The organism is Rhizobium sp. Root274, from assembly GCF_001429245.1.
In the GTDB taxonomy this organism is placed as follows: Bacteria; Pseudomonadota; Alphaproteobacteria; order Rhizobiales; family Rhizobiaceae; genus Allorhizobium.
This window is the reverse complement of the sequence record NZ_LMJE01000001.1, coordinates 1,456,085-1,564,796: the sequence shown is the minus strand read 5'-3', so window position 1 is coordinate 1,564,796 and position 108,712 is coordinate 1,456,085. Positions and strand designations below refer to the sequence as shown.

Here is a 108,712-nt window from a genome sequence, read left to right as displayed (position 1 = left end):
GCACCAGCCGGTCGAGAAACCGCCTTCGTTCGGCCGAGGGCCCGGTGAACAGCCCGTCCATCGCCGGCGTCAGCCAGAGAATGCGCAGATGATCGGTGAGATCATCGACGGACTTGGCGGGAGAACCGTTGATCCTGAGCCGCCGGACGAGGTTGTCCTCCTCGGTTGTCTCGGTCCCCGTTCCGATATCCGCCTCGCCATTCATGCCGTCGATGGCGGCGAAGATGGTGAAGCTCGCCTCCGCCCCGATCCGCGGCATGTCGGCCAGCACAGCCCGGCGCAGTCCCCGTCCAGGCGAGAGCAGCGAGATCGCCTCCATGAAATTCGTCTTGCCGGCACCATTCTTGCCGACCAGCACCACATGCCGCCCGTCAAGGACAAGGCCGGCCTGGGCATAGTTGCGAAAATCGGTGAGCTTCAGCCGCTGGATCTGGGTTTTCTGGGTCATCGGTCACATCAGTTGCAGCACCCTGAGCTAGGCCGATTGGCCTTCCAAGGCAAGGTGCCGGATGTTTTTCCCCCAACAGGCCGGCTGCGACGCTTGGCGCGGTGAAGCCGTGACCTATCTCAGCTAGGATCACGGGAGATTATTCCGGAGGCATCCATGCAGCGACCATCCGATGAGCAGAGCCCGGAAGAGGCAAGGCGCGACCATTGGGAGATGTTGCGCTTCCTCGCCGTGAACGCTTCGGTCGGTGCCGGCATCGGCCTCTTCGTCGGCCTCTCCATCCTGTGGCTCGATATCGGCGGCGTCGGCACCTCGCTATCGCGTTCGCTTCATCCCGTTCTCCCAGCCCTCATGATGGTGCTGCCGCTCGCCCTCACATTCGCCGCTGCCGTCACCGCCTCGGCCATCATGCTGATTCCCTACCGCAAGAAGAAGCAGCGCTGACGCTATCCCAGCCATTTCCATCAGGCGTTTGACGCCACCACCATCTTGCGGCATGGGAGGGTCCAGGCGAAACCGTGAGGAAGACCAAGATGGATAACGCGCAAAACGATCGCATCACGCGCCTCGAAGAGACGGTTGCCCATCAGACCCGCGTGATAGAGGAACTGTCGGATCAGCTGGCTGAGCAATGGAAGGTGTTGGAGCAGACCCGTGCCAAGCTCGATCGGCTGACGGAACGCTTCCTCACCCTTGAGGAACAATCGCTCGACGCCCCGGCCATCACCCGCCCGCCGCACTACTGAGCAGAGCCTTCCGGATCCTCGTCAGCGCGACGTCGACGACAGCCCGGTGATCAGGGCATCGACGATCGTTTCGATCTCGCCGGGCGAGACTTCCAGCCGCCCCGTCAGCAGCCGGTTCCAGCAGAAGCCCGATAGCAATTCCATGACCGGTTCCGGGTCGAAGTCGTCGCGCACCTCGCCGCGCGCCTGTCCGCGCGCCAGGATAACCCCGCTCGACCGACACCGCGTCACCGCATAGTCGCGCAGCGCGATCAGCGCGTCCGGATCGCTCTGTGCCGCCGCGATGATCGAGCGGAAGATCTCGCCCCCATTGTTTCGCCAGAAGCCGAGCAGCGCTTCGAGGAAGGCGACGAGATCCTTCCGCGTATCGCCGGTATCGGCATAAAAAGTCTCGCCCTTCTGCCGATGGTAGACATCAAGCAGCAGTGCCGCCTTCGAGGGCCACCAGCGATAGATGGTCGGCTTCCCCGCCTTGGCGCGCCGAGCCACCGCCTCGATGGAAAAGCCGCCGAGACCGCTTTCGCGCAAGATCTCTTCTGCCGCATCAAGGATCGCCGTCTCGCTCGCCGGGTTTCGTTGCGCGCCGATCGAGGTGCGTTTTGTGATGTCCATCGGCGCCTTCGTCACATCTGTCGTTCTCATTGTGGTCTCATAACACGATTTCCTATTGAACGAAACGGCGCGTTTCAATATAAACGATACGTACCGTTCTGATGGAGCCTGCCCATGTCCAATTCCCCTGTCGCCCGTCCTGCGCCCTCCAAACATCGGCTGGCCGCCTTGATGCTGCTGGTCATTTATCTTTCGTCACCGCAATCCTCTACGTGCTGATGCCGCTGACCGAAGGCTGGCCCATATGGGCTCGAACCCTCGTCCTCGCGCCGGTCATGGTGAGTTCCATCGTCTACGGCATCGCGCCGACGCTCCACCGTCATCTCGGCTGGTTTATCCTCCGTCAGCCCCGTCCGGTTCGCATCCGCGCTTGAGGCCGTGTCGCAAGAGGCATTGCGACAGTTCCGCGCGCTTGCAGGTGTCTGATCGCAATGCTATCCACTCGACATCTATCGGGGGATAGCATGGCCGAAACGGGTATCCGGACAAGGTTTGATCGGGCGATACGCATGATCTGCGTCGTCGCGCTCGTTCTGCTTGGCCTTGCCCACCGCCCGCCTGTTCCTGTCATCCCAGTGCTCGACCCCAGCGAAGTCGCGCGTCTGATCCTGCCGGATGGCACGCTTCCGGAACTCTGCCTTCCCGGCATCGATCAGGACGGCAAGTCCAAATCCCACACGGCAGCCTCCGATTGCGAAGCCTGTCGCATCTCCGCAGCCATTGCTTTGCCCGCTCCGGCCGATCTCGTCGGCATCCGCTTGCCGGTCGCAGTCGCCGCCGTCATGCCGCAGCCGGCAGAGGCGCATTACCGCCAGCTCTTCCCGCCCAATAGCGCGCCTCGCGCACCCCCCGTCCTGACCTGATCGATCAACGGCCCTGCGTCTCGCCGGGCCATCAGTTCCATCAGGCCGGATCGCATGCGCATGACCGCATGCCCGGTCACAATCCGGATGTCAGTCATGTTGACAATGCTTGCTGAAGGCGAGGCCCGCAAAGGGCCGCCTCTTCCTGCGATGCTGGGTGCCGAACGCAAATCCAGAGCGGAAAACGCTCTGCTTCCGCCGCGCACCACGCTCTTTCTCGAAGGCTTCTCCCGCTCTCCGCAATACCGCGTGCTGGAAGGCTGTGTCGCCACCTCCCAGACCCTGACCGATGGCCGCCGTCAGATCATCGATCTCGTCGGCCCCGGCCGCCTGATCGGTCTCGGTTTGGGCGACCGCAATCGCTGTTCAGCCGAAACCCTCGGCCTCACGTGTCTCGAACCGATCGCCGAGCCTTTGTCGCATGGCGATCTCGAATCCGCGCTCGGCGAAATGCTGGCCCGCTCCCAGGCACTCGCCATGCTGCTCGGCCGCAAGACAGCACCGGAACGCGTCGCCTCCGCCCTTCTCGATCTTGCCGGCCAGTTCGGTCGCCCCGCTCGCCAGAAGAAGCGCGGCGCGATCACCTTCCATCTCTTTCCCACCCGCACCGATCTCGCCGATTGGCTCGGCCTCACGGTCGAGACGGTCAGCCGCTGCTTCACCCGCCTGAAGAAAGCCGGCCTCATCGATTTCCAGCACAGTGATCTCGTGACCGTGCTTGAGCCCCTGCATCTGGCCCGCGTCGCCTCCGGCGACCGCCCCGTATCCTGAAACGCGAAACCCCATTCATCGAGGATTTTTCAGAATGACCATAATATCCGATGTCTCGCTTCCCCCGGCACGATCCGCCGGCCTTTCCCGCCGCTTCTACATCACGGCCTGGCGCTGGCATTTCTATGCCGGCCTGTATGTCGCGCCCTTCCTGATCATGCTCGCCGTCACCGGCCTGATCATGCTCTGGACCGCAACGCTCTATGGCCGGGACGGTGAAAACACCTATTTGGTCACGCCACAGGCAACCACCGCCCCGGTCTCCGCCCAGGCCGAAGCCGCCTATGGCGAGGTCGCTGGCGAGATCGTCCAATACATTGCCCCGCGCACGCCAACTCAGGCCTCGCTCTTTCGGGTCAATCAGGGTGACGGGTCGTTCATGGTCGCCGTCGATCCCTATACCGCAAAGGTTCTGGGTCACTGGGATCGCCGCGCCGGTCTTTATGATCTCGCTGAAACCATTCACGGCACGCTGCTGATCGGTGACCTCGGCGATCGTCTCATCGAAATCGCCGCCGGCTTCGGCATTATGCTGGTCGTGACGGGTCTTTATCTCTGGTGGCCGCGCGATGAGAGAGGCTTCTCGTCCGTGCTCGTCCCGCAGCTGTCCGCCAAGGGCCGTCAGCTGTGGAAGTCGCTGCATCTGTCGATCGGCTTTTACGCCGCGCTGCTCCTCGTCGTCTTCCTGCTCTCCGGCCTGACTTGGGCTGGCGTCTGGGGCGAGAAATACACCCAGGCCTGGAGCACTTTCCCGGCAGGAAAGTACGACAATGTACCTCTGTCGGACGCCACCCATGCCAGCATGAATTATGACGGCATCAAGGAAGTGCCCTGGGCGCTGGAACAGACCCCGATGCCGGCCTCCGGCTCTGACGCCGGCGTCATCGGCACGCCCGAAGGCCAGCCGGTCACGCTCGATGCCATCGTCACGCTCGCCCGCGCATTGGGTTTCGACCAACGCTTCCAGCTCGCCTTCCCAGGCGACGAAACCGGCGTCTGGAGCATCTCGCGCGACACCATGAGCAACGACAGCGCCAATCCGCTCGATGATCGCATCGTTCATATCGACCAGTATACCGGCCGCATCCTCGCCGATGTCGGCTTTGCCGATTACGGGGTCGCCGGAAAAGCCATGGCGGCCGGCGTCGCCTTCCACGAAGGTGCCATCGGCCTGTGGAACCTCGTCCTGGTCACGGTCTTGTGTCTGGCCATCATCTTTCTCTCCGTCAGCGGTTTCGTCATGTGGTTCAAGCGTCGCCCCAAAGGGGCCGCCCGCCTGGTCGCCCCGACAGTCAGTGAACCCGGTCCCCTCTGGAAAACCGGCGCGGTCGTCATGCTGGCCGTGTCACTGCTCTTCCCCTTGAGCGGTGCAGTGCTCGTCGCGGTCCTCCTCCTCGACCTCCTGGTGTTCCGCCACATCGCGCCCCTGAAAAGGGCCCTGAGCTGATCCATCCTCCGTCCAGACGAACCGGCCCCGTCGGTTTGCTCCACGCGCCTCGGCAAGGCAGGACGGAAAAATTGGAACAATGCGGACCCCAAGGTCATTTGCAAAAGGCGTGCCCGATGCGCCGGGGTGAAATCCTGGCCGTCGGGACCATTCGTTTTGTCTTCCAACGGAGGTTCCAGCCAGGCTCATGTGCGGCATTTGTGGAGAAGTAAGGTTCGACGGCGGCGCGCCGTCGGTAGAGGCAGTCTCGATCATGGCGGATGTACTCGCCCCGCGCGGACCGGATTCGGCCGGCGTCGTGGTGCGCGGTAATGTCGGCCTCGGTCACCGGAGATTGCGAATTCTCGATCTCTCCGACAAGTCGCAGCAGCCCATGGTCGATCCGGATCTTGGCCTGTCGCTGGTCTTCAACGGCTGCATCTACAATTTCCGCGAACTTCGCCTCGAACTGGAGCGGCAGGGCTATCGCTTCTTCTCCGGTGGCGACACGGAAGTCATCCTCAAAGCTTGGCATGCCTGGGGCGAGGCCTGTGTCTCTCGCTTCCACGGCATGTTCGCCTTCGTCATCCACGAACGCGACAGCGGCCGGGTGATCATGGCGCGCGACCGTTTCGGCATCAAGCCGCTTTACCTCGCCGAGGTTTCTGGCGGCTTGCGTTTCGCCTCCTCGCTTCCTGCCATCGTCAAGACGGGCGGCATCGATACCGCTCTCGATGTCGAAGCCTTGCACAATTACATGACCTTCCACGCCGTCGTGCCGCCGCCGCGCACCATTCTCAAGGGTGTGCGCAAATTGCCCCCGGCAACCCTTCGCATCTATGAGCGCAACGGCAGCTTCGAAGACCGCCGCTATTGGAACCCGCCTTACCAGCGCCGCGCCGAAGATCTGTCTTTGACGCGCGAAGAATGGCAGGAACGCCTCCTCGATGCGCTCCGCCTCGCCGTCAAGCGCCGCATGATTTCAGACGTCCCCGTCGGCGTCCTCCTCTCGGGCGGCGTCGATTCCAGCCTGATCGTGGGCCTCCTCGCCGAAGCCGGTCAGACAGGTCTCATGAGCTTCTCCGTCGGCTTCGAGGAGGCCAATGGCGAAAAGGGCGACGAATTCGTCTATTCCGACCTGATCGCCCGCGAATTCGCAACCGATCACCACAAGATCTTCGTCCCCTCCGCCGATCTGATGGGAGCCTTGCCCGGCACCATCGCCGCCATGTCCGAACCCATGGTCTCCTACGACAATGTCGGCTTCTATCTCCTGTCGAAGGAAGTCTCGAAACACATCAAGGTCGTCCAGTCCGGCCAGGGGGCTGATGAAGTATTTGCCGGCTATCACTGGTATCCGCCTCTCGTCGGCTCCGAAGATGTCGTGGCCGATTATGGCCGCGCCTTCCGCGACCGCTCGCACGAAACCTTGACGACCCAGCTCAACCCGCGTTGGATGGCAGAGCGAGACGTCAGTGGCGACCTGATCCGCGAACACCTGCTCGCCGACGGCGCCGACACCCCGGTCGACCGCGCGCTTCGCCTCGACAGCAATGTCATGCTGGTCGATGATCCGGTCAAGCGCGTCGACAACATGACCATGGCCTTCGGCCTGGAGGCGCGCGTGCCCTTCCTCGATCACGAACTGGTCGAGCTCGCCGCTCGCATCCCGCCGGAGGAAAAGTTGCGCGATGGCGGCAAGGGCATCCTGAAGGACGTCGCCCGCAAGATCATCCCGAGTGCGGTCATCGACCGCAAGAAGGGCTATTTCCCCGTGCCCCAGCTGAAATACATCGCCGGCCCCTATCTCGACATGCTGCGCGACACGCTGGCGTCGAGCGCTGCACGCGACCGCGGCCTGTTCTGCCAGGACTATGTCGACCGGCTGCTCGCCGCCCCCTCGGAACACATCACCCCGCTCCAGGGCTCCGAACTCTGGCAGGTCGGCCTGCTCGAAATGTGGCTCCAGGCGCACGAGGTCTGATGATGAAGAAGCTGGACAAATCCGCTCAGGCCACGGCTTCCCAGACGGTTCGAAAACCGCGCAGCAGCAAGGCTCTCTCCCATCGTTTGAGCCGTCTGCGTCAGCCCGGCTCTGCTGGCACTCCGCCGCAATCCCGCAGCGGGAATGGGCCTGATTCGGCGCGAAACGTGGTGCTCGATTGCGGCTGGGGCCGCCTTCTCTTCGCTCGCACCTTCGAGGATGACGCCACCCTTCTCGCCGCCCTCAAGGACGAAGCCCCGCTGAGCCGTGATATCGCCTTCTATGTCGGCGAACCCCACGTCCTCCTCTCCCGCGCCCCGCAGGAAATCTTCCTCGACCCGTCCCACACCTTCCGCCTCGACCTTTCCACCTACCGTGCCGGTGGCCGTCGCCCGCGTGGCGTGACCATCCGCCGCCTCGGTGCAGATGGAGATGCGGCCGGCATCAATGCCGTCTATGCCGCCTGCGGCATGGTCCAGGTCCGCGAGGATTTCTTCGCCGGCGAGCGCGATAATCGCCCCGTTACCTATTTCGTCGCTCAGGATGATGTGACCGGCGAGATCATCGGCACAGTCACCGGCATCGATCACAAGCGCCTGTTCGAAGATCCGGAGCAGGGCGCCTCGCTCTGGTGCCTCGCCGTCCACCCCCAGGCCCGCCAACCGGGCATCGGCGAGGGCCTGGTGCGTACGCTCGCCGAACACTTCCAGGCGCGCGGCCTGGCTTATGTCGATCTCTCCGTCCTGCACGACAATGAGAAAGCCATCGGCCTTTACGAGAAGCTCGGCTTCCGCCGCGTGCAGCTCTTTTCGGTCAAGCGCAAGAACGCCATCAATGAGAAGTTCTTCGCCCAGCCGGTCGAATCATATGAAGCGCTCAACCCCTATGCGCGCCTGATCATCGACGAGGCGCTCCGCCGTGGCATCCATGTCGAAGTAACCGACGCCGAAGGCGGCTTCTTCCGCCTTGCCCATGGCGGCCGCACCATTCACTGCCGCGAAAGCCTGTCGGATCTGACCTCCGCCGTCGCCATGTCGATCTGCGACGACAAGGCTGTCACCCGACGCTTTGCCGAGGGGGCCGGCCTGATCGTGCCCGAACAGATCTCCGCCGATGCCTCCGAGGCCGAGCGCCAAGCATTCCTCGAGAAACACGGGAAACTTGTCGTCAAACCGGCGCGCGGCGAACAGGGTCGCGGCATCTCTGTCGGCGTCTCGACCCCTGAGGCACTTATCACCGCCATCAAGCAGGCCCGCCAGGTCTGCGACGGCGTCCTGCTCGAAGCTTGCTTCGAAGGCGAGGACCTGCGCCTCGTGGTCATCGACTACCGGCTGGTCGCTGCTGCCGTCCGTCGCCCGCCGCGCGTGGTCGGCGATGGTCGGTCGGCCATCCGCAAGCTCATCGACCAGCAGTCCCGCCGTCGGGCCGCCGCGACCGGTGGCGAAAGCCGCATTCCCGTCGATGTCGAGACGAAACGCTGTCTGGCCGAACAGGGCCTCGATCTCGAAACCGTCCTGGAAGAGGGCCGCGAGATCACCGTGCGCAAGGCCGCCAATCTCCACACCGGCGGCACCATCCACGATGTCACGGAAACCGTCCATCCCGATCTCGTCGACGCCGCCTGCCGCATTGCCAAAGCCATCAAGATCCCCGTGGTCGGCATTGATTTCATGGTCCGCGACCCGGCCGAACCCGATTATGTCTTCATCGAAGCCAATGAGCGACCGGGGCTTGCCAACCACGAACCGCAGCCCACGGCCGAACGTTTCGTCGAACTCCTCTTCCCCGGCAGCCGCCAGGTTGGCGCCGCCCGGTCCGGGTGAGCGGCTCTAGTCCTGCGTCTTCCCGAGCGTATCGGCCATCGTCGCGCCCCGCGCGCCCATAGGCATGCGGGGGCCGGTGGTCGAGTCGCGCGCCGTCTGATGCTCCAGCTCGGCATTGATGATCGCGCCGACGATCAGGATCACGGTCGAGATCCAGGTCCACAGCATGAAGCCGATGAACGTGCCGAGGGTCCCATAGGTCGCGTTCAGATCGGCAAAATTCTCGATGTAATAGGAAAAGCCGAGCGAGGTGATGAGCCAGGCCGTCGTGCTGAACACGGTGCCGAAGTTCAGCCACCTGAGCTTCGCATCCTCCCGGCTCGGACCATAGCGATAGATCAGCACCGTCCCCAGCCAGATTACCGCCAGCATGATCGGCCACCGAACCACCTTCATCAGCAGTTCTACCCGATCCGGAATGAAGACGACGGCCATGACCACCGGCAAGACGGCGAGCGCCGTCGTCAGAACTGCGGCCACCAGCAAGCCGCCCAGCGTGAACAGGATGCTGAACAGCGTGATCGATAGAAAGCCGCGCTTTTCCTCCTCTGCATAGGCTAGATTCATCGCTTCGAACAAGGCCGCGACCCCGTTGCGCGCACTCCACAGCGAGATCCCGAGCCCGACGAAAAATCCGATGCTGAGGGTACTGTCATTCTGCTGAGAGAGCGCCTTCAACTGCCCCAGCACGAGGTCCAGCGCGTCCGCTGGAAAGAGGTCGGACAGGAAGGCCATCTGCGCCCCGATGCTCGAAGGGTCGGAGATGAGGCCATAGAGCGAGACAAGGGCCGCAAGCCCCGGAAAAAGCGACAGCAGCAGATAGAAGGCCACACCTGCAGCCGTCAGCGTGACCCGCTCCTCCAGAAGACGATGATAAACCCGAAGGCACACATCCTTCCATCCCTTGAGAGGAATATCGCCCGGCGCAGACGCATCGCGTCCTCGCTCGACGTCCTCGCGGCTCAGCGTTTCAGTCTCGATATTCTCGGGGGGATGGGTGTGCATGGTGGCTCCTCAGACGGGGAACCCGCCGAACGCCGCCTTGTTCCTCGGCGGTCAGGCTGAACGGAACTTGCCGTCCCGGGGATCGTTGAAAGAACACACGAGAGGAGACCCGAAATGGATCGAGATACAACCGGGATACAAGACCCAGCGCACCCGGATAACGACGAATTGACCGCTCGGCCGGTCGAAATGGAGGCGCGCCAGCGCGATTCCGCAACCCTTGCCGGGAATGATGGCGCCCGCCCGACAGAAGTCCTGAACGTCTATCGCCTCGTGCCGATTGCTGAAGCCGATGACCCCCGCTGGGACAATTCCCCGTTCCAGGGGATCGTTGTAGTGGCGGCCCGCTCCAGCGGTGACGCGCGCCTGATCGCAGCAGCGCGAGAGCTTGATTACATGGAAATCGACGCCAAGCCTGCCGAGGACGTCACCACGAACATGGCGAGCGCCTTTCGCTCGGACAAGCTCTACACCGTCATCGAGGTGGATCGGGACCGGGCAGACCTGACGCGCGGCGTGCTCGAAGGCGGCGTCTCCGTCGATACGATCAAGCCCGTTCAGATGTAAATGATCGGCAGTGGTGGCGTCGGCGCCACCACTCAGCCGGCCGTCGCCCCCGCCAGCAGCCCTCCTCCAATGCCCACACCGAGCAGGAGCAGGAGTGCCAGAAACAGCCACAGCCCCTTGCCGTATCGCCGTTGATTGCCGGAAAATATCGGCCTCATGGCCGAGCCGTCCTCGCCGGATATTTCTTGGCGCTTGCCTGCTCGTTGCCCTTCAAGGGCAGTGGTGGTTTCGTCGGGCGAAAGCGGGAAACCACCCGCTTCCGCATCCGTTTCCAGCGGAGCCATGGCCGGATCGAAGCCCGGCTGCTTCTCCCCCGTCAACCCGGCCTGGATATCCCCGCGCACCTGCGCGGGGTTCGGGTCGCGAGACAAGGTTGGCCGGCCATGATTGCTTCCTTCGCGCCTTAGACCTTCGCGCTTTCGCCGGCTTCCCGCCGGGCAACGAATTCGGTCGTCACATCGCGCAGATTGTCCTGCAGCCACGCAGCCATGTCCTCCTCTTCGGAAAGGTTCTGCTGCAGCGCGCCGACAGCGCCCTGGAAGCCACCGAGTTCCGCCATGACGATCAGCGAGTTATAGGCCGCGATCTCGAAGTTCTCGAAGGCGAAGTTGGCAAAGGAGTTCTTCAGGATCTCGTCATCGGCCATAGAGTGGCCGATCGCCGCCATGCTGCCGCTTGCAGACAGCATCCAGTCCTTCAGGGTCGAATTGTCCTCGTCGAGGCTCGCCAGAATGTCTTCGAGCCGGGTGATCTGTGCTTCGGTTTCGCGCAGATGCGTCTCGAGGCGGGCGGCCACCTGCGGATAGTTCTCGATCCGCTTCAGCTGCGGCTTGATGATTGAAAGCGCCTGGTTTTCCATTGCATGGGCATTCTTGAGCCCGGTGACGAACAGCGAACGTCTGTCTTCTACCATGTTGAAATTCTCCCTTGTCGGTTACCGTGTTCGAACCGCAGGAAGCCCAAAGGGTTCCGTATGGAGCCCGTCCCGAAATCGCATCGGCACGAGCCGAGGCCCGTGATCCAAACCCGGTACTGTCAGAAAGCGTGCAAAGGAGAGACGCGCATGAGGACCATCATCATCACCGGCGCGTCCGAAGGTATCGGCCGCGAGCTTGCCCGCCAGATCGCCGCCCGGGAAAAGGGCGGCGTCGCGCTCGTGCTCGCGGCCCGCAATGCCGACCGTCTTGAAGAACTTGCGGTCGAGTTGCGCGCCGGTGGCACCCGCACCGACGTCATCCCGACCGACGTCACGGACAAAGACGCCTGCCGTCGCCTGGTCGCCGAAGCCGTCAACCGGCTCGGCCGCATCGACGTGCTCGTCAACAATGCCGGCATGTCCGCCCATGCCAATTTCGAAGGCTTCACCGATGCCGATCTCGACTGGTCGGAAAAGCTGATGGTGATGAACTACTGGTCCGTCGTCTGGCTCACCCAGGCCGCCCTGCCGCATCTGCTTGCATCCAAGGGTATGGTCGTTGGTGTCAGCTCGGTGGCCGGCCTCGTTGGCGTGCCCGGCCGCACCGCCTATTGCGCCACCAAATTCGCCATGAACGGTTTCCTGGAAGCGCTCCGCGCCGAACTTGCTCCCAAGGGCCTGCGGGTGATGATCGCCTATCCCGGAACGATCGACACGGATCTGCGCAAGCGGGGCTTCGGCCCCGGCGGCGCCCCGGCAGGTGTCTCGATGATCCGCGACGACCGCGCCATGCCGGTCGAGACCTGTGCCCGGCTCATCCGTGAAGGCATGGAAAAGGGGCGCCGAGAAGTTCTTATGACGCCCCGCATGAAGCTCGGCCGCTGGCTGCGGCTCTTGGCACCCGCGATCGTCGATCGCCTGGCGATGAAGGAGGTCAAGGCCGAGTTCCGGCCCTGAACCCTCTCAAAAATCTCAGCCCTCGAAATCGCCCTCGGCGCTCACCTCGCGCCCGCCGACGATGATCGCCCGCTTGCCGACGTGGTTGGCAGCACCGACGATGCCTTCCTGCTCCATGCGCTCCACCAGCGAAGCGGCCTTGTTATAGCCGATCGAAAGGCGTCGCTGGATATAGGAGGTTGAGCACTTCTTGTCGCGCAGCACCACCTTGACCGCCTTGTCATAGAGATCGTTGCCATCCTCTTCGCCGATCGCGCTCTTGTCGAACACGGCGACGTCCTCTTCCGGCTCGTCCTCCGCCTCGTCGGCATCCTCGGTCACGGTTCCCAGATAGTCCGGCCGCGCCTGCATCTTCAGATGCGCCACCACCTTCTCCACCTCTTCGTCGGAGACGAAGGGTCCGTGCACGCGGGCAATCCGCCCGCCGCCGACCATATGCAGCATGTCGCCCTGGCCAAGCAGGTGTTCGGCGCCGGGTTCACCGAGAATGGTACGGCTGTCGATCTTCGAGGTCACCTGGAAGGAAACGCGCGTCGGAAAATTCGCCTTGATCGTGCCGGTGATGACGTCGACCGAGGGACGCTGTGTCGCCATGATCAGGTGAATGCCCGCTGCCCGCGCCATCTGCGCCAGCCGCTGAATCGCGCCTTCGATCTCCTTGCCGGCGACCATCATCAGGTCGGCCATCTCGTCGACCACGACGACAATGTAAGGCATCGGCGAAAGATCGAGCTCCTGCTCTTCATAAACAATCTCGCCGCTCTGCCGATCAAAGCCGGTCTGCACGGAAACGGTGATCGTCTCGCCCTTCTCGCGGGCCTGAGCGGCGCGGGCATTGTAACCGTCGATATTGCGCACGCCGAGCCGGCTCATCTTGCGATAGCGGTCCTCCATCTCGCGCACCGCCCATTTCAGCGCCATCACGGCTTTCTTCGGGTCGGTGACGACAGGGGTCAGCAGATGCGGAATGCCGTCATAGACGGAAAGCTCCAGCATCTTCGGATCGACCATAATCAACCGGCACTCGTCCGGCCGGAAGCGGTAGAGCAGCGACAGGATCATCGTGTTGATCGCAACCGACTTGCCTGAACCGGTCGTGCCGGCAACCAGCAGATGCGGCATCTTCGCGAGTTCCGCGATCACGGGCTCGCCGCCGATGGTCTTGCCGAGGCAAACCGGCAGCTTGTAGCGCGTCTCGGCATAATCGGGCGTCTCGATCAGCTCGCGCAGATAGACAGTCTCGCGCACCGGGTTCGGCAGCTCGATGCCGATCACATTGCGGCCGGGCACCACGGCGACACGGGCGGATAGCGCCGACATGGAGCGCGCGATATCGTCGGAGAGACCGATGACGCGCGAGGATTTGACACCCGGTGCCGGCTCAAATTCATAGAGCGTAACGACGGGGCCGGGCCGCACATCGATCACTTCGCCCTTGATGCCGAAATCCTCGAGCACGCTTTCCAGAAGACCGGCGCTCTGCTCCAGCGCCTCGGCCGTCATCGTGATGCCCGTCTGGACCGGCGGCTGCTGCAGGAAGTCGAGATAGGGCAGTTCGTACTCGCCTTCGCCCATCGCCTCCTGGGCGCGGAACAGGGGCTGGCGCGCGGAAGCGGATGACGTCGGGATCACCGAGCGGGCAGGGGCAGATGCACTCGGTTCCGGGATAGCCGCACCACCTTCGGGAGCACCAGCAGCCGGAATGATTGCCACTGCTTGGTCTGCGACGACATCACGCCGCGCGACTTCACGATAGAGCGCCACGACCGAACCGGCAGGCGCGTCGAACACGGGCTTGGGCAGTGAAGCAACGGCCGGCATCGCGGTCGCTAGCGCATCCGGCCGATAGCGCACCACTTCGGCGCGGACCGCCGGGCTACGGCCCGGGATCGTCACGGGGGCGGCAGGGGCCACGGGCGCAGGCGCCATGGCGGACGGCTGCGGGTTCACGGGCACCGCACGCGCCATCTCGGTCTCAACAGGGGCATCGACCGGATCGATCATCGCCTCGAAGAAGATGTGGTCGGACAGGAGCGCACTGATCGGCAGGCGCGCTGTTGGTGGCGCGCCGGCGGCTGCCGGCGGTGCGGCTGAACGAGACGCGACCGGAGCCTGTGGCCGGACCGAATTCTGTGTCACGCCCGGCTGAGCATAACCGGTCAAAGGCTGCGTCACTGTTGGGATCGCTGCCGCGGCTGGCTGCGCCACCGGCGCTGTGGCTGCTGCCGTCTGCGGCTGTCCCGGCTGCTGAGGCTGCACCGGCCCCCTTAGAAAGGCATTGCGCGCCATGGTCGGCCGCGCGACCGAGGCTGGGGCAGGACCAGGACCAGACGCTGCTGGTGCAACGGTCGCAGACGCCGAGACGCTGGAAACTTGCGTCGACATGTGGCTCGGCAGCACCGGACGCCCCGAAACAGCCTGTCCAGCCGGGGCCTGTGCGGAAGCAGCATGCCCGGCAGCAGCATAACCGCCAGCCATAGGCCCGGCGGCACCCGGAGCGGCCGCCGCATGGCCGACCGTCGCCGATGTCGTCGTCGCCATCACCGTTCGCATGCCCTGCACCAGCGGTGCGGGCTGGGTGGCGACCGGCGGCGGTGCGACAGGCCGTGTCGGGTCCTCGGCCATCGAGGCTTCCCAGGCCGCCTGTTCGGCCTGCTGGCGCGCCAGCTCGCGGCGCAGTTTGTAGGTCAGCGCCCGCGCCCCCACGGCATCCGGCGGCTGCGGCAAGGTGACGGAAGCCGGCACGCGCGGCTGTTGCTGCTGCTGCAGCGGTTGTGTCGGGATCGGAGCCCGGGCGGATGCCGGAACCGGCTGCTGTGGGGCGCCGGTGCGCGGCAGGCCATAGGGCGACGCCGGGCGTTGATCGGCCTGCGGGTTGACGCGCGGGGTGTGCGCCGTCGGCACTGGGGCCTGCGGAACGCGGGTCGTCGCGGCCGCAGCCTGCGGCTGGGCGACCTGGCCGCGCGAAACCTGCGGTGCCGCCGGTGCAACCGCCGGCGCTGTCATCGCCTCGACCGTCTCGGGCTTGGCCGCCACGCGGTCCGGCGTGCGGGTAAAGCGCACATTGGGTCCGAGCACGAAGGCTGTTTGCCAGACGGGCTGCTCCTCGCGGCCCTCGATCTGGTTGGCCGCCACCTGGTCGGCACCCGCCGGCCGGGTCGCCGCCTGGTCCTGCGGTGCCTGGGCGCTACCCCCGTTTTGATCCCCGAATTGATTGGCCTGATAAGCGGAATTGGAACGGGGAGGGTGCATCGAAAACCTGAACGCTGACGAGATACGGGAACGCGGATGACAAGTCTTTTCAGTAGAAAATAAAGGTTAACGACTGCTTGTCGTTCATTCGATGTTCCTCATGCACGAGGTGTCGAAAAAGCCGTGTGGGAGTGTCCGATCCCGCTGTTGCCGCTGGCAAATTCATGCCGTCGCAAGAAGCGATCCAGGCCTAAGTTTTTTTCTCGCCCCCGCCGGTCGGGCAGGTTATGGACGGGGAAGAACAGAGAACCGGTCATGTCGAAGAAAGCCAAGCCAACCCCGCTGACGAAACTGCTGAAGGCCTGGACCGGCGCCTCGCCCGAGGAGCGTCAGGCATTCCTCGATCTGGTCACAGCCGAGGTCAGGTCGAAGGGTGAGGCGACCGCTTCCCTGTCGGCAAAGGCAAGCGATTCGCCGGCCCCCGATCCTGTTATGGCAGACCACGAAACCCTGATCGCCAATGGTCGCTACCTGCTGCCCTCCACCATTGCCCGTGTCGAGGCGGTGATGCGCGCCCGCAGTCTTAGCCCCACCGCGATCATGGCCGAACTCGGCTTTTCCCCGCGTGACACCTCGCTCACCCGCGCGCTTGCCATGAAGGCGGCCTTGAGGCTGTCGGTCATCGCCGAACTCGCCCTCTGGCTGCGCGCCAACGAGGCCCTGGCCACACGGCAAGGATGAGGGCAGGCCCATGCCGTTCACGCTGAACGCTCCCGTCACCCACGAGCAGGATATCAAGAAAAGCCGCTTCATCGCCTATGCGGCCCCGATCGCGTCGGAAGACGAAGCCAAAGCCTTCCTCGCCGAAAAATCCGATTCCACCGCCACCCACAATTGCTGGGCCTGGCGCCTCGGCCAAGCCTATCGCTTCTCCGACGACGGCGAACCCTCGGGCACGGCCGGCAAGCCGATCCTGCAGGCGATTGACGGACAGGAACTGGATGGCGTGGTGGTGCTGGTCATCCGCTTCTTCGGCGGCATTCTGCTGGGCAGTGGCGGCTTGATGCGTGCCTATGGCGGCACGACGGCCCAGGCGCTCCGGCTCGGGACAAAAACCGAGATCATCCCCCTCGTCACCGGCGAACTCGCCTGCAGCTTCTCGGATCTGGCGCTCCTGAAGGCCCGCCTCCAGGCGATCCCGCATCTGTCGCTCATCGAGCATTTCGAAGCCGAAGGCGTGCGTTTCGATGTCACGCTAAAGCGTGGCGACGAGGCCATGACCCAACGCCTCGTGCAGGACCTGACCAGCGGCCGCTCACACCTGCGCTTCCCCGATCCGGCCCAAGATGACTGACGCCGCCTCAGACGAGGGCAGGGACCTCAGCCCTTCTTCTTCGTCTTGTCCTGCGAAGCGAGCTGCTGCCAGGAATTCTGCTGGGACAGCATGCCACGCAGATATTGCAGGTTCGCCGCCGCCTGCTGCGGATTGAGCTCCTGCGCGGCGATCTGTTCAGCTTCCTGGAAGCGCCCCTGCAGCCCGATCACCAGCGCCAGGTTCTGCCGCACGCGGCTGTCGGCCCCCGGCTGCTGCGAGGCCTGTCGGAGATAGGTCTCCGCCGTCTTCAGATCGCCGGTCAGCACATAAGACATGCCGAGATTGGAAAGCACGCTCGGGTCGTTCGGCTGGATCTGCAACGCCATCCGGTAGCGCCCGCGTGCCTCGTCGGACCGGCCGAGCTGGTCGAGAACAGCCCCTTCCGCCGAATAGAGCCGCCAGTCCGGCCGGTCGGGCGTCTGCGCCCGGTTGATCGTGCCGAGCGCCTTTTCCAGCTGGCCTGCCGCCGCCTGCGCCTTGCCAAGGGCCGCCAGCACCTCGCGGTCGGTCGGGTTGGCGATCGCCACCTGCTGCATCACGGCCAATGCCTGCGCATTGCGCCCCGACATCATCAGCACATTGGCATAGGAAAGCCCGACATTGCGGTCCTTCGGATTGCGGTCATAGGCCTGGCCCATGCTCTCGGCTGCGCGCGCCAGTTCCGGCTCACTCATGCTGTCGACGGCCTTGTTCATCTTCGGGATGGAACCCGTCGTCATCTTGTCGCGCGTCGTTGAACATCCCGAGGTCGCCAGCACCGCCAGCACCAGGCCGGCCGTCGCCAGGATCTGAACATGTCTGTGCTTCGAAATATGCCGGGTGAGCATGGCGGTTCGCTCCGAATGTCGTGTCATCGCCGGCACCGAAGCACGGCGTAATCTCCGCTCAAGCAATAATCTGTTAACCCTAACGGAGTGTTAATCGGCCCATCGCGATTCCCCTCCAGAAAGCCCCTGCCATGCCCCCGTTCCAGTATATCGACCGACCGACCCCCTTCAGCACCAAGGGCGGCAAGACGCTTCCTGTCTTCGCGGTCACGCCCGCCCATGTCGAGACGGGCACGCTTGAGCCCCTGGCACTCGACTGGGCGAAAAAAGCCGGTTTCAAGGCCGAGGCTGGCGCGCTTCTGCTGATCCCGACGGCAGACGGCCATCTCGGCGGTGCGCTGCTCGGCCTGGGCTCCAACCCCTCGGAAAACCCTTTCCTGACCGGCAAACTCGCCCGCCTTCTGCCCGCCGGCGAATGGCATATCGAAACGGCTCCGCTCACCGCGAACCGGCTTCTCCTCGGCTACGGCCTCGGCGCCTACAGCTTTGATCGCTACCGCTCGGAACGCATCACCGAGCCGCGCCTGCTGATCCCGCAGGATGCCGATGCCGCCGATATCAAGCGCCAGATCGCGGGCGTCTATCTCGCCCGCGACCTCATCAATACCCCCGCCAATGACATGAGCCCGGCCGACATCGAAGACGCCGTCCGCCGCCTTGCCGCCCATTACAAAGCTGAGGTCACGGCCATCACCGGCGACGAACTCCTGGAAAAGAACTTCCCGCTCGTTCATGCCGTCGGCCGTGCCTCAACGGTTGCACCAAGGCTCATCGAAATGCGCTGGGGCAAGAAGGGCAATCCCAAGCTGACCCTCGTCGGCAAGGGTGTGAGCTTCGACACCGGCGGTCTGGACATCAAGCCCTCCGCCTCCATGCTGCTGATGAAAAAGGACATGGGCGGTGCCGCCAATGTGCTCGGCCTCGCCTTGATGATCATGGATGCCAAGCTGAAGGTCGATCTCCACGTCGTCATCCCCGCCGTCGAAAATTCCATCGCCGGCAATGCCTTCCGCCCGGGCGACGTCTACAAGAGCCGCAAGGGTCTGACGGTCCAGATCGACAACACCGACGCCGAGGGCCGCCTCATCCTCGCCGATGCATTGGCCTATGCTGACTCCGAAGCACCGGATCTCCTGATCGACATGGCAACTTTGACCGGTGCTGCCCGCGTGGCACTCGGCCCGGATCTGCCACCCTTCTTCACCGATGACGAAGACCTCGCCCACGACATCGCCGATGCCGGCTTGGAAGTGGACGATCCGCTCTGGCGCCTGCCTTTGCACAAGGGCTACGAGCGCATGCTGAAAGCCCAGATCGCCGATCTCACCAATGCCCCTGCTGGCGGCATGGCGGGTGCCATCACGGCGGCCCTCTTCCTGAAGCGCTTCGTCTCGCCGGGCCGCGCCTGGGCGCATTTCGACATCTTCGGCTGGGCACAGTCTGAGCGCGCCCACGGCCCCGTCGGTGGCGAGGCCCAGGCCATCCGCGCCCTCTACCGCCTGTTGCAGCGCCGCTGGGCTTGAGCCCTCTTGCACAATCATTCCTTTGCCGGAATGATAGCATCAGAGGCCGAGGGCGCTGACAGCCCCGGCCAGGACGCGGGATCATCAGATGGCCCTTGAATTGACGGCAACCCAGGCGCTCGGCCTTTGGCATGGCGTGACCCTGGAACAGGTCCAGAATGATGGCCCCGATCTCACCATGCGCCAGCTGGCGGTGCTGCTCGAAATCTATCTCGTGCCCCCGCCGCACACCGTGCGCGGGCTCGCCGCAACGCTGAAGGTGACCAAGCCGGTCATCACCCGCGCGCTCGATACACTGGGCGAGATGGGCCTGGTCGACCGGGTGCGAGACCCGCTCGATCGCCGAAGCGTTATCGTCAAGCGCACTGTCGGCGGCGCGCTTTTCCTCGAAAAATTCGGCGATCGCATCATCGCCAAAGGCCGCATACTCGGCTGACGGAGACTGTTCATGACCACCCTCGATCGCCGCCTTCACGCCTTCCGTCCCGATCTCGCCGATGCCGCCTTGGAGGGTAAGGTCCAGGCGACACGCTTTGTCACACCGGAGCTCGCCCGCATCGCCTTGCCCGTCGTCGACCTTCACCCGACGCCCGATATGACCGCCGGGATCGATACCCAGCTTCTGCTCGGCGAAGATGTCAGCGTTTTCGAGCGGGCAGGGGGCATCGCGTGGGTCCAGGCCGTGGCCGATGGTTATGTCGGTTACTTGCCGGAAGATGCGCTTGGGCCCCCTGAAGCCACCACCCACGTCGTCTGCGTCCCCCGCACCTTCCTCTATCCGGGGCCAGACCTGCGTTTTCCCCGCCGCGACACGATTTCCATGGGAAGCCGCGTCACGGTGGTCGGCGAGGCGGAAACCCGCGGCACCCGCTACGGCCTGCTCGCCGATGGCAGCGCGCTCATCCTGCGCCACCTGCGGCCGCTGTCCGATCCGCCGGCTGATGATTTCGTCTCGGTCGCCGCGCTTTTCCTGGAAACCCCCTATCTCTGGGGCGGCAAATCCGGTCTCGGCATTGATTGTTCGGGCCTTGTCCAGCTGTCGATGGCAATGGCAGGCCTGAAGGCGCCGAGAGACAGCGATATGCAGGCGGCAGGACTGGGTCTGCCCATCACGCGGGAAGAGTTGCGTCGCGGCGATCTCGTCTTCTGGAAGGGCCATGCCGCGATCATGGAAGACGAGGTCATGATGATCCACGCCAACGGCCACACCATGACGGTCGCGCGTGAAACACTGGCCGATGCCATCGAGCGCATCGGCTGGCTCTACGGCACCCCCACGGGCTATCGTCGTCCCATCGCTGCAACGTGATGGGCGCCGATCTTGGGTCTGGAGTGAAAGATCCCTATATCGAGCATGTCCCTGACGTCAAAAGTGAATGTCCCGCCATGCCGATGCTCGTTTCATCTTTGCCGCGCACCTTCCGCCTTGTGAGGCTGGCGTCTTTGGCCGTGGTCGCCTCTGTGGCGCTCGCCTTGCCGCTGGCCGCCGCTTTACCGGTGGTCGCCGCGGAAAAGGGTGTCGCCTGGAGCAAGGCCGGATCGGAAACCTTCCACGATCTGCCCGGCGTCAAGCCGCAGTCGCCGGATCCGCTGGATGACGGCTACACTTGCGAAACCGGCCTCGCGGCTCCCCGCAACTTCAACGGCCGCAGCCTGCGCGACACGCTGCCCTATACCGTCTATCGCTGCGAAAAGGACGGCATCGTCTATCAGGGCACTGAGCCGCCGTCCCATGGCCGCATGTGGTATCCGGGTGTCAATCCGCGTAACATCGACTGACGAAAAGACCGGGGTTCAGCCCTGGTCGCCGAGCAATCCATCAAAGACTTCCAGAAGCGCATCGCTGATTGCACTGCCAAGCTTCTGGCCGGCGTCGCGCAATCCTTCCTCGTCCATGTCCCGCGCCGCAAGCGCCAGCGCGGTGCCTTCCTGCGCCACGATCTCCTTGGCCCGTTCGATCGCCCAGAGGGCAAATTCGCTGCGGCTCTCGATGGCAACCGTATCTTCCATGAAGCATCCTTTGTGGGGTGTAGGCCGCCTGCCGCAGGCAGGGGGAATGGCGCCGGCGTGAGCGGGAAGGATTTCCGCAATCCTGAAAAAAGGCAACAAAAAAGCCCGGCGAACCGGGCTTTTTATGATGCTTCCAGCCAAAGGCAAAGCCTTGTTCTGAAAGGAAATTGGTGCCCAGAAGAGGACTCGAACCTCCACACCCTTTCGAGTACCAGCACCTGAAGCTGGCGCGTCTACCAATTCCGCCATCTGGGCGACGAGGAGCCGTGTAAAGCGACTGCTCTGGCCTGTCAACCGACATTTTGAAGTTTTCATGTCGGTCCAGAAAAACCGCGGTACGGCGACAAGGTGCCATTGGCCCGCAACCCCTGCCTGTCAGGGGATGTCGCATAAAATGGCGCTGACATCGTCGTGAAAAAGCCGTGATCAAACGGCTGACTGGTTTGGTCGATGCGGCGGCTGAAAGGCTGTCGCAAAAGGAATCGAGTTAGGATGTCGCTATGAAAACAAGGCTTGCCGTCATGGCACTGGCGCTGATCGGCGCCCAGGCCGTTACACCCGTCGCCGAGGCCGCGATGCCGGCACCGATCGCCCCGCTGGTTTCCAGTCCGTCACAGGCCGGCATGGCTGGCATCGAGAAGGTCGATCTCGTTTGTGATTTCTCCGGCTGCTACGAAACCTGGAACCGGCCGCGCCCGCCGCGTTATCCGCCGCCCCCGCCGCCGGGTTACTATCCGCCTTCGGTCTATGACGAGCCGGGTTACCGTCCGCCGCCGGTGTATCGCCCCCCACCGGTCTACCGCCCGCGTCCGCGCCCGCCTGTTTACGTCGAGCCGGGCTATCGCCCGCCCCGCAATGTCTGGGCCCGCCATGTCGAGTGGTGCCTCAACCGCTACCGTTCCTATAATCCGCGAACCAACGAGTTCCTGTCGTCAAGCGGATATTACAAGACCTGCCGCTCGCCCTTCTATTGAGCCAAGCTGAAACATGAGAGGCGGGCGGCATGTGTGCCGCCCGTTTCCTTATCCGGGCTCGTCTGCGCGACCCCGCCTCCCCGGATCAGGTGTCCAGTCCCTCGGATTTACCCGCCCGGTCAACATGGCCGAGATCCCGTTCGGGATCGATCACGTCGCGCACCCGCTGCTTCAGTTCCTTCGGTCCGGGAAAGCCGCCATCGCGCTTGCGCTCCCAGATCAGCGCCTCACCCAGCCTGATCTCGAAGATCCCGCCGGTGCCGGGAATAAGCGCCACTTCGCCGAGATCCGTGCCAAAGGTCTGCAACAGTTCCTGCGCCATCCAGCCGGAGCGCAGAAGCCAGTTGCACTGGGTGCAATAGGTGATCGAAATCCGGGGCTTGTCCATCAGGGCTCCTCTGCTTCACGATGAAGTCAACTCAGAATATCAAGTTTTGATCCGCAGCGTCTTGCCATCCGCGGCGGGTGTCGGCAATGGGCCAACATTCATTGTCCGCACAGGAGCCTCTATGTCCATCCGTAACGAACGTCTCGTCATCCCAGCACTTGCACCGCTCTACCGCTCGACCCACGAATTTGCCGAAACGCTCTTGCGTGTCGTCGCCGGCGGTTTCCTCGTCATCCATGGTGCGGGCAAGATCGTCGACCCCTTCGGCGCGGTCCAGATGGTCGAAGGCCTGGGCTTCTATCCCGGCGTCTTCTGGTCGCCGCTGCTCGCCGCCACTGAGTTCTTTGGTGGCATCCTGCTGGCGATCGGTCTTCTCACCCGCCCTGCCGCATTCGCTACCACGATCGTGCTGCTCGTCACGGTCTACTTCCACTGGATCCAGATGGGCCAAGGTTTTTCCGGCGCCGAAAAGTCGCTGCTCTGGGCCGCGATGACCTTCTACTTCGTCATCCGGGGCGGCAACGCCCATTCGGTGGATGCGCGACTGCCGAAAACCCTCTGATTCTTTTCCAGGGAATAACGTGAAGCGCCCGGCAAATGCCGCCGGGCGCCCTTGCGGGACTGCGCATGCAATGCTCTTTTCACTCTCAACAGCCAAAATGCTCCCGAGTCCCCATGCGCGTCGCCATCGTCGAAAATTCCAGGATCACCCATTCCGGCCAGGTCGGCATAGCCTTGGCAGAGGCCGGAGTCGAAACCGTCACCATCCGCGCCTATGCTGGCGAAGCGCTGCCGCAACCGGAAGATTTTGACGCCCTCGTCGTCTTCGGCGGCGAACAGAATGCCCGCGATGACGAAAAGCACCCATACCTGCCGCATCTCGCCGATCTGATGCGTCGCTTTGGTGACGGCGAGAAATCCCTGCTCGGCATCTGTCTCGGCAGCCAGTTGCTCGCCCGTGCCTATGGCGCCGACAATCTGATCGGCGCTGCCCCCGAATTCGGCTGGTGCGGCATCGAAAAGACGACCCATGGCAAGGCCGATCCCGTGCTCGCGGCCGTGCCGGACGAGTTCCTCTCCTTCCAGTGGCACGACGATACCTTCACCCTGCCGCCAGGCGCGCTCCACCTTGCCGAAAACGAAAGCGCCCGCCATCAGGCCTTCCGCATGGGCCGCGCGGCCTATGGTTTCCAGTTCCATTTCGAGGCCAACCGCACGGTGGTCCGCGATTGGCTCACCCAGTTTCCGGAGGTTGTCGATCGGAAGGAACCCGGCTGGGCGGCGCGTCACGACGAACTGGCGGAACGTTTCGGGGGCCTGTCGGATGAAGCAGGCCTCGCGCTTGCCCGCGCCTGGGTCGCGACGATCCGAGGCTAAGGCGCGGCGGAGCGATCCGCTTGACGCATATCAAGCCAGTCGCGTTGCGCCGCTGCTAGGGGGATGCATCGCTTCTGGAGAATGCCCCCCGTGTCTCTGCCTGCCTTTGCCCTTGCCGTCCTGCTCCTCCTCCTCACCCCCGGCCCGACAAACACGCTGCTGGCGGTCGCGGGCGCTGCACGCGGTCTGAAAGCCGCCCTGCCGCTGGTTGGTGCCGAGCTCGCCGGCTATCTCATCACGATCTCGACGCTGGTCTTCCTCGCGGCCCCCATCCTCGCCGGCCAGCCCATGGCCGCCCTCATCGTCAAGCTCGCCTCCACCGTCTGGGTTCTCTTGCTGGCCATCCGGCTCTGGAGCCACCCGCCGACAGTGGATGATCCGGGTGCCATTGGTGCGCTCGGTGTCTTTGTGACCACAATCCTCAATCCCAAGGGTCTGATCATCGGCCTTGCTTTAATCCCGCCGGCTCTCCCCGGTATCCCGGACGGCTTCGCCGCGCCGCTCCCTTATCTCGCCCTCTTCTCCGGCCTCGTGGTGCTCGTCGCCCTCTGCTGGCTCACATTCGGTGCAGCGGTCCTGCGTCGAGTGGCCGTCGCAAACCCGCTGCTCTTCGGTCGGGTCGCTGCGAGTTTTCTCGTGCTTTTCGCCGCGAGCCTTGCGGGGCGGGCGATCGGCTGGATCTGAAGCCCCGGTTCCACACCCCTTGCGGGCAGTCAAAACCCGTGCTTAATCGCATCTAATCGTTTTGATTAAGCTTCAGGGACCTCGGGGAGGGGGCAAATGAACGCAGGGTTGCAACGCTTCGGCGCACTTATATTTTTCATTCTATCCATTTGTCTTGCCGCACCCGTGTCCGCCGCGCCTGTCGGCGCCGACAAGGTGATCCGCGACTGGTATCACCTGATGCTCGAATTGGTGCGCCACACGCCCACCTATTCGCCCCCCGTCGCCAGCCGCGCCTTTGCCTATCTCGGCGTCACCGGTTATGAGGCGCTCGCGTCAGGCGATACGACCATGATCAGCCTGGCCGGCCAGCTGAACGGCCTCACCCCCGTTCCTGCCCGGATCGCCGGCGAAAGTTATGACGAGGCGGTTGTCGTCAATGCAGCACTCGGTTCCGCGGCCAGGGTCCTGTTCAGCAATACCGGCCCGACCGGCCAGCGGGCGCTCAAGCGCTTCAGCGAAAAGATGGCGTCAAACCTCGACGAAGGCCTGTCCCCCGAACTTGTCGCCCGCAGCACCGCCTATGGCGAAAGCGTCACGGCCCATATCCTCGCCTGGTCCGAAGGCGATGGCGGGGCAAAGATTGAGAACATGGGCTTTCCCCTCGAATTCGCCCTCACCAAGGGCCCGTCACACTGGGTGCCGACCAGCCAGATCAACCAGCAACAGATGCCGCTTCTGCCGAAATGGGGCGAAAACCGTCCCTTCGCCATGCCGGAAGGCGGCACCTGCGGCCTGCCCGCCCCGCCGGCCTATAGCGAGGAAAAGGGCTCGGTCTTCTACCAGGAAGCTTTGGAAGTCTACGACACGGTGAAGAACCTCACCCCGGAGCAGCGCGCCATCGCCCGCTTCTGGTCCGATGATCCCATGCTCTCGCCCACCCCACCCGGTCACTGGATGGCGATCGCCCTGAAGCAACTGGACGAGCGCAAGGCAAGTGCCGCAGATCACGCCGATCTGCTCGCCCGGCTCGGCGTGACGCTGGCCGATGCCTTTATCGGCTGCTGGCATACGAAATTCGAATACGATCTCCTGCGCCCGGTCACCTACATCAAGCGGGTGATCGATCCGAAGTGGGAGCCCATCCTGATCACGCCGCCCTTCCCGGAATATCCAAGCGGTCATTCCACCCAGTCGGGCGCTGCCGCCACGGTCCTCACGGCCTTTTTCGGCGAGAATTACGCCTTCACCGACAGCACCCACGAAAAGGACAGCTTGCCGAACCGGCCGTTCAAGAGCTTCTGGGCAGCCGCCGAAGAGGCGGGGATCTCGCGCCTTTATGGCGGCATCCACTTCCGTTCCGCCGTGGATCGCGGTCTTGAGCAGGGGCGCTGCATCGGCGCGCGTGCCGTCGCCCTGAAGACGCGCTCATGACCGGCGTCCGGCACCTCATCCGTCTCGCAGCGGCGATCCTCGCCCTGCCGCTCTCCGTCTCGCCAGGCAATGCCGCAGACGGCCCCCTCGTGCCGCATTATGTCGACGAGACTGCCACAAGCGGGATATCGAGCACCTATCGCGGCGATTGGGAATTCATGGTCGGTGGCGGTGCCGGCAGCTTCGACTGCAACGAAGACGGCTTTCCCGATCTCGTTTTGGCCGGCGGCGAGGACAAGGCGAAATTCTATCTGAACCGCAGCACGCCCGGCGGTCCGCTGAAATTCGAGGAGAAGCCGTCCGGCCTCGAACTCGAAAAGGTCATCGGTGCCTATCCACTCGATATCGACGGCGACGGCGTCGAGGATGTCGTCCTCCTGCGTTCCGGCGAAAACGTCGTGATGCGGGGTCTTGGCGAATGCCGCTTCGGGCGCGCCAACGAGTCCTGGCAATTCGACGGCGGTGATGCCTGGTCGACCGCTTTCTCCGCCACCTGGGAAAAGGGCGCGACCTGGCCGACAGTTGCCGTCGGCAATTATATCGACCGTTTCGAGGATATCGAGCCCTGGGGCTCCTGCACCGACAACTGGCTGCAACGCCCCGCAACCGACGGCAAACCGGGTTTCGCGCCACCGTTGCCGCTTAAACCCTCCTTTTGCCCGCTGTCGATCCTGTTCACCGATTGGGACCGATCCGGCACGCCGTCGCTGCGTGTCTCCAACGATCGCGAATATTACAAGGGCGGACAGGAGCAGATGTGGCATATGCCGGCAGGCCAGCCACCGGTGCTCTACACCCAAGCCGAAGGCTGGAAATATCTGCGCATCTGGGGCATGGGCATCGCCAGCCGCGACCTCGATTTCGACGGCTACCCGGAATATTTCCTGACCAGCATGGCCGACAACAAGCTGCAGAAGCTGGCCGAAGTCCCCGCTGACGGCAAGCCGAAGCCGTCTTATGCCGATGTTGCCTTCGCCAAGGGCGCGACCGCCCATAGGCCCTATACAGGCGGTGAAATTCGCCCGTCGACGGCCTGGCACACCGATTTCGAGGACGTCAACAATGACGGCCGCGCCGATCTCTTCATCGCCAAGGGCAACGTCGCCAAGATGCCGGATTTCGCCGAAAAGGACCCGAACAACCTGCTTATCCAGGGCGCCGATGGCAAGTTCACCGAAATGGGCGACAAGGCCGGCGTGGCGAGCGTGGCGACCGGACGGGGCGGTGCGCTTGCCGACTTCAATCTCGATGGACGGATTGATCTGCTGGTCGTCAACCAGGGCTCGCCCGTCGAGATCTGGCGCAATGTAACCGAAGGCGCCGGGCACTTTCTCCAGATCGCGCTCCGCCAGGACGGGCCGAACCAGGATGCCATCGGCGCCTTTATCGAGGTGAAGACCGGCGACGTGGTCCAGCGCCGAGAGATCACCATCGGCGGCGGCCATGCCAGTGGCAAGATTGGCTGGTGGCATTTCGGCCTTGGGGAGTTGGCTGAGACCGAGGTCCGTGTGACGTGGCCGCAGAGTGATACCGGGGAGTGGCAGAAGGTTGCGGCTGACGGGTTCTATGTGGTTGAGCCGGGCAAGGCGCCAAGAGCGTGGAAACCGGGCGATGGGTTGTGAGGGGGGCGACCCCTCTCCCCATTGTGGGAGAGGTTACAAAATCGAGGGCTTGAGAGCGATCAGGGCTAAACCTCAGATTTTGTTGGTAAGGGGATCGGTGATGGTGGCACGACGAACCGACCCCCTCACTTGCGATTTCAGATGTTTAGGCGGCTTGCGCTCGCCTAATTCATCGAAATCGCTTTCTCCCCCACCAAGGGGGAGATGGGCTCCGCGCTTGTGGCCCGCTCTCCCACCCTTCCGGAACTGAACTGTCAAAAACCTCAAGCTTCGCCGCCGGTCGGGATCAACTCCCTCCGGTTCGGGTCTGCTTGTCTCGGACGAGGCGCCAGAAGCAACCTGTCTAAGTAAATGTATGTGGCTCCTTCCGGCGCCTCGTTCGGCGTTTTGTCCCGCTGCATGCGTCCCTCTGGCAAGGCGGCGACGGTCCTTGGAACTTGCGTTCCAGGATTGACCGGGCGCGGGTCCGGCTTCGACATCACCACGAGAGTGACGCTTCAGCCTGGCCGGTGGCCCGGGAGGTTCCCGCCGGATGGTGCACCTGTCTGGATGTTCGCGACAGCATTGGCGCCTTGTCTGTGTGCCTCTGAGGCACGTCCTTCCGATCGGGGTATCCAGGTTTGGCGGCATCCGACCGCCAGCCCCTCGTTCCAGCCCCACGTCCGGAGGGAGACCGTTGCAGCGGGCCGGGGTCTTGCACCTGCGACAGTGCTACTCCCCGGCGCCGGCCCCGCCTCGCCTGACATCGCATCGTCAGGTGTATCCGAGGGCGGAACAGCCCAGAGTCTACGAGAGGAAAAATGGGCGGGGATGAAAAAATGTGTCGGGGTTTGATTCAGTTGAATAATCGCTGGAGTTCATCCCCCTGCGGCTATCGGAATTGAGGGGTTTTAGGAGCGTTTTCTCTTCTCCCCATCGGGGAGAAGGTGGCGCGAAGCGCTCAGGTGCAACTTGTTGCAACGGCGATCAGGGGCGGCGCCGGTAGCAGCTAACGTCCAACCGTTGGCAAGCTTGTGTTTGGATCCTCGGGTCAAGCCCGAGGATGACGACTGTGCCAAGAGGATAGTATCCTCCTCTCCTGCTTCGGAAGATGGCAACGTCTGCGGAGGATACCCCGCAGCTTCCCCACCCTCCGTCATCCTCGGGCTTGACCCGAGGATCCAAACACGGGCACTCAGGGACAACTGATCAGGGTCAAACCTCGGATTTCGCAAGAGAGGGACTTGGTGATGTCGGTGCCAGCGGAACCGGCCCCCTCACCAGCAAAATCTGAAGGTTAGGCGGCTTACACTCGCCTAAGCCTTCGATTTTCCGCCGTCTCCCGCAAGGGGGAGGTAGGACACACCCGCCGAATCTCACTCCACCTCGTCGACAACAGCCTCCGCCGCGCGCTTCTGGATCGACTCGATGCAGTTCTTGGCGCTGGACTTCGACTTATACGTTTCCGAGCGCACCATGATCTCGCCATTGGCGGCGCGGAAGCGGACGAAGGTTTCGCCGTTCTTGGCTTCATCGATCTCGAAGCGGTAGCCGCTGCCGGTTTCCTGCTTGGTGAGGTCGATGACGGGGGCCGCAGGCGCGTTCTTTTTCAGCGACTCGACGCAGTTCTTCGCGCTCGCCTTCGACGCGTAGTTTTCCGACCAGACCATGATTTCGGCATTGTAGACGAACTGGACGCGGAACTCGCCCTTTTCGGTCTTCAGGATCTTGAACTTGTGCATGCCCGTCTCCCCCTTCATCCGTTCATCGGCTTATGATTGCATGCGAATGCTAGCGCGATGGGCGCGGGCGGGCAAGTCGCGGTTAAAAGCCCTGGAAGAGGAAGTCGGTGGCGGCGGTGATCTCGTCGGCGCGCGTGGAGAGATCGGCGATGGAGGGGCCGATCTCAGACAGGGGAAGAGCCGCGAGACGGTGGGTTGCCATGACATAGTTCTTTCCGCCAACCTCGAAGCGAGGTGTCAGGCGCGCGATGACCCAGGAGACCGTTTCGATCGGCTGCAGCGGGGCGGCGACCCGTGTCGGCAGGTCATGCAGGAAGTCGGATCGTAGATCCACGACCATTTGGTCTTCCGATTTCAGGCGATGGACCCGAAATCGCGCCATCGTCAAAACATCCGATATTTGGCAAATGGTAGGCCATGTTTGGCGACATAGTCATTGTCGGCCTTGATCGCCTCGGCATTCTCGATCTTCCAGCGCCGTTCCTTTTCGGCCTTGATGGCGCGGGCAATGCCCTGTTCGGCGGCGCCCGTGATGTCGAGGCTGAGGGCTTCGGCCTCGGTGACGAGGGCTTTACTGACGGTCAGGTCATTGGCTTTGCGGGCTTCGATCGACATCGTTGAAACTCGGCAAGTGAAGGAATTCCTATTGTAGCTGAATACCGGTCTCCAGTACAAAGTCCGAAATGCTGAAAAAAGTGACAGTTAGATCGACTCCGCCTAAATAGCTTTTAAACAAACGAAGAATTTCGTCCTGTCTTCTTTCTGAAAGGTTCGGATCTAGGCTTACGAAAGCCACATGCAGCTTAACCCCTCGGTCAGAGTTTTTAAATTGAGAGATTGCTTGCGAAAGTTCTGACGACCAGGTTTCGACGATTTCATCTCGTGTATTTTTTTGCACAAGTTTAATCTCGAATACATATAAATTCTTATTTGTCCATCCGATGCCATCAAAAATATAATCGGAGTTTCCGGAAACACGAACGTTTTTCGATATTGTAATATCAAGATCTTGTTGGAATTTTTCTAATGCCCAAGATTCAACGATCTGATACTGTTGTGCGGAGATATAGTTCGATTTTTGCGCTGAATCATAATTTTTATCTACCCATTCAGGGTTTGCTGGACTTTCATCATTTGCGAAATGTTCTTGTGCTTGCAGAATTTCTTGCACACGTTTATCGTGCACGTCTTTTGCCTTAGCGGGACGAGAGTGATCCATAAAGTTATCTTCGTTCTTGTAGTCCGACGGAGCGTAAAGAACGTGATGTTTGAAGACCAAAACAAGAAAAAACAGAGACACAAGGAAGAAGGGAAAAGTCATCAAGAACCAGACAAACACGGTCTGCGTAGTAGGTTCGACAAGAGGCAGCACGACCGTACCCGAGACCTCAGCAATCCCGGCAAAAATAGCTATGATTAAAAGAGGATTTTTAACATGGCTGACTTTCATCTCCATGCGTGCGCAACCTGTTTGTTCAAAATCATAGCTTGCAAGCTATTCAAAGTGCCTGATCTAGTAAAGGGGCATTAGCCACGCTTCGCCGGATCGACTCTGCGCAATTTTTGGCGCTTGCTTTCGATTTGTAGGTTTCCGAACGAACCATGATTTCGCCATTGACGGCGCGGAAGCGCAAGAAAGTTTCGCCGTTCTTTGCCTGATCAATTTCGAAACGGTAGCCGCTGCCGGTCTCCTCGTTTGTGAGATCTATCACTGGTGCACTCGGTGCGTTTTTCTTCAGCGACTCCACGAGATTCTTAGCACTGGCTTTGGAAGTGTAGTTTTCCGACCAGACCATAATCTCAGAGTTGTAGACGAACTGGACGCGGAATTCGCCCTTTTCGGTTTTGAGTATTCTGAATTTGTGCATGAGAACTCCGTCGATTTTGTCCAAACGTAGATTGCTCAGTTATGCTATTCAATAATGTTGGGTATTTGTTTCTAGTTCAGAGTCCAATGCAGAGACTTAGGCAGGTTCCATCAGAACATCCGGTATTTGGCAAGCGGCAGCCCGTGCTTCTCGACATAGTCATTGGACGCCTTCATCGCCTCGGCATTCTCGATCTTCCACAGCCGTTCCTTCTCCGCCTTCACGGCGCGCGCGATGCCGTCAGTCGCGGCCCGCGACAGGTCGAGCTTCAGGTCGCGGGCTTCCTGCAGCAGCCGTTCGTCGACGGCGATGCTGCCATTGCCCTGCTTGCGCGATGTCTGTGCCATGCACGTGCTCCAGCCCTCTCTCGAGAGTCTGGATTATGCGGCAGATGGCGCTGCTTGAGAAGCCTATTCGTCGCTCATCTTCAGCGCGGCGATAAACGCTTCCTGCGGGATCTCGACCTTGCCGAACTGGCGCATGCGCTTCTTGCCGGCCTTCTGCTTGTCGAGGAGCTTGCGCTTGCGGGATGCGTCGCCGCCGTAGCACTTGGCGGTCACGTCCTTGCGGAGTGCCGAGATGGTTTCGCGGGCGATCACGTTGCCGCCGATGGCGGCCTGGATCGGGATCTTGAACATGTGCTTGGGGATCAGGTCCTTGAGCTTTTCGCACATGTCGCGGCCGCGCTTTTCGGCTGCCATGCGGTGCACCATCATCGAGAGGGCATCGACCGGCTCGCCATTGACGAGGATCGACATTTTCACGAGGTTGCCCTCGCGATGGCCGTCGAGATGGTAGTCGAAGGAGGCGTAGCCCTTGGAGATCGACTTCAGGCGGTCGTAGAAATCGAAGACCACTTCGTTGAGCGGCAGCTCATAGGTGATCATCGCGCGCTTGCCCACGTAAGTGAGTTCGGTCTGGATGCCGCGCCGGTCCTGGCAGAGTTTCAGGATGCCGCCGAGATAATCGTCGGGCGTGAGGATCGTTGCCTTGATCCACGGCTCGTGGATTTCGGAGATCTTGACCACGTCGGGCATGTCGGCCGGGTTGTGCAGCTCGCGCTCCGTGCCGTCGGTCATGAACAGCTTGTAGACGACCGAGGGGGCTGTCGCGATCAGGTCGAGATCGAATTCGCGCTCTAGGCGCTCCTGGATGATTTCGAGATGCAAGAGGCCGAGGAAGCCGCAGCGGAAGCCGAAGCCGAGAGCGGCGGAACTCTCCATTTCGAAGGAAAAGGAGGCGTCGTTGAGGCGCAGCTTGCCCATGGCAGCGCGCAGGTCTTCGAAATCGGCGGCATCGACGGGGAAGAGACCGCAGAACACGACCGGCTGGGCCGGCTTGAAGCCCGGCAGCATCTTGGCGGTCGGGCGCTTGTCTTCGGTGATCGTGTCGCCGACGCGGGTATCGGCCACTTCCTTGATCGAGCCGGTGAAGAAGCCGATCTCGCCGGGCCCGAGTGAATCGACCGACACCATTTTCGGGGTCAGTACGCCGACGCGCTCGACATTGTATTTGGCATCCGTGCCCATCATGCGGATGACCTGGCCCTTGGTCAAAACGCCGTCGAGCACGCGCACCAGAACCATGACGCCGAGATAGGTGTCGTACCAGCTGTCGACGAGCAGGGCCTTGAGCGGTGCCTTTTCACCGCCTTCGCTCTTCGGCGCCGGCAGCTTGTGCACGATGGCTTCGAGAACGTCGGGGATGCCCAAGCCGGTCTTGGCCGAAATCAGCACGGCTTCGGAGGCATCGATGCCGATGACTTCCTCGATCTGTTCCTTGATGCGCTCAGGCTCGGCGGCCGGGAGGTCGACCTTGTTGAGGACCGTGACCAGCTCGTGATTGTTGTCGATCGCCTGATAGACATTGGCGAGCGTCTGGGCTTCGACGCCCTGGGAGGCGTCAACAACCAGCAGCGAGCCTTCGCAGGCCGACAGCGAGCGCGAGACTTCATAGGCGAAGTCGACGTGGCCGGGCGTGTCGATCAGGTTCAGCACATAGGTTTCGCCGTCATTGGCCTTGTAGTGCAGGCGCACCGTCTGGGCCTTGATGGTGATGCCGCGTTCTTTCTCGATATCCATCGAGTCCAGCACCTGTTCGGACATCTCGCGCTCGGCAAGGCCCCCGGTCGTCTGGATCAGACGGTCGGCGAGGGTGGACTTGCCATGGTCGATATGGGCGACGATGGAAAAGTTGCGGATGTGGCTCAGGGGCGTGCGATCGGTGCTCATGGTTCGCGCATATAGCAGCGGGCCCAGTTCTCGCAAAGCGGAAAGATCGGGTTTTTCAGGCCCTCGCGGCGGTTTTGGGGTCTGGGGGGCCGCTCGCTTTACCGCCAGGCTTGGACGTTGCCACGGGCGTCGCACTCGCCGATAGTGTGCGGGCTGGAAATTTTTCAAAGCTCTGTCGAATCCGCGTCGACTGCCGCGTCTCTTCATCGACGGTGCCGACGGGTGGTGCCGCAGGGCCCGAAGGAGGGGCGACGACGATGCAATACATGCTGCTGATCTATGAAAACGAGGAAATCTTCGGCGGTCCGGACAAGATGGGGCCGATCATGGCGGATCTCGGGCCGCGCCATTTTGCCTTCGTCGCCGAGATCGGCGACAAGCGCGTGGGAGGAGCAGGTCTGAAGGGTTCGGCCTTTGCCACAACCGTGCGCACGGCAGGTGGCAAGCAGACCATCCATGACGGCCCCTTTGCCGAAACTCGGGAACAGCTGGGTGGCTATTACGTCATCGAGGCAGACGACCTCGACGCAGCGATCGCCATTGCCAGACAGGTGCCGTTGGCCAAGGACGGGGCCATCGAGGTACGGCCCGTGCTGCCGATGCCGCCGGGCATGGTGGCAAAACGCTGAGGTGATGAGGGGCGGAGTTCTTGATGAGACGTTTCGGGCTGCGGGCGGACGCATTCGTGCGGCCCTCGCCGCCCGTTACCGCGACCTCGACCTTGCCGAAGAAGCCTTTGCCGAAAGCTGCCTGAAAGCGGTGAAGGCCTGGGGTGGCGGGCAGAAAGAGGTGCCAGACCTGCCGCGCGATCCGGCCGCCTGGCTTTACCGGGTGGCCGAACGCTGCGCCCTCGACATCCTGAGACGAAGGCGCACCAGAGCCGAGAACCGTCCTGATGAACCCGAACCGGAACCGACAGCCGAAGACAGGCTCGCCAGCGACGATGCCGTCATTCCGGATGAACGGCTGAAACTGATCTTCGTCTGCTGCCACCCGGCCGTCGGCGCCGACAGCCGGGCGGCACTGACGCTGAAAATGATCTGCGGCCTGTCGACGGAGGAGGTGGCGCGGGCCTTTCTGGTGTCGGAGACGACGCTGGCGCAGCGGCTGGTGCGCGCCAAGCGCAAGATTGCGGAAGCCGGCGTGAGCTTCAAGGTGCCGGGGCCGGAACATTGGGCCGAGCGGTTGGCAGCCGTTCTCTCGACGCTGGAAGTGGCCTATGCCAAGGCGCATGAGGATGCGGCGGGCACCGGCCGCCATGCGGGTTTCGCCCGCGAGATGCTTGAGGTGACGGCGCTGCTGGCGGAGATGCTGCCTAGGGAGGCGGAAGTGCTGGCGCTCGCCGCCACCATCCACTTTGCCGAAGCGCGGCGGCCGGCCCGGATGGACGGGAACGGCATCATGGTGCCGCTCGCCGAGCAGGATCCGGCGCTGTGGTCGAAGCCGCTGATCGAGGAGGCCCGGCGCTACTGCGGGCGGGCACTCGGGATTTCAGGCCCCGGGCCGCGCATTCTGCAGATGATGATCCATGCGCTGTGGTGCGGCAGGAAGAGCCTCGCTGACCCGCCGCCGTGGAAGGCGGTGCTGGCGGCCTATGACATCCTGATCGAACTGCGCGACGATGCTGTGATCCGGATCAACCGGGCGGTGGCAATGGCGGAAGTGACGGGTGCGACGCAGGCACTGGCCGAACTCGATCGGCTCGATGTCGAGGCGCTCCACGACTTTCTACCCTTCCACGCTGCCCGTGCGGATCTGCTGGCGCGGCTCAGACGATTGCCGGAAGCCGTCGCCGCCTATGACCGCGCACTCGCGCTCGGTCCGGGGGAGGCCGAGCGACGGTTTCTGGAGGGCAGGCGGGCGGCGGTGTCGGGGTGAGCAGCGGGCAGATCAATCCGACTCGGGCCAGGTGCCGCCTGGCCAGTTGCGGGCCGTATGGATCACGCGCAGGATCAGCACGCTTTCATGGTCCGCGTCGGTTTGGATTGAATAACAAAGGATCCAGGGCAACGGGGCGAGAGATTTTTCGAATGTGCCCGCGACGCGACCGGGTCTGCCGGTTGACCTCTCACCGAGGCGGTGGCCTGCATCTTCGATGATGTCCACGATACGTTCGGCGGTGTCTGGATCGTCTTCTGCGATGTGCCGGAGGATGGCCAGCGTGTCCCGATAGGCATCGACCGACCAGACGACCGGACGCGCCATCGCTATTTCGCCCGGTTCCGGCGCGCCGCGTCGATGGCGTCCCGCATGTCGGCTATCGCCCGCGAATGGGAGACGACCCTGCCCGCGCGACCATCTTCCTTGCCTCGTTCGATCGCGTCTCGAAGGGCGAATTCTTCTTCGACGAAGGTGCCGACTGCCTCACTGGCGAGGCGCGTGCTGCTTTGCTCCGTGCCGGACGCAAGCGCGTCGAGCTTGTCCTTCACATCCTGGCTGAGTTCGATCGTCATCGTGGTGAGGGCAGGCATCGGCTTTGCTCCGCTCTGTGCCTCACCATCATAGCGCGCCCATTCGTTTTGCGCCAGCATGCTGAGATCACGCGCCCAGATCCCGGATCCAGAAAGACAGCGGCTTCGGGCTCTCCTCGGCCTCATCGAGGTCACGCCAGGAGAAGGCCGTGACAAGTTCTGGATGATGGGTGTAGCCGCGCTTTTGCCAGAAGGCGTCGAGCGGTTGGTAGTCGGCCGGGCGGCTCGGGTGGTTTGCTGGACGCTCAACGGCGCAGAAGGTGCAGTAGCGCAGGTCGAGTTTTTTCGCCTGGGCCTCGCGGCCGTCAAAGAAGGCGACGCCAATGCCGCGTCCGCGATAGGCGGGCAGGAGGACGCTTTCGCCGAAATAGAAATACTGGGCAGGATCGAGGCCGGCTGCGAGGAACGGCGCCTGCACCTCCTCTGTCTCTGACATCATCGGCGTTCCCGTCGAGGCGCCGACGACGGTGCCATCATCGATCGCCAGCACGAAGATCGAGCCTTCCGATTTCGCATAAGTCGAGAGATACGTCTGCTCGTAAGCGGGATTTCCCTCGTAGAGATAAGGAAAGGCGCGGAAGACGGTGGTTCTAAGCCGCGCCAGGTCGCCGAAAAAGGGCGCGGCGTCGCTGCCGGAAAAGGATTGGATGGTAAGCGCCATAGAGTGTGTTCAGTCCGTTGCCGAGCGGTTATACCGCTCAAGCCCATACGACGAAAGCAGTTCCACGACGAGGAGTGATTGATGACCGCCGCTGACACCATCCGCGCCTATTACGATGCCTTCAATGCCGGCGACATGGACCGTTTCCTCGCGCTTTTGACCGACGACGTTGCCCATGACATCAACCAGGGAGCACGCCAGACGGGGAAGGAAGCCTTTGGCAAGTTCATGGATCACATGAACCGCTGCTACAAGGAAGAGCTGACCGACATGGTGGTGATGGTGAACGAGGACGGGACGCGGGGTGCGGCCGAATTCATCGTCAACGGCACCTATCTGGCAACCGACGAGGGCCTGCCGGAAGCAAACGGCCAGACCTACCGCCTGCCGGCCGGCGCCTTTTTCGAGATCCGCGACGGCAAGGTCGCTCGTATCTCCAACTATTACAGCCTGCCCGACTGGATCGCCCAGGTCGGCGGCTGAGCCTCCGTCCAGACAAAGAAAAGGGCCGTCACGCTACCGCGGAACGGCCCTCTCGGTTTGCCGGCATCATGCCAGCCAGGTCGATCAGTTGACCGACCAGTCGCGCTTCACGTCGTCCGAATTCTTCGACAGGTGCACGTGCTCGTCGATGTGATCGACCCAGTCCAGCGGAATGTAGTGGTGCTGGCCGTCCATCGAATCGGTGCGGGTGAGCTTGATGCGGCTTTCGCCGTCCATGTGATCGACGGTGCCGACATGGGCGCCGTCAAGGCCGCGTACTTCCATGTGTTCGCGAATCTGATCTGCAGAAATCATCGGGATATCCTCCGGCTGGTTGTCATGACAGGAAAAGGGCGCAGCTAGCCGAATTGTTCCGGAGCACATCGCGGGAGTTGTGCCGTGAAGGCCGGGAACCTTGGGGCGGCATCGCACATTCTACCGTAACCGCATGCGAGATCCCTCGCACGGCAGCGAGAACCACATGCATCCCAGAATCGCGATCATCGGCACGGGTCCGACCGGCCTCTATACGTTCAAACATTTGATTGGCTCGACCGTTCCCCTGTCGATCACGCTTTACGAGGCCGAGGGAGAACCGGGAAAGGGAACGCCCTACCACCCCGACGTCAATGACCCGGCGATGCTGTCGAACATCCCGAGCATCGAGCTGCCGGCCTTTGCGGAGACGCTGGTCGACTGGCTGCGGCGGCAAAGCGATGATCGGTTGCTGCAGCTGGGCATCCAGCGCACAGCAATCGACGAGCGGGAATTCTATCCGCGCGTGGTCCTTGGCGACTATATGCAGGAACAGTTCCAGAGGCTCTGTCTGGCGGCTGCCGAAAAAGGCCATGTCGTCAATGTGTTTGGTCGTCACAAGGTCATCGATATCGAACTGCAGGCAGAGCAGATCCGGCTCGGCGTCGAAAATCCGGATGGTCGGCATGATGCGCTCTACGACCATGTTGTCATGGCGACAGGTCATAACTGGCCGGAGACAACGGAGATCCGGCCCGGCTATTTCGTCTCGCCCTGGCCGGCAACGGCCTTGAAAACGGTGCGAAACGAACGCGTCGGCATTCTCGGCACCTCGCTCAGCAGCATTGATGCGCTGATGACGGTGGCAACCGCGCGGGGCATGTTCTACGCCGATGTGGCGGGTGATCTGCAATATCAGCCGGCCGAGGGAACCGAGGAATTCCACGCGACGATGATGTCGCGCAAGGGCGTGTTGCCCGAAGCAGACTTCTATTGTCCGCTGCCCTATGAGACGCCGAAGGTCTGCACGAACGAGGCGATCGATGCCTTGATTGCGACCGGCCGCCATGATCTGCTCGATGATGTCTTCGAGCTGTTCCGCCGGGAAATCGTCACCGCCGACCCCGACTATGCGGCGCGCATCGGGCTGTCGCAGCTGACGGTCGAGACGTTTGCTGCGGCTTACTACGCCGACCGCATCGAGTCTGATCCCTTCGTCTGGGCGGCGCGCAATCTGGCGGAAGTCGAAGACAACAGGGTGAAAGAATATACGGTGCCCTGGCGCTATGCGATCCTGATCACCCACGAGATTGTTGCGCGCGTCATTCCCCATCTGAACGAAGAGGACCTGAAGCGCTTCCACAAACACTTCAAGACGATCTTCATCGACGATTATGCGACGGTGCCGCTCACCTCCATCCGACGCCTGCTGGCCCTCTCGCGTGCGGGCAAGCTGGATATCCTGAAGCTTGGGGACGACTACCGGATCGAGACGGATGAGAGCGGCGCGGAGCGTGGCGCCCGTGTCATCGTCGGTGACGTCGAGCATCGCTTCGGCTCATTTATCGATGCGACCGGTCAGGAGACGCTGTCGGCAACCGACCTGCCATTCCCGACCCTCGTTGCCCAGGGCGGCGTGAAGGAATCCTCAACGCCTCGCACGGGCGCTCTGCACACGCTGGAGGGTGGACCCGATACGGTGCGCACCGGCGGGATCGATGTCGACGAGCACTACCGCCCGAAGATCGACGGGCCTCTCAACAACCGGCTCTATTGCGCGGCCATCGCCTTCCTGTTGCACAAGGAACCGTTTGTGCAGGGCATCACCAGCGCGTGCGAGATTGGCGAGACGGTGGCCGAGGCCATTCTCGCAGATGTTGCACCCGAGACGGGCGAGGCACCGCTGTTTCAGATCCCGGCATAGACGGGGTCGCCGACCGAAAGGGTGACGGGCGCCTGCACCGTCGCATAGACGCCGAGGTTGCGCGCATTGTGCCGCATGATCGTGCGCAGTACCTGCGGCTCTTCGTCGATCGCGGGCTGTGCCACCATCGTCAGGCCGCAGCGGCGGGTCGGCTCGGTCACGGTAACCATTGTCGCGCCGATTTTGATGTCGTGTCCGATCCAGGCGTTCTCAAGGAAACCGTCGCCCTCTTCCGTCTCGATCAGGACGGAAGGGCGGAAACGGCGATGGTCGAGCGGCGGCAGGGTTCCGGCGTCGGCCAGAGCCCTGAGCGAGGCCGTGGTGACGAGATGCAGCGCGGCCGGGGCATATCGGTTGGAAACGATGGGGAAACGCATGTCCGCCCCGTCATCCAATCCGCCATAAGCTCCGATGCCCGCGGCAAAGCCGAAATGCGCCTCCAACCGGTGGTTTAGCCGAGAATCATCCAGCCAGAAGGTCTCGCCATCCGGAAAGCGCAGCTGCGGCAGCAGAGCTGACTTGTCGCGCAAGGCATCGAGGAACAGCGCCGGCCGCCAGCGTGGCTCCCGCTCAGGCGCGGCCGCAAGCCCGTTTGCCGGATCAAACAGCGCAAAGCGGCGGTCACCCTCGATGCCGGCGGGGGAAACGTCGAGCTGCGGCAGCGATTGCCCGCCGACCGAACTGACCGGATATCGCCATAGCTCCGCCACCCGACCTATTTTTCGCATGATGTTCCCTTTTGCTGTCCCGTCACCATAAGCCTTTCCACGGGGAAGTGTTCCACCGATTTCCGGCTCTTGACTCCACGATCGTAGTCGTCAATTCTACTATCATGGAAGATGTGGACGACGGTTTCGAAAAGACGGTGGGCGAGCGCATCAGGGGGCTGCGGGTCAAACGCGCCTTGACGCTCGATCAACTCGCCGAGGCGTCCGGCGTCAGCCGTGCGATGATTTCCCGCATTGAGCGGGCGGAGGCAAGCCCGACGGCGGCCCTTCTGGCGCGGCTGTGTTCGGCGCTCGGCGTCTCGCTTTCCGTCTTCTTTGCCGATGAAGGCGAGGCGGCCGATCCACTGATGCGCCGCGCCCGCCAGCCGGTCTGGCGCGATCCGGAAAGCGGTTATCTGCGCCGTGCCGTCTCGCCGCCGGGAACGGGCAGCGGCACGGATATCGTCGAAGTGGAGTTTCCGCCGCATGCCCATGTCCGTTTTCCCGGCCGACCGACCGGGCGCAGCCAGACCCAGCATGTCTGGGTCTTCGAGGGGGTCATCGAACTCACGGTCGGATATGATGTCTACCGGCTGGAGGCGGGCGATTGCCTCTACATGAATGTCGGCGACGTCCATGCCTACCATAACCCGACCGACGCGCCGGCCCGCTATGCCGTGGTCATCGCGCTTGGACCCTGAACTTCACATCCCGCCACTCGCGCACCCGGAAGATCTCATGCCCGATATCCGTCAGCTCTCTGCCAACGAGGCCCTCGAACACATTCCGGCACTCACTGAAGTGCTGGCCGATTGTATCGCCGACAATGCCTCGGTCGGATTCATGCCGCCCTTCACCGCGCAGGAGGGCGACGCGTTCTGGCGGGGCGTGGCGGAGGCTGTTGGGCGCGGTGAGGTGCTGCTCTACGGCGCCTTCGTTGAAGACCGGCTCGTGGGTACGGTGCAGATCGGTTTTGCGCTGAAGCCCAATCAGCCGCATCGGGCCGATCTGATGAAGCTGCTCGTGCATCGGGCAGCACGCGGAAATGGTCTTTCGACCGCGTTGATGACGGCAGCCGAAGCGGGAGCAGCGCAGGCAGGGCGCAAGCTGCTGGTGCTTGACACGGCGAAAGGGGAGCTGGCGGAGAGGATCTACGAGAAGCTCGGCTGGCAACGCTCGGGCGAAATTCCGGACTATGCGCTCTACCCGGACGGGCGCTTCTGCGACACCGTGATCTTCTACAAGCGATTGGGTTGAAGGCTGCCGGACATTCAGCCCAAAAAACGTCCGGGTTCACCCTTTCCATAAGCGTTTCCATATGTTTATGGTCCCGCCCCAATAGGCTTTTTTGGGCAGAGGGGGCAAGCATGGCAAGACGCAGGACAATGATCGGCTTGGCTGCAGGGCTGGCGCTGTCCGCCGTCGCGCCGGCCTTTGCCGCAGATGTGACCTTTGTCATGCGCAACGATCATCCGAACGCGGTCGAGGTCGAGTTGTACAGCCAGGACCGCGACTATGTCTGGCCGGGCAACAACCAGGTCTTTTATCTCGACGATGGTGAGACCAAGGAGATTCCGCTCTCCTGCGACGAAGGCGAGAAGATCTGCTACGGCGCCTGGATTTCCGGCGACAAGGAGAGCTACTGGGGCGTCGGGCCGGAAAATGCCGAGACCTGCGAAGACTGCTGCTACACCTGCGAAGGTGGCCAGACAGAACAGATCAATCTGACCGAATAAGTTCGACTACGGCGGGGGCCGGGGGGAAGGGGCGGTTTTCGGGTCTTGGGACCTGGAGGCCGCCCCTTTGGGTTTCGAATGCAGGGTTCGCGCGGCGCGGGTCAGCGTCTGCGGAACTCGGTGAGAAAGACGAGCAGTGCCGCTGTGGGCAAGGCCGCTCCGACAAGCGCTGCCGCAGCCCATCCGCCATGGGCATAGCTATAGGCGCCGACCGCGGACCCGATGGCACCGCCTGTAAAGAAGATCGCCATGAACAGCCCGTTCAGCCGGCTGCGCAACTCGGCACCGAGCCCATAAATGGCGCGCTGGCCGGTGACCAGCGTGGTGGTGACGCCGAAATCGAGGAGCACGGCGGCAAGCGTCAGAAGGGCAAGCGCGATCCATGATCCCTCGGGTGTGACCAGGGTCATGAGGAAGGCTGCCAGCACGCTCGACAGACCGAAGGCGGTGGCGGGGCGGGAGAGACCCCGGTCGGCAAGCCGTCCGGCAATCGGCGAGGCGACGGCGCCGGCAACGCCCGCGAGGGCAAAAAGCGCAATGCCGGTCTGCGTCAGGCCGAAGGCAGGGCTTGCGAGATAAAGCGGCGTGACCGTCCAGAAGAGGCTGAAGGCGGAGAACTGGAACGCCTGATAGGCCGCACGCCGCTGCAACACTTTCTGCGTCGTGAGCAGCCGCCCCATCGAGCCGATCAGTGCGACATAGCCGAGATGGGTCTTTGGAACGCGCCGCGGCAGCTTGGCGGCGAGAAGCGCGCCGAGCGCCACCATGACGGCAGCCGAGAGAAAGAAGATCGTGTGCCAGGAGCCAAGTTTCGCAACGAGGCTCGCGATCGGCCGCGCCATCATGATGCCGACCATCAGTCCGCTCATGACATTGCCGACGACCTTTCCGCGCGCGTGATCCGGGGCAAGGCCCGCGGCGAAGGGCACGATCATCTGCACGGCGACGGCGCCGAGCCCAATCGACAGGGAAGCTGCGAGGAACGGCAGCGGCGTGGTGGCAAGACCGGCGGCGATCAGCGCGGCGGTGACCACGCCCATCATGATCAGGATCAGCTTGCGGTTTTCAACGAGATCGCCGAGCGGCACGAGGAACAGCAGTCCGAGGCCGTAGCCGACCTGGGTGAGCGTGACGATCAGCCCGCTTGCATGCAGCGGCAGCCCGATGGCTTCGGCAATCGGACCGGCAAGCGGCTGGGCATAATAGAGATTGGCAGCGATGAGGCCGCAGGCGGCGGCCATGATGAAGGTGAGCCCGGTCGAGAGACCTTGGGCGCTCGCGGCGTGAGGGAGGGGAAGGGCAGGTTCGGCGGTGGAGGAGGTCTGGGTCATGGCACGGAATCCGGGGGAGGAGGGGGAGGACGAAGGCATGGGAGGATCAGTCGAGGATGGTTAGAATGGCATCGGCCGCAGCCCGGGTACGGCCCGACTCCTGGCCGGACTTGCCGGCGATGCGGATGCCCTGGAGGAAGGAGAAAATGGCAAGCGCGGTGGTCGGAATGTCGATGCTGCGTGAGACGGAGCCGTCGGCTTGGCCGGTCGTCAGGAAACCTTCGATCTGGGCGAGGGTCACGGCATGTCCGCGTGCGACCCGCTCGGCCACATCGGCGTCGAAAAGGGCAAGCTCGACGGCAGCCCCGATCGCGAGGCATCCGCGCCGCCCGGTCTCGCCGCAGGCGGCGTCGGCGTAAAACTGCAGGATGGCGCGCACCTGGTCACGGCCGGTCGAGGCTTGCGCGAGCTTTTCGGAGAGAAGGGCTGTGCGCACCTGCTTGTAGCGGTCGAAGGCGGCGAGAAAGATCGCCTTCTTATCCTTGAACGCCTTGTAGATGCTGCCCGCCGTTAGCCCCATCGCCGCTTTGAGGTCGGTGATCGAGGTGCCGTGATAGCCGCGCTCGGTGAACACCGTGATCGCGGCATCGAGTGCCGCATCAATCTCGAAGGCGCGGGGCCGGCCGGCGGAGCGAACAAAGAGGGCTGTGTCAGACATTGCGAGTTCCGCAGAATTAGGAAACGATCGTTTCCAAATATCTCTATCTAGTAGAACCGTCAAGTCCCCTGTTTGCTGGCGGAATCTGGTCGTTCGACCAAAATCACTTTGTTGGACGCTTGCCGTCGCCCATCAGCCGGCGTTAGGCTTGCCAAAACGGAAGCTCCGCAGCACCGAACGCGGGCAAGAACGAGGGAACGAGATGCGTGTCTATTATTCGGAAAAGCACAAGCTGAGGGATGCGAAGACCGAGCTGCATGGCGGCCTGCTGGTAAAGCCCTTCGAGGGGCCGTTCCGCGCCGAATGGGTGCTGGCGGCTGTCAAGCAAGCAGGGTTTACCGACGTCGAGGCGCCGGACGAGCATGGGCTGGAGACGGCGCTCAAGGTGCATGACGCCGGCTATCTCGAATTCCTGAAGACCTGCTGGGACCGCTGGGAGGCGCATGGCTTTGAGGGCGAGGCGATCCCGACGTCCTTCCCGTGCCGCCGCAGCCAGACGGGCCGCGTGCCCAAGCATATCGACGGCGCGGTCGGCTACTACACCAATTCGGCGGAAACCTCGATCTCAAAGGGCACCTATGAAGCCGCGATCGCCTCGATGGATGTGGCACTATCCGGTGCTGACTGGCTGAATGCCGGCAACCGCTTCGCCTTTTCGCTCTGCCGCCCGCCGGGTCACCATGCCGGGCGCGATCTCTTCGGCGGCTACTGCTTCATCAACAATGCCGCCGTCGCAGCGCAACGCCTGCTCGATCACGGCGCGAAGAAAGTCGCGATCCTCGACGTCGACTTCCACCACGGCAATGGCACGCAGGACATTACCTATCGCCGGGGCGACATCTTTTTCGCCTCGCTGCATGGCGAGCCGGAAAATGCCTTCCCCTATTTTCTCGGTTATGCCGACGAGACCGGCGAAGGGGATGGCGAAGGTCTGAATGCCAATTATCCGATGCCCTCGGGCACGCCCTGGGATGCGTGGTCGGCAGCGCTCGAAGACAGCCTCAAGCGCGTCAAGGACTATGGCGCCGAGGCCATCGTCGTTTCGCTCGGGGTCGATACCTTCGAGCAGGATCCGATCAGTTTCTTCAAGCTGAAAAGCCCGGATTATATCACGATGGGCGAGATGATCGCTCAAAGCGGAGTACCGGTGCTGACGCTGATGGAGGGCGGTTACGGCGTGCCGGAGATTGGCCTCAACGTGGCGAACGTGCTGAAGGGGCTGGAGGCGTAGCGGACGCCAGTCTCAGCCGGCGGCTCGCATGACCTGCCGCACCGTGGGGGCGAAGCCTTGGCGGGCGAGCAGGTTCAGGTTCGCCGACGGCTGGGGTTTGCCGAAGAGATAGCCCTGGCCTTGATTGCAGCCCAGCTGCAGCAAATGCCGTGCCTGGTCCTCGGTCTCGATCCCCTCGCACAGCATGGTCATGTCGAGACCGGCGCTCAGCGCCAGCACCGAGGATATGATCGCCTGGCTTGCGGCGCTTTCGATCAGGTTCCTCACGAACATCTGGTCGACCTTGATCTTGTCGAGGGGAAAGCGCGCGAGATAGCCGAGCGAGGAATAGCCGCTGCCGAAATCGTCAAGTGCCAGACTGACGCCGAGCGATTTCAGGCGCTGCAGTTTCTCGATCAGATCGTCTGCCGCACTGATGAAGCTCGATTCCGTGATCTCGAGCTGCAGGCGCCGCGCCGGCAGGCCGCTTTCGGCGAGGGCCGCCTGCACGTCGGCCACAAGGTCGCGCCGTTGCAGCTGGAGTGGGGCAACATTGACGGCAACCACCATGCCGTCGGGCCAGGTCACGGCGTCGAGGCAGGCCTGGCGGAGCGCCCAGGCCCCCAGCTCGACGATAAAGCCATTGGCTTCGGCAATGCCGATGAACGTCAGCGGCGAGATCATGCCATGCTGCGGATGCTGCCAGCGGATCAGCGCCTCGGCACCGATAACAGCCCTGGTGTCGAGCATGACCTGCGGCTGATAGAGCAGCTTCATCTGACCGCGATCCAGCGCATGCCAGAGTTCGGATTCAAGCAGTCGAGCCTCGGCATGGCGTACGCCGCTTTCGGGATCGAATTCGACAAGCCCGTCCGTCGTCTCACGGCGAGCCTCATCAAGGGCAAGTTCCGCCTCTGCGACCAGTTGCGCACCGCAACCTGCGGCGAGCTGATCGGCCGTGGTCATACCAAGGCTCGCGCCCACGCGGTAAGGCGTACCATCCGGCTCGAAAGGCACGGAAAATTCCTGCCGGATGCGCTCGGCGAGCAGGCGGGCGAGCGCAGGCGGGATCGGCTTCACGGTGTGCAGCGCAAAGCTGTCATTGCCGAGCCGGGCTGGCCGCGACAAAAGCGGATCGATCCGCCCCAGCCGACCGCTGACGGCCCGCAGCAGCGCGTCTCCCTTGGAGCGGCCGAGGGTGGCGTTGATGGTCTTGAAGCGATGCAGGTTGACGGCATAGACGGCATGGACAGAGGGATCGCCGGCATTGGACGGCGGAGCCTCGGCGGCCAGTGTGTTGAGGTCGGCGATGAGCGCAGAAGCACGCAACGCTCCCGTCAGCACATCATGGCGCGAAAGATAGGCGATCCGCTCAGCCTGTTGCCGTTGTTCGGTGACGTCGCGGGCGGTGATGCAGGCGACGCGAGCATTGTGACCTGCCCGCTGCCGTCTGCTGCTGCGATCCAGCTCGGAAACGGTGATGGTATAGTCGAGAATCCGCGACCCAGCCGCATCGGTCAGTTCGATCTCGCGGAGCGCCACAGGGTTGTCATGTATCGGCTGGGGAGCGCCGAGGGCTGAACGCACCTCCTCCTGCCACGGGCTTGGCAGGCAGGCAAAGCTCAGCCGGCCCTCGGGGCAAAGCCCGAGTTCGGACAGAAGCGGCAGCAGCCGGCTGCTGTGGCGGACAATCGTGCATGTATCGTCGATGATCACCACCATATCCGCGCTGTCGCGGATGACCTGCTCCAGCAGGTTGCGGCTGTTGTTCGCCTCCATCGACATGCGTTTCACCAGCCAGGCACGCAGATCCAGCTCCTGGAACGCGCGAGCTGACAGCGCGAGCATGACCAAGACGATCAACGCGCCGGTCGGCAGGCTGATGGCGTGAGCGGCCTGAATCCAGACGGCGCCGGTCTCCAGCAAGGCAATCAGGGCCGCAAGCAGCAGCACCTGACGGCGCAGCGAGCGTGTCAGCACGAGAACAAGCAAAACAGCGAGCGCCATGGCACCCAGCAAGGGCCAGACAGAGGGCGAGACGAGCCGGCGGTCCTGCAGCAGCGTTTCCGCCGCCATCACATGCACGATGGGTCCCGAGACCAGGCCATGCACCGGCACAATGAAGTTGTCCTTGAGCTCGATGGCGCTCGCGCCGAACACGACGATGCGATCCTGAAGGATCGCCGGATTGACCCGCCCCTCGATCACGTCGATCGCTGAGACACGGGTGATGCTGGCGGGATCGATGGAGAAGTCGATCAGGAAGGGGGCCGTGCCCCGATCGGCGATCCCGGCCAGAAGGGCGGGAACCGAAAACACGAAAGTGCCGTTCTGCGTTTCCCCGAGCGGGAAGCGCCGCACGATCCCATCATCGTCGGCATAGAGGCTGGCGCTGGCGACCCAGGCATGGGGCGCAAAGAGGGGGTTGGGCCTGGTTGTGGCAACGACCGGAATAGTATCCGCAGAGGAGCGATACTGCTGGAAGGATGGCAGAATGACACCGCCACCGGCGGCTTCCAGCGCTGTCGCGAGCGCCTTGTCGCCTTCGCTCTCGGAGCGGGCACTGAAGTCGATGTCGAGAAAGATATCCCGGGCCTGCGCCGCCACCAGCCGGTCGATCAGGCGGGCATGGATCGAGCGGCTCCAGGGCCAGGTGCCGACGACATCCAGGCTCTTCTTGTCGATCTCGACCAGGACGATCTCGCCGGTGGCATCACGCGGCACGGCCGCCATGCGCCAAGCTGAGAGCCGTCGATCGAGCGGTTCGAAGAGACCGGCAAGACTGGTCAGGCCGACGACTAAAAGCAGGCAGGCTACGAGGGTTGCCTGCCCGACCAGATGACGCCGTCTGCCGTGATGTCGTTGCTGCGTCACGCGCAATCAATCCTGTTGGAGGGAGCCGCCGTCTGTAGATTCAGGACCACAATGCCTCAATCCTCCCGGTTTCCCGAATTGCCTTTGCCCGAGTTTCCGCTGCCTCCGCCCTTGCCTCCGCCCTTGCCGCCGCCCTTGCCGCCACTGTTGCCGTTTCCGCTGCTGTTTCCGCTATTTCCCCCTGTGCCGGCATCAGAGCCGGACCCGGAACCAGAGCCGGATTTACCCTTGCTTGCGGCGGCTCCTTTGCTGGCGGCAGAGGTGCTGTCGGCTGCCGAGGCGTTTTGAACGGACAGGGTCTGGCCGACCGCCGGGACGAGAGGCTTCGAGACCGGAATGGAGACGATCTTTGGTTTCCGGCCTGCTGCCTTGACGCTGAACCCGTTCGATAAGCTGACTTCAGCCGATTGACCGGCGGTCAGATCGGCAGCGTGCCCGCCGCTCGGATCCCTGACGCCGACTACGCCATGTCTGACCGAGAGACTGGTGCTGTCGTCGTCGACCTGGACGGTGAAGCCGGTACCCTTGACGACGGCTGCGAGGAAGGGCGTCTGGACGCTGAGGTTCCGGCCGGGCCGTTTCTCGAATTCGACGGCGATCTCGCCCGATTGCTGCACCACCTCGAACTTGTCGTCGCCGGCCGATTTGGCAAAGACGGCACTCATGGTGCCGGGCTTCAGCGTGATCATGTCGTCGCCATGCTGAAGCACGACGCGGCCGCGCGGCCCGGTGCTGATCCAGGCGCCGTCGGGCACGGAAGTGCCGGTTACCAGACGTTCCCAGGTGACCTTGTCGACGGTGTAATTCACGGGCTGCCGGACGGCGGTTGCGGTCCAGGTTTCAGCCATGGCAGGCCCGCTCGCGAGCGCGATCCAAAGGAAAGCGGCAAAAGTCAGCCGAAGGCGCATGATGTCGGATCCTCTCATTCTTGCCCAACAATAGTCGCGAGGGCATGAAGATTGCCTAAATCAACATTCTTTAAATTAGTGCAATTGCCGTTTTGCGATCGCCACTTGCGTCAGCCGGAGCAATGCCGTCGCCAGAACCACCGCCAAACGCAAAAGGCCCGGGACAGCGCCCGGGCCTTTGTCATTGCGAATGATTGAAAGCGGTTACAGCGTGCCTTGGCGCTGCTGGATCATCTGATAGGTATCGAAGCTGTATTCGGCGATCTGGCTCCAGAGATAGGCGTCCTGCTTGAAGGCCTGCTGGCTGTCATAGAGCTTCTTGAACCACTCGTTTTTCGCCGTCAGCTCCGCATAGGTGTCCTTCGCTGCCTTGTGGCAAGTGTCGAGGATGTCCGTCGAGAACGCACGCAGCTGCGCGCCACCGGCAACGAGTTCGCGCAGCGCCTTGGCGTTGGAGGCGTCGTAACGGGCGAGCATGCGGGCATTGGCGGCTGCACACGCATCGGTCAGGATGCGCTTGTAGTTTTCCGGCAGGGCATTGAACTTCTCAAGGTTGAAGAAGGCATGCACGGTCGGGCCGCCTTCCCACCAGGCGGGGTAGTAGTAATAAGGCGCGACCTTGTAGAAGCCGAGCTTCAGGTCGTCGTAAGGGCCGACGAATTCGGTGGCGTCGATCGTGCCCTTTTCCAGCGCCGGATAGACGTCCGAACCGGCGATCTGCTGCGGGGTGACGCCGACCTTCGACATGATCTCTCCGGCGAGACCGGCAATGCGCATCTTCAAGCCCTTGAGGTCGTCGATGGTCTTGATCTCCTTGCGATACCAGCCGCCCATCTGGGCACCAGTATTGCCGGCCGGCAGCGCGTAAAGCTTGTGAGATGCGAGGAACTCGTTCAGCAGCTCGTTGCCACCGCCAGCGGTGAACCAGGAATTGGTCATGCGGGCATTGAGACCGAAGGGGATGGCGGTGCCGAGCGCGAAAGCCGGATCCTTGCCGATATAGTAGTAGCAGCAGGTATGGCCCATTTCGACGGTGTCGTCGGAGACCGCATCGGCAACCTGCAGCGGCGGCACGATTTCACCGGCGGCATAGACCTGGATCTCGAACTGGCCATCGGTCGCCTTCGACACGCTCTCGGCAATATCGGTCGCAGCACCGAAAATGATGTCGAGGCTCTTGGGGAAAGACGAGGCGAGGCGCCAGGTGACCTTCGGATTTTCCTGGGCGAGGGCAGGGGCTGCAAGTGTTGCGGCGCCTACGCCGGCAATGCCGGCCTGCTTAAAGAATTGACGGCGGTTCATGATCTCTTGCCTTGGTTTTTCGGATAACGATACGGCCCTGCTCCCGCGGCGGGTCTAAAGGTGCGAGGCGAAGCGTGCAAGACCGAAAGGGTGGGATCTTGCCCCGTGCCGCGCCCAAATTTGCGTTTTCTTTCGTGAAGATGCCGGTCCACGCAAGGAACAATCACGGAGCCTTTTGCAGGCGCGGATCATCGAGAGCCGGGTTGTAAAAGAGCGACAGCACCAGGCTCTTGGCGATGCGCTCGGCGCTTGTCAGGAACCAACGATGCGCCTCTTCCGTTGCGCCGATCTCGGTGAGCGTGTCGGAAAAGAGCTGGAGCCATTGCAGGAAAAGCCCCTCCGCCATGCCGTCGACGCCGTGATGCGCTTGAACGGGCTTGCCGCCATAGGCGCCGGTCTTGAAGGCGACGGAGGCCCAGAAGGCCTTCATCTTGACCATGTGGGCGGGCCAGCGGCCGGAGAGCCGCCTGTCGAAGACGGGTCCGAGATCGGGGTGTTGCACGATATGGCCGTAGAAGGTTTCGACGAGCCTGTCGATGAAAGCCACGTCCACGCCCATGGCCGCCATCTCGGCCTCGGCGCGGGCGGTGATCTCGGCGCGATGTGCGGCGCGGCCGGTAAGCTCCATGGTCATGGGTTCGTCCTTGCGATTTCAGGCTTTGGCTACGTCTCCGACATGAAGTGGTCAAGTGAGAACTTCACCCTTGAAAACGGCATCTGAGAGGCATAAGTTTAGAACAATTCTAAAAAGGTGACAACAGATGTTTGGTTTATCCCTGTCCACGGCCAAGCGCTCTTTCGACAGCCTCAGCGAACAGGAGATCCTGGGGCTGGCCATTTCTTCCGAGGAAGACGATGCCCGCATCTACCTCGCCTATGCCGATCAGTTGCGCGCCACGGCTCCGCAATCGGCCAAGGTCTTCGAAGACATGGCCGAAGTGGAGCACACCCACCGCAACATGCTGATCGAGATGCATCGCGAACGGTTCGGGGAGCGCATCCCGCTGATCCGTCGCGAGCACGTGCGCGGCTTCTATGACCGTAAACCGGACTGGTTGCGGAAGAACCAGACGCTGGATCAGATCCGCACCGAGGCGGAACTGATGGAGCAGGGGGCCTATCGCTTTTATATGGCCGCTGCCCAGAGGACGTCCGATGCGGGCATCCGCAAGCTGCTGGGGGATCTCGCACTCGCCGAGCAGGGCCACGAAGAGATTGCCGGCATGCTCGGCGAAAAACACGTGACCGAAGAGGCGAAGACGGAAGAGGACGAGGGCGCCCGCCGCCAGTTTATTCTCACCTATGTCCAGCCGGGCCTTGCAGGCCTGATGGACGGTTCCGTCTCGACGCTCGCCCCGATCTTTGCCGCAGCTTTTGCCACCGGCGACACCTGGTCGACCTTTCTCATCGGCCTATCCGCCTCGGTCGGTGCGGGCATTTCCATGGGCTTCACTGAAGCGGCCCATGACGACGGCAAGCTCTCGGGGCGCGGTTCGCCGATCAAGCGGGGCCTTGCCTCCGGCATCATGACGGCGCTCGGCGGCCTTGGTCACGCGCTGCCTTATCTCATCCCGCATTTCTGGACAGCGACCATCACGGCGGCCATTGTCGTCTTCTTCGAGCTTTGGGCGATCGCCTTCATCCAGAACCGCTACATGGAGACGCCCTTCTGGCGTGCGGCCATGCAGGTGGTGCTGGGCGGTTCGCTGGTGCTCGCAGCCGGTGTGCTGATCGGTCAGGGCTAGGCGAGACGGCTTGACGACGGGGCGCCGGGCACTGTCATCTGCTGATCATCAAACCGGACTAGCAAGGCGCCATGAAATTCCCACTTGCGACCATCAGTCTGGGCGTCACCATGACCATCGGTTACGGCACGCTCTATTACTCTTTTTCCGTGCTCGCGCCCGAGATCGCCGGTGAGTTCGGCTGGAGCCGCAGTTTCGTCTTTGGGGTCTTCTCATTTGGTCTGCTGGCGGGTGCGGTTGCGGCACCCGTCATCGGCCGCCTGGTCGACCGACTCGGCGCCCGCCTCGTCCTGTGCCTTGGTTCGGTCGCGGCGGCCCTGGCGCTGGCGCTTTTTGCAGTGATGCAGAACGCATGGCATTTCGCGCTGATCACGCTCGCCGCCGAATTCGTAGCTCTTGCGGTTCAGTATGACGCAGGCTTTGCTGCGCTTGCCCAGAGCCATGGCCGGGAGGCACGGGCCCATATCACTCTGGTCACCCTCATCGCGGGCTTTGCCTCGACGATCTATTGGCCGCTCCTGCAATGGCTGCTGACCGTGATGACCTGGCGCGAGATTTATCTGGTGCTGGCGGCGATGAACCTCCTGCTTGCGCTGCCGATCCATCTTGCTCTGCCAAAGACACGCATCGACACGGGTGAACCCGCAAAGCCGGTGACCGGGGCTGCAAAGGATTGCCTTCCCGCCGACCGCAGCAGGCAGATGGTGCTGATGGCGATCGCCTTTGCAGCCGGTGGCTTCGTTATTTCAGCGATCGGCGCGACATTGCTCGTGCTGATGCGCGATCTGGGTTATGCGACGGGGATAGCGACCCTTGCCGGCAGCCTGATCGGACCCAGCCAGGTGGCGGCGCGGCTGATCGAATATGTGAGGCGCAATCTGTTTTCGCCGCCACTGACGGCGATCATCGCAGCCGTCGTCATGGCGCTCGGAATTATCCTTCTCGCCGGCTCGCTGCTGATCCCGGCCACCGGCTTCGCGCTCGCCTTTGCGCTCTTTTATGGCGCAGGCCAGGGACTGACATCCATCGTGCGCGGCGTGCTGCCGCTGCATTATTTCGGGGTCGTGGGATATGGCCGGACCATGGGGACCCTGTCGGCGGTGCGCATCGTCGTCTCCGCCATCGCCCCGGTCTCTGTGATCTGGCTGAACGACGTGGCAGGGCCGGCAGCGGCGCTTGCAAGCCTTGCGCTCGCCTCGCTGGCGGCGGTCCTCGCTACGCTTGCCCTGACGGCGGGTCCCCGGTTGAAGACGGCGCTGTAGCTTATTGCAGGGCGCCGACCAGGACGTCCGAGGTGCCGTTCTCGATGGTGACCCAGCGACCGCTATCCGTCGAGGATTGGCGCTTGAGGAACGTGTAGTGGGTATCGTTCCACAGCTTGACGTCGTCATTCAGGTTGTCGAGCACGAAATCGCCGGTCTGGCTGCGCACGGTCAAAACGGCATGACCCTCGCCATCGGGCTTGCGCACGACGGTAATTAGCAGGTCGGCGACGGAAAAGCCCGCTTCCATCAGCTTTTTGCGCTTGAGCAGGACGAAGTCTTCGCAGTCGCCAGCATCGACGGGATAAGCCCAGACTTCCTCACGGCCATAGATCTGCTCGTCGGTCATCGGCACGATGGCGTGGTTCACCGAGGCATTGATGTCATGGATGATACCCCAGCCGTGATCGGTGATCTTCGGCGGCGTGGTGGGGCGGGTCCGCATGGCGCATTCCTGCGGCAGGGACTTGCAGAATTCATAATGGCCGATCGGCTGGGACGTCACGTTGCCGGTCACCATCGAACGCGAAGGCGACGGTGCCGAATAACCTGCATGGGCGGGCGCAAGCACCGCAGCAGCAATGATCAGCGCCGTGATGGCGCGTGAACCGTTCGTCATGAACCTGTCCCCTATATCCTTAACAAAACGTTAAGAGCGGCAGAGGGTACGAGTCAACGTTGCGGCGACGGAAGGCCGCTGCAATTCGGTCACTATGGTTAAAATGCGACAGTTCTAACGCAGGGAGGCTCGCAAAGGCCCGCTCGGTGGGGAGAAGCGGGCGGGCGCTCCTGTCATAGCATGGACAGGATCGCCGCTTTCATCCGGGCGATGTCCTCGGGACGCGACAGCCGATGATCGCCGTCGCGCACCAGGGTCAGGACCACGTCGTCGAGCGGCAGGAACTCCATCAGCTTCAGCGCATGGCTGTGCGGTACGTCGGGGTCCTTCATACCTTGAAGAATATGAACCGGGCAGCCTGTCTCGATCAGGCCGGTCAGCACGCGGTTCGCCCGCCCGTCTTCGATCAGCGCACGGGTGAAGATGTTCGGCTCCGGGCTGTACTCGGATGGTTCCTCGAAGAAGCCGCGCTCCTCAAGTGACCGCCGCTCGGCCTCGGTGAGGCTGGGTTCGATGAGTTCGCTGGTGAAGTCCGGGGCAGGGGCAATCAGCACCAGGCCCGCGACCGTAAAGCTCAGTCCCTGCCTGCGCGCCTCCTGGATGACCCGCAGGGCAATCCAGCCGCCCATCGATGAGCCGATCAGAATGACCTGCCGGGCGCCCGAGGCGGAGATCACGGCCAGCGCTTCTTCCGTCCAGCGCGAGATTGTGCCGAGGGCGAAGTCACCGCCGGAGACGCCGTGGCCGGAATAGTCGAAGCGGATGGCCCCGATCCCGTGTTCCGCAGCGAGCGCGTCCATCTCGACGGCCTTGGTGCCCGACATGTCGGAGCGATAGCCGCCAAGCCAGACGAGAACCGGTTTGTCCGGCCCCGTCTCGGGCGAAGCAAAACGCTCGATGATGCAGATCGATCGCGCCGAGGCGTCAGACCCGACGGTGATCGTCTTTTCGGCCAGGATGTTCGCGGGCTGGTTCATGAGGACCTCCGATTCGCTGCACGGGTGTAAATCACATTCAGGAAGTGACCGACAACAGGTGATTTTCTTCACGAGGCATGCTATTGACTCCGCCGACGCAAGTATCACATAGCCCTGTCACGCGTATGCGCGCGGGCCGGGCCTGCTCACATATCGAAACAGTTCGAGGAGAATACGACCATTCGCAGACCGTTTAAGACCGATGCCCCCGTGAAGGACGGGCCGCGCTCCAACCGAGAAATTCGCATACCCAAGGTCCAGTTGATCAACGAAGAAGGCCAGAACCTCGGTGTCGTGCCGACGGATCAGGCGTTGCGTATGGCAGAAGAGGCCGGATTGGATCTGGTCGAGATTTCGCCGAATGCGGAGCCGCCGGTCTGCAAGATCCTCGACCTCGGCAAGCTGAAATACGCCAACCAGAAGAAGGCGGCCGAAGCGCGCAAGAAGCAGAAGATCGTCGAAGTCAAAGAAATCAAGATGCGCCCCAACATCGACACCCATGACTATGAGGTGAAGATGAAGGCGATGAACCGCTTCTTCGAAGAAGGCGACAAGGTCAAGGTGACCCTGAAGTTCCGCGGCCGCGAAATGGCCCACCAGGAACTCGGCATGAAGCTTCTGCTTCAGGTCAAGGAAGACACGCTGACCATCGCCAAGGTCGAAGCCGAGCCGAAGCTCGAAGGCCGTCAGATGATGATGGTGCTCGCTCCGAAGTGAGCTGAGCCCACCGCGCGACCCGCTGATCGGGCCACAGATCAAAGCCGCCTTATGGGCGGCTTTTTTCGTGGCACCCTCTCCAAACGCTTGCCCGTACTTTTCTGACAGAACGCTGACAGCGGCTGCGGCCTATCTGTCAGGTAAGCCAGTGCATGATCTCCTCAAAGAGACAGCTTTCGTCTCAGGAGGAAAGTCCCATGACGACGCTTGCCCGGCGTACCCTGCTTGTCTCCGGCACGGCCGCACTGGCGCTCGGCATTTTCCCGTTTTTCGGCGCCGTGGCGCCCGCGTCACTCTCGGCCCTGCTCGATCAGCAGGCCCTGGCTCGCGGCGGCAGCGATGATGGCGGTGGCAGCGGCAGCGACAGTTCCGGCTCGAGCCATGACGATAGCAACGATTCCTCCGACGATTCTTCCAATGATGACGGCCCGGATCATGACGCCGGCGATGACCATGGCGACGACGGAGCCGAGGACGATGACGGCGATGATGACGGCAACGGCAAGGGCCGTGGCGGCAATCGCGACGAGATCCGTCTGATCGTCAATCAGGCGCAACTTCAGGGTCTGGTCAATGGCACGATGATCCCGGTTGACCAGAACGGCGTGCGGCTCGCTTTCGAGATCGAGCAGGAACACGGAAAGACCGAAATAAAGTTGCGGGCGCCAAAGGGGACGCTCACCGGCGTGACGGTCGTTCCCGCCCCCTGATTTCCCATGAAACGGCAATGGTCGGCCGCCGCAGATCCATTGTCGTTTTACCCCGCCCGGCCCCCACCGGGCGGGGATTGCTCATTTGCCAGTTGGCGAGCCGATGTGGCCGCGCTAGGTTTGTCGCTTAAAGAAATCGAGCCCGTGATGGATCGCCGCCGTTTTATGCTCATGCTTCTCTCTTCCACCGTCGTGACGGCACTTGCGCTGGCGCCGGATGCTGCCGCGAAGAACGGCAACAGCGGCAACGGCAACGGCAACGGCAACAGCGGAGGAAGCGGCAGCAGCGGTAACGGCAGTAGCGGTAGTGGCGGAAGCGGTAGTGGCGGAAGCGGCAGCGGCGATGGCGGTAGCGGTGGGAGCGGCAGCGGCAGCGGCAATAGCGGTAGCGGCGGGAACGGTGGGAGCGGCAGCGGCAGTTCCGGCGGCGATGACGATAATGACGACGATGGTGATGAGGACGACGCGGGAGCGGACGAAAGTCTTGGCAGCGCGCCGCCGAGCCCCGATCATCAGCTCGCCCGCGAGGCGGTGGATCGGGGGCGCATTCGGCCTCTGCGCGAAATCCTGCAGCAGATTGAAGACGCGCACCAGGGGCGCGTGATCGCAGTCAATCTCAATCTCGACGCGCGCAATCCGTTCTACACCTTGAAGGTTCAAAGCGGGGCAAAGGTCCGGACCCTGAAATTCGATGCTGCGACGGGCCGTCGCCTGAACTTCTTCGGATGGTGAGCAATGCGGATCCTGCTGGCTGAAGACGACGCGACCATCGCCGAATTCACCCGCTCGAAGCTGGAGACGGAGGGCTTCGTGGTGCACCATCTGGCGACGGGGCCGGACGTCTGGGCGGAAGGTGAAACCGGCGAATACGCCGCGATCGTGCTCGATCTTGGTCTGCCGGGAATGGATGGTCTGTCGATCCTGAAGCGGTGGCGGTCATCCGGTGTCGAAACGCCGGTCCTGATCCTCACGGCGCGTGGTTCCTGGATGGAGCGGGTGGACGGTTTCGAGGCCGGGGCCGACGACTACCTGCCAAAACCGTTCCGCAGCGAAGAATTGTTGGCGCGGTTGAAGGCGCTGCTGCGGCGCACCGGCGGTCGGGCGAAGACGACGGCTTCGGCCGGTGGCTTCGTGATCGACGATGCCGCCCGCCGCGTCACCTACGAAAACCGGCCGATTGAGCTGACGCCGCTCGAATACCGCCTGCTGTCGATGCTGATTGCGGAGCCGCAGCGGGTCTTCGATCCGCTGGAGATCGCCCGCCAGGTGCAGGGCCGCGACGACGATGCGGCTAAAAATGCCGTCGAAGCCATGGTCGCTCGCATCCGTCGCAAAACCAACCCGCTCGCAATCGCCACCCGCCGTGGCTTCGGTTACACGCTGACGGACGACGGCGCATGATGCAATCGCTGCGTCTGCGGCTCGTGATCGGCGCCGTGCTGGCGATTGCCTTTGTGCTGCTGCTGGTCGGCTTCGGCCTCAGCCGTGTCTTCTCCACCTATGCGGCCGAACGCTATCGCTCCGATATGTCGGCGATTATGGACCAGCTGGCGGCAAGCATCGAAATCCAGAACGGCGAAGCTGTGGTGACGGACGAACCGAGCGATCCGCGCTTCGGCCTGCCGGGGAGTGGCCTTTACTGGCAGGTTATCCCAAAGGACGGCAAGGTCATCCGCTCGCGCTCGCTCTGGGATGTGGAGCTGTCGCTGGCTGCTCTGCATGATGGCCCCTATCATTTTTGGGAGACGCAGGGGCCGGACGGCGCGCCCATTCTCGCCGATATCAGACAGATCGAGGTGGAGACCGGCCTAGGCAGTCGTTCCTTCACGCTTCTCGCGGCCTTCGACCGCAAGGTGCTGGACGATGCGATTTCGCAGTATCATGGCTCCATGGCCGGAATGCTTGCGGCCACGGCAGCAGTTCTCTTCGCTGCGGCCTTCCTGCAGATCGGCATCGGCCTTGCACCTCTGTCGCGCCTGCAGGCTAACCTTGCCCGGGTGCGGGCAGGGTCGATCGACCAGTTCGAGGGAGAAGGCCCGACGGAACTGAAACCTTTGGTGCTCGAACTCAATCAATTGCTGAAAGAGCGGGAAACCGCCGTCGAAAGGGCAAGAGCGCGGGCAAGCGACCTTGCCCATGGTTTGAAGACCCCGCTGACCGTTCTCTTGCATGTGGCGGATGGCCTGCCGGGGCCTGAAAAGGCGATGATCCGCCAGCAGGTCGACCTCATCCGCCAGCGTTCAGACCGGCAGCTGCAATCGGCGCGTCTCGGCGTCGAACAGATGACCCAGACGGGCCTGGCGTCGCTGACCGGGAAGCTGGTTTCGGTGCTGAAGCCGGTGACCAGCGCCCGCGGGATCGATTGGGACGTGCGGCTGGATGATCAATTGACGGCCGACATGGACCCCGCGGATCTGGCCGAGGCGCTTGGCAATGTGCTCGACAATGCAACCCGCTTTGCCCGAGGCTTGATCCAGGTATCGGCCGTGCAAGACGAGGCGGCCGTCCGGCTTGTTGTCGAAGACGACGGCCCGGGGGTCGAGGAGGCGGCACTGGCGGAGATTACCGGGCGCGGGGTGCATCTGGGGGACGGCGAAGGGTCCGGTCTGGGCCTCGCGATCAGCGCCGACGTTCTTGCCGCCTATGGCGGAGGCCTTTCCTTTGCCCGATCTGCCCTCGGCGGATTGAAGGTGACGCTGAGCATGCCGACGCGCACAACGCGCAAGATTCGCGCCGCAAAAGAATAAAATCGCTGCCCCGTTGCGCTTTTTCCCCTCCGCGGTTATAAGCGCCCGTCCGAACGGTCCGGCAGGGCATGCCGTGGCCGTTCTTTATGCTTGAAAACGGGCGTTCGTCTGCCTGTTTCGATACAAGAACAATGGAGTAGCAAAATGCCCAAGATGAAGACGAAATCCTCCGCCAAAAAGCGGTTCAAGATCACGGCAACCGGTAAGGTTCTCGCAGCCGGCGCCGGCAAGCGCCACGGCATGATCAAGCGGTCCAACAAGTTCATCCGCGATGCACGCGGCACGATGGTTCTCGCCGAAGCTGACGGCAAGAAGGTCATCAAGAACTACCTGCCGAACGGTCTCTGAGACCCCACGCTTTTTGGATCATTTAAGGAGATCATGACATGGCACGCGTAAAACGTGGCGTAACTTCCCGCGCCAAGCACAACAAGGTATTCAAGGCAGCCAAGGGCTTCTACGGCCGCCGCAAGAACACGATCCGCGCCGCCAAGGCTGCTGTTGATCGTTCGAAGGCATTCGCCTACCGCGACCGCAAGGTCAACAAGCGCAACTTCCGCGCTCTGTGGATCCAGCGTATTAACGCTGCTGTTCGCGAATTCGGCCTGACCTACGGCCGCTTCATCGACGGCCTGAACAAGGCTGGCATCGAAGTCGACCGCAAGGTTCTGTCCGACATGGCAATCCATGAGCCGGCCGCTTTCGCAAAGCTCGTCGAAGCTTCGAAGAAGGCGCTTGCCTATCTCAAGGACGCCGGTACGGCCAACGAGTTTGAAAGCGCGGTCAAGTAAGCCAGCGCTTCCCGAACGTTTGAAATATTGGGAAACCCGCGCTGGCATCCGGCGCGGGTTTTTCTTTGCGATGCGCGCCTGACGCGGCGCGTGGATGAGGCCCCTCATGGCATATCCGGAAGAACCGGGGACAGCAGACAGGCACGACGTCTATCTCGGCAATGACGAGATCGGCGAGCTTCTGCGCGCGATGATGCAAAGCAACGGCCGTGTCCAGCGGCTGGACCTGAAGGACCGCACCGTCTGGATCAAGCGTCAGGGCAGCAAGACCCTGCCGCCGCTGGTGGCCATGCAAGGTTTCTTTGCCGCTCTCTTCCGCGTTCCGATCCTGAAGCCCTCGCCCCAGTTGTCGCCGGAGGCCATGCAGGCCCGCGAAATTGCGCGCATAGGAGCCTTTGCCGATGCCGAGTTTCCGGTGCCAAAGATTGTCTATGCCTCTCAAACGGCCATGGTCATGTCGGATGTCGGTCCGACGATCGACCGTCGCATGAGGCTCCTGCGTCGGTCCGATCCGGTCGCCCATGATGCGCTGCTGATTGAGGTTGCCGAAGCCCTGGGCCGCGTGCATGCCGCCGGTCTGAGCCACGGCCGGCCGCATGTGCGGGATTTCTTTCTGCAAGACGGCAAGGTGGGCTTCATGGATTTTGAAGAAGATCCGGCCTCGGTCATGCCGCTCGCTTTGGCCCAGGCGCGCGACGTTCTGCTTTACTTCCTCGTGGTGACCTCCAGGGCCTTGAGCCCTGAGACCACATGCCCTGCGGCACTCAACGCATGGCTCATCCATGCGCCGGAGGCCGCCCGCGTCGAATTGGTCAAGCTGACGGCCCTGATCGGCCGAATTTTGCCGCTCGCCCGGTTGATTGGCCGCGTGCACATGGGTAGTGATCTGCGACGCTTTATCATGGCAACTGAATTTCTGATGAGGGTCCCGCCGGTCAAGGCGGAGGGCCCGGGTACCGCCAAGGCAGGATGAAATGGTTGAACTAGACGCATTGAAAGCACAGCTGCTCGCCGAGATCGCTGCAGCCGGCGACGAGGCCGCGATCGAGGCGGTGCGGGTCGCAGCACTCGGCAAAAAGGGTTCTGTCTCCGAACTCCTGAAGACGCTGGGCTCCATGAGCGCGGAAGAGCGCCAGACGCGGGGTGCCGCGATCAACGCGCTGAAGAACGAGGTGACGGAAGAGGTCGCGACTCGCAAGGCAGCCCTGAAGGATGCCGCGATCAATGCGCGCCTGAAGGCCGAGACGGTGGACGTTTCCCTTCCCGTGCGCTCCTCGCCGGCCGAGCGCGGCCGCATCCACCCAATCAGCCAGATCGTCGACGAGATCACCGCGATCTTCGCCGACATGGGCTTCTCGATCGCCGAAGGTCCCGATATCGAGACCGACTATTACAATTTCACGGCGCTGAACTTCCCCGAGGGGCATCCCGCCCGCGAGATGCACGACACCTTCTTCCTTTCACCCGATGAAAACGGTGAGCGCAAGGTGCTGCGCACGCACACCTCGCCGGTGCAGGTCCGCACGATGGAGGGCCAAAAGCCGCCGATCCGGATCGTCATTCCCGGCAAGACCTATCGCCAGGACAGTGACGCGACCCATTCGCCGATGTTCCACCAGGTCGAAGGACTCGTCGTCGACAAGACCGCCAATGTTGGCCATATGCGCTGGGTGCTGGAAGAGTTCTGCAAGGCCTTCTTCGAGGTCGACAGCGTCACCATGCGCTTTCGCCCGTCCTTCTTCCCCTTCACCGAGCCGAGCTTCGAAGTCGACATCCAGTGCGACCGTTCCTCGGGTCCGATCGTCAAGTTCGGCGAAGGCAAGGACTGGATGGAAATCCTCGGCTGCGGAATGGTTCACCCGAACGTGCTGCGCGCCGGCGGGCTTGATCCGGACGAGTACCAGGGCTTCGCCTGGGGCATGGGCCTCGACCGTATCGCCATGCTGAAATACGGCATGCCGGACCTGCGCGACTTCTTCAACGCCGATGTCCGCTGGATGAGCCACTACGGCTTCCGCCCGCTGGACGTGCCGACGCTGTTTGGCGGTTTGAGCAGCTGATGATTTATTCGTGGCCACAATTAAATATGTGTGGTAAAGATGGAGCTGGAATGGGACGAGGAGAAGCGGCAGCGTAACCTGCGTGAGCGGGGGCTGGATTTTGCCGATGTCGTGTACTTCGATCCCGCAACCATATTGGTGGATGTCGATACTCGGCGGGACTATGGCGAAATCCGCTATAACTGGACGGGCTATCTCGACGGTGTTCTGTGTCGGCTCTGCTGGACACCCAGAAACGGCAGGATGCGCATCATTTCGATGAGGAAGATCAATGACCGCGAACGCAAAGTTTACGAAAGGGGCAAGCCCCGCGCTCCCGACGCTGGTTGATGTCGATGCCGGCCGGGTCACGTTGGACGAGTATGAAATCGCTCATGGCGAGGACGCGTCACAATTGACGGACGAGATCATCGCAAATGCGCGCCCGATATCCGAGTTTCCGGAGCTGCCGAACTTTTTTAAGACCAGAGGCCAGCGCGGTCCACAAAAGGCTCCGGTCAAGGAGCGGGTGGGATTGAGATTGAACAGCGACGTGGTCGAGCATTTTCGCCGGACCGGTCCCGGCTGGCAGAGCCGGATCAACGACGTGCTTGAGAATTATGTGAAGGCCAATGAGACGTGATTGAACATCTTGAGAACATGCGCCCGGTCGATGCGCTTTGCGCCGATGACTTGCTGCACGTGGAACTGACGGACGGTCGTATCGTCAGCGTTCCTGTCTGGTGGTATCCGCAGCTTCAGGACGCGATGCCGGTGGAACGGAACAATATAGACTTCATGCCTGATAGCATGCACTGGCCCGATATCGAACTGGATATCTCGGTCGTCAGTCTGCTACTCGGGGAAAAGGCACCGGGCGCGCGATCGCCGGATGTCTCGGGCAAGAGGGGGATGGAAACGAGGCAGTGAATTGCCTAGCCAAAGTCGGTCGCGTTTTTGGATCGAGAGACTTCCGAACAATAGCAAACTGATTGAGGGGATGACCAAAGCCGATGCCAACGCTCCTGGTCTGGCATGGATACAAGTTCAGGTTCTACGCTCTCGACCGAGGCGAACCGGCGCATGTACACGTCGTCAAGGATGGAAAGTCGCTGAAGGTCTGGTTGGCGAATTTGGCAGTGGCGCGGAATGTTGGATACATACAATGAACGGGAGATCGAGCGGATTTTGACGGTGATCGCCGAACATCGAAGCGAATGGATCGAGGCCTGGAATGACTTCTTTGGAATTTGAAACCGAGGAGATGCGTCCCGTAAAGGCATGGTGCACAAAGGACGAGGTCCATGTGACGCTCGCCGACGGCCGCACGATCTCCGCACCGCTTTGGTGGTACCCGTTTCTGTCTGGCCTCGATGAGCAGAACCTGAACGAGATTGAGCTGATGTACGAAGGCATCTGGTGGACGACGGTCGATGAGGGCATCTCGGTGAAGAGCATGTTCCTTGGAGTAAAGGCACCAGGGGCAAAAGCGCCGGAGAAGGCGGCGTGAAGCCGACCAGCATTACATTCGGTGATCGAACTCCCGATCCTTCTCAAGCTTTGAAGAATTGGAAGCCTCTTCCTGAAGATGCGGACCTTTCTTATCCAGAAGGCGCGCACTCGGTTGTCGACTACCGTACGAAAATCAATGATCGTGTCCATGCCGCGTATCGATTTGGCCTGAGCTCAATACCATTCGACTTCGACAGATATTTTGGCGCTAATGACTCACTGCTTGATGTCGAGAACATGCTAGTGACCGCTGAGCGAGCTGAGTGGCCAGCAGACCAGCACATGGGTCAACTGATGATGTACGGAGTTCTGCAGGCGTTGGCTGTGGAGAACCAAGCAACGCTGCAAGTGCTTCGCTGTTTTGGACAGAAGCACTTTTTCTGCCTTCAGGCCGAATTAGACGCCATCAAAGAACTCAGAATAGCGGTAGCCGGTCATCCTTCCGACCATAACAAGAATAACTTAGAGGTGAAAGGCTGCACCTTCCTAGGCCATAGGGTGCATGGGAGCAGAACGCGTTTTGCTGCCGTTACGTACGTCAACTTTAGCAAATTCCTGCAACGTGAAATCGATGTTTTGGCGTTGATTGCCAAGCAGAGATTGGCTGTTAATGCCAATCTTTGTCGTGTATGGGACGCAATATCAAAGCACGGCGGCATCTCCGCCAACCTGTTCAGTGAGACCAGACAATGAAATTCACACTCTCCTGGCTGAAGGATCACTTGGAAACCGAGGCTTCGCTCGACGAGATCTGCGAGCGGCTGACCGCGATCGGTCTTGAGGTCGAGGATGTCGATGACAAGGCGGCTTACAAGCCCTTCGTCATTGCCAAGATCCTGACGGCGGAAAAGCATCCGGAAGCGGATCGTCTAAAGGTGCTCTCGGTTGATGCCGGCGACGGCAAGCCTGTGCAGATCGTCTGCGGCGCGCCGAATGCCCGCGCCGGCATGATCGGTGCCTTGGCGCGGCCTGGCACCTATGTGCCGGGCATCGATGTGACGCTGTCCGTCGGCAAGATCCGCGGCGTCGAAAGCCACGGCATGATGTGCTCCGAAAAGGAGCTCAATATCTCCGACGACCACAACGGCATCATCGACCTGCCCGAGGATGCGCCGGTTGGCACATCCTTCGCGTCCTATGCCGGCCTCGATGATCCGGTCATCGAGATCAACCTGACGCCGAACCGTCCGGACTGCACGAGCGTGTTCGGCATCGCCCGTGATCTGGCTGCCTCCGGTCTCGGCACGCTCAAGGCGCCGAAAGCCCCAAGCTTCAAGGTCGACGGTGAGACGCCGGTCGAGGTCAAGCTTGAGCTCGAAGACCAACTCTGCCCCGGCTTCGCCTATCGCCTTGTGCGCGGCGTGAAGAACGGCCCGAGCCCGAAATGGATGCAGCAGCGCCTGCTCTCGATCGGCCTTCGTCCGATCTCGGCGCTGGTCGACGTCACCAACTACATGACCTTCGACCAGGGTCGTCCGATGCACGTCTTCGACGCCGACAAGGTCAAGGGTGCGCTTGTCGTGCGCCGGGCGAAGGAGGGCGAGGAAATCCTCGCGCTCGATACCCGCACCTACAAGCTGAACCCGAACAATGTCGTCATCGCTGATGATAACGGTCCGGAATCGATCGGCGGCATCATGGGCGGCGAGCATTCAGGCTGTGACGAGAACACCGTCAACGTGCTGATCGAGTCGGCTCTCTGGGATCCGATCAACATTGCCAAGACCGGCCGCGCCCATGGCATCATCACCGACGCACGCTATCGCTTCGAGCGTGGTGTAGACCCTGAATACATGATCCCCGGCCTCGAGCGCACCACCGAACTGGTGCTCGAAATGTGCGGTGGCACGGCGGCAGCCGCCAAGGTCGAAGGCTACAAGGGCCATGACAAGAAGGTGGTCGACTTCCCCTATGCGGAAGTGAAGCGCCTGACGGGTCTGACCGTGTCCAATGAGGAGTCGCGCCAGATCCTGACGGCCCTCGGCTTCGAGATCCTCTCGGGCGACGACAAGGCCGCCAAGGTCTCGGTTCCCTCCTGGCGTCCTGACGTCGATGGCAAGGCAGACCTCGTCGAAGAAGTCATGCGTATGTTCGGTGTCGACAAGATCAAGCCGGAACCGCTGCCGCCGACCGGTTCGGTCAATGGCAAGATCCTGACGACCCTGCAGATCCGCACCCGCACGGCGCGCCGGGCGCTCGCCTCGCGCGGCATGCTGGAAGCCGTCACCTGGTCCTTCATCCCGGCCGAGCACGCCAAGCTCTTCGGCGGCGGCAGCGAAAAGCTGAAGCTGGTCAACCCGATTGCAGCCGACATGTCGGACATGCGTCCGTCCCTGATGCCGGGCCTGTTGACCGCCGCCCAGCGCAATGCCGATCGCGGCTTTGGCGATGTGGCGATCTTCGAAGTGTCGGGCACTTATGAGGGCGATACGCCTGACACCCAGCGTCGCGTCGCCGGCGGTGTCCGTCGCGGCACGGCCTCGCTTGCCGGTGCCGGTCGCGCCTGGTCGAATACGGCCAAGGGCGGCGGCAAGCCGGTCGACGTCTTCGACGCCAAGGCCGATGCGCTGGCAGTCCTCGAAGCCTGCGGCATTCCGATGAGCAATGTCCAGATCGAGCAGGGTGGTCCTGAATGGTATCACCCCGGCCGGTCCGGCACGATCAAGGCTGGTCCCAAGGTCATCCTCGGCACCTTCGGTGAATTCCATCCGAAGACGCTGGAGGCGCTCGATGTCTCCGGCACGCTCTGCGGCTTCGAGGTCTATGTCGACGCCCTGCCGGAGCCGAAGAAGAAGGCGACCCGCACCAAGGCGGCACTGGAGCTCTCTCCCTTCCAGATGGTGAAGCGCGACTTCGCCTTCGTCGTCGAAAAGGCGGTCGAGGCGGGTGCGATCATCAAGGCAGCGACCAGTGCTGACCGCAAGCTGATCACGGGCGTCAACGTCTTCGATATCTTCGAAGGGGCCTCGGTGGGCGAAGGCAAGAAGTCGGTGGCGATCGAAGTGCTGATCCAGCCGGCCGACAAGACCCTGACCGACGAGGATTTCGACGCGCTGACGAAGAAGATCGTCGGCAATGTCGAGAAGTCGACGGGCGGCGCGCTGCGCGCCTGATGAAAACAAAGAGCGAGCGTTTTATGGGCGCTCGCTCTTCCCATCCGTCCCCCCCGTCAGGGGTTGATGTAGTACACCTTGTTGACGATCTTCCAGTTGCCGGCGACCTTCACCAGAGACAGGATGTCGGTGAAGCGCAGCCCCGCGAATTCGTCAATCACCGTCACGCATGCGGTGTCTCCGATGACGGTGACGGATTGAACGTCGCAGACAGGTATTGATCCGGGCGTGGCGGGGGTCTCGGCGAGAATAGCCTCGATAAAGGCATCGAGGCTGAGCCATTCTAGATCGTTCTGATAGTTTCCTATGATTGCGGCACTCGGGTGGAAGGCTGCGCGGAGCTTCCCCGCTTCGCCGAAGGCCATTGCATGGACGTAGAGAAATGCAAGATCACGAACCGCCTGCTCGTCTGTCATCGCACAAGCCCCCCTGCTTTCGCTTGGAGCTTATCACAGCGCGTCTTCCGGCTGAAGTGGGTCAGGCTGCTCTGGCCTCGCCGTCGGCTCGAACGATTGCGGTACGCCGGGCAGAAGCTGTTTTCTGCTCGTCGAGATAGAGGCGGGCATCAGACAGATCGTCGGCAATGTCCAGAAGTCGACGGGCGGCAGTCTGCATCCCTGATCAGGCTTTAAAATCTGTTGCCGGACTGTCAGAGAGCAAAGAAAAGGCCCTTTCCCTATATGCTGGCAAAGGGCCTTTTGAGTATCGGTGCCGGAGCATCATCAAAGGCTGACGCGACGGCCTTCCTTGTCGGCGGACTTGCGGTCATTGCCGTGCTTGGCGAGGATCGCCTTCGCGTCTTCGACCGAGATGCGATGCTTCTTGGCGAAGGGGATGGGTTCATAGCCCTTGGGCGCCGTGGGGGCGGTGGTGTCGTCTGCCATGCTGGTCTCCAATTCGAAACATGCCCCGGCAGGATGCCGAAGCCCTAGATGTCGCGGTAAACGGGGAAGAAAAGCTCGCATGAGGCGAGCGGATGCGACGCGTGCGAAGGGCGTCGTGTGTATCCCCTATGTAGGGATGCGCGACCGAAAGCTCAATACTTCTTCTTGCGCAGCGTCTTGTTGCCCTTGGGGCCTGTAAAGACCGGTGTGCGGTCGCGGTTCTCCGCCTGAAGCTGGCGCCAGCGGTCGAGGCGCGCAGGATCAAGCGTTCCCTCCTTGATCGCGGCCTGCACGGCACAGCCCTTTTCGTGGGAGTGGCTGCAGTCGCGGAACTTGCAGTGCGGGGCAAGGTCGGTGATTTCGGCAAACAGCGTGTCGATGCCGTCCGTGACGTCGCTGACATAGAGGGTGCGGATACCGGGCGTATCGATCACCCAGCCGCCGCCGGCAATGGCATGGAGGGATCGCGCCGTGGTCGTGTGGCGGCCCTTGGCGTCCTGCTCACGGATACTGCCGGTCTTTTGCGGTTCTCCGGCACTCGGGCCCGACAGCGTATTGACCAGCGTCGATTTGCCGACCCCCGACGAGCCGACCAGCGCCACCGTCTGCCCCGGCCCGCACCAGGGCATCAAGGGCTCGATGGCATCGGCCGAACGGGCATTGACGATCACGACAGAAAGATCCCGCTGCAGGGCGGCTGCCTGCGCGGCATAGGTCTCGGTGTCGTCCACCATGTCGGCCTTGGTGAGCACGATCACCGGCCGGGTGCCTGCTTCGTTCGCCATGATCAGATAACGTTCGAGCCGCGCCGGGTTGAAATCGGCATTGCAGGAGGTGACGACGAAGAGGGTGTCCACATTGGCGGCGGCCAGCTGGTGGCCGATGACGCCTTCGGCGCGGCGCTGGAAGACGGTACGTCGCTCCAGGCGGCGCACAAACAGATTGGTGTGAGGATCGGCGAGCACCCAGTCGCCGACGGCATAATCGGCCGTATTGGCATTCGGGGCGAGCTCAAGGATTGCTGGGCCGCTGCCATCGATCGCGTCGACGCGGTCGCGGTGAACCGACGAGATACGCCGCACGAGCAGATGGCTTTCGTCCGGCCCGACCTGCTCGGCGAAGAAGGCGGCGAAGCCCAGCCGGTCGAGGGCGGCCGTGTCGGTGAGCCGCGTCAAGGGCGGTGCCAAAGCTTGGGATTAGCGGGCATGGTCTGGCTTTCCGGCGCAGGTCAGGGATCGGTCAGCCCTCATAGCGCAGAAAGCGGACGCTGACGCGCGAAATCTGCGCGCCAAGTGATTTCATGCGGCCACACACGCCTTGGCAGGCTGTCACATATGGCCCGGCTCAGGCCGGCTGCTTTTCCGGGAGGAGTACGGTTTTACGCGCCGGCAGCTTGGCAAACATCACGGCATTGCCGGCAAGGGTCAAAAGCAGGCCGAGGCCTGAGAGGAGGGTCCAGTGATAATCCTCGTAGAGCGTCGACAAGGTGAGCGCGACGACGGGGAAAAGGACCGTGGCATAAGCCGCCTTCTGCGAGCCGATGCGCGAGACGAGCATCAGATAGGTGGTGAAGCCGACGACCGAGCCGATGGCTGCGAGATAGAGCATGGCAGCGAAATAGGTCAGCGTCGGCGGCGCGACGATCGGTGTGCCGGTCACCCCGATCAGCAGCAACAGGGCCAGCGCTCCGTAACTCATGCCCCAGGCATTGGCGGTGATCGGTGCGATGCCCGACGCGCTGTTGCGCCGCGAAGCCATGTTGCCGAGCGAGAAGAACAAGGTGCCCAAAGCCGAGAGGCCGATGCCCTTCCAGCTGTCAGGGTTGAGACTGAACAGGATGTCGACGCCGAAGAGCAGCACGAGGCCGGTGGCGCCGAGCGTTGCGGCGAGTAGCGTGCGCGGGCTGATCCGGTCGCCGAAGAAGAGGCGGGCATTGACGGCGTTGTAGATCGTCGCCAGCGAAAAGACGACCGAGATCAGGCCCGACGGCACATAGCTTGCGGCGTGGTAGAAGCAGAGGAAGTTGCAGCAGAACAGGCAGAGCGCCTGGGCAAGCACGAAGGGCTGCTGTTTCAGTGTCGGCACCTTCAGCCTACCCGTAATGACGAGCGCTGCGACCAGAATGAGCGCGGCGGTGGCGAAGCGATAGAAGACCGAAACCAGCACCGGGACAGGCCCGATCTGCAGCGCAATCGCAATCCAGGTCGTACCCCAGATCAAGACGGTGGAGGAAAACAGCAGGAAATTTGTCATCGGATGTCGTTTCATGTCTGGAAGCGGATGGACGCAAAATGCGTACAGGCGCTGCGCGGTAGCCTTGGTGAAGACTTCAACGCGCGTTTGGCGCAAAGTTCTTGCACGATCTTGCGGCGAACTCCGCCTTCGGGTGCCGTCTTGGCCAGGCAGTGGTGGGCGCCAGCCCGATTTTGCGCTAAAATGCCTGCGATATCACTGGATTGTCTCCATGCTGCATGCCTCATCCGTGTTTGGTTCGCTGTCCGCCTCGTCCCGTGCCGAGCGGCTGGATACGCTCGACCTCGGCGAGGGCAGGGCAAGCGCCATCTGGCGCAACAGCCACGACCGCATGCGATATGAGCGCGCCGACGGCCACACTTTCAGCTGTTACCTCTTCGGTGGGGATGGCACCCGCCGTATCGATGCCGGCTCTATTCATGGCTGGCCGGGCGCGCTCTGCATCATGCCGGAGGGCGCCTCATCCGAGTGGGAGATCACCGACACCTTCGAATTCGTTCATCTCTATGTCTCGGATCAGGAATTGCGGCGGCTGTTCTCGCAGACCTTCGATCGCGATGCCAGGCTGATGGTGATCCCCGAAACGACATTCGATGAAGCCCCGCAACTTGCCGCGGCACTGGGGCGCCTGGCGGCAGCGACGAGAAGCGGGGAACGGCTGCTCGCCGAACAGGCGCTGACAACGGCCGTCGGTCATCTCTTCCTCGACCCCCGCTATGGGGGCGAGAAGGCCGTGACGCTGCGTGGCGGGCTTGCGCCATTGGTTCGCCGGCGGTTGGTCGAGTTTATCGACGCCTCGCTCGACCGAACGATTTCGCTGCAGGACCTAGCGGCCCTTGCGGGTTTGAGTGAATTCCACCTGCAGCGCATGTTCACTGTTAGCTGCGGTGTCTCACCCCATGCCTTCATCCTCAATCGCCGCATCGATCGTGCCCGGCGTATGCTGGCGGACACTGATCCGATCGCCCAGATCGCCACCGCCTGTGGCTTCAGCAGCCAGAGCCATCTGACGCGCATGTTCAAGGCGGTAACCGGAACGACACCGTCGGCCTATCGCCATTGCGTAGCCTCGAACTAGGTCATCGAACGCACTGTTCATCCGGACACGTCAGCCTCGGGGCGGATTCTGCCCTTCGGGCGCAAGGTTGCATTAATCAACTCTGCCTAGGGTGCGCTCCATAAGAACCGTCAATTTTTCATGACGCAATGAATGTTCAGGCAGGCAAACTCATGACCGATTCCGTGGACGCGAATATTTTCGAACTCGCGCCGATCGCGATGTGGATCGAGGATTTTAGCGCCGTGAAAGCGCAATTCGAGGTTTGGCGTTCCGGCGGTGTGACCGATCTGCGCAGCTTTCTGCGGCAAGACGTCTCGCGGGTCGCGCAATGCTCGTCCAAGATCCGCATCATCAAGGTCAACCGCAAGACGCTCGAACTCTTCGAGGCCGCCGATCTCGACGAACTCTCCGGCAATCTCGACAAGGTCTTCCGTGACGACATGTGGGAGGCGCATATCAACGAGTTGACGGATCTCTGGGACGGCAAGACCGAGTTTGTCGGCGCCACCGCCAATTACACGCTGACCGGCCAGCGGCTCGACATCCAGCTGCGCGGCTCTGTGTTCCCTGGCCACGAGCAGACCCTGTCCCAGGTCCTGGTTACCACCGAGGATGTGACCGATCGGGAAGACGCCCGCCGGGCCGAGCTGGAAAACCGCCGTTATGCCGAAGGGGTTTTCGAACATTCCCCGGTCTCGCTCTGGATCGAGGACTTCAGCAGCATTCGCAACCTGATCGAAGACGTCCGGTCACGCGGCATCGAGGATTTCCGGGTCTTTACCGATGTGCATCCGGAGTTCGTCCGCCAATGCATGTCGGAAATCCGCGTTCTCGATGTCAATCAGGCAACGCTTGACCTGTTTGCGGCACCCGATCGCCAGACGCTCCTCATGCGGCAGGGCGAGATCTTCCGTGACGAGATGGAAAAGCCTTTCCGCGAGCAGCTGATCGACCTCTGGGACGGCCGGCTGTTTCACAGCCGCGAAGTGGTGAACTATGCTCTCGACGGTACAGTCCGGCACATCCTCCTGAACTTCGCCGTCTTTCCGGGTCACGAGCGAGACTGGTCACGGGTGCAGGTGGCGCTGACAGACATCACAGCGCGCAAGAAGGCCGAGGCCTATCTCGAATATCTCGGCAAGCACGACATCCTGACCAAGCTGCACAACCGCGCCTTCTATACCGACGAGTTGAACCGCCTGGAGCGCAAGTCGCTGCGCCCGGTCTCGGCCATCGTCATCGACCTGAACGGGCTGAAGGAAGCAAACGACGAGCGCGGCCACGATGCCGGCGACCAGTTGTTGCGTCGCTTCGGCGAGGTATTGAACAGCGTGGTGAAGGCGCCGCATCATGCCATGCGCATCGGCGGCGACGAATTCGCGCTGCTGATGCCGGGTGCGGATCATCAGGCGGCCCAGGGCATGGTGGAGACGATCCACGAGATCCTGAAGATCAACAACCAGTTCTATTCGGATGCGGCGCTCAGCATCTCCATCGGCACGGCGACGAGCGAGCCGGGCGAGAGCATGGAAGCTTTGATGAAGCGCGCCGACGACGCGATGTATGAAAACAAGCGGTCGTTCTACGCCGGAAAGCCGACTGCCGAGGGACGCCGCGCCCGAAGCTGAGGGCGGCGCCGCTTCCATTTGATGCTGGAAAGACGAGGCAGGGGACGCTGGAGCAGCCTCCCCTTGCTACGTCAGCGCCCGGCCATCTTTGCCATCGACTCATTGTAGCGGGCGCCCGCCACCTTGTCGGGCGCCACGATGGCGCCGAGTTGCGCTAGGTCCTGCGGCGACAGCATGATCTCGGTGGCCGCGACATTGCTCTCCAGATTGGCGATCTTGGTGGTGCCGGGGATCGGCACGATGAAATCGCCCTGGGCCAGCACCCAGGCGAGGGCCAGTTGGCCGGCAGTCACGCCCTTGTCGGCAGCCATTGCTTCCAGCGCAGTCACGAGCGCCAGATTGGCGTCGAAATTTTCCTGGTCGAAACGCGGAAGGCCGCGGCGGAAATCGTTTGCGCCGAGCTTACCGAGATCCTTCAGCGCACCCGTCAGCATGCCGCGCCCGAGCGGAGAGAAGGGTACGAAGCCGATGCCGAGTTCACGGCAGGTGTCAAAGACGCCATTGGTTTCCGGATCGCGGGTCCAGAGCGAATATTCGCTCTGGATGGCGGCGATTGGATGCACGGCATGCGCCCGACGCAGCGTCTGCGCACTCGCTTCCGATAGACCCAGCGCCCGGACCTTGCCGGCCTTCACCAGATCCGCCATGGCGCCGACCGTTTCCTCGATCGGCACATCAGGATCGACCCGGTGCTGGTAGAAGAGGTCGATCACCTCGACGCCCAGCCGCTTGAGGGAAGCGTCCGCCACGGCACGCAGATGCTCCGGTCGGCTGTCGAGACCGGAGGGGCGAGCGGCCTTCGCCTCGTCGCCGATGGTGAAGCCGAACTTGGTGGCGATCAGCACCTTGTCGCGATGTTTGCGCAGCGTCTTGCCGACCAGCTCTTCATTGGTGAAGGGCCCGTAGACTTCGGCCGTGTCGAAGAAGGTGACGCCGAGCTCGACCGCGCGGTCGATCAGGGCCTGGGCGGAAGCCTCGTCGATATTGGTGCCATAGGCATGGCTCATGCCCATGCAGCCAAGGCCGAGGGCGGAAGGAGTGAGAGAACCGAGACGACGGATTTGCATTAGGACCTCCTTCGAGGACTGGATCTGGAACTAAAGCCTAGCATGGCAGCGAAAGCCGGCACAGCAGGCAGAACATAAACTAGGGCGGCTGTTCAGTTCTGAAAACAGGTGCAAAGCCTCATGGCTTGTTCTATCTGTTGGAACAATGAACCGAACTCAGCTGTCCCAATTGGCCGTGCTCGCCTGTGTCGCAAGGCGCGGAAGCTTCCGCGCCGCAGCCGACGAACTGGGCATAGCGCCCTCTGCCGTCAGCCACGCCGTCTCTGCGCTGGAAAGCAGCCTCGGCCTTCGTCTGATCGCCCGCACCACCCGCAGTGCGGCGCCGACCGAGGAAGGTCGCCGGCTTCTCGATGTGCTGGTGCCAGCGCTCGGCGATATCGATACTGCGCTCACCGCTCTCTCCGACGGTCGCGCCCATCCGGCCGGCCCCTTGCGCATCACCATGCCGCTGCTTGCCGCCCAGGACGTCATCGCCCCGCGGCTCGGCGAATTCACCCGGCTTTATCCCGAGATCGAGCTTGAGATCGCGACGGATGATCGGTTCCAGGACATCGTCGAGCAGGGTTTCGACGCGGGTCTGAGGTTGGGCGAACACCTGGAGGCCGATATGGTTGCCGTGCGCGTCAGCGGACCGTGGCGTGGCGCGGTCGTGGGCGCACCCGTCTATTTAGAGCAGCATGAACGGCCGTTGCATCCGCGCGATCTGGCGGCGCATATCTGCATCCGCCGCCGCTTTTCCAGCGGCAGCATCTACCGCTGGGAATTCGAGAAGGACGGCCGCGCACTCTCCGTCGACGTGCGCGGCAGCCTCATCCTCTCGGACCAGACCCTGATGCGTCGTGCCGCGATCGACGGGGCAGGGCTCGCCTATATCTTCGACGCCCGCGTTCACCAGGACATCGAAGAGGGGCGGCTTGTCCGCGTGCTCGAAGACTGGTGCCCGCCGTTCGACGGCTTTTCGATCTATTACCCCAGCCGCCGCCAGATGCGCCCGGCCCTGCGCGCCTTCATCGATTTCTTCCGCTGGCGTGGATAAGCAGGATCAAACGAATTTCAGCCGATAGCGAACATGCCCGTCTTCGGGGGCATAGGTGTCGTAGAGCTTGCGCGCCGTCTCATTGCCCCGGTCGGTATGCCAGTAAAGCCGCGACCAGCCCTTGGCCTTGCTGATCGCGATCAGATCGTCGATCAGCGCCCGGCCGATGCCGCGACCCCGAAAAGCCGCTTTTAGAAACAGGTCTTCCAGATAGCAGTCCGGCGTCTTCACCCAGGTGGAATCATGGAAATGATGGATGGCAAAACCTGCCAGCACCCCGTCGACATCAGCCACGCGCATGGAGACGCGAGACGAAGGGTCGAGGATGCGGGCCCAGGTGTGGGCGGTCACGTCGTCAGGCAGATCCACCTTGTAGAAGGTAAGATACTGGCCCCAGAGATCGCGCCAGGCGTCCTCGTCGGCGCTCGTGGCGTCGCGGATGACGGGGGCTGAAGCACTCATGCTGCCGCCTCGCTGAGCTGAGCGATCTGCGCATCCGAGAGCGACAGCTGACCGGCAGCGATAAGGCTATCAAGCTGGCGCAGGCTGGTGGCCGAAGCGATCGGGGCCGTAATGCCGGGCTGTGCGGCGACCCAGGCGATGGCCACGGTCGCAGGGCTCGTCTGGGTTTCAGCGGCAACCGCGTCGAGTGCATCCAGGATGCGAAGGCCGCGCGGGTTGATATAGTCGCCGACCCGGTAGGCACGAGAGGAATTGGTCGTGTCCTCGGCCTTGCGGTATTTGCCGGTCAGGAAGCCGGCAGCGAGCGCATAATAGCTGATGACGCCGATTTCCTCGGCAAGGCAGAGATCCCGGATCGGGCCTTCGAACCGGTCGCGCGTATAGAGATTGTATTCCGGCTGCAGAACGTCGAAGCGCGGCAGGCCAGCCTTCGCGGCAGCATCAAGGCTCGCCTTCAGCTGCACGGCATCATAATTCGAGCAGCCGATGGCGCGAACCTTGCCGGCGTCCTTCAGACGGCCGAAGGCTTCCAGCGTCGCGTCGATCGGCGTCTCCTCGTCCGGCTTATGGGCGAGATAGAGGTCGATATAGTCAGTGCCGAGACGCTTGAGTGAGGCCTCGACAGCCTCGCCAATCCACTTGGGCGACAGCCCGGTCTTCCGCCCCTGGCTGTCGAAGCCGACTTTGGTGACGATCACCACGTCCTCACGCCGCACATGGCCCCGCGCCAACCACTGCCCGATGATTGTCTCGCTTTCGCCGCCGACATGGCCATCGACCCAGGATGAATAGACATCGGCTGTGTCGATCGTGTTGAAGCCGGCATCGAAGAATCGGTCGAGCAGGGCAAAGGAGGTCTTCTCATCGGCGGTCCAGCCGAAGACATTGCCGCCGAAAACGACGGGGGCGATCGAAAGGCCGGTGCGGCCGAGAGCACGTTTCTGCATGGGAGCCTCAAATACGGATCGGGGAACGAAAACTCGCGGGGACGCTATCAAGCGCCAGTCGCAGGCACCATTCAAAAGCTTTGATGGGTTCAGAAGCGAAATGCTTCAGGCGCCTGCGCATGGTGTCGATATGGGCTAAAGCCGTTCATTTATCCCGGCGGAAAGATGCCCGGCCCTTCGGGTTGGCTGAAACGGGCCGCCTGATCGACCGGCCGGCTTGGCCGTAGGCTGTGGCTACGACACGCGCCGGCCGGTCGACCATCCGACTCCGTTTGAGCCAACAGAACTGATTCCATTTAGAAATGAACGGCTCTGAGCAACGCCGCTTTCCAGTGTCTCCGAATTCAGTCCGCCGTCTTGCGAAAGGCGCTGGGGGACAGTCCGTGATGCTGCGCAAAGACCCGGCGCATGTGCCGCGACGAGGTAAAGCCGGCGCGATGGGCGAGGTTTTCCATGTCGAGCCGGGACTGTTTCAAGAGTTCCTGGGCAAGTGTCACCCGCATCAGGTTGACGTAGTCGACGACCGACAGGCCGACATGCTCGCGAAAAAGCCGCGACAGGTGCCGCTCGCTCAGATGCGCGATCTCGGCCAGCCGCGGTAGCGACCAGTCTCGCGCCGGATCGGCCATGATCGCATCCTGAGCGCGGTGGATTGCCGGGTGGATGTGATTACGGCCCGACAGCCAGGGCGACATCTGCGGGTCCTGGCCGCTGCGCCTGAGATAGATGACCATCTTGCGCGCGGCTGCAAGCGCGGCCTGAGGCGAAGCAAGGCGGCTGACGAGATGCAGCATCAGGTCGATGCCGGTGGAAATTCCAGCGCTTGAGAAGCGATTGCCGTCTTCGACATAGAGACGGTTTTCCAGCACGCTCGCGGTCGGGGCGAGGGCGCGCAGCTCGTCCAGACACTCGGCATGCGTGGTGCATTGATGACCTTCCATCAGCCCGGCGGCGGCGGCCAGCAGCGCGCCAGAGCAGATGGTCGCAAGTTTCGTGTCGGAGCGAACCGTCCCTGCAAGCCAGCGCGTCAGCGTCTTAAGCTCTGCTTCCCGCGCAATCTCGGCAATGCCGACCGTCAGGCTGCCGGAAATGACTAGGATCGCATTCTCCGGCAGGCTGTCGGGCAGGGGTTCCAGCCCGTCGAGAACAAGCCCGATCGAGGTCTGCTGCCGGGGCTTTGCCGAGATGTAGCGATAGTCGAAACGGACCCGGTCCTGCTCCTGGTTCGCATAGCGCAGCACTTCCAGCGGACCGGCAATATCGATCAGCAGGGTGTCGGGCGGAACGAGGATGAAGACCGGGATCACGTCCATGGCAGTTCTCAGGCGGCAGCGGAAAGGGTGCCGAGCGCCTGCTCGACAGTGGCGATGCGGGCGAAGCGACCCGACAGCACCAGTTCGGTGCGGATGCGGATGTCTTCAGCCGTGAAGACACGACCCGAAGCATGTGTCATCGGGAAGGTGAGCGTCGCCTCGGTGACGAAGTCGACATCGAAACCGAGATCGGATGCATGGCGGCTGGTGGTCTCGCAGCACTGTTCTGTGCGGATGCCGGAGACGATCACGCGGCGGATACCGCGCTCGCGCAGCCACGCCTCAAGACCGGTATCGACCAAAGCGGAATGTACGCCCTTGTGGAAGGTGACATCGGGATCGATCGTGATCTCTTCCAGCGTGCGCACCAAGCCGCTTTCGAGCGTGAAGGGTGCGTCCGTATCGACGTGGAATATCTGGACGATCGGCATGCCGACCGCCTTTGCCCCATCGGTCAGCGCCTGCTGGCGGGCGAGATAGGCGGGCAGTTCGGAAGCCTCCCAATAGGGCGCCTGGCGAAAACTCTCCTGAACGTCGACGACGATGAGGGCGGTATCTTGAGCGGACATATCTGTCTCCTGTCGTTGCGATGAAACCTAGCATAAGCCCTTTAAACCCGCCAACCATGCGCGCGCCGGACGAAAGGCGGACATTTTCGGCCATTCTGCTTGCAGCATTTACATCGCCTCGTCAGCGAACGCCGTTGCACCCTGCCGGTGCTTCCCCTAATGTCCGCCCCGACATTTTGAGGAGGAATAAGATGCTGCGTTTCGGAATTCTGTCGACGGCCAAGATCGGTCGTGAACTCGTCGTGCCGGCCATCCAGGATGCCGAAAACGCCGTCGTGACGGCGGTTGCAAGCCGCGATCTGGCCCGTGCCCGTGAAATGGCCGACCGCTTTTCCGTGCCGCATGCCTTCGGATCCTATGAGGAGATGCTCGCCTCCGATACCATCGATGCGGTCTATATTCCGCTGCCGACGAGCCAGCATGTCGAATGGGCCATCAAGGCGGCCAATGCCGGCAAGCATGTGCTGTGTGAAAAGCCGATCGCGCTGAAGGCGGACGAGATCGACGCGATCATCGAAGCCCGCGACCGCAACAAGGTGCTGATCACCGAGGCCTATATGGTGACTTACGCGCCGGTCTGGCTGAAGGTGCGCGAACTGCTGAGCCAGGGCGCGATCGGCACGCTGAAGATGGTGCAGGGCTCCTTCACCTACTTCAACCGAGATCCCGGCAACATGCGCAACATTCCCGAACTCGGCGGCGGCGCGCTTCCGGATATCGGCGTTTACCCAACCATCACCACCCGCTTCGTCACGGGCAAGGAGCCGGTCCGCGTCCAGTCGACGATCGAGCGCGATCCTGAGTTCGGCACGGACATCTACGCAAGCGTGAAGGCGGATTTCGACGGGTTCGAGCTGAACTTCTATGTGGCGACCCAGATGGCCAATCGCCAGCTGATGGTCTTCCACGGCACGGACGGATTTATCGAGGTGAAGTCGCCCTTCAACGCCGATCGCTGGGGTGCCGAAGAGGTTGAGCTCACCAATCGCGGCCACAACGTCTCGCAGATCTTCCGCTTCCCCGACAGCCGCCAGTACAAGCTGGAGGCCGAAGCCTTTGCCCGTGCCGTGGCCGGCACCAAGGGCGAGGTGGTGACGCTGGAAAGCTCAAAGGCAAACCAGAAGCTGATCGACGCGATCTACCGCGCAGCGGACAAGGATGGCTGGGAAGCGGTGTAAACCGCGTCTTCTCCATCAGCGGCGAAAGACATAGCGCGAATAGCCGAAGAAGCTGAACAGCATGGCCGCGATCGACGCGGCCACCAGCGCCGCATAGGGGCTGAGCAGGGGCGCCATGATCAACAGCCCCGCATAGACGCCGTAATTGACCACTGATGTGACGAGCCCGATAAAGCCGTAGCGGAAGCCCTCGACCACGATCGAGCGCCGCGAGGCTCCGAAGGTGAAGCGCCGGTTGAGCAGCCAGGTCGTTGTCATGGCAAGGGCAATCGCGATGGCACGGCCTGACAGCGGGCCGAGCGGCGTGTAGGTCAGCAGCAGCCAGAGTATGCCGGCATCGACCAGGAAACCGGCACCCCCGACGATCGCAAAGCGCAGGAACTTGCTCATGCCGCCCGCGAGCGGTCGCCCTTTGCCGCAGCCCGGGCCGAGCGGCCTGTCTTGGCCGAAGTCGCGTCAGCCGCCTGCTCCGACGTGAACACCGTGCGCTTGAGGGCGGGCAGGGTCATGTAGTGGATGCGCAGCTGTTCTGCCCGCGAGCGGGCCACGGAATCGAGGATCATCGCAGCCGTGAATGACAGGAAGGACATCATCATCAGCGCCATGGCGCCAATCCAGGTCGGCATGCGCGAGACGAGGCCGGTCGTGAAGAATTCGTAGAGCACGGGTGCCATGGCCGCGAGGCTGACGGCCATCAGGCCGGCCGAGATCAGGCCGAAAAAGGCGAATGGCCGCGTTTCCTTCATCAGCATGGCGAACATCCAGAGGATCTTGAAGCCATCCTTGAAGGTCGAGAGCTTGGAATGCGAGCCTTCCGGCCGGCGGCCGTAATCGAGTTCGATTTCGCAGACCGGCAGTTTCAGGCGCGAGGCATGCACGGACATTTCCGTCTCGATCTCGAAACCGGCGGAAACGGCGGGGAAGCTTTTCACATAGCGGCGCGAGAAGGCCCGGTAGCCGGAGAGGATGTCGGTGAAATCATTGCCGAACAGCAGGCGGTAAAGCCCGTTGAACAGCCGGTTGCCGAAGGCATGGCCGTTGCGCCCCGCATCGTCATGCACCCCACGCCGCGTGCCGACCACCATGTCGACCCGCTCGGTGATCAATGTGCGGATGAGTTCTTCCGCATCTCCAGGGCCATAGGTGCCGTCGCCATCGGCCATGATGTAGATGTCGGCGTCGATGTCGCAGAACATCCGGCGCACCACATGGCCCTTGCCCTGGCGCCGTTCGCGCACGACGGTTGCACCGGCGAGCATGGCGGTGAGCGCTGTCCCGTCAGTGGAATTGTTGTCGTAGACGTAGATCCGCGCATCCGGCAGGGCGACGCGGAAATCGCGCACGACCTGGCCGATCGTCGCTGCTTCGTTGTAGCAGGGCAAGAGAACGGCGATGTCGGGAGCATTGGAGGCCGAACCACTCATGGGAAACCTGTCGAAGCTGTGGAGGCCCCTATGGTCCTCTGTTGCTTTACTATTTCTTGAGAAGGTTAAGGCTAGGTTTCGCCGGAGTATCATCTTCGAAGGATTGCAAAGAGCCAGTCCATGCGCGCAACTTCGGAGAACGGGGGATTGATGGTTGACGTATCCTTACCGGCGTCCGAGCGACACTCATGGCGGGGATCTCTCCCCCTGTGGGTCGGTTTCTACAGCCTGTCCGCCATCCTCCTGATCGCTCTTCTCAACCTGCCGGGCGCGCGTGATTATGTCGGCGGCGACAACGACGACGTCATGCGCCTTGTCGAGGTGCGCGATCTGCTCTCCGGACAGTCATGGTTCGACCTAATGCAGTATCGCTTAGGCTTGGCCGGCGGCACGCTGATGCATTGGTCGCGGCTGATCGACCTGCCGATCGCGTTTCTCATCCGCCTCTTCTCCCATGTTGTGCCCGGCGAACAGGCCGAAGCGCTGGCGCTGCTGGTCTGGCCGCTGTCGCTGGTCGTGCCCTTGATGACGGCCATGGCATGTGCTGCCCGAAGGATCGGCAATGAGGCGACGCTGCATATCACGCTGATGCTGACCGCGGTCTTCTGCATCACCGGCAACCGCTTCCTGCCCGGCTCCATCGATCACCACAATGTCCAGATGGTGCTTGCTGCCATCATGGCGGCTGGACTTCTCGACCCATTGCGGGGCAGGGTCAGCCATGCGATCGCCGGCCTTGCGGCAGCAGTGGCCATCGCCATCGGTGCCGAGACGACGCCGCTGGTGGCTGTCGTCTGCGCCATCGTCGGCCTCGTCTGGATCGTGGAAGGGCCAGCCTATGCGAGCGCCGCCCGGTCCTTTTCGCTGACGCTCGCGCTATCGCTCTCGGCCCTGTTCTTCGCCACCGTGCCACCGGCCCGTTATGCGGCCGTCACCTGCGATAGTCTGTCGATCGGCTTCTACGCCATTGTCGGCATCGGCGCGGCCGCCCTCTTCTGCGCGACTTACCTTACCGGTAACACCGGCTTGCGCCCGCGCATCGCTGCCATCCTGATCACCGGTGCACTGGTTCTGGCGACCGCCGTGGTGATTGCGCCGCAATGCCTGCAAAACCCGCTCAACGAGCTTGATCCCCTGCTGAAAACGCTCTGGCTGGATGGCGTGGTCGAAGCCCAGTCCTTCCGCCAGCAATTGGCGCTCGATGCGGAAAGTTTCGGCGGCTTCTATGCCGTCGGCTTCTTCGGCCTTTGCGTCTGCATCTTCCGCATTCTCGGGCGTGACCGTGTCCGCAGCCATGTCATCCTGCTGGCGCTTCTTGGCATCAGCTTTCTCGTGGCGCTCGTGCAGGTGCGGGGCGCGACCTTCTCCAACCTCTACGCCATCCTGCCGCTCTCCCTGCTGATCTCGGATCTGCGCCGCAAAGCCAGAGACGAGCCGGAGCTACTGGGTGCCGGCCTGGTCTTTGCATTGACCGCAATCCTGTCGGTGCCCAGCGCCTGGGTCATCGGTGGGGTCCTTTTCGTCGAGGGCACGGCCGGCGTCACCAACCGGATGAAGTCGCTGGTGGAGGCGCCCGCATCGGGGCAGGCGGCGAGCACAAAGGACTGCGACATGCCGGCTTCCTACGCGGCGCTTGCCAAGTTGCCGCCAACCACGGTTGCTGCTCCCTCTGACATCGGCCCGGAAATCCTGCGCTTCACCAAGCACAGGGTGCTGACTGGCCCTTATCATCGCAACCAGGGCGGCATGCTGACCGAGCTCCATATCGGCCTTGCCGAACCGGAAGAAGCCGCCGCTTTTCTGCGCGGTGCTAACGTTGGCATTCTCGCCTTTTGCCCGGATTTCATCCAGAGCGAGAAGATTGCGACGATGAAGCCGGACGGGCTTTATGCGCAATTGGCCAAGGGCAACGTGCCCGCCTATCTGACGCCGGTTGCGATCGAGGGCCCGTCAGGCCTGAAGATTTTCACCGTCAATCTGCCCTGATCATTGCCGGGGAAACCTGCGCGGCGAAGCCGGCATGGGCTGATCTCGCCGGAAATTTCGGCTAGCAAGGGGAAATGAGCAATTTCTTCGACAGCGATTCGCCGACGAACCTCACCGAGTTTTCCGTTTCGGAACTCTCAGGCTCGATCAAGCGTACCATCGAAACGGCCTTCGATCATGTAAGGGTGCGGGGCGAGATCTCCGGCTATCGCGGCCCGCATTCCTCCGGCCACGCCTATTTCTCCTTGAAGGACGACAAGGCTCGCATCGATGCGGTCGTCTGGAAAGGGTCGTTCTCGAAGCTGAAATATCGCCCGGAAGAGGGCATGGAAGTGATTGCGACGGGCCGCATCACCACCTTTCCCGGTTCGTCGAAATACCAGATCGTCATCGAGCAGATGGAGCCGGCGGGTGCTGGTGCCCTGATGGCGCTGATCGAGGAGCGCAAGCGCCGGTTTACGGCAGAAGGCCTGTTCGATCCGGCCGCAAAGCAATTGCTGCCCTTCCTGCCGAAGGTGATCGGCGTCGTGACCTCGCCGACCGGTGCCGTCATCCGCGATATCCTGCACCGCATCTCTGATCGCTTCCCGGTGCATGTGCTGGTCTGGCCGGTCAAGGTTCAGGGCGAAGGGTCGGGCGACGAGGTGGCGAATGCCGTCCGGGGCTTCAACGCGTTTTCGCCCGGCGGTGACCTGCCGCGCCCCGATGTGCTGATCGTCGCGCGCGGTGGCGGCAGCCTGGAAGACCTCTGGAGCTTCAACGACGAGGCCGTGGTGCGCGCGGCGGCAGCGAGCGATATTCCGCTCATCTCCGCCGTCGGCCATGAAACCGACTGGACACTGATCGACTACGCAGCCGACGTGCGCGCCCCGACGCCGACGGGTGCGGCCGAAATGGCAGTACCGGTAAAGGCCGATCTGGAGGCCCAGGTCGCAACGCTCTCGGCCCGTCTTTCGGGCGCTATGAACCGCCAGATGGACAGCCGCCGCCAGAACCTGCGCGCTCTGGTTCGGGCCTTGCCGTCGCTTGATCAGCTGCTCGCGCTTCCGCGCCGCCGCTTCGATGAGGCCGCAGCCGGTCTGGGGCGTAGTCTCGAACTCAATACGATGAACAAGCGCCGGACTTTTGAACGGGCCGCAGCAAAGCTTTCACCGGACATGCTGGCCCGGCGGCTGGTGGAGCGCAGGCAGCGCCTGGCAGAGCGCACGGCGCTCGCCGAGCGCATCATCGAGCGGCTGCTCGACCGCAACAAGGCTCGTCTCGACAGGTTCGACGCCACCTTGAACGCTATGCCGTCCCGGCTGAAGGCGATGACGGAGCGGGCACGCGACCGGATTGAAGGTTTCGGACGGCGCGCAGACACGGCTGTGGTCGGCGATCTCCGCCGTGCCCGCCAGGCGCTGATCGCGCAGGACCGCGTGCTGCAATCGCTGTCCTACAAGAACGTGCTTCAGCGCGGCTATGCCGTCATTCGCGATGCAGACGATCGCCCGGTTTCGCGGGCGGCGGCCCTGGCGCATGGCCAGGCGATCGCAATCGAGCTCGCCGATGGACGTGTCGCCGCAGTCGCCGGCGAAGGCGTAGCGCCCCGGGAACCCTTGGTTGCGCAGCCGTCCCGCTCGGCGCCGGCGCAGAAACAACCGCGCAAAAGCGAGCCGCCGGCAGGGCAGGGCAGCCTCTTCTGATGGCCGCGCGGCGTTTCCTCGTCGTGCTCGCCCATCCCTTGCCGGAGAGCTTTGCCGCCTCTGCCGCCCGCACGGTGGTCGAGGCTCTGGAAGCGCAGGGTCATGTCGTGGATCTACTTGATCTTTATGCCGAGGACTTCGATCCGCGCCTCTCGGCCGCAGAGCGTGCCGCCTATATGGAACCGGGCTACCAGCCCACGGAGGTTTCCGGCATGGTTGAGCAGCTGCAGGCGGCCGATGGCCTGGTTCTGGTCTTTCCGCAGTGGTGGTTCAACCTTCCGGCGATCATGAAAGGCTTCATCGATCGCATTCTGGTCCCTGGCGTCGCCTTCGAGCACGACAAGGCGGGCGGGCGTATCGTGCCGCTTCTGACCCACATCCGCACCTTGTGGGTGGTTACCTCCACGGGGTCCCCCTGGTGGGTAGTTCACCTCTACATGGGCAATCCGCTGAAGCGCATCCTGAAGCGCGGAGTGGCGGCATTTTGCGCCAAGGGCGTCGATTTCCGCATGTTGGCGATCCACGATATGGATCGGGCAACCGAGGAAAAGCGAAAGAGGTTTCTGGCCCGGATCAGAGCCGTTTTCATGCACTTGTGACGGATAAAACGGGTTCGGGTTGTAGCGCCAAAAATTACACTTTTGATTGAAAAGAGACCTGAATCAGAACCGATGGTTGACTTTCACAAGCAAAGTCTCTATCTAGGGGTCATCGATATTTGCTTGCTAAGCTTTGGTTACCGCGCATTCGATGCGCCCTGACGAACCTTCCTTTCAAAAATCGTTATCCTGTCCGCAGCGCAGTCGCGCTGGGGAAAATCTATGCGCTACGAAAGGGTTCATCATGACCACTGGCACAGTAAAATGGTTCAATTCCACCAAGGGCTTCGGCTTCATTCAGCCTGACAACGGCGGCCCGGACGCATTCGTCCACATCTCGGCTGTCGAACGCGCCGGAATGCGCGAAATCGTCGAAGGCCAGAAGATCGCCTATGACATGGAGCGCGACAACAAGTCGGGCAAGATGTCGGCCTGCAACCTGCAGGCAGCCTGATAGATCCGGGATCTGCTTTCCCTTGACCACGGATGTACTGGCACTGTCGAAAGCGCGATCCCACGGAAGGTCAGGCAATGCGCCTGGCCTTTTTTATTACCCCCTTGCGGGTAATCCTCCGAAGGAGACCAACATGACCGATAATCTCACCAAGTCGCGTCAGACGGCGGAAGCCGCCTTCGCCAAGACGCAATCGCAGTTCCTGGCGCGTGGCCGCGCCATCGACGAACTGGATTCGATCACGGCAGCCCGCGACGAAAAGACCCTCCGCCTGCGCGAGGCCCGTCTCGCCAAGGAGCGCCAGGACCGTGAAAACGTCACAGCCGCGCTTCTGGCCAAGCGCGCGCAAAAACCTTGAATTTTCCTGAGAGAACGACTGGAGCAGAACTTGAAGTTTACCCGAGACAACGGACTTTCCGAGCGCCGCAGCACCGCCGCTGAAGCCAAGGCCGCACAATTGCAGGCCTACAAGGCTGCCAAGGAAGCCGCCGAGCCGATGAACGCTGCCCGCCAGGCCGAGCGCCTCGCCGTGGCAGCTGCCCGCGAACAGCGCCACGCCGAACGCGACCGCCTGAAGGCGGAGGAACAGGCGCGTCTGAAGGCCGAAGCCGAAGAACGCCAGGCCGCTACCGAAGCTGCCGCCCGTGCTGAAACGGAGGCCCGCGAGGCCGCCGAAAAGAACCGCATCTCCCGCGTCGTCGAAGACGAAGCGGCCCGCAAGGCCGAACGAGACCGACGCTACGCTGCCCGCAAGGCACGCCAGGGCTGAGAAACGGCAGGCATCTTGGATCCGGGAGAATCCCGATCGACCCCAGGGATCGCCAGCCGCACTGGCCGGATCAAGTGGCCCGGCGCATTCCGGCTATGGCTGCCGCTGGGCGGCAGTTTAATTGCGCGCAATTGATCACCTTGACGTGACGACGCTGGAAATCCGCCGGGGGAGTGACCACATGATACTCGACACCCCGGATGGCCTCCCAAGCATCCGGCCTTCAAAGGAGAATATCATGATCAGGAAAGCTGCATTGGCCCTCGCCATGGCCGTCACCCTGGGCGCTGCGTCGGCTCAGGCTGGAAATTATGTCGAAGTTCAGAAGCTGACCCCGCAAGAGGTCCTCTTTGGCAAGCATTACGATGACAATGTCACCGCCATCCGGGTGGTCGGTAGCGGTGGTCGCGGCGACCGCGACGATCGCGACGACCTGCCCTTGCAGGTGACCTTCCCGACTGGCAACAGCCTGCGCATGGCTCAGGCCCGGGTTGCCGACGACGCGAACCTTTCGGCCGCGCTGAAGACCCGCAAGATTGCCACCCGTAACGTGCTGTGGGTCGAAACGGCGATGAATGGCGGCAAGATCGTCTATTACCGCTGATACTGAGGCCCGAATTCAAAACCCCGCCCTGGCGACAGGACGGGGTTTTTAGTTTGTGCGTAAGACTGCAGCCGCCCTCAGGCCCATTCACCCTTGCGCATGACCGGCACCTTTGAACCGTCTGCGCGAATGCCGTCGATGTCGACCTTGTCGGAGCCGATCATCCAGTCGATGTGGATCAGCGAGGAATTGCCGCCTTGCGCCTTGATCTGATCCTGGCTGAGCGAGGCGCCGTCGAGGAAGCACTTCGAATAGCACTGGCCGAGTGCGATATGGCAGGAGGCATTCTCGTCGAACAGCGTGTTGTAGAAGAGCACGCCCGATGCCGAGATTGGCGAGGAATGCGGCACCAGCGCCACTTCGCCGAGACGCCGGGCACCTTCGTCGGTGTCGAGCACCTTGTTGAGCACTGCCTCGCCCTTTGAGGCCTTCGCCTCGACGATCCGGCCGCCTTCGAAGCGTACCTGGATATCGTCGATCAGCGTGCCCTGATGCGAAAGCGGCTTGGTTGAGGACACATGGCCCTCCACCTTCAGCGCATGCGGCGTGGTGAAGACTTCTTCCGTCGGAATGTTGGGATTGCAGGTAACGCCGTTCTTCGCGGTGGAGGCGCCACCATGCCACTCATGGCCGTCGGCGAGACCGACGGTGAGGTCCGTGCCGGGGCCGGTAAAGTGCAGGGCGGCAAAACGCTCACCATTCAGCCAGGTCGAGCGCTTCTTCAGTTCAGCGTTATGCTCGGCCCAGGCTGCAATCGGATCCTCACGATCGACGCGCGAGGCGGCGAAGATGGCGTCGGCCAGCTTGCGCACGGCCTCCTCGATCCGCATGTCAGGGAAGACGAGCTTCGCCCAGGACGGGTTGGGATAGGAGCAGATGTTCCAGTTGATATCGAAGTTCGAGATATGCTCCAGCGCCGGCTTGTAGGCGATCGAGGTCGCCTTGTTGGCGCGGCCGACCTTGGCAGGGTCTTCCTGCGAAAGCAGCATCGGATTGTCTCCGGCGATCGCCAGGCGCGCTGCCCCATTTTCGTAAGCCTTTGCCATGCCGTCATAGAGCCAGTTCGGCGCACGATCGAAGCTCTCGTCATGGCCGTGGCGATAGCGCGCGAGCGTCGTCTCCTCGTCCGAATAGAAGGTGGTGATGGTCGCGGCCCCAGCCTTATAGGCATGCGCCGTGATCAGACGCACCAGCGGCACGGCCACGAGCGGCGCGGTCAGCACCAGGTCCTGCCCCTTTTGCAGCTGCAAGCCGACCTTAATCGCTACCTCGGCGAGCTTGTCGAGCTTGGTCGGATCGATGGAGGCGGAATAATCGGGCAGGGTCATCGGGCATTCCTGTTTCATGTTCGGGTGCTGCAGACTTAAGCGCAAAGGTGGCGAAGTCTAGACGGGTGGTCTTCCAGGATGTGAGCCTTTCAGGCTGTGAGCGGTACCGCAATAGCGACGAGGGCTTGCAGCGCATCCTTCGGCGAAAGCCGAACCTGCAGACCGCGCTGGCCGCCATTCATGTAGACCAGAGCCTCGTCCATCGCGGAGATCTCGATCGCGGTCGGCACCCGCTTCTTCTGGCCGAAAGGGCTGATGCCGCCGACGACGAAGCCGGTAAGTTTTTCCGCATTGGCGGGTTTCATCATCGCCGCCGATTTGCCGCCGAAGGCGCTGGCGAGCTTCTTCATGGAGACCTCCTTGTCGGAGGGCACGACGACGCAGACCGGCTTGCCGTCGAGTTCGGCCATCAGCGTCTTCAACACCCGCGACGGATGCTCGCCGATCGCTTCCGCCGCCTGCAGCCCGATGCGCTCGGCATTCGGATCGTAGTCATAGGTCGCGGTGGTATAGGCCACCCCGGCCTTGTCGAGAAACTGCGTCGCGCGGGTGGTTTTCGCCATGGGTCAGGCCTTGAACGTCTGCTGGTAAGTCTCCGGCTTGAAGCCGACGACAAGCGTGCCGTCCACGTCCAACACCGGGCGCTTGATCATGGAGGGCTGCTGCAGCATCAGCGCCTTGGCCTTTGCTGCATCAAGCCCTTGCTTCTGCGTGTCGTCGAGCTTCTTGAAGGTGGTGCCGGCCTTGTTGAGCAGCACCTCCCACCCGACCTTGCCGATCCAGCCGTCGAGCACTGCCGCATCTATTCCCTTGGCCTTGTAGTCGTGGAAGTCATGCGCCACGCCATGGCTCTCGAGCCAGGTGCGCGCCTTCTTCATCGTGTCGCAGTTCTTGATGCCGTAGATCGTCGTCATGGAGGGCGTCCTTCAAATATCTGCCGAGAGATAGCAAGCAGGGCGGCAAATTCAAAGCGTCGGACACCGTTTCCGCCTGCCGAAAAAATAGGTCACTTTTGGACGGCGTGGCCAATTGCCACGGCATAGTTAAGCGATATGCTGCATCGCATTAGCATCTTTTCCATCGCATGCCCGTCGGACCCGCAGCGCTTGGAGGCTCCATGCGGATAGAGTTTCGTCTCGGCTTGATTTTGGCCGTCTGTTTTGTCTTCGGCCTGCTCATCGCCGGCTATATTTCCTACACACTCGAATTTCGTCAGGCCCGCAGCGAGGTGAACGAAAAATCCCGCGTCCTCCTGGAAATGGGATTGGCCATGCGCAACTACACCAGCAGCCAGGTGGCGCCGCTGGTGAAGGCGCTGGGATACGAAGAGTTCCATCCGCAGATGGTCCCCTCTTACGGCGCCCAGACCACGCTCGGCATCCTTCGGGAGAAATTTCCCGACTATCGCTACCGAGAAGCATCCCTGAACCCTACCAATATCGATGACCGCGCCAATGACTGGGAAGTGACGCTGTTGCAGAACTTCCAGGACGATGCGGAGCTGAAGGAGCAATCGGGCGAGGTGGGTACGGGGGCCGAACGCCGCTTCTATCTCGCAAGGCCGCTCCGCATGCCGAGCGAAGCCTGTCTGCAATGTCACTCGACGCCGGAGGTGGCGCCGGCTTCGATGGTGGCGAAATATGGCAACAACGGTTTCGGCTGGAAAATGGGCGACGTGATCGGCATGCAGCTCATCGAGGTGCCGGTGGCCGGGCCCAATCGCCAGGCGGCCAAAAGTCTTGCCGTCACACTCGGCGCACTCACCTGCGTCTTTGTCCTCTCGCTCGCGATCTTCCTTCTGCTTTTGCGCCGCTATGTGACACATCCCCTGGAAACCATCACCCGCCAGACCATCGAGACCAGCCTTGGAGCGGAATGGCAGGGGGCCGAACCGCGGGTGCGCATGAACGGCCAGTTCTACGACCTTGAGCAATCGATCTCGCGACTGCGCACCAGTCTCAACGAGGCACTGCGGCTCTTTCCGGATCTTGGCGGCAGGAAGAACGACCGATGAGTTACCTGCTGTCTGCACTGCTTGTCGCCTCGACCGCCCTCACCTGGCTGCTCTTCGTCACCCTGGCGCCTGACAGCGCTGATTGGGCGCCGGTGCTGCGCGACACGGCTTTATTCCTGACGGCACTCAGCGTCGCACGTTTCGTCGAAGTGGCGGTCGGCACCTTCGTCGACGATTCCGACGGCAACAGCCGGACCACCGATCTCGTCAAGGTCATGAGTTCGATCGTCATCTACATTGCCGCCATGCTCATCTGGCTGCATTACGGCACGGCGTTCGACATCACCAGCCTGCTCGCCACCTCCGCGATCGTCTCGCTGGTGCTCGGCTTTGCCCTGCAGAACACCCTGGGCAATCTCTTCTCCGGCCTCTCGATCGAGTTGGAGCGTCCGCTCAGGGTGGGTGACTTCATCCGCAAGGGCAGCGTCGAAGGCGAGGTGGTGGCCTTGAAATGGCGCTCGATCTTCCTGCGCACGCCCGATGGCAGTTCGGTCGTCCTGCCCAACAGCACGCTCGCCACGGATGCGGTGGAAGTGGTCAGGCGCGGCCAGCCGGTGCGCACCGCCGTACCCTTTCTCGTGCCGGACCAGGTGCCGCCCATGCGCGTCTTCAAGGTGGTTGAGGAAGTCCTCGACCGGGGCATTCCGGGTGTCGCAGAAGATCCGCTGCCCTCTGCCGTCCTCATCGGTCCGCAGCCTGAGACGGGCGTCATGCGCTACGCTTTGCGTTGCTACACGACAAAACCGATCGACACGACCTCGCTCGCCTCGCGGGTACTGACCGCGCTCTGGTACGCCTTTGACCGGGACAACATCCCGATGACCGGCGAGGGCAGGGATGCAATCCCGCCCGCTGTGCCACAGACGGCGGCCTTCCCCAATTCTGTCGCTGATCGCGGGCGGATGTTGCGCTTCGGCCCAGGCGAAACCGTACCGCCGGAAGTCGCCGGCTTTGTCGTCGACGGGGGCCTGCACGAAGAGGTTCTGAGCCACGAGATCGATCTTCAGGCAGAACTGGCGCCGATCCTGGGGGCGGTCTTCGGTCCCAATCGATTGCCGCTGATCCCGCCAAACACCATCCGTCAGGTCGCCCGCCAGGCCGCGCTCTTCCTCGGTCCCGTCGCCTTCACGCTGGCCGAGCATTATGGCAGCCTGACCACCGATCCCTATCTGCTCTACCAGGCGCTCGCCACGCGCATTCCCGACCCGCTCGACCGCCAGCGCTTCCTCTCCAACGCCCCTGATCGCCCGCTTCGCCATCTGACATCCGGCGATGCCTTCGGCTGGGCCGACCGGTTGAAGATGGAGCCCATGGCGACCCGCAAGCGCACAGTGGTCTATTCGGCGGATCTCCTGGTGTTTGACGAGGTCGCGCAGTCCGCTCTTGCCACCCAGCCGGATGCAGAGGAACTGCGTCGCAAGATCTTGGCCTCTTCGCCGCTTCTCTCCGAACTCGGTTCCGATATCCTGTCGGCCTGGCTCCGCCGGCAGGAGCCGGCAGAAAAGGTCTAAGGCGTCCAAACGAAAAAGGGACCGTCCTCTGGACAGCCCCTTTTTATCGGATCATTCCCACTCGATGGTGCCCGGCGGCTTCGAGGTCACGTCGTAGACGACGCGGTTGATGCCGCGAACCTCGTTGATGATGCGCGTCGCCGCACGACCCAGAAATTCCATGTCGTAGTGGTAGAAGTCGGCGGTCATGCCGTCGACCGAGGTGACGGCACGCAGCGCACAGACGAATTCATAGGTGCGGCCATCGCCCATGACGCCGACGGTCTGGACCGGCAGCAGCACGGCAAAGGCCTGCCAGATCGCGTCGTAGAGCCCGGCCTTGCGGATCTCGTCGAGATAGATGGCATCGGCTTCGCGCAGGATGTCGAGCTTTTCGCGGGTAACGCCGCCCGGGCAACGGATGGCAAGGCCCGGACCCGGGAAGGGGTGGCGGCCGATGAAACTGTCCGGCAGGCCGAGTTCCTTACCGAGCACACGCACTTCGTCCTTGAACAGTTCGCGCAAGGGCTCGACGAGCTGCATCTTCATGCGCTCGGGCAGACCGCCGACATTATGGTGCGACTTGATCGTAACCGACGGACCGCCGGTAAACGAGACGCTTTCGATGACGTCGGGATAGAGCGTGCCCTGGCCGAGGAAATCGGCGCCGCCGAGCTTCTTCGCTTCTTCCTCGAAGGTCTCGATGAACAGGCGGCCGATAATCTTGCGCTTGGTTTCCGGGTCGCTAACACCTTCCAACTCGCCGACGAACTTGTCGACGGCATCCACATGGATGAGGTGCAGGTTGTAGTGTTCCTTGAACATGGCAACGACATCGGCTGCCTCGTTCTTGCGCATCAGGCCGTGGTCGACGAGGATGCAGGTGAGCTGGTCGCCGACGGCCTCGTGGATCAGCAGGGCCGCGACCGAACTATCGACGCCACCCGAGAGCGCACAGATGACGCGCTTGTCGCCGACCTGGGCTCGGATCTGCTCCACCGCCTTCTGGCGATAGGCATGCATGGTCCAGTCGCCCTTCACGCCGGCGATGTTCTGCACGAAGTTCTGGATGAGCTTTGCGCCATCGGGCGTGTGCACGACCTCAGGGTGGAATTGCACGGCGTAATACTTGCGCGCTTCGTCGGCGATAAAGGCGAAGGGCGCGTTGGAGGAGGTGGCGAGCACCTTGAAGCCCGGCGGGATCGCGGTGACGCGGTCGCCATGGCTCATCCAGACCTGGTGGCGCGAGCCGACCGACCACAGACCTTCGAAGAGCGCGCAATCCTGCTCGACCTCAAGGAAGGCGCGGCCGAATTCGCGATGATGGCCGCCTTCGACCTTGCCGCCGAGTTGGGCGCACATGGTCTGCTGGCCATAGCAGATGCCGAAGATCGGAAGGCCGCTGTCGAACAGCACCTGCGGGGCGCGCGGGCTGCCCTCATCCAGTGTGGAAGCGGGGCTTCCTGAGAGGATGATCGCCTTGGGCTTCAACCGGTTGAAGCCTTCTTCGGCGGACTGGAAGGGGACGATTTCGCAATAGACGCCGGATTCACGAACGCGGCGGGCGATTAGCTGCGTTACCTGGCTGCCGAAATCGACGATGAGAACACTGTCGGGATGTGCTGTCTGGGTCATGGCGAGCCTTTAAAGAAAAAGGGCCCCTGTTTCAATGGCAGAATGCCCGCAGCGCCTCGATTTTTTGTGCAGCCGCTCAGAACCAGAAGACGCCGTCTTCCAGCGCCGTCTGCAGGCCGTCGACGGCGAGCGCCAGCTTCTTGTCGATGACGTGCAGATACTGCGTCCAGTCGTCGATATGGTTGACGTCATGGCGGCCATCGGAAATGCCGCGCAAGCCGATGAGCGGCAGGTCGAAGGCGTGGCACGCCCTGAGGACGGCAAAGGTTTCCATATCGACCATGTCCGCCTCAACCGCCTGATAGGCAGCACCGGACACCACATTGGCGCCGGTCGATAGCGTCGCCACGGGAATGCCGGGGATGCGCAGCGGAAGTTCCACGACGGCGGGAAGATCGAGCAGCGGTGTCCTGCCTTTTTCGAAGCCGAAGGCAGACGCATCCATATCGCGGTAGGAGACGGCCGAAACCTGATAGACTTCCGTCTGTTCGAGTTTTGCCGAGCCGGCCGATCCAAGTGAAACGACAAGATCGGGAAGATCGTCCTGCACCGCAAGGCGCGTCAGCTCGCGGGTGAGAACGACGGCCGCTTCGACCGGGCCTATCCCGGTCATCAGGGGCGAAATGCGTGTGCGCAGGAAAACGCCGTATTCGGGATCTGCCGCCATGACGAACAGCACGTTGCGCCCGGCGACCGACTTCATCTCGAAACTCATTCGGAAATGCCCTCCCGTCCGCGAATGACCATCATCGTGCTGGTCATGGAGGCAATGAGCTTGGCCGGTCCATCGGTCAGGGCATAGCCACGACCGTCGGCGACGATGATGTTGGAGCCCGGCTTGGTGATCTCGCCGCGAAACAGGAAACGTTCGCCACGGCCGGGCGACATCAGGTTGACCTTGAATTCGATGGTGAGCAGCGAGGCTTCCGGCTCGATCACCGTATAGGCCGCATAGCTGCAGGCGGTGTCGAGCGCCGCCGAGATCACGCCGGCATGCAGGAAGCCGTGCTGCTGGGTCAGCTTGGCATCGAACCGGAGGTCGATTTCCACCACGCCCTGGCTGATGTGAGAGAGCTTTGCGCCAAGCGTTTCCATGGCGCCCTGGCGCGCGAAACTGCGGCGAATGCGCGCCTCGACGGTATCCGGATCGATTTCAGTCATGCCTCAAGCCCCTTCGGCCGGAAAGTGGCACGCCCCAAAGGGGCATGCAAGCGGCCAGAAGGGCAAATCAGTTCATCAGCGCAATGCTGAGATTGAGCAGGCTCGCGAAAGCGACCCAGGCCAGATACGGGATGAAGAGCAGCATGGAAACGCGGTCGATCGGGCGGGCCTTGATCATGAAGCCGATGATCGTCACCAGCATGCCGGCGATGACCACGAGCCCGAGTTCCGGATTGTGCAGGCCGAAAAAGGCCGGTGACCAGAGAAGGTTGAGCACCAGTTGGGCAAACCACAGCTTCATCGCTGCGGACTTTCGCGCGCGCTCCCAGATCCGCGCGCCTGCGATCCCGATCAGGATGTAGAGCACCGTCCAGACCGGGCCGAAGATCCAGGCCGGCGGATTGAAGAAGGGCTTCTCAAGCGAGAGGTACCAGTTGATCGGGCCGTTGCTGGTGCCCGGGCCGGACGAAAGACCGGAGAGGGTGCCGGCCCCGACGACCAAACCGATGAAGAGGATGTAGCGAACGATCTTTGACATGCGCGTCATCTAGGGCGCGTTTCGTGCCACGGCCAGTGGTCAGATGCGCACGATATGCTGATCCCAGGCGACCCGGTGCATCCGGTCGAGGAATTCCCCGCGATAGGACGACACGGCGAAACTCTCCGGCGAGGGCGCAATGCCTGCCGCATCGACGAGAACGGTTTCTGAAATGAGACGCCCGTCCTTGCCGTCGAGCACGGCCCAGAGCCCGTTTTTTGGCGAGGCGATGCCGACAAGACCCCGTTTGCGATTGACGGCGATCGCGCCGACATAATTGCCGAGACGGTCTGTCGTCGCATCGGGAAGGGAGACGAAGGAAAGGGCCTCGCCCTTGGAGAAATGCCCGACCAGTGGCGGCCGGTCGGTGCGCGACCCCTCATACTGGCAGGCGAACCAGATCTTGCCGTCCTCGGCGATATCGAGATGGCGGGTGGAGAGCTGGCGCAACTCGGCGGGCAGCGTGTGCTTCTGGATCTGGTCGCCGCTCTTTGCATCAACGAGCGCCAGAGAAGGCTCCATGTGGTCGAGATTGAGCTTGGTGCGGCCGAAATCCGGATGGGTCTCGATCCCGCCATTGGCGATGACGAGGATGCCCTCGGATGTGACCGTGATGTCATGCGTGCCGATGCCGTAAGCCGGCACTTCCCCAATACGCTCGAAGCCGGACAGACAGTCATAGATCCCGATGACGCCGGCATTGGCGTCGAAATCATTCTCGCTCGCGTAGAACAGCTGTCCATCGGGCGAAAAGGCGCCGTGACCGAAATAATGCCGCCCCTCCGGCGCCGAAATGATCTGCGGCTCGGCCCGGCGGGTGGTGTCGAAGACGACGGCGAAGGTTCCGGGACGCCGGGCGAAGGCGACGGAGAGACCGTTTGCCTTGCTGTGGCAAAGCCCATGGATCCGGCCGGGCAGGGCGATCTCCTCGATGAGCTCGCCGCTCTCGCTTACAAGGCCAATCGCAAAGCGGCCATCCGGCTGCATCAGCCCCGAGGCATAGACCGCATCCGCACGCTCCAGCGCAAAGGCGGCGCGTGGCGCAAGGCTGGCGACGAAAGCGAGGCCTGCGCCCCTCAGAAAGACGCGGCGATCGATAAGCGGAAGGGTGGGCATCTCAGTCCCCGTCGGAGAAGGAGAAACCGGCGGCTAGCCCGATCCCGCCGCCGAGATCATTGTTCAGCCGCAGGATCAGGTCGCGGCTGTTGAGCAGCAGGAAGTCGAGCTTGGCAACCTCTTTCGGCGTCGCCAGCGCCTTGGCGACATCGGGCTCGATATCGCCGGATACCCGCGACAGCGAATGCGCGACGAAGTCGACGGAGCTGACGACGGACCGGTTGTCTTCGGCCAAGAGGTCGACCATGCCGGACTGGGCCATCAGATCACGAATTGCCTCGATATTGGCTGTGATCGAGCGGAAGGTGTAGCCCGAGCGCCAGTAGATCGCCTGGCGCGGAAGGCCTTTGGCGGCATCGCCCTTGTAGAAATGCTCGATCCGCTGGTCGCGAACTGTCTCGGCAGCGTGAACGAGGACCCCGAGCAGTTCCTTCGCCGCCTCCGCTTCGTCGCGATAAACCGGGTTCTTCGGGCCGGGCGTCTTCCAGGCGGCTGCGATGCCGTCCGGCGCGTCCCAGGCTGCCGTCAATTCGGTCCCGAGACGCTTGAGATTGGCGGCGATCGCCTGACCATACTGGCAACGATAGGTGCCATCGGCAGCCTTCAGCGTCTCCGCGTCCGTGCCGAAGAGCACGAATTCCAGCGCGCCCAGTCCCTGCATGGCGACACTCTTGCCTTTCAGCGTATCGACGGAGGTCACACTCGGATCGGGCTTTGCGAGTGCGGCCTGCACCTGTTTCAAACCTGTGCCCTTGCGGTCGGGGAAGAACAGGATCCGCTCGAAACGGTTGTCGTCGAGCACGGGGCCGGCCCGGACGATCTCGACCCGCGACCAGGCTTCGATCAGGTCGCCGAATGTCGATTGCGCATTCAGCAGGCTCTCGGACGAGGGCGAAGCGCAGAGCGCGGCCATGGTTTTCTCCATGGTATCCGCTTCCTCGGTGAAATGGTGATAGCCGGGACGAATGAAGCCATCCACGGCCTTGGCCATGACGCCTGGCACCTTCGCAGTGTCGAGCACGCCGGGGGTGATCGGGCTTTCCTGCGCCATCGCCGGGCCCAAGCCGAGCGGCAGCGTCAGAAACGAAGTGAGGGCGATCCGAGCAAGAATAGTCCGCATCAGAGAGACTCCAGGAAAGTGATAAGGGCCTTTCGGTCCTTTGGGGCGGAAGCAGCAAAGAGATCCCGGGCCGCCGTCGCTTCTCCGCCGTGCCAGAGGATGGCTTCGGTGAGAGAGCGGGCGCGCCCGTCATGCAGGAAGAAAGTGTGTCCGTTGACGGCTTTTGTAAGACCGATACCCCAGAGCGGCGGTGTGCGCCACTCGGTTCCGGTGGCATCGCCCACGGTCTGCCCGTCGGAGAGGCCCTCGCCCATGTCATGCAGCAGAAAATCGGAATAGGGCCAGATCAGCTGGAAGGCCTGCGCCTTGTTATCGGCCTTGCGGCTGGTGACGAATTTTGGCGTATGGCAAGCGGTACAGCCGCTGTCGTAGAACAGCTGCTTGCCGCGCAGCACCTCGGCATCCCCGACATCGCGTCGGGCCGGAGGTGCGAGATTTTTGGCGTAGAAGATCACGAGGTCGAGCACCGGGTCAGGCGCCTCCGTATCGCCCAGCCGCGTTTGCACGCCGGTGGCGCTGGTTAGACACTGAACCTGCGCTGGCGTGCAGTCGCCGAAAGAACGCGGATCATCAGGCGTCGAAATGCCGATATCACCGGCAAAGGCGTTTGCACTCTGGTCACGCACGGATGCGTTTTGCGCCTTCCAGCCGAAACGCCCGAGCTTGATCTCTCCGGTCCTGTGATCGCGGGCGCGAGCCGCCTTGCCCGAGATCCCGTCGCCGTTGGCATCCTCCGGGTCTGCCAGGGCCAGGATATCCTCCTCGGCGATCGCCTCGATCAGGCCGAGACCGATCATCGGATTGGCAATGCGCGGCGATAGCGTCGTTGTCGGGTCAAGCGGGCCATAGGCGAGGTCGGAGACCGAATAGGTTGGGTTGCGTAGCATCTCGGTCTCGCCGCCGGCAAGCGTCACGGCCTGTTCGTCATAGCGGATCTGCATCCGCCCTTCGGCGCTTAAGCCCGGCACCGCCTGGTCTTGCAACTGCCCGCCATAAACCGGGTCCGGCAGGCTCATCACCTCCAGCGTCTCCAACCTTGCCCGCTCTTCCGGCGTCGCGGGATTGCGGGCGAGCCGCAAAAACATCGAGGTCGCATCGCGACCGCCCTCCGGCGGATGGCCGCGTCCGTCCTTCACATGACAGCTCTGGCAGGACCGTGCGTTGAACAGCGGCCCGAGGCCATCAGAAGCCTGGGTGGAGGAGGGGGAGGAGACCCAGAGCTTGGTGAAGAGCGCGTTGCCGAGCTTGAAATCCTGCTCTTCGGCAAAGGTGATGTTCGGAGCAAACTGCGAAAAGGCATCGCGGGAGACGCCATGCTGAGAGGTCCCGGCGCCGCCTTGTTTGATCTCGAAGGGTTCTGCTCTGGAAAAGTCGCTCGTCGGCTGGGTCACGGCCAGCACACGGGCGAGGTCTATTGCCGAGAGGTCGCTGCGTGTGGCCACGTCCCCGGCGCCCGATGGGATCGCTGTCGATATCAGCAGCGCGAGGCCGGCAGCGAGAGCGATCGGAGCTTTCATCGGGGGGATCGGGCCGTTCTGAACGGAACGGCCCGCCTTTGCTTCTTACTGGAACACGGCGCCAGGATTATCAAGGCTGTCGGAACCTTCAAGCTCGATCGTGCCGAGATCCAGCGACGCAATGACGCGCTGGATGGTCTGGGTCTGGTCGATCAGCCCGTCGATCGCGGCCTGCACGGTGGCATTGCCCTCGGCATTGCCTTCGCCGATCATCTGGTCATAGGCTTCGACGGTTTCGGCACGCTTGGCCATGGCATGCATCGCGTCCAGCGTCTTGGTCAGCTTGGCCTTCATCTCGGCGTCAAGTGCCGGATCCTTGGCGGCCACGAGTTCGGAGAGCGACGGGCCGGTGAGCTTCGTGCCGTCGGTGCGGGTGTAATCGCCGAGATAGGCGGACGCGATGCCGATGGCGTCGTTCAGGTGCGAGTTGTGCGTGTTGTCGGAGAAGCAGTCGTGCTCCTCTTCCGGGTCATGCAAGAGCACGCCGAGCTTCATGCGCTCGCCGGCCAGTTCGCCATAGGAGAGCGAGCCCATGCCGGTCAGGATGATCGACAACCCCTTCTTCTCGTCAGCCAGCACATTCTTCGTGGCGTCGCCTTCCGGCGCCCAGGCATCGACCATTTCCTGCAGGTCCTGCACGAGCAGCGTCGAGGCAGACTTCAGATAATCGGCGCGGCGGTCGCAATTGCCGTTGGTGCAATTGGCCTTGTCGTAATCGGTATAGGCGCGATTGCCGGCACCCGGGCCGGTGCCGTTCAGATCCTGGCCCCAGAGCAGGAATTCAATGGCGTGATAGCCGGTTGCCACGTTTGCTTCGACTTCGCCGGCTTCATGCAGCGTGTTCGCAAGGAAGTCGGGCGTGATCTTCGAGGCATCGACTTCTTCGCCGTTGATCTTGATCTTCGGGTTGGCGATGACGTTCGCGACATAAAGCGAATTCCCGTCGCTTTCGGTGCCGTAACCGGCGTCGACATAGTCGATCAGGCCTTCATCCAGCGGCCAGGCATTCACCTTGCCTTCCCATTCGTCGACGATCGGGTTGCCGAAGCGGTAGACTTCCGTCTGCTGATAGGACGGGCGAGCCGCAATCCAGGCGGCGCGGGCGGCCTTCAGAGTCTCGTCGCTCGGCTTGGCGATCAGGGCGTCGATCGCGGCATCCAGCGCCTTGGCCGTGGTCAGCGCGTCCTGGAATTTTGCCTCCGCGAGGTCGGTGTAATGCGTCAAGACCTCCTTGGCGGAGGGAGCGGCAAAGGCCGGGCCGGCGAAGATCGCAGCGGACGTGGCGAGCAGCGCGAAAGACGCGCCGAGGACGGATTTGCGGAACATGGTGTCTCCCTTCGGCGCCGACCTGGCGCCACGCTTTAAAACGGACGCCATGTCTTGGCCGAAAATCAAACTGGTGTCAAACAGTCGAGTATAAGAAGAACGCAATCTTCGAAGCCGTACGTGGCCTTACTTGCGCCGCATGCGACAGAAGAAGAAGCCGTCGGTATCCATGCTGGCGGGGCTCAGCGTCAGCGTCTTGCCATCGGCCGAGCGCGGCGCCGGTGCAGCGGCGCCAAAAAGTCGCTTCCAGTCGTCGAGCACGGGCACGATTTCAAAACCCGGGTTTTTCTCACAGAAGGCGCGCACTTGCCGGTCGTTTTCGTCCGGCAGCACCGAGCAGGTGACATAGACCAGCGAGCCGCCCGGCTTGACGAAGGCAGATGCCGCCGTCAGGGCTTCGTCCTGCTGGGTCACGCGCTCCTGCAGATTGCGATCGGTCAGCCGCCACTTGGTGTCGGGGCGCCGCCGCCAGGTTCCGGTGCCGGTGCACGGGGCGTCGACCAGCACGTGGTCAAAGCGTTCCTTCAGGCTCTCCAGCGCCTTGGCGCTGTCATGTACCTGCACGTTATGGGTGCCCGCGCGCTTCAGCCGCTCGATGATCGGCGCCAGCCGCTTGCGGTCGGCGTCATAGGCATGCACCTGGCCCTTGTTGTTCATGGCCGCTGCCATGGCCAAAGTCTTGCCGCCACCGCCGGCGCAGAAGTCAAGAACTTGCTGGCCCTCGTGGGGATCGACGAGATCGGCAACGATCTGCGATCCCTCGTCCTGAACCTCGAACCATCCCTTCTGAAAGCTCAGTTCGGCGGTGACATTGGGCAGCCGCGACGGGCCTTCGCCAGCGGGCACGCGCATCCCGAAACGGGCGATCGGCGAAGCTTTCGCGCCTGAGCGGTCAAGCGCCTTCAGCACCTTGTCTCTATTGGCCTTCAGCGTGTTGACGCGCAGGTCAAGGGTCGGGCGTGTGGCAAGCGCCTGGGCTTCTGCAAGCCAGTCGTCTCCGAAGGCTTCCTCGAAAGACGGCTGCACCCAATCCGGGATATCGCCCTGGATATGAAGTGGGGCAGTCGAAAGATCGCGGGAGGAGAAGGCCGCGATTTGCTCGGGAGAAAGCGGGGCAGGGGCGAAGTTGTCGCCTTCGAAACTCGCCGTGAGGGCATCGAGTGTCATGCCCCATTGCCGCAGCAGCACGGCCCAGCCCAGGGCCTGCGCGCTGTCGTCATCCATCAGCCAGGCGTGGGACAGCTTCATGCGAAGCGCGTCATAGACGATATTCCCAATCGCGGCGCGGTCGCCGGATCCGGCGAAGCGATGCGCGAGGCCCCAATCCTTGAGGGCATCGGCAACGGGACGGCGACGGGTCTCGATATCGTCCAAGACTTCGATCGCACCGGCAAGACGGCCGCCGAGACGCATGATCATTCTCCTCTGAAAGAAGAGAGCGTGGTAACGGCTGTCAGGGTCGAGGGCAAGCGCCTAGAGCCGTTCATTTTTAAATGGAAGCAGTTCTGCCGGAGCAGGTTTTCGTCGGGGCAGTGGCGATCGGCGAGGTGCATACCCGGATGTATGCGCGAGCCGATCGCCGCTGATCCCGGCGGAAAGATGCCCGGCCCCTCGGGTTAGCTGAAACGGGCCGCCTGATCGACCGGCCGGCTTGGCCGTAGGCTGTGGCTACGACACGCGCCGGCCGGTCGACCATGCGACTCCGTTTGAGCCAACAGAACTGATTCCATTTAGAAATGAACGGCTCCAAGCGTAATCATCCGCACACCGTAACGAGCCAGACGCAAGATCAGCCGATGATCTCGTAACAGACCTTTGCGTGACCCGAGCGAACCATGCCGATGTTCTGGGCGGCAGCCTTAGAGAGATCGAGCACACGGCCACGGATGAAGGGGCCGCGGTCATTGATGCGCACCACGACGCTCTTGCCGCTGCGGGAATTGGTGACCTTGACCTTGGTTCCAAACGGCAGGGTCTTATGAGCGGCGGTCATCGTTGCCGGGTTCATACGTTCACCGGAAGCGGTCTTCGAATGCAGCGCGTACCAGGAGGCACCACCGCAGGAAGACTTGGCATCTGCACTGTGAGGCGCGAAAGCACAGAGTGCAGCAATAGTTGCAACGGTGAAAATAGAGCGTCGGTTGATCGTCAAGTTTCATTTCCCTAGTCTTTGACACGAGCATTTTGTTGCGTGCTGACGGCTAGGCAGGGTCAAAAGTGGCAAAAACGTGCCAACCAACGATCACGAACTATCTCAGTCTGTAATATTCGTGATGGCGCAAGACGATGTCTTTACCTTAACAAATGGTAAGTAATTCGGAAAAATTGTTTGATTCCAGTCGGATTCCTGGAATGAAAATCCGAGGCGACTCGGAAACATCAGGATCACGGAATCCCGAAAGAAAAATTTTCCACAACGGCCATATTCGCTGCCTAAATTGTGGTGCGGAAGAGGCGAAGGCCCTCTATTTCAGCCATTTTGACCTCTTGCCACGCAAAGTTTGACTTGGGAAAACGGTTTTCAGGCCCTGTGGTTCCACCGGCCGGAGGCAAGTAACTCCTCCAGCGACACATGGTAGTTCTGGAACTTGAAGTTGAATCCGAGAGCCTTGATCTTGGCATTCGAAACGCGCTTGTTCTCACCGTAGAACGAGCGCGCCATGGGGGTTAGTTCGGCGGTCTCGAAGGCTTGCTCGGGTGGTGCTTCCATCCCCATCAGTCGGGCAGCTTCGGTCACCACGTCCTGCGGCGGCGAGGGTTCGTCGTCGGTGACGTTGAACACGCCGCCGGTCTTCGGCCCGGCCAGGAACGCCGTTGCCCCGGCGATGTCCTCGACCCGGATGCGGTTGAACACCTGGTCCTTCTTCACCAGTCGCCGAGCGGTGCCATTGGCAAGGTTCATGAAGGTGTTCCGCCCCGGGCCATAGATGCCCGAGAGCCGGAGGATCGCGAGTGGGATGTCTTCGGCTGTGGCGAGCCTCTGCCAGGCCTCTTCCGCCTCCACGCGCTCCACCGAGCGCACCGAAACCGGCTTCAGCTCCGACGTCTCGTCGACCCAGGCGCCCTGATGATCGCCATAAACGCCGACGGTCGAAAGATAACACACCCATTCCAGCTTCGGCATCGCAGCCTTCAGGCCGCGAGCACCGAACAGCCGCACCAGCGGATCGCCATCCGCGCCCGGCGCGATCGACTGGACGAGATGTGTGACGTCCTTCAGGGCGGCTTGGAGGTCTGGCGAAAGGCTGAAACCATCGAAGACGAAAGGCTTGATCCCGGCTGCCTCAAGAGCTGCCCCTTTTTCGGCGCTGCGCGTGGTTCCCGCCACCGAGGCGCCCTGTCCGCTCAACAGCCGGCCGATCGCCTTACCAGAATAGCCCGCCCCGAAAATCATCACACGCATGCGTCAGTTCTCCATCATCCATTCCAGCCGGACTGTCTCGTCCGGTTCTTGCTCCATGCGCGCCGTTCGCAAAGCCGCGAAGCCTTGTTCGGGCAACAGCCGCGACAACGCCCAAACGGCCATGCCGCGCACATCGGCAGAGGCATCGCCGATCAGCGTTTCGCAGGCGGGCACCAGATCGGCAGACCCGGAATTGCCCGCCGCTATCAGCACGTTGCGCACAAACCGGTCGCGTCCGATGCGCTTCACCGGCGAGCCGCTAAAGTAGGTGCGGAAACCGGCATCGTCCAGCGTCAGGAAGAAGGCGATTTCGGGGGCTTTTAGATCATCGCGCGCCTGGAGCTTCATCTCGCGGGCGCTCGCCGCGAACTTGTTCCAGGGACAGGCGGCGAGACAGTCGTCGCAGCCATAGATGCGATTGCCGAAGGTGGGGCGAAGCGCGGGGTCGATCCGGCCCTTGTGTTCGATGGTAAGATAGGAAATGCAGCGCCGTGCATCGATCTGGTAAGGCGCCGGGAAGGCATCCGTGGGGCAGGCGTCGAGACAGGCCCGACAGGAGCCGCAATGATCACGCTCGGGCGTGTCGATCTCCAGATCTTCAGTGGTGAACAGGCTGCCGAGAAACAGCCAGGAGCCGAAGTCGCGGCTGACCAGATTGGTGTGTTTTCCCTGCCAGCCGAGCCCGGCTGCGGCCGCAAGCGGCTTTTCCATCACGGGCGCGGTGTCGACGAAGACCTTCACGTCGGCGCCCGCCTTTGCGGCAAAGCGCGTGGCGATCTCCTTCAGCCGGCCCTTGATCACGTCGTGGTAGTCGCGGTTGCGGGCATAGACGGAGATGGCGGCCTTGGTGGGCTCGCTTTGCAAAAGGCGCGGATCTTCGTCGGGGCCGTAATTCATCCCGAACATCACGATGGAGCACACATCCGACCACAGAACGCGCGGATCGCCGCGTCTCTCCTTGGTCTCTTCCATCCAGCCCATGGTACCGTGCCGACCGGCTGCTACAAACTCAGAGAGCCGTCCCGGCGCTTCCGGAATGCTGTCGGGCAGGGTGATGCGGCAGACGTCGAAGCCTTGCGCGAGCGCTTCCGCGCGCAGGAAGCGCGTGAGGTCTTCCCGCCGCTTCCTGATCTTCAGATCGCTCTGCGGCTCGTCCATCGCAAGATCCGTCAGAAGTCGAGGTCGGCGTAATGCGAAACCGGCGTGATGCCGCGCACGCGTTCTGTGAGCAGCGGTCGGAAGGACGGCCGCGACTTGATCCGCTGGTACCATTCTTTCGCAACAGTAAACTCGTTCCAGTCGATCTCGCCGAGATAATCGAGCACCGAGACGGCGGCTGCAGCCGACAGGTCGCCATAGCTTAACCGCTCACCGGCGACCCATTGGCGCGAACCCGAAAGCCAAGTGAGGTATTTCATGTGATGGCGGATATTGCCGCGTGCCGTGCGCAGCACCTTGGAGTCCGGCGCGCCGCCGCCGAGACCATTGGGGATCAGCAGCTTGTGCACCCGCTCGCGCACCAAGGGCTTCGTCACGTCCTGTTCCATTTTCTGCAGGAACCACTCGACCAGCCGGCGGATTTCCGCCCGCTGGAACGGATCTTCGGCAAACAGCCGGCGATCGCGCTTCAGCACGCCATGCGTTTCGTCGATGAATTCGGAGATCACCACCGGGCCACAGAGCGCCCGCATATTGTCGTCGACATAGACGGGCAGCGTGCCGGCCGGATTGAAGGCGAGGAATTCCTTGCGCTTCTCCCAGGTCTGTTCTTCCACCAGGTCCACCTGGAAGCCGTACTCGGCCAGCACCAGACGGATGAAACGAGACGCGGTTGACATCGAATGATGATACAGGGTCGGCATTGTGACTCGGATTCTCGGATTTTTGTAAAGGCGCCTGACCGCGCGATTCGAGGCGACTGGTCATGATCTCGGCTTCCAAGCTATAGGTGCTTGGTTAAAGCAATACAAGCAAATCACTGACCGCCTTCCCCCTGACGGAGACCTCATGGAAGATCAATCAATTATCAGCGCGCTGGTGCTCGGCCTCATCGAGGGCCTGACCGAGTTCATCCCGGTGTCGTCGACGGCGCATGTCCTGCTCGCCGGCCATTTTCTCGGCTTCAAGTCGCCGGGCAACACCTTTGCCGTACTGATCCAGCTGGGCGCGATCCTCGCGATCCTCAGCGTCTATTTCACCAAGCTTCTGCAGATCGCCCTGTCGCTGCCCACGAGTGCTGCCAGCCGCCGCTTCGTCGGCGCCGTGCTCGTCGGCTTCCTGCCGGCCGCCGTCATCGGCGCGCTCGCCCATGATTTCATCAAGACCGTTTTGTTCGAAACGCCGATGCTGATCTGCGTGGTCCTCATCCTCGGCGGCTTCGTGCTGCTCTGGATCGATCGCAAGCCGCTCACGCCTCGCTATCACGATGTCACCGAATATCCGCTGTCGCTGGCGCTGAAGATCGGCTTCTTCCAGTGCCTGGCCATGATCCCCGGCACATCGCGTTCTGGAGCCACGATCGTCGGCGCGCTCCTGCTCGGCGCGGATAAGCGCTCGGCTGCCGAATTCTCCTTCTTCCTCGCCATGCCCACCATGGTCGGCGCCTTCGCGCTCGATCTCTACAAGAACCGCGATGCCTTGAGCTTCAACGATGGCGCGCTGATCGCAGTCGGCTTCATCGCCGCCTTCGTTTCGGCGATCTTTGTCGTCCGGTCGCTTCTGGATTTCGTCTCGCGGCGCGGCTATGCGCCCTTCGCCTATTGGCGGATCGCCGTCGGTGCGATCGGACTGGTGGCGCTGATCCTGGTGGGTTGAGCCCACAGGCACCGCGCAAAGAAAAGGGCCGTTCGATGCGGCCCTTTTTATGGAAGAATGTTCAGTTCGTCGCTGGAATGGACGCCGTGCTGCACGGGTCGATCCCATAAGCCGGGGTGCAATTGCCCTTGCGGGCAGCCACGGTGGTTGGGGCCACGAAGGAACCGGCGATGATCACCAATGCCGCACATGCAAAAAACAGTGCGATGGACTTGCCCATGAAATGCCTCTTGAGACTGTCGAAAAATGAATGGCCGGCGGATCAATCTCGCCCGGTGCTGCGGGCGAGTCTTTACGCATTGCTATGATCGCCATCAATAGGCGATCTTGCTTTATCCGCGGTTAACACGCGTCTTTCTTTAGCTGCGTCTTTTGTGCAACTCCGGCACAGAGGGTCGTGCGGGAGCGTGCCTGTCAGGCCGCCTTGCCGGAGCCGGCATACTGGCCGTGCGGCCTGTACTGGACGAGATAGGTCGGCAGGATCGAGGCAACCGTGACAGGCTCGATGCCGAGGCCTTCGAGCGTGCGACCTTCGGCCTTGGCGGCTGCCGAGACAACATTGTCCTTCTTCAGCAGCGTGACTTGGTCCGACGTGAGCGGTGGTGAAATCAGCGGGATCGCCGAGGCGATGCTGCCGATCAGTGATGCAAGGCCGAAGGGCAGGGTGATGAGCGAGCGCTTGCGACCGACAACCTCAAGCATGGTCTCCAGACATTGCTTGAAGCTCATGACGTCACGACCGCCGAGTTCGTAAATCTTGCCGCGGGCGATCGTACCGTCCACGCAGCGTGCAACGACCTCGGCGACATCCTCGACATAGACGGGCTGGAACTTCGTCTTGCCGCCGCCGACCAGCGGCAGGACGGGAGACAGCTGCGCCATCGCGGCGAACTTGTTGAAGAAGCCGTCTTCGGGTCCAAAGACGATCGACGGGCGCAGGATCGTGGCATCCGGCAGGATCGACTGGATCGCGGCTTCCGCCCGACCCTTGGTCGCGGCGTAGGACGACTCTGACTTCGCATCGGCGCCGATCGCGGAGATATGGGTGAGGGTCGCGCCGACCGAACGGGCGGCTTCCGCCACCGCGCGTGCGCCAAAATCCTGGACGGCGTCAAAGCCGTTGCGGCCGCTCTCGAACAGGATTCCGACGCAGTTGACGACATGGTCTGCACCCTGGACGGCCTTGTCGACCGAGGCGCGGTAGCGCAGATTGGCCTGGACGAAGGAAATCTGGCCGACATTGCCGAGCGGCTGCAGGAAACCTGCGAGATCAGGACGGCGCACCGCGACGCGGATCCGATAGCCGCGCTTGGCGAGCGCCCTGACAACATGCCGCCCGACGAAACCCGAGCCCCCGAAGACGGTGACAAGCGGCGGTTGGTTGGACAAGGTCATGGACGGGCTCCCCTGAACGGTGCGGCGCACGCGGCGCATATGATATCAGCGCCCCTCTTAGCCGAATCGCTTGGCCGGGGAAAGGGCAGATCAGCCTGTTCCGGCAGGACAAAGAGCCTCAGGCGCAAGAGCTCAGACGCCCTCGACGACCACCATCTCGGCATCGGCCACTTCCTGGCGGATCTTGGCGGCAATCTGGTATTCGGGCGAGTTGTAGCAATCGACCGCTGCCTGATGCGACGGGAACTCGATCACCACGTTGCGGGCGCGCACCTGGCCTTCCAGCTGGGTATAGGCGCCGCCTCGGGCGAGGAAAGTCGCACCATATTTCTCGAAGGCCGGCTTTGCCGCTGCGACATAATCCTTGTAGCGCTCCGCATCGCGAATATCGACGCGTGCGATCCAATATCCCTTAGACATGCTGTCCTCCCTGAAATGCTTTTTGTTTAGTGTGCCGTGCCGAGTGCTGCATCCATCTCGGCCAGAATGGCGAGTGCGGCCGCCTTCGGATCGGCAGCCTTGACGATCGGGCGAGCGACGACAAGGTGGCTCGAGCCGGCCGCAATCGCGTCCGCCGGCGTCATCACCCTCTTCTGGTCGCCATGATCGGCGCCGGCAGGGCGGATGCCAGGCGTCACGATCGCCATCTTCGGCCCAAGGATCTGGCGCACGGCGCTTGCCTCCTCCGCCGAGCAGACGACCCCGCCCATGCCAGCGATGCGCGCCTGTTCGGCGCGCTTCAAAACCAGCGTGTGCGGATCATATTCATAACCGGCATCGGTTAGGTCCTGCTCGTCCATCGAAGTGAGCACCGTGACGCCGAGCAGGCAGAGACCGGAGCCCTTGGCTGCTTCCACGGCAGCCTTCATCGCCTTTGGATAGGCATGCAGTGTCAGCATCGTCATGCCCATACGGGCGATGTTCTCGACGGCCGAGGCAACCGTATTGTCGATGTCGAGCAATTTCATGTCGAGAAAGACCTGCTTGCCGTCCTTGGCGAGGTCGCGGGCAAATTCCAGCCCGCCGGCAAAGGCGAGCTGATAGCCGATCTTGTAGAAGGAGATGCTGTCTCCGAGCGTGGTGACCACGCCCTCCGCATCGGCGACGGTCGGAACATCCAGTCCGACGATGAGACGGTGACGTGCGCTCAAGACAAAGACTCCTGCCAGATCGAGACCGACGTCAACTCGCACGACACGCACTGAATCGCAAGCACGACCAAGGGAGGGCGGACCGTGATCCCCTGTTCATATATGAAGAATGTCGCTCACGCCTGGCGGTAGATCCACAGCTGCGCCGGCGGGATGTTGCGCACGATGAAGTCGAAATGCTGGATGTGGTAACGATCCGGCTTGGCGATGATGGGTGAGACCGGGCCATAGGTGATCTGTACCACCGGGCGACCTTCGGGAATGCGCGACAGAAGGTCTTCGAGCAGCTGGATGCGCGCTTCCATCGGGAAGCTCAGCATCGGAACGGCAGAGATCACGCAATCGAAGGTCTGGTCGGCTAAGGCACCCAGCGAGGTCTTCAGATCGAAGGCGTCGCCATGAATGAAATTCACCCCGACATAATCCTCGACCAGCCGTTCATAGAAGTCGCGCGAATATTCGACCGAGACGATCTTCTCCGGCGACACGCCGCGCGCGAGGATCTGCTTGGTGATGACGCCGGTGCCCGGGCCGAGCTCAAGAACGGGGAGGCCAGAGGCCGTATCGATGACGCTCGCCATCTTGCGGGCGGTGACGGAAGAGGTCGGCACGATGGCGCCGACCTGCTTGGGCCCCTGCATCATTCCTCGAAAGAAGCGGATTTCTTCGTCGAACTTCTTTTCGAACCGTTCCTTCAAGCGCAGTGCCATC

123 protein-coding genes and 1 tRNA gene (1 of these 124 only partly in view) are annotated in these 108,712 nt (G+C 62.4%); 61 read left to right on the top strand and 63 right to left on the bottom strand.

All coding sequences use genetic code 11. The features are described 5' to 3' along the window. Positions 1-448: the 5' portion of a DNA replication/repair protein RecF gene (gene recF, locus ASE36_RS07785; RefSeq protein ID WP_062277306.1), read on the bottom strand. 680 nt of this gene lie to the left of the window's left edge; the window shows 448 of its 1,128 coding nt (coding positions 1-448); the start codon lies at positions 446-448; its stop codon lies beyond the left edge, outside the window. A 156-nt stretch (positions 449-604) separates the two neighbouring features. On the opposite strand from recF, the gene ASE36_RS07780 reads away from it, so the two are divergent. Then, positions 605-892 (top strand): hypothetical protein, encoded by a 288-nt coding sequence (locus ASE36_RS07780; protein WP_062277303.1) that lies wholly within the window; start codon positions 605-607, stop codon positions 890-892. A gap of 89 nt (positions 893-981) precedes the next feature. Then, on the top strand, positions 982-1,194 hold the full coding sequence (locus ASE36_RS07775) for a SlyX family protein (protein WP_062277301.1): 213 nt from the start codon (positions 982-984) through the stop codon (positions 1,192-1,194). A gap of 21 nt (positions 1,195-1,215) precedes the next feature. Here ASE36_RS07775 and ASE36_RS07770 read toward each other — a convergent pair whose 3' ends face one another. Then, positions 1,216-1,836, bottom strand: coding sequence for a TetR/AcrR family transcriptional regulator (locus ASE36_RS07770; protein ID WP_062277298.1), 621 nt, complete (start codon positions 1,834-1,836; stop codon positions 1,216-1,218). Between the two features lie 434 nt (positions 1,837-2,270). On the opposite strand from ASE36_RS07770, the gene ASE36_RS07760 reads away from it, so the two are divergent. From ASE36_RS07760 to ngg, 5 genes are all read left to right on the top strand, one after another. Continuing rightward, entirely contained in the window at positions 2,271-2,669 is a 399-nt protein-coding gene (locus ASE36_RS07760) for a hypothetical protein (protein WP_062277295.1), read from the top strand. A gap of 96 nt (positions 2,670-2,765) precedes the next feature. Continuing rightward, the gene (locus tag ASE36_RS07755) at positions 2,766-3,440 is read left to right on the top strand and encodes a helix-turn-helix domain-containing protein (protein ID WP_162244204.1); all 675 of its coding nucleotides are present in this window, start codon (positions 2,766-2,768) and stop codon (positions 3,438-3,440) included. Between the two features lie 34 nt (positions 3,441-3,474). Beyond that, positions 3,475-4,887, top strand: coding sequence for a PepSY-associated TM helix domain-containing protein (locus tag ASE36_RS07750; protein ID WP_062277292.1), 1,413 nt, complete (start codon positions 3,475-3,477; stop codon positions 4,885-4,887). A gap of 187 nt (positions 4,888-5,074) precedes the next feature. Continuing rightward, positions 5,075-6,850: an N-acetylglutaminylglutamine amidotransferase gene (locus tag ASE36_RS07745; protein ID WP_062277289.1), complete on the top strand. Its 1,776-nt coding sequence runs from the start codon at positions 5,075-5,077 to the stop codon at positions 6,848-6,850. Continuing rightward, the gene (gene ngg, locus ASE36_RS07740) at positions 6,850-8,673 is read left to right on the top strand and encodes an N-acetylglutaminylglutamine synthetase (RefSeq protein ID WP_244474679.1); all 1,824 of its coding nucleotides are present in this window, start codon (positions 6,850-6,852) and stop codon (positions 8,671-8,673) included. The genes ASE36_RS07745 and ngg overlap by 1 nt, the downstream gene beginning before the upstream one ends. Positions 8,674-8,679: 6 nt before the next feature. Here ngg and ASE36_RS07735 read toward each other — a convergent pair whose 3' ends face one another. After that, positions 8,680-9,678, bottom strand: a complete 999-nt coding sequence (locus ASE36_RS07735; RefSeq protein ID WP_062277286.1) for a YihY/virulence factor BrkB family protein — start codon at positions 9,676-9,678, stop codon at positions 8,680-8,682. A gap of 114 nt (positions 9,679-9,792) precedes the next feature. Here ASE36_RS07735 and ASE36_RS07730 point away from each other — a divergent pair, with 114 nt between their 5' ends. Then, positions 9,793-10,245, top strand: coding sequence for a hypothetical protein (locus ASE36_RS07730; RefSeq protein WP_062277272.1), 453 nt, complete (start codon positions 9,793-9,795; stop codon positions 10,243-10,245). Between the two features lie 32 nt (positions 10,246-10,277). On the opposite strand, the gene ASE36_RS07725 is transcribed toward ASE36_RS07730, so the two are convergent. Both ASE36_RS07725 and ASE36_RS07720 read right to left on the bottom strand, forming a co-directional pair. Continuing rightward, a complete protein-coding gene (locus tag ASE36_RS07725; protein ID WP_162244193.1) occupies positions 10,278-10,589 on the bottom strand; it encodes a hypothetical protein in 312 nt (103 codons plus the stop codon). 59 nt (positions 10,590-10,648) lie between these two features. Next, entirely contained in the window at positions 10,649-11,158 is a 510-nt protein-coding gene (locus ASE36_RS07720) for a ferritin-like domain-containing protein (RefSeq protein ID WP_062277267.1), read from the bottom strand. A gap of 150 nt (positions 11,159-11,308) precedes the next feature. On the opposite strand from ASE36_RS07720, the gene ASE36_RS07715 reads away from it, so the two are divergent. Beyond that, positions 11,309-12,118 (top strand): SDR family oxidoreductase, encoded by an 810-nt coding sequence (locus tag ASE36_RS07715; protein ID WP_062277264.1) that lies wholly within the window; start codon positions 11,309-11,311, stop codon positions 12,116-12,118. 15 nt (positions 12,119-12,133) lie between these two features. On the opposite strand, the gene ASE36_RS07710 is transcribed toward ASE36_RS07715, so the two are convergent. Further along, complete coding sequence (locus tag ASE36_RS07710; protein WP_062277261.1) at positions 12,134-15,370, bottom strand: DNA translocase FtsK; 3,237 nt, start codon at positions 15,368-15,370, stop codon at positions 12,134-12,136. Between the two features lie 255 nt (positions 15,371-15,625). On the opposite strand from ASE36_RS07710, the gene ASE36_RS07705 reads away from it, so the two are divergent. Continuing rightward, positions 15,626-16,051: a hypothetical protein gene (locus ASE36_RS07705; protein WP_062277259.1), complete on the top strand. Its 426-nt coding sequence runs from the start codon at positions 15,626-15,628 to the stop codon at positions 16,049-16,051. 10 nt (positions 16,052-16,061) lie between these two features. After that, positions 16,062-16,664, top strand: a complete 603-nt coding sequence (locus ASE36_RS07700) for an IMPACT family protein (protein WP_062277256.1) — start codon at positions 16,062-16,064, stop codon at positions 16,662-16,664. A gap of 26 nt (positions 16,665-16,690) precedes the next feature. On the opposite strand, the gene ASE36_RS07695 is transcribed toward ASE36_RS07700, so the two are convergent. Further along, positions 16,691-17,512: a tetratricopeptide repeat protein gene (locus ASE36_RS07695; RefSeq protein ID WP_062277253.1), complete on the bottom strand. Its 822-nt coding sequence runs from the start codon at positions 17,510-17,512 to the stop codon at positions 16,691-16,693. 131 nt (positions 17,513-17,643) lie between these two features. Here ASE36_RS07695 and ASE36_RS07690 point away from each other — a divergent pair, with 131 nt between their 5' ends. From ASE36_RS07690 to ASE36_RS07675, 4 genes are all read left to right on the top strand, one after another. After that, positions 17,644-19,035 carry a leucyl aminopeptidase family protein gene (locus ASE36_RS07690; protein WP_062277250.1) on the top strand — a complete coding sequence of 464 codons (1,392 nt, stop codon included), beginning with the start codon at positions 17,644-17,646 and terminating at the stop codon, positions 19,033-19,035. Between the two features lie 88 nt (positions 19,036-19,123). Next, entirely contained in the window at positions 19,124-19,471 is a 348-nt protein-coding gene (locus tag ASE36_RS07685) for a MarR family transcriptional regulator (RefSeq protein WP_062277247.1), read from the top strand. Between the two features lie 12 nt (positions 19,472-19,483). Continuing rightward, a complete protein-coding gene (locus ASE36_RS07680) occupies positions 19,484-20,344 on the top strand; it encodes an NlpC/P60 family protein (RefSeq protein WP_062277244.1) in 861 nt (286 codons plus the stop codon). Between the two features lie 77 nt (positions 20,345-20,421). Further along, a complete protein-coding gene (locus tag ASE36_RS07675) occupies positions 20,422-20,814 on the top strand; it encodes a hypothetical protein (protein WP_062278197.1) in 393 nt (130 codons plus the stop codon). Positions 20,815-20,829: 15 nt separating this feature from the next. Here the strand turns inward: ASE36_RS07675 and ASE36_RS07670 are convergent, their stop codons facing one another. Both ASE36_RS07670 and ASE36_RS07665 read right to left on the bottom strand, forming a co-directional pair. Further along, on the bottom strand, positions 20,830-21,045 hold the full coding sequence (locus tag ASE36_RS07670) for a hypothetical protein (RefSeq protein ID WP_062277241.1): 216 nt from the start codon (positions 21,043-21,045) through the stop codon (positions 20,830-20,832). Between the two features lie 168 nt (positions 21,046-21,213). Further along, positions 21,214-21,300, bottom strand: a tRNA-Leu gene (locus ASE36_RS07665). Between the two features lie 245 nt (positions 21,301-21,545). Here ASE36_RS07665 and ASE36_RS07660 point away from each other — a divergent pair. Then, positions 21,546-22,019 (top strand): BA14K family protein, encoded by a 474-nt coding sequence (locus tag ASE36_RS07660; protein WP_062277238.1) that lies wholly within the window; start codon positions 21,546-21,548, stop codon positions 22,017-22,019. Positions 22,020-22,104: 85 nt separating this feature from the next. On the opposite strand, the gene ASE36_RS07655 is transcribed toward ASE36_RS07660, so the two are convergent. Next, a complete protein-coding gene (locus tag ASE36_RS07655; RefSeq protein ID WP_156378585.1) occupies positions 22,105-22,407 on the bottom strand; it encodes a SelT/SelW/SelH family protein in 303 nt (100 codons plus the stop codon). 121 nt (positions 22,408-22,528) lie between these two features. Here ASE36_RS07655 and ASE36_RS07650 point away from each other — a divergent pair, with 121 nt between their 5' ends. The 5 genes from ASE36_RS07650 to ASE36_RS07630 all read left to right on the top strand — a co-directional run bounded on the left by ASE36_RS07650 (position 22,529) and on the right by ASE36_RS07630 (position 27,503). After that, complete coding sequence (locus ASE36_RS07650) at positions 22,529-22,969, top strand: DoxX family protein (protein ID WP_062277232.1); 441 nt, start codon at positions 22,529-22,531, stop codon at positions 22,967-22,969. A 113-nt stretch (positions 22,970-23,082) separates the two neighbouring features. Further along, entirely contained in the window at positions 23,083-23,784 is a 702-nt protein-coding gene (locus tag ASE36_RS07645; RefSeq protein ID WP_062277229.1) for a type 1 glutamine amidotransferase, read from the top strand. Between the two features lie 90 nt (positions 23,785-23,874). Then, the gene (locus ASE36_RS07640) at positions 23,875-24,468 is read left to right on the top strand and encodes a LysE family translocator (protein WP_062277226.1); all 594 of its coding nucleotides are present in this window, start codon (positions 23,875-23,877) and stop codon (positions 24,466-24,468) included. A gap of 96 nt (positions 24,469-24,564) precedes the next feature. Next, a complete protein-coding gene (locus ASE36_RS07635) occupies positions 24,565-25,881 on the top strand; it encodes a vanadium-dependent haloperoxidase (protein WP_062277223.1) in 1,317 nt (438 codons plus the stop codon). After that, positions 25,878-27,503: a CRTAC1 family protein gene (locus ASE36_RS07630; RefSeq protein WP_062277220.1), complete on the top strand. Its 1,626-nt coding sequence runs from the start codon at positions 25,878-25,880 to the stop codon at positions 27,501-27,503. Before ASE36_RS07635 ends, ASE36_RS07630 begins: the two co-directional genes overlap by 4 nt. 1,355 nt (positions 27,504-28,858) lie before the next feature. Here the strand turns inward: ASE36_RS07630 and ASE36_RS23265 are convergent. From ASE36_RS23265 to lepA, 7 genes are all read right to left on the bottom strand, one after another. Beyond that, positions 28,859-29,224: a YegP family protein gene (locus tag ASE36_RS23265; protein ID WP_062277217.1), complete on the bottom strand. Its 366-nt coding sequence runs from the start codon at positions 29,222-29,224 to the stop codon at positions 28,859-28,861. Between the two features lie 82 nt (positions 29,225-29,306). Continuing rightward, positions 29,307-29,606 (bottom strand): CcdB family protein, encoded by a 300-nt coding sequence (locus ASE36_RS07620; protein WP_062277214.1) that lies wholly within the window; start codon positions 29,604-29,606, stop codon positions 29,307-29,309. Positions 29,607-29,608: 2 nt separating this feature from the next. After that, complete coding sequence (locus ASE36_RS07615; protein ID WP_062277211.1) at positions 29,609-29,839, bottom strand: type II toxin-antitoxin system CcdA family antitoxin; 231 nt, start codon at positions 29,837-29,839, stop codon at positions 29,609-29,611. Between the two features lie 28 nt (positions 29,840-29,867). Continuing rightward, positions 29,868-30,680 carry a hypothetical protein gene (locus ASE36_RS07610; protein ID WP_062277207.1) on the bottom strand — a complete coding sequence of 271 codons (813 nt, stop codon included), beginning with the start codon at positions 30,678-30,680 and terminating at the stop codon, positions 29,868-29,870. 43 nt (positions 30,681-30,723) lie between these two features. Continuing rightward, positions 30,724-31,092, bottom strand: coding sequence for a YegP family protein (locus ASE36_RS23260; RefSeq protein ID WP_062278195.1), 369 nt, complete (start codon positions 31,090-31,092; stop codon positions 30,724-30,726). A gap of 110 nt (positions 31,093-31,202) precedes the next feature. Then, the gene (locus tag ASE36_RS07600; RefSeq protein ID WP_062277204.1) at positions 31,203-31,439 is read right to left on the bottom strand and encodes a type II toxin-antitoxin system CcdA family antitoxin; all 237 of its coding nucleotides are present in this window, start codon (positions 31,437-31,439) and stop codon (positions 31,203-31,205) included. Between the two features lie 63 nt (positions 31,440-31,502). Next, positions 31,503-33,323, bottom strand: coding sequence for a translation elongation factor 4 (gene lepA / locus ASE36_RS07595; RefSeq protein WP_062277201.1), 1,821 nt, complete (start codon positions 33,321-33,323; stop codon positions 31,503-31,505). A gap of 257 nt (positions 33,324-33,580) precedes the next feature. Here lepA and ASE36_RS07590 point away from each other — a divergent pair, with 257 nt between their 5' ends. Both ASE36_RS07590 and ASE36_RS07585 read left to right on the top strand, forming a co-directional pair. After that, positions 33,581-33,952 (top strand): YciI family protein, encoded by a 372-nt coding sequence (locus tag ASE36_RS07590; RefSeq protein ID WP_062277198.1) that lies wholly within the window; start codon positions 33,581-33,583, stop codon positions 33,950-33,952. A 4-nt stretch (positions 33,953-33,956) separates the two neighbouring features. Then, on the top strand, positions 33,957-35,201 hold the full coding sequence (locus tag ASE36_RS07585) for an RNA polymerase sigma factor (RefSeq protein WP_062277196.1): 1,245 nt from the start codon (positions 33,957-33,959) through the stop codon (positions 35,199-35,201). 12 nt (positions 35,202-35,213) lie between these two features. On the opposite strand, the gene ASE36_RS07580 is transcribed toward ASE36_RS07585, so the two are convergent. The 3 genes from ASE36_RS07580 to ASE36_RS07570 are packed head-to-tail and all read right to left on the bottom strand — an operon-like array spanning position 35,214 to position 36,455. Further along, positions 35,214-35,528, bottom strand: coding sequence for a type II toxin-antitoxin system RelE/ParE family toxin (locus ASE36_RS07580; protein ID WP_062277193.1), 315 nt, complete (start codon positions 35,526-35,528; stop codon positions 35,214-35,216). Between the two features lie 2 nt (positions 35,529-35,530). Next, the gene (locus ASE36_RS07575) at positions 35,531-35,854 is read right to left on the bottom strand and encodes a CopG family ribbon-helix-helix protein (protein WP_244474677.1); all 324 of its coding nucleotides are present in this window, start codon (positions 35,852-35,854) and stop codon (positions 35,531-35,533) included. A 7-nt stretch (positions 35,855-35,861) separates the two neighbouring features. Beyond that, positions 35,862-36,455 (bottom strand): GNAT family N-acetyltransferase, encoded by a 594-nt coding sequence (locus tag ASE36_RS07570; RefSeq protein WP_062277190.1) that lies wholly within the window; start codon positions 36,453-36,455, stop codon positions 35,862-35,864. Positions 36,456-36,536: 81 nt separating this feature from the next. On the opposite strand from ASE36_RS07570, the gene ASE36_RS07565 reads away from it, so the two are divergent. Beyond that, positions 36,537-36,938: a ketosteroid isomerase-related protein gene (locus tag ASE36_RS07565; RefSeq protein ID WP_062277187.1), complete on the top strand. Its 402-nt coding sequence runs from the start codon at positions 36,537-36,539 to the stop codon at positions 36,936-36,938. Positions 36,939-37,022: 84 nt separating this feature from the next. Here the strand turns inward: ASE36_RS07565 and ASE36_RS07560 are convergent, their stop codons facing one another. Next, the gene (locus ASE36_RS07560; protein ID WP_062277184.1) at positions 37,023-37,253 is read right to left on the bottom strand and encodes a DUF2171 domain-containing protein; all 231 of its coding nucleotides are present in this window, start codon (positions 37,251-37,253) and stop codon (positions 37,023-37,025) included. 166 nt (positions 37,254-37,419) lie between these two features. Between ASE36_RS07560 and ASE36_RS07555 the strand changes: the two genes are divergently transcribed. Beyond that, positions 37,420-39,117 carry an FAD/NAD(P)-binding protein gene (locus ASE36_RS07555; RefSeq protein WP_062277181.1) on the top strand — a complete coding sequence of 566 codons (1,698 nt, stop codon included), beginning with the start codon at positions 37,420-37,422 and terminating at the stop codon, positions 39,115-39,117. On the opposite strand, the gene ASE36_RS07550 is transcribed toward ASE36_RS07555, so the two are convergent. Then, positions 39,102-39,845 (bottom strand): MOSC domain-containing protein, encoded by a 744-nt coding sequence (locus ASE36_RS07550; protein WP_082510889.1) that lies wholly within the window; start codon positions 39,843-39,845, stop codon positions 39,102-39,104. The two genes, ASE36_RS07555 and ASE36_RS07550, sit on opposite strands and share 16 nt — an antisense overlap. 104 nt (positions 39,846-39,949) lie before the next feature. Here ASE36_RS07550 and ASE36_RS07545 point away from each other — a divergent pair, with 104 nt between their 5' ends. From ASE36_RS07545 to ASE36_RS07535, 3 genes are all read left to right on the top strand, one after another. Then, complete coding sequence (locus ASE36_RS07545) at positions 39,950-40,525, top strand: helix-turn-helix domain-containing protein (RefSeq protein ID WP_062277173.1); 576 nt, start codon at positions 39,950-39,952, stop codon at positions 40,523-40,525. A gap of 37 nt (positions 40,526-40,562) precedes the next feature. Further along, on the top strand, positions 40,563-41,081 hold the full coding sequence (locus ASE36_RS07540; protein WP_062277170.1) for a GNAT family N-acetyltransferase: 519 nt from the start codon (positions 40,563-40,565) through the stop codon (positions 41,079-41,081). Between the two features lie 128 nt (positions 41,082-41,209). Beyond that, on the top strand, positions 41,210-41,560 hold the full coding sequence (locus tag ASE36_RS07535) for a hypothetical protein (RefSeq protein ID WP_062277167.1): 351 nt from the start codon (positions 41,210-41,212) through the stop codon (positions 41,558-41,560). Between the two features lie 101 nt (positions 41,561-41,661). Here ASE36_RS07535 and ASE36_RS07530 read toward each other — a convergent pair whose 3' ends face one another. Together ASE36_RS07530 and ASE36_RS07525 are read right to left on the bottom strand one after the other, a co-directional pair. Then, entirely contained in the window at positions 41,662-42,891 is a 1,230-nt protein-coding gene (locus ASE36_RS07530; protein WP_062277164.1) for an MFS transporter, read from the bottom strand. Positions 42,892-42,937: 46 nt separating this feature from the next. Further along, positions 42,938-43,549, bottom strand: a complete 612-nt coding sequence (locus tag ASE36_RS07525) for a TetR/AcrR family transcriptional regulator (RefSeq protein ID WP_062277161.1) — start codon at positions 43,547-43,549, stop codon at positions 42,938-42,940. Between the two features lie 202 nt (positions 43,550-43,751). Between ASE36_RS07525 and ASE36_RS07520 the strand changes: the two genes are divergently transcribed. Then, positions 43,752-44,780, top strand: a complete 1,029-nt coding sequence (locus ASE36_RS07520) for a histone deacetylase family protein (RefSeq protein ID WP_062277157.1) — start codon at positions 43,752-43,754, stop codon at positions 44,778-44,780. A gap of 12 nt (positions 44,781-44,792) precedes the next feature. Here the strand turns inward: ASE36_RS07520 and ASE36_RS07515 are convergent, their stop codons facing one another. From ASE36_RS07515 to ASE36_RS07500, 4 genes are all read right to left on the bottom strand, one after another. Beyond that, a complete protein-coding gene (locus ASE36_RS07515) occupies positions 44,793-47,633 on the bottom strand; it encodes an EAL domain-containing protein (protein WP_062277154.1) in 2,841 nt (946 codons plus the stop codon). 56 nt (positions 47,634-47,689) lie between these two features. Next, a complete protein-coding gene (locus ASE36_RS07510; protein WP_062277151.1) occupies positions 47,690-48,541 on the bottom strand; it encodes a FecR family protein in 852 nt (283 codons plus the stop codon). Positions 48,542-48,745: 204 nt separating this feature from the next. Then, positions 48,746-49,843: a TRAP transporter substrate-binding protein gene (locus ASE36_RS07505; RefSeq protein WP_062277148.1), complete on the bottom strand. Its 1,098-nt coding sequence runs from the start codon at positions 49,841-49,843 to the stop codon at positions 48,746-48,748. A 163-nt stretch (positions 49,844-50,006) separates the two neighbouring features. Further along, positions 50,007-50,477, bottom strand: a complete 471-nt coding sequence (locus ASE36_RS07500; protein WP_062277144.1) for a group III truncated hemoglobin — start codon at positions 50,475-50,477, stop codon at positions 50,007-50,009. Between the two features lie 127 nt (positions 50,478-50,604). Here ASE36_RS07500 and mbfA point away from each other — a divergent pair, with 127 nt between their 5' ends. Beyond that, on the top strand, positions 50,605-51,588 hold the full coding sequence (mbfA, locus tag ASE36_RS07495) for an iron exporter MbfA (protein WP_062277141.1): 984 nt from the start codon (positions 50,605-50,607) through the stop codon (positions 51,586-51,588). A gap of 71 nt (positions 51,589-51,659) precedes the next feature. Continuing rightward, a complete protein-coding gene (locus tag ASE36_RS07490) occupies positions 51,660-52,850 on the top strand; it encodes an MFS transporter (RefSeq protein WP_062277138.1) in 1,191 nt (396 codons plus the stop codon). A 1-nt stretch (position 52,851) separates the two neighbouring features. Here ASE36_RS07490 and ASE36_RS07485 read toward each other — a convergent pair whose 3' ends face one another. Both ASE36_RS07485 and ASE36_RS07480 read right to left on the bottom strand, forming a co-directional pair. After that, on the bottom strand, positions 52,852-53,469 hold the full coding sequence (locus ASE36_RS07485) for a transglutaminase-like cysteine peptidase (protein WP_082510883.1): 618 nt from the start codon (positions 53,467-53,469) through the stop codon (positions 52,852-52,854). 173 nt (positions 53,470-53,642) lie between these two features. Then, positions 53,643-54,446: an alpha/beta hydrolase gene (locus ASE36_RS07480; protein ID WP_062277136.1), complete on the bottom strand. Its 804-nt coding sequence runs from the start codon at positions 54,444-54,446 to the stop codon at positions 53,643-53,645. Between the two features lie 180 nt (positions 54,447-54,626). Here ASE36_RS07480 and infC point away from each other — a divergent pair, with 180 nt between their 5' ends. The 16 genes from infC to pheT all read left to right on the top strand — a co-directional run bounded on the left by infC (position 54,627) and on the right by pheT (position 66,075). Next, positions 54,627-55,163 carry a translation initiation factor IF-3 gene (gene infC, locus ASE36_RS07475; protein ID WP_244474700.1) on the top strand — a complete coding sequence of 179 codons (537 nt, stop codon included), beginning with the start codon at positions 54,627-54,629 and terminating at the stop codon, positions 55,161-55,163. 197 nt (positions 55,164-55,360) lie between these two features. Continuing rightward, entirely contained in the window at positions 55,361-55,873 is a 513-nt protein-coding gene (locus tag ASE36_RS07470; RefSeq protein WP_244474676.1) for a hypothetical protein, read from the top strand. A gap of 6 nt (positions 55,874-55,879) precedes the next feature. Then, positions 55,880-56,605 carry a PepSY domain-containing protein gene (locus tag ASE36_RS22770; RefSeq protein ID WP_162244192.1) on the top strand — a complete coding sequence of 242 codons (726 nt, stop codon included), beginning with the start codon at positions 55,880-55,882 and terminating at the stop codon, positions 56,603-56,605. A gap of 3 nt (positions 56,606-56,608) precedes the next feature. Further along, on the top strand, positions 56,609-57,274 hold the full coding sequence (locus tag ASE36_RS07460) for a response regulator transcription factor (protein ID WP_062277125.1): 666 nt from the start codon (positions 56,609-56,611) through the stop codon (positions 57,272-57,274). Next, positions 57,271-58,620 carry a sensor histidine kinase gene (locus ASE36_RS07455; RefSeq protein ID WP_062277122.1) on the top strand — a complete coding sequence of 450 codons (1,350 nt, stop codon included), beginning with the start codon at positions 57,271-57,273 and terminating at the stop codon, positions 58,618-58,620. The genes ASE36_RS07460 and ASE36_RS07455 overlap by 4 nt, the downstream gene beginning before the upstream one ends. Before the next feature lie 144 nt (positions 58,621-58,764). Continuing rightward, a complete protein-coding gene (gene rpmI / locus ASE36_RS07450; protein WP_062277119.1) occupies positions 58,765-58,968 on the top strand; it encodes a 50S ribosomal protein L35 in 204 nt (67 codons plus the stop codon). A gap of 38 nt (positions 58,969-59,006) precedes the next feature. Further along, positions 59,007-59,411 (top strand): 50S ribosomal protein L20, encoded by a 405-nt coding sequence (gene rplT, locus ASE36_RS07445; RefSeq protein WP_062277116.1) that lies wholly within the window; start codon positions 59,007-59,009, stop codon positions 59,409-59,411. A gap of 106 nt (positions 59,412-59,517) precedes the next feature. Then, the gene (locus tag ASE36_RS07440) at positions 59,518-60,384 is read left to right on the top strand and encodes a lipopolysaccharide kinase InaA family protein (protein WP_062277112.1); all 867 of its coding nucleotides are present in this window, start codon (positions 59,518-59,520) and stop codon (positions 60,382-60,384) included. 1 nt (position 60,385) lies between these two features. Next, a complete protein-coding gene (pheS, locus tag ASE36_RS07435) occupies positions 60,386-61,471 on the top strand; it encodes a phenylalanine--tRNA ligase subunit alpha (protein ID WP_062277109.1) in 1,086 nt (361 codons plus the stop codon). Between the two features lie 39 nt (positions 61,472-61,510). Beyond that, positions 61,511-61,801 (top strand): BrnT family toxin, encoded by a 291-nt coding sequence (locus ASE36_RS22160; protein WP_082510879.1) that lies wholly within the window; start codon positions 61,511-61,513, stop codon positions 61,799-61,801. Then, the gene (locus ASE36_RS07430; protein WP_082510877.1) at positions 61,743-62,093 is read left to right on the top strand and encodes a BrnA antitoxin family protein; all 351 of its coding nucleotides are present in this window, start codon (positions 61,743-61,745) and stop codon (positions 62,091-62,093) included. The genes ASE36_RS22160 and ASE36_RS07430 overlap by 59 nt, the downstream gene beginning before the upstream one ends. Beyond that, a complete protein-coding gene (locus ASE36_RS07425; protein WP_062277106.1) occupies positions 62,090-62,380 on the top strand; it encodes a DUF2442 domain-containing protein in 291 nt (96 codons plus the stop codon). Before ASE36_RS07430 ends, ASE36_RS07425 begins: the two co-directional genes overlap by 4 nt. An 83-nt stretch (positions 62,381-62,463) precedes the next feature. Next, positions 62,464-62,619 carry a DUF4160 domain-containing protein gene (locus ASE36_RS23005; protein ID WP_244474675.1) on the top strand — a complete coding sequence of 52 codons (156 nt, stop codon included), beginning with the start codon at positions 62,464-62,466 and terminating at the stop codon, positions 62,617-62,619. Positions 62,620-62,684: 65 nt separating this feature from the next. Then, the gene (locus ASE36_RS07415) at positions 62,685-62,960 is read left to right on the top strand and encodes a DUF2442 domain-containing protein (protein ID WP_244474674.1); all 276 of its coding nucleotides are present in this window, start codon (positions 62,685-62,687) and stop codon (positions 62,958-62,960) included. Next, a complete protein-coding gene (locus ASE36_RS07410; RefSeq protein WP_062277100.1) occupies positions 62,957-63,655 on the top strand; it encodes a hypothetical protein in 699 nt (232 codons plus the stop codon). The genes ASE36_RS07415 and ASE36_RS07410 overlap by 4 nt, the downstream gene beginning before the upstream one ends. Next, positions 63,652-66,075: a phenylalanine--tRNA ligase subunit beta gene (gene pheT / locus ASE36_RS07405; RefSeq protein WP_062277097.1), complete on the top strand. Its 2,424-nt coding sequence runs from the start codon at positions 63,652-63,654 to the stop codon at positions 66,073-66,075. The genes ASE36_RS07410 and pheT overlap by 4 nt, the downstream gene beginning before the upstream one ends. A 56-nt stretch (positions 66,076-66,131) precedes the next feature. On the opposite strand, the gene ASE36_RS07400 is transcribed toward pheT, so the two are convergent. The 5 genes from ASE36_RS07400 to ASE36_RS07390 all read right to left on the bottom strand — a co-directional run bounded on the left by ASE36_RS07400 (position 66,132) and on the right by ASE36_RS07390 (position 69,212). Next, entirely contained in the window at positions 66,132-66,491 is a 360-nt protein-coding gene (locus ASE36_RS07400; protein ID WP_062277093.1) for a nuclear transport factor 2 family protein, read from the bottom strand. 61 nt (positions 66,492-66,552) lie between these two features. Further along, positions 66,553-66,690: a hypothetical protein gene (locus ASE36_RS22765; protein ID WP_156378583.1), complete on the bottom strand. Its 138-nt coding sequence runs from the start codon at positions 66,688-66,690 to the stop codon at positions 66,553-66,555. A 107-nt stretch (positions 66,691-66,797) separates the two neighbouring features. Further along, the gene (locus tag ASE36_RS22855) at positions 66,798-66,959 is read right to left on the bottom strand and encodes a hypothetical protein (protein ID WP_200945157.1); all 162 of its coding nucleotides are present in this window, start codon (positions 66,957-66,959) and stop codon (positions 66,798-66,800) included. Positions 66,960-67,111: 152 nt separating this feature from the next. Next, positions 67,112-68,134, bottom strand: coding sequence for a ribosome small subunit-dependent GTPase A (gene rsgA, locus ASE36_RS07395; protein WP_082510958.1), 1,023 nt, complete (start codon positions 68,132-68,134; stop codon positions 67,112-67,114). Between the two features lie 169 nt (positions 68,135-68,303). Then, complete coding sequence (locus ASE36_RS07390; RefSeq protein ID WP_062277088.1) at positions 68,304-69,212, bottom strand: DMT family transporter; 909 nt, start codon at positions 69,210-69,212, stop codon at positions 68,304-68,306. Positions 69,213-69,543: 331 nt separating this feature from the next. Here ASE36_RS07390 and ASE36_RS07385 point away from each other — a divergent pair, with 331 nt between their 5' ends. Beyond that, positions 69,544-70,290 carry a helix-turn-helix domain-containing protein gene (locus ASE36_RS07385; protein WP_062278187.1) on the top strand — a complete coding sequence of 249 codons (747 nt, stop codon included), beginning with the start codon at positions 69,544-69,546 and terminating at the stop codon, positions 70,288-70,290. Positions 70,291-70,442: 152 nt separating this feature from the next. Continuing rightward, entirely contained in the window at positions 70,443-71,900 is a 1,458-nt protein-coding gene (locus tag ASE36_RS07380) for a sensor domain-containing diguanylate cyclase (protein WP_062278185.1), read from the top strand. Between the two features lie 71 nt (positions 71,901-71,971). On the opposite strand, the gene ASE36_RS07375 is transcribed toward ASE36_RS07380, so the two are convergent. Further along, positions 71,972-72,967: an aldo/keto reductase gene (locus ASE36_RS07375; RefSeq protein WP_062277085.1), complete on the bottom strand. Its 996-nt coding sequence runs from the start codon at positions 72,965-72,967 to the stop codon at positions 71,972-71,974. A 145-nt stretch (positions 72,968-73,112) separates the two neighbouring features. On the opposite strand from ASE36_RS07375, the gene ASE36_RS07370 reads away from it, so the two are divergent. Further along, positions 73,113-74,003 carry a LysR family transcriptional regulator gene (locus ASE36_RS07370; RefSeq protein WP_062277082.1) on the top strand — a complete coding sequence of 297 codons (891 nt, stop codon included), beginning with the start codon at positions 73,113-73,115 and terminating at the stop codon, positions 74,001-74,003. 6 nt (positions 74,004-74,009) lie between these two features. Here ASE36_RS07370 and ASE36_RS07365 read toward each other — a convergent pair whose 3' ends face one another. The 4 genes from ASE36_RS07365 to ASE36_RS07350 all read right to left on the bottom strand — a co-directional run bounded on the left by ASE36_RS07365 (position 74,010) and on the right by ASE36_RS07350 (position 77,294). Then, a complete protein-coding gene (locus ASE36_RS07365; protein ID WP_062277079.1) occupies positions 74,010-74,465 on the bottom strand; it encodes a GNAT family N-acetyltransferase in 456 nt (151 codons plus the stop codon). Continuing rightward, positions 74,462-75,412: an aldo/keto reductase gene (locus ASE36_RS07360; protein WP_062277076.1), complete on the bottom strand. Its 951-nt coding sequence runs from the start codon at positions 75,410-75,412 to the stop codon at positions 74,462-74,464. Before ASE36_RS07360 ends, ASE36_RS07365 begins: the two co-directional genes overlap by 4 nt. 344 nt (positions 75,413-75,756) lie before the next feature. Continuing rightward, a complete protein-coding gene (locus tag ASE36_RS07355; protein ID WP_062277073.1) occupies positions 75,757-76,725 on the bottom strand; it encodes a GlxA family transcriptional regulator in 969 nt (322 codons plus the stop codon). An 8-nt stretch (positions 76,726-76,733) separates the two neighbouring features. Beyond that, positions 76,734-77,294, bottom strand: coding sequence for a cysteine hydrolase family protein (locus ASE36_RS07350; RefSeq protein ID WP_062277070.1), 561 nt, complete (start codon positions 77,292-77,294; stop codon positions 76,734-76,736). A 191-nt stretch (positions 77,295-77,485) separates the two neighbouring features. Here ASE36_RS07350 and ASE36_RS07345 point away from each other — a divergent pair, with 191 nt between their 5' ends. After that, positions 77,486-78,472, top strand: a complete 987-nt coding sequence (locus ASE36_RS07345) for a Gfo/Idh/MocA family protein (RefSeq protein ID WP_062277067.1) — start codon at positions 77,486-77,488, stop codon at positions 78,470-78,472. A gap of 15 nt (positions 78,473-78,487) precedes the next feature. On the opposite strand, the gene ASE36_RS07340 is transcribed toward ASE36_RS07345, so the two are convergent. Continuing rightward, entirely contained in the window at positions 78,488-78,862 is a 375-nt protein-coding gene (locus ASE36_RS07340) for a GtrA family protein (protein ID WP_062277064.1), read from the bottom strand. Beyond that, positions 78,859-79,896: a glycosyltransferase gene (locus ASE36_RS07335; protein WP_062277061.1), complete on the bottom strand. Its 1,038-nt coding sequence runs from the start codon at positions 79,894-79,896 to the stop codon at positions 78,859-78,861. The genes ASE36_RS07340 and ASE36_RS07335 overlap by 4 nt, the downstream gene beginning before the upstream one ends. A 150-nt stretch (positions 79,897-80,046) precedes the next feature. Between ASE36_RS07335 and ASE36_RS07330 the strand changes: the two genes are divergently transcribed. From ASE36_RS07330 to ASE36_RS07300, 7 genes are all read left to right on the top strand, one after another. Continuing rightward, positions 80,047-81,882, top strand: a complete 1,836-nt coding sequence (locus ASE36_RS07330) for a hypothetical protein (RefSeq protein ID WP_062277058.1) — start codon at positions 80,047-80,049, stop codon at positions 81,880-81,882. Between the two features lie 74 nt (positions 81,883-81,956). After that, positions 81,957-83,567, top strand: a complete 1,611-nt coding sequence (gene xseA, locus ASE36_RS07325) for an exodeoxyribonuclease VII large subunit (protein WP_062277054.1) — start codon at positions 81,957-81,959, stop codon at positions 83,565-83,567. Continuing rightward, a complete protein-coding gene (locus ASE36_RS07320; protein ID WP_062277051.1) occupies positions 83,567-84,166 on the top strand; it encodes an NAD(P)H-dependent oxidoreductase in 600 nt (199 codons plus the stop codon). Before xseA ends, ASE36_RS07320 begins: the two co-directional genes overlap by 1 nt. Before the next feature lie 244 nt (positions 84,167-84,410). After that, positions 84,411-84,620 (top strand): cold-shock protein, encoded by a 210-nt coding sequence (locus ASE36_RS07315; protein ID WP_025427963.1) that lies wholly within the window; start codon positions 84,411-84,413, stop codon positions 84,618-84,620. Positions 84,621-84,753: 133 nt separating this feature from the next. Beyond that, positions 84,754-84,978: a hypothetical protein gene (locus tag ASE36_RS07310; RefSeq protein WP_062277048.1), complete on the top strand. Its 225-nt coding sequence runs from the start codon at positions 84,754-84,756 to the stop codon at positions 84,976-84,978. Positions 84,979-85,008: 30 nt separating this feature from the next. Then, positions 85,009-85,389 carry a DUF6481 family protein gene (locus tag ASE36_RS07305; protein ID WP_062277045.1) on the top strand — a complete coding sequence of 127 codons (381 nt, stop codon included), beginning with the start codon at positions 85,009-85,011 and terminating at the stop codon, positions 85,387-85,389. A 238-nt stretch (positions 85,390-85,627) separates the two neighbouring features. Further along, complete coding sequence (locus tag ASE36_RS07300; protein WP_062611279.1) at positions 85,628-85,993, top strand: hypothetical protein; 366 nt, start codon at positions 85,628-85,630, stop codon at positions 85,991-85,993. 77 nt (positions 85,994-86,070) lie between these two features. Here the strand turns inward: ASE36_RS07300 and ASE36_RS07295 are convergent, their stop codons facing one another. The 3 genes from ASE36_RS07295 to ASE36_RS07285 form a co-directional block, all read right to left on the bottom strand. Then, complete coding sequence (locus tag ASE36_RS07295; RefSeq protein WP_062277040.1) at positions 86,071-87,321, bottom strand: aminopeptidase; 1,251 nt, start codon at positions 87,319-87,321, stop codon at positions 86,071-86,073. 89 nt (positions 87,322-87,410) lie between these two features. Next, positions 87,411-87,884, bottom strand: a complete 474-nt coding sequence (gene ybaK, locus ASE36_RS07290) for a Cys-tRNA(Pro) deacylase (protein ID WP_062277036.1) — start codon at positions 87,882-87,884, stop codon at positions 87,411-87,413. A gap of 3 nt (positions 87,885-87,887) precedes the next feature. After that, a complete protein-coding gene (locus ASE36_RS07285; RefSeq protein WP_062277033.1) occupies positions 87,888-88,235 on the bottom strand; it encodes an ArsC family reductase in 348 nt (115 codons plus the stop codon). A gap of 203 nt (positions 88,236-88,438) precedes the next feature. On the opposite strand from ASE36_RS07285, the gene ASE36_RS07280 reads away from it, so the two are divergent. Beyond that, entirely contained in the window at positions 88,439-89,335 is an 897-nt protein-coding gene (locus ASE36_RS07280; protein WP_062277030.1) for a DUF3365 domain-containing protein, read from the top strand. After that, positions 89,332-90,846, top strand: a complete 1,515-nt coding sequence (locus ASE36_RS07275; protein WP_062277027.1) for a mechanosensitive ion channel family protein — start codon at positions 89,332-89,334, stop codon at positions 90,844-90,846. Before ASE36_RS07280 ends, ASE36_RS07275 begins: the two co-directional genes overlap by 4 nt. 51 nt (positions 90,847-90,897) lie before the next feature. Here ASE36_RS07275 and guaA read toward each other — a convergent pair whose 3' ends face one another. The 13 genes from guaA to ASE36_RS07210 form a co-directional block, all read right to left on the bottom strand. Continuing rightward, positions 90,898-92,460 carry a glutamine-hydrolyzing GMP synthase gene (guaA, locus tag ASE36_RS07270; RefSeq protein ID WP_062277024.1) on the bottom strand — a complete coding sequence of 521 codons (1,563 nt, stop codon included), beginning with the start codon at positions 92,458-92,460 and terminating at the stop codon, positions 90,898-90,900. A gap of 76 nt (positions 92,461-92,536) precedes the next feature. Then, the gene (locus tag ASE36_RS07265) at positions 92,537-93,175 is read right to left on the bottom strand and encodes a 5'-methylthioadenosine/S-adenosylhomocysteine nucleosidase (RefSeq protein ID WP_062277020.1); all 639 of its coding nucleotides are present in this window, start codon (positions 93,173-93,175) and stop codon (positions 92,537-92,539) included. Next, positions 93,172-93,621 carry a PaaI family thioesterase gene (locus tag ASE36_RS07260; protein ID WP_062277016.1) on the bottom strand — a complete coding sequence of 150 codons (450 nt, stop codon included), beginning with the start codon at positions 93,619-93,621 and terminating at the stop codon, positions 93,172-93,174. Before ASE36_RS07260 ends, ASE36_RS07265 begins: the two co-directional genes overlap by 4 nt. A gap of 67 nt (positions 93,622-93,688) precedes the next feature. Continuing rightward, a complete protein-coding gene (locus ASE36_RS07255; RefSeq protein WP_062278183.1) occupies positions 93,689-94,159 on the bottom strand; it encodes a TspO/MBR family protein in 471 nt (156 codons plus the stop codon). A 39-nt stretch (positions 94,160-94,198) separates the two neighbouring features. Next, positions 94,199-95,275: a DUF1513 domain-containing protein gene (locus ASE36_RS07250; protein ID WP_062277013.1), complete on the bottom strand. Its 1,077-nt coding sequence runs from the start codon at positions 95,273-95,275 to the stop codon at positions 94,199-94,201. Position 95,276: 1 nt separating this feature from the next. Next, on the bottom strand, positions 95,277-96,395 hold the full coding sequence (locus ASE36_RS07245) for an imelysin family protein (RefSeq protein ID WP_062277010.1): 1,119 nt from the start codon (positions 96,393-96,395) through the stop codon (positions 95,277-95,279). Continuing rightward, complete coding sequence (locus tag ASE36_RS07240) at positions 96,395-97,912, bottom strand: di-heme oxidoredictase family protein (protein WP_082510872.1); 1,518 nt, start codon at positions 97,910-97,912, stop codon at positions 96,395-96,397. Before ASE36_RS07240 ends, ASE36_RS07245 begins: the two co-directional genes overlap by 1 nt. A gap of 45 nt (positions 97,913-97,957) precedes the next feature. Then, on the bottom strand, positions 97,958-99,238 hold the full coding sequence (locus ASE36_RS07235; protein WP_062277006.1) for an imelysin family protein: 1,281 nt from the start codon (positions 99,236-99,238) through the stop codon (positions 97,958-97,960). A gap of 126 nt (positions 99,239-99,364) precedes the next feature. Then, positions 99,365-100,651 carry an RsmB/NOP family class I SAM-dependent RNA methyltransferase gene (locus tag ASE36_RS07230; protein ID WP_062277003.1) on the bottom strand — a complete coding sequence of 429 codons (1,287 nt, stop codon included), beginning with the start codon at positions 100,649-100,651 and terminating at the stop codon, positions 99,365-99,367. A 376-nt stretch (positions 100,652-101,027) separates the two neighbouring features. Then, entirely contained in the window at positions 101,028-101,390 is a 363-nt protein-coding gene (locus ASE36_RS07225; protein WP_162244203.1) for a septal ring lytic transglycosylase RlpA family protein, read from the bottom strand. A gap of 369 nt (positions 101,391-101,759) precedes the next feature. Then, positions 101,760-102,641, bottom strand: coding sequence for an SDR family oxidoreductase (locus ASE36_RS07220; protein ID WP_062277001.1), 882 nt, complete (start codon positions 102,639-102,641; stop codon positions 101,760-101,762). Between the two features lie 3 nt (positions 102,642-102,644). Beyond that, the gene (gene queG / locus ASE36_RS07215) at positions 102,645-103,799 is read right to left on the bottom strand and encodes a tRNA epoxyqueuosine(34) reductase QueG (protein ID WP_062276998.1); all 1,155 of its coding nucleotides are present in this window, start codon (positions 103,797-103,799) and stop codon (positions 102,645-102,647) included. Between the two features lie 11 nt (positions 103,800-103,810). Beyond that, positions 103,811-104,503, bottom strand: coding sequence for a glutathione S-transferase family protein (locus ASE36_RS07210; RefSeq protein WP_062276994.1), 693 nt, complete (start codon positions 104,501-104,503; stop codon positions 103,811-103,813). A 145-nt stretch (positions 104,504-104,648) separates the two neighbouring features. Between ASE36_RS07210 and ASE36_RS07205 the strand changes: the two genes are divergently transcribed. Continuing rightward, positions 104,649-105,455, top strand: coding sequence for an undecaprenyl-diphosphate phosphatase (locus ASE36_RS07205; protein WP_062276991.1), 807 nt, complete (start codon positions 104,649-104,651; stop codon positions 105,453-105,455). 61 nt (positions 105,456-105,516) lie between these two features. Here the strand turns inward: ASE36_RS07205 and ASE36_RS22850 are convergent, their stop codons facing one another. The 5 genes from ASE36_RS22850 to pmtA all read right to left on the bottom strand — a co-directional run bounded on the left by ASE36_RS22850 (position 105,517) and on the right by pmtA (position 108,711). After that, positions 105,517-105,675, bottom strand: a complete 159-nt coding sequence (locus ASE36_RS22850; protein WP_165826144.1) for a hypothetical protein — start codon at positions 105,673-105,675, stop codon at positions 105,517-105,519. Between the two features lie 194 nt (positions 105,676-105,869). Continuing rightward, entirely contained in the window at positions 105,870-106,850 is a 981-nt protein-coding gene (locus ASE36_RS07200; protein ID WP_062276989.1) for a complex I NDUFA9 subunit family protein, read from the bottom strand. A 132-nt stretch (positions 106,851-106,982) separates the two neighbouring features. Continuing rightward, positions 106,983-107,270 (bottom strand): DUF1330 domain-containing protein, encoded by a 288-nt coding sequence (locus ASE36_RS07195; protein ID WP_062276986.1) that lies wholly within the window; start codon positions 107,268-107,270, stop codon positions 106,983-106,985. A gap of 26 nt (positions 107,271-107,296) precedes the next feature. Continuing rightward, positions 107,297-108,001 carry an orotidine-5'-phosphate decarboxylase gene (gene pyrF / locus ASE36_RS07190; protein WP_062276983.1) on the bottom strand — a complete coding sequence of 235 codons (705 nt, stop codon included), beginning with the start codon at positions 107,999-108,001 and terminating at the stop codon, positions 107,297-107,299. Between the two features lie 116 nt (positions 108,002-108,117). Then, on the bottom strand, positions 108,118-108,711 hold the full coding sequence (gene pmtA, locus ASE36_RS07185) for a phospholipid N-methyltransferase PmtA (RefSeq protein ID WP_062276980.1): 594 nt from the start codon (positions 108,709-108,711) through the stop codon (positions 108,118-108,120). Position 108,712 lies beyond the last annotated feature (1 nt).

Bases quoted from the DNA above. Each gene is read 5' to 3' on its own strand.
- ASE36_RS07780 (WP_062277303.1), top strand. From the start codon at position 605: ATGCAGCGACCATCCGATGAGCAGAGCCCGGAAGAGGCAAGGCGCGAC.
- ASE36_RS07775 (WP_062277301.1), top strand. From the start codon at position 982: ATGGATAACGCGCAAAACGATCGCATCACGCGCCTCGAAGAGACGGTT.
- ASE36_RS07770 (WP_062277298.1), bottom strand. From the start codon at position 1,836: ATGAGAACGACAGATGTGACGAAGGCGCCGATGGACATCACAAAACGC.
- ASE36_RS07760 (WP_062277295.1), top strand. From the start codon at position 2,271: ATGGCCGAAACGGGTATCCGGACAAGGTTTGATCGGGCGATACGCATG.
- ASE36_RS07755 (WP_162244204.1), top strand. From the start codon at position 2,766: ATGTTGACAATGCTTGCTGAAGGCGAGGCCCGCAAAGGGCCGCCTCTT.
- ASE36_RS07750 (WP_062277292.1), top strand. From the start codon at position 3,475: ATGACCATAATATCCGATGTCTCGCTTCCCCCGGCACGATCCGCCGGC.
- ASE36_RS07745 (WP_062277289.1), top strand. From the start codon at position 5,075: ATGTGCGGCATTTGTGGAGAAGTAAGGTTCGACGGCGGCGCGCCGTCG.
- ngg (WP_244474679.1), top strand. From the start codon at position 6,850: ATGATGAAGAAGCTGGACAAATCCGCTCAGGCCACGGCTTCCCAGACG.
- ASE36_RS07735 (WP_062277286.1), bottom strand. From the start codon at position 9,678: ATGCACACCCATCCCCCCGAGAATATCGAGACTGAAACGCTGAGCCGC.
- ASE36_RS07730 (WP_062277272.1), top strand. From the start codon at position 9,793: ATGGATCGAGATACAACCGGGATACAAGACCCAGCGCACCCGGATAAC.
- ASE36_RS07720 (WP_062277267.1), bottom strand. From the start codon at position 11,158: ATGGTAGAAGACAGACGTTCGCTGTTCGTCACCGGGCTCAAGAATGCC.
- ASE36_RS07715 (WP_062277264.1), top strand. From the start codon at position 11,309: ATGAGGACCATCATCATCACCGGCGCGTCCGAAGGTATCGGCCGCGAG.
- ASE36_RS07710 (WP_062277261.1), bottom strand. From the start codon at position 15,370: ATGCACCCTCCCCGTTCCAATTCCGCTTATCAGGCCAATCAATTCGGG.
- ASE36_RS07705 (WP_062277259.1), top strand. From the start codon at position 15,626: ATGTCGAAGAAAGCCAAGCCAACCCCGCTGACGAAACTGCTGAAGGCC.
- ASE36_RS07700 (WP_062277256.1), top strand. From the start codon at position 16,062: ATGCCGTTCACGCTGAACGCTCCCGTCACCCACGAGCAGGATATCAAG.
- ASE36_RS07695 (WP_062277253.1), bottom strand. From the start codon at position 17,512: ATGCTCACCCGGCATATTTCGAAGCACAGACATGTTCAGATCCTGGCG.
- ASE36_RS07690 (WP_062277250.1), top strand. From the start codon at position 17,644: ATGCCCCCGTTCCAGTATATCGACCGACCGACCCCCTTCAGCACCAAG.
- ASE36_RS07685 (WP_062277247.1), top strand. From the start codon at position 19,124: ATGGCCCTTGAATTGACGGCAACCCAGGCGCTCGGCCTTTGGCATGGC.
- ASE36_RS07680 (WP_062277244.1), top strand. From the start codon at position 19,484: ATGACCACCCTCGATCGCCGCCTTCACGCCTTCCGTCCCGATCTCGCC.
- ASE36_RS07675 (WP_062278197.1), top strand. From the start codon at position 20,422: ATGCCGATGCTCGTTTCATCTTTGCCGCGCACCTTCCGCCTTGTGAGG.
- ASE36_RS07670 (WP_062277241.1), bottom strand. From the start codon at position 21,045: ATGGAAGATACGGTTGCCATCGAGAGCCGCAGCGAATTTGCCCTCTGG.
- ASE36_RS07660 (WP_062277238.1), top strand. From the start codon at position 21,546: ATGAAAACAAGGCTTGCCGTCATGGCACTGGCGCTGATCGGCGCCCAG.
- ASE36_RS07655 (WP_156378585.1), bottom strand. From the start codon at position 22,407: ATGGACAAGCCCCGGATTTCGATCACCTATTGCACCCAGTGCAACTGG.
- ASE36_RS07650 (WP_062277232.1), top strand. From the start codon at position 22,529: ATGTCCATCCGTAACGAACGTCTCGTCATCCCAGCACTTGCACCGCTC.
- ASE36_RS07645 (WP_062277229.1), top strand. From the start codon at position 23,083: ATGCGCGTCGCCATCGTCGAAAATTCCAGGATCACCCATTCCGGCCAG.
- ASE36_RS07635 (WP_062277223.1), top strand. From the start codon at position 24,565: ATGAACGCAGGGTTGCAACGCTTCGGCGCACTTATATTTTTCATTCTA.
- ASE36_RS07630 (WP_062277220.1), top strand. From the start codon at position 25,878: ATGACCGGCGTCCGGCACCTCATCCGTCTCGCAGCGGCGATCCTCGCC.
- ASE36_RS23265 (WP_062277217.1), bottom strand. From the start codon at position 29,224: ATGCACAAGTTCAAGATCCTGAAGACCGAAAAGGGCGAGTTCCGCGTC.
- ASE36_RS07620 (WP_062277214.1), bottom strand. From the start codon at position 29,606: ATGGCGCGATTTCGGGTCCATCGCCTGAAATCGGAAGACCAAATGGTC.
- ASE36_RS07615 (WP_062277211.1), bottom strand. From the start codon at position 29,839: ATGTCGATCGAAGCCCGCAAAGCCAATGACCTGACCGTCAGTAAAGCC.
- ASE36_RS07610 (WP_062277207.1), bottom strand. From the start codon at position 30,680: ATGGAGATGAAAGTCAGCCATGTTAAAAATCCTCTTTTAATCATAGCT.
- ASE36_RS23260 (WP_062278195.1), bottom strand. From the start codon at position 31,092: ATGCACAAATTCAGAATACTCAAAACCGAAAAGGGCGAATTCCGCGTC.
- ASE36_RS07600 (WP_062277204.1), bottom strand. From the start codon at position 31,439: ATGGCACAGACATCGCGCAAGCAGGGCAATGGCAGCATCGCCGTCGAC.
- lepA (WP_062277201.1), bottom strand. From the start codon at position 33,323: ATGAGCACCGATCGCACGCCCCTGAGCCACATCCGCAACTTTTCCATC.
- ASE36_RS07590 (WP_062277198.1), top strand. From the start codon at position 33,581: ATGCAATACATGCTGCTGATCTATGAAAACGAGGAAATCTTCGGCGGT.
- ASE36_RS07585 (WP_062277196.1), top strand. From the start codon at position 33,957: ATGAGGGGCGGAGTTCTTGATGAGACGTTTCGGGCTGCGGGCGGACGC.
- ASE36_RS07580 (WP_062277193.1), bottom strand. From the start codon at position 35,528: ATGGCGCGTCCGGTCGTCTGGTCGGTCGATGCCTATCGGGACACGCTG.
- ASE36_RS07575 (WP_244474677.1), bottom strand. From the start codon at position 35,854: ATGCTGGCGCAAAACGAATGGGCGCGCTATGATGGTGAGGCACAGAGC.
- ASE36_RS07570 (WP_062277190.1), bottom strand. From the start codon at position 36,455: ATGGCGCTTACCATCCAATCCTTTTCCGGCAGCGACGCCGCGCCCTTT.
- ASE36_RS07565 (WP_062277187.1), top strand. From the start codon at position 36,537: ATGACCGCCGCTGACACCATCCGCGCCTATTACGATGCCTTCAATGCC.
- ASE36_RS07560 (WP_062277184.1), bottom strand. From the start codon at position 37,253: ATGATTTCTGCAGATCAGATTCGCGAACACATGGAAGTACGCGGCCTT.
- ASE36_RS07555 (WP_062277181.1), top strand. From the start codon at position 37,420: ATGCATCCCAGAATCGCGATCATCGGCACGGGTCCGACCGGCCTCTAT.
- ASE36_RS07550 (WP_082510889.1), bottom strand. From the start codon at position 39,845: ATGCGAAAAATAGGTCGGGTGGCGGAGCTATGGCGATATCCGGTCAGT.
- ASE36_RS07545 (WP_062277173.1), top strand. From the start codon at position 39,950: ATGGAAGATGTGGACGACGGTTTCGAAAAGACGGTGGGCGAGCGCATC.
- ASE36_RS07540 (WP_062277170.1), top strand. From the start codon at position 40,563: ATGCCCGATATCCGTCAGCTCTCTGCCAACGAGGCCCTCGAACACATT.
- ASE36_RS07535 (WP_062277167.1), top strand. From the start codon at position 41,210: ATGATCGGCTTGGCTGCAGGGCTGGCGCTGTCCGCCGTCGCGCCGGCC.
- ASE36_RS07530 (WP_062277164.1), bottom strand. From the start codon at position 42,891: ATGACCCAGACCTCCTCCACCGCCGAACCTGCCCTTCCCCTCCCTCAC.
- ASE36_RS07525 (WP_062277161.1), bottom strand. From the start codon at position 43,549: ATGTCTGACACAGCCCTCTTTGTTCGCTCCGCCGGCCGGCCCCGCGCC.
- ASE36_RS07520 (WP_062277157.1), top strand. From the start codon at position 43,752: ATGCGTGTCTATTATTCGGAAAAGCACAAGCTGAGGGATGCGAAGACC.
- ASE36_RS07510 (WP_062277151.1), bottom strand. From the start codon at position 48,541: ATGCGCCTTCGGCTGACTTTTGCCGCTTTCCTTTGGATCGCGCTCGCG.
- ASE36_RS07505 (WP_062277148.1), bottom strand. From the start codon at position 49,843: ATGAACCGCCGTCAATTCTTTAAGCAGGCCGGCATTGCCGGCGTAGGC.
- ASE36_RS07500 (WP_062277144.1), bottom strand. From the start codon at position 50,477: ATGACCATGGAGCTTACCGGCCGCGCCGCACATCGCGCCGAGATCACC.
- mbfA (WP_062277141.1), top strand. From the start codon at position 50,605: ATGTTTGGTTTATCCCTGTCCACGGCCAAGCGCTCTTTCGACAGCCTC.
- ASE36_RS07490 (WP_062277138.1), top strand. From the start codon at position 51,660: ATGAAATTCCCACTTGCGACCATCAGTCTGGGCGTCACCATGACCATC.
- ASE36_RS07485 (WP_082510883.1), bottom strand. From the start codon at position 53,469: ATGACGAACGGTTCACGCGCCATCACGGCGCTGATCATTGCTGCTGCG.
- ASE36_RS07480 (WP_062277136.1), bottom strand. From the start codon at position 54,446: ATGAACCAGCCCGCGAACATCCTGGCCGAAAAGACGATCACCGTCGGG.
- ASE36_RS07470 (WP_244474676.1), top strand. From the start codon at position 55,361: ATGACGACGCTTGCCCGGCGTACCCTGCTTGTCTCCGGCACGGCCGCA.
- ASE36_RS22770 (WP_162244192.1), top strand. From the start codon at position 55,880: ATGAAACGGCAATGGTCGGCCGCCGCAGATCCATTGTCGTTTTACCCC.
- ASE36_RS07460 (WP_062277125.1), top strand. From the start codon at position 56,609: ATGCGGATCCTGCTGGCTGAAGACGACGCGACCATCGCCGAATTCACC.
- ASE36_RS07455 (WP_062277122.1), top strand. From the start codon at position 57,271: ATGATGCAATCGCTGCGTCTGCGGCTCGTGATCGGCGCCGTGCTGGCG.
- rpmI (WP_062277119.1), top strand. From the start codon at position 58,765: ATGCCCAAGATGAAGACGAAATCCTCCGCCAAAAAGCGGTTCAAGATC.
- rplT (WP_062277116.1), top strand. From the start codon at position 59,007: ATGGCACGCGTAAAACGTGGCGTAACTTCCCGCGCCAAGCACAACAAG.
- ASE36_RS07440 (WP_062277112.1), top strand. From the start codon at position 59,518: ATGGCATATCCGGAAGAACCGGGGACAGCAGACAGGCACGACGTCTAT.
- pheS (WP_062277109.1), top strand. From the start codon at position 60,386: ATGGTTGAACTAGACGCATTGAAAGCACAGCTGCTCGCCGAGATCGCT.
- ASE36_RS22160 (WP_082510879.1), top strand. From the start codon at position 61,511: ATGGAGCTGGAATGGGACGAGGAGAAGCGGCAGCGTAACCTGCGTGAG.
- ASE36_RS07430 (WP_082510877.1), top strand. From the start codon at position 61,743: ATGACCGCGAACGCAAAGTTTACGAAAGGGGCAAGCCCCGCGCTCCCG.
- ASE36_RS23005 (WP_244474675.1), top strand. From the start codon at position 62,464: ATGCCAACGCTCCTGGTCTGGCATGGATACAAGTTCAGGTTCTACGCT.
- ASE36_RS07415 (WP_244474674.1), top strand. From the start codon at position 62,685: ATGACTTCTTTGGAATTTGAAACCGAGGAGATGCGTCCCGTAAAGGCA.
- pheT (WP_062277097.1), top strand. From the start codon at position 63,652: ATGAAATTCACACTCTCCTGGCTGAAGGATCACTTGGAAACCGAGGCT.
- ASE36_RS07400 (WP_062277093.1), bottom strand. From the start codon at position 66,491: ATGACAGACGAGCAGGCGGTTCGTGATCTTGCATTTCTCTACGTCCAT.
- ASE36_RS22765 (WP_156378583.1), bottom strand. From the start codon at position 66,690: ATGCAGACTGCCGCCCGTCGACTTCTGGACATTGCCGACGATCTGTCT.
- ASE36_RS22855 (WP_200945157.1), bottom strand. From the start codon at position 66,959: ATGGCAGACGACACCACCGCCCCCACGGCGCCCAAGGGCTATGAACCC.
- ASE36_RS07390 (WP_062277088.1), bottom strand. From the start codon at position 69,212: ATGACAAATTTCCTGCTGTTTTCCTCCACCGTCTTGATCTGGGGTACG.
- ASE36_RS07385 (WP_062278187.1), top strand. From the start codon at position 69,544: ATGCGATATGAGCGCGCCGACGGCCACACTTTCAGCTGTTACCTCTTC.
- ASE36_RS07380 (WP_062278185.1), top strand. From the start codon at position 70,443: ATGACCGATTCCGTGGACGCGAATATTTTCGAACTCGCGCCGATCGCG.
- ASE36_RS07375 (WP_062277085.1), bottom strand. From the start codon at position 72,967: ATGCAAATCCGTCGTCTCGGTTCTCTCACTCCTTCCGCCCTCGGCCTT.
- ASE36_RS07370 (WP_062277082.1), top strand. From the start codon at position 73,113: ATGAACCGAACTCAGCTGTCCCAATTGGCCGTGCTCGCCTGTGTCGCA.
- ASE36_RS07365 (WP_062277079.1), bottom strand. From the start codon at position 74,465: ATGAGTGCTTCAGCCCCCGTCATCCGCGACGCCACGAGCGCCGACGAG.
- ASE36_RS07360 (WP_062277076.1), bottom strand. From the start codon at position 75,412: ATGCAGAAACGTGCTCTCGGCCGCACCGGCCTTTCGATCGCCCCCGTC.
- ASE36_RS07355 (WP_062277073.1), bottom strand. From the start codon at position 76,725: ATGGACGTGATCCCGGTCTTCATCCTCGTTCCGCCCGACACCCTGCTG.
- ASE36_RS07350 (WP_062277070.1), bottom strand. From the start codon at position 77,294: ATGTCCGCTCAAGATACCGCCCTCATCGTCGTCGACGTTCAGGAGAGT.
- ASE36_RS07345 (WP_062277067.1), top strand. From the start codon at position 77,486: ATGCTGCGTTTCGGAATTCTGTCGACGGCCAAGATCGGTCGTGAACTC.
- ASE36_RS07340 (WP_062277064.1), bottom strand. From the start codon at position 78,862: ATGAGCAAGTTCCTGCGCTTTGCGATCGTCGGGGGTGCCGGTTTCCTG.
- ASE36_RS07335 (WP_062277061.1), bottom strand. From the start codon at position 79,896: ATGAGTGGTTCGGCCTCCAATGCTCCCGACATCGCCGTTCTCTTGCCC.
- ASE36_RS07330 (WP_062277058.1), top strand. From the start codon at position 80,047: ATGGTTGACGTATCCTTACCGGCGTCCGAGCGACACTCATGGCGGGGA.
- xseA (WP_062277054.1), top strand. From the start codon at position 81,957: ATGAGCAATTTCTTCGACAGCGATTCGCCGACGAACCTCACCGAGTTT.
- ASE36_RS07320 (WP_062277051.1), top strand. From the start codon at position 83,567: ATGGCCGCGCGGCGTTTCCTCGTCGTGCTCGCCCATCCCTTGCCGGAG.
- ASE36_RS07315 (WP_025427963.1), top strand. From the start codon at position 84,411: ATGACCACTGGCACAGTAAAATGGTTCAATTCCACCAAGGGCTTCGGC.
- ASE36_RS07310 (WP_062277048.1), top strand. From the start codon at position 84,754: ATGACCGATAATCTCACCAAGTCGCGTCAGACGGCGGAAGCCGCCTTC.
- ASE36_RS07300 (WP_062611279.1), top strand. From the start codon at position 85,628: ATGATCAGGAAAGCTGCATTGGCCCTCGCCATGGCCGTCACCCTGGGC.
- ASE36_RS07295 (WP_062277040.1), bottom strand. From the start codon at position 87,321: ATGACCCTGCCCGATTATTCCGCCTCCATCGATCCGACCAAGCTCGAC.
- ybaK (WP_062277036.1), bottom strand. From the start codon at position 87,884: ATGGCGAAAACCACCCGCGCGACGCAGTTTCTCGACAAGGCCGGGGTG.
- ASE36_RS07285 (WP_062277033.1), bottom strand. From the start codon at position 88,235: ATGACGACGATCTACGGCATCAAGAACTGCGACACGATGAAGAAGGCG.
- ASE36_RS07280 (WP_062277030.1), top strand. From the start codon at position 88,439: ATGCGGATAGAGTTTCGTCTCGGCTTGATTTTGGCCGTCTGTTTTGTC.
- ASE36_RS07275 (WP_062277027.1), top strand. From the start codon at position 89,332: ATGAGTTACCTGCTGTCTGCACTGCTTGTCGCCTCGACCGCCCTCACC.
- guaA (WP_062277024.1), bottom strand. From the start codon at position 92,460: ATGACCCAGACAGCACATCCCGACAGTGTTCTCATCGTCGATTTCGGC.
- ASE36_RS07265 (WP_062277020.1), bottom strand. From the start codon at position 93,175: ATGAGTTTCGAGATGAAGTCGGTCGCCGGGCGCAACGTGCTGTTCGTC.
- ASE36_RS07260 (WP_062277016.1), bottom strand. From the start codon at position 93,621: ATGACTGAAATCGATCCGGATACCGTCGAGGCGCGCATTCGCCGCAGT.
- ASE36_RS07255 (WP_062278183.1), bottom strand. From the start codon at position 94,159: ATGTCAAAGATCGTTCGCTACATCCTCTTCATCGGTTTGGTCGTCGGG.
- ASE36_RS07250 (WP_062277013.1), bottom strand. From the start codon at position 95,275: ATGCCCACCCTTCCGCTTATCGATCGCCGCGTCTTTCTGAGGGGCGCA.
- ASE36_RS07245 (WP_062277010.1), bottom strand. From the start codon at position 96,395: ATGCGGACTATTCTTGCTCGGATCGCCCTCACTTCGTTTCTGACGCTG.
- ASE36_RS07240 (WP_082510872.1), bottom strand. From the start codon at position 97,912: ATGAAAGCTCCGATCGCTCTCGCTGCCGGCCTCGCGCTGCTGATATCG.
- ASE36_RS07235 (WP_062277006.1), bottom strand. From the start codon at position 99,238: ATGTTCCGCAAATCCGTCCTCGGCGCGTCTTTCGCGCTGCTCGCCACG.
- ASE36_RS07230 (WP_062277003.1), bottom strand. From the start codon at position 100,651: ATGCGTCTCGGCGGCCGTCTTGCCGGTGCGATCGAAGTCTTGGACGAT.
- ASE36_RS07220 (WP_062277001.1), bottom strand. From the start codon at position 102,641: ATGCGTGTGATGATTTTCGGGGCGGGCTATTCTGGTAAGGCGATCGGC.
- queG (WP_062276998.1), bottom strand. From the start codon at position 103,799: ATGGACGAGCCGCAGAGCGATCTGAAGATCAGGAAGCGGCGGGAAGAC.
- ASE36_RS07210 (WP_062276994.1), bottom strand. From the start codon at position 104,503: ATGCCGACCCTGTATCATCATTCGATGTCAACCGCGTCTCGTTTCATC.
- ASE36_RS07205 (WP_062276991.1), top strand. From the start codon at position 104,649: ATGGAAGATCAATCAATTATCAGCGCGCTGGTGCTCGGCCTCATCGAG.
- ASE36_RS22850 (WP_165826144.1), bottom strand. From the start codon at position 105,675: ATGGGCAAGTCCATCGCACTGTTTTTTGCATGTGCGGCATTGGTGATC.
- ASE36_RS07200 (WP_062276989.1), bottom strand. From the start codon at position 106,850: ATGACCTTGTCCAACCAACCGCCGCTTGTCACCGTCTTCGGGGGCTCG.
- ASE36_RS07195 (WP_062276986.1), bottom strand. From the start codon at position 107,270: ATGTCTAAGGGATATTGGATCGCACGCGTCGATATTCGCGATGCGGAG.
- pmtA (WP_062276980.1), bottom strand. From the start codon at position 108,711: ATGGCACTGCGCTTGAAGGAACGGTTCGAAAAGAAGTTCGACGAAGAA.